This window comes from Microcoleus vaginatus FACHB-2002, from assembly GCF_040004035.1.
Classification (GTDB): Bacteria; Cyanobacteriota; Cyanobacteriia; order Cyanobacteriales; family Microcoleaceae; genus Microcoleus; species Microcoleus vaginatus_C.
This window is the reverse complement of the sequence record NZ_JAMPLN010000011.1, coordinates 1-115343: the sequence shown is the minus strand read 5'-3', so window position 1 is coordinate 115343 and position 115343 is coordinate 1. Positions and strand designations below refer to the sequence as shown.

Annotated in this window: 100 protein-coding genes, 3 tRNA genes and 4 pseudogenes (1 of these 107 running past the window's edge); 55 read left to right on the top strand and 52 right to left on the bottom strand. The window is 45.3% G+C overall.

Features of this window, described 5'->3' with window-relative positions:
- Positions 1 to 286, bottom strand: partial view of a hypothetical protein gene (locus NDI35_RS12200; protein WP_333084935.1) — the 5' portion only. The gene continues 41 nt to the left of window position 1, outside the view; the window shows 286 of its 327 coding nt (coding positions 1-286); the start codon lies at positions 284 to 286; the stop codon falls past the left edge of the window.
- Positions 287 to 362: 76 nt separating this feature from the next.
- Here NDI35_RS12200 and NDI35_RS12195 point away from each other — a divergent pair, with 76 nt between their 5' ends.
- The gene (locus NDI35_RS12195) at positions 363 to 803 is read left to right on the top strand and encodes a hypothetical protein (protein WP_445312960.1); all 441 of its coding nucleotides are present in this window, start codon (positions 363 to 365) and stop codon (positions 801 to 803) included.
- A gap of 109 nt (positions 804 to 912) precedes the next feature.
- Here the strand turns inward: NDI35_RS12195 and glnA are convergent, their stop codons facing one another.
- The gene (gene glnA, locus NDI35_RS12190) at positions 913 to 2334 is read right to left on the bottom strand and encodes a type I glutamate--ammonia ligase (protein ID WP_445312959.1); all 1422 of its coding nucleotides are present in this window, start codon (positions 2332 to 2334) and stop codon (positions 913 to 915) included.
- Positions 2335 to 2674: 340 nt separating this feature from the next.
- Here glnA and apcB point away from each other — a divergent pair, with 340 nt between their 5' ends.
- A complete protein-coding gene (gene apcB, locus NDI35_RS12185) occupies positions 2675 to 3184 on the top strand; it encodes an allophycocyanin subunit beta (protein ID WP_333036060.1) in 510 nt (169 codons plus the stop codon).
- A 239-nt stretch (positions 3185 to 3423) separates the two neighbouring features.
- Here the strand turns inward: apcB and NDI35_RS12180 are convergent, their stop codons facing one another.
- Positions 3424 to 3663 carry a hypothetical protein gene (locus tag NDI35_RS12180; RefSeq protein ID WP_445312958.1) on the bottom strand — a complete coding sequence of 80 codons (240 nt, stop codon included), beginning with the start codon at positions 3661 to 3663 and terminating at the stop codon, positions 3424 to 3426.
- 219 nt (positions 3664 to 3882) lie between these two features.
- Between NDI35_RS12180 and NDI35_RS12175 the strand changes: the two genes are divergently transcribed.
- Both NDI35_RS12175 and NDI35_RS12170 read left to right on the top strand, forming a co-directional pair.
- Complete coding sequence (locus NDI35_RS12175) at positions 3883 to 4725, top strand: TlyA family RNA methyltransferase (protein WP_445312957.1); 843 nt, start codon at positions 3883 to 3885, stop codon at positions 4723 to 4725.
- Between the two features lie 120 nt (positions 4726 to 4845).
- Positions 4846 to 5535, top strand: a complete 690-nt coding sequence (locus NDI35_RS12170) for a hypothetical protein (protein ID WP_333213612.1) — start codon at positions 4846 to 4848, stop codon at positions 5533 to 5535.
- 185 nt (positions 5536 to 5720) lie between these two features.
- Here NDI35_RS12170 and NDI35_RS12165 read toward each other — a convergent pair whose 3' ends face one another.
- The 6 genes from NDI35_RS12165 to NDI35_RS12140 form a co-directional block, all read right to left on the bottom strand.
- Entirely contained in the window at positions 5721 to 7211 is a 1491-nt protein-coding gene (locus NDI35_RS12165) for a DUF697 domain-containing protein (RefSeq protein WP_445312956.1), read from the bottom strand.
- A gap of 186 nt (positions 7212 to 7397) precedes the next feature.
- The gene (locus tag NDI35_RS12160) at positions 7398 to 8846 is read right to left on the bottom strand and encodes a YcjF family protein (protein ID WP_445312955.1); all 1449 of its coding nucleotides are present in this window, start codon (positions 8844 to 8846) and stop codon (positions 7398 to 7400) included.
- Between the two features lie 250 nt (positions 8847 to 9096).
- Entirely contained in the window at positions 9097 to 9519 is a 423-nt protein-coding gene (locus tag NDI35_RS12155; RefSeq protein ID WP_445312954.1) for an acyl-CoA thioesterase, read from the bottom strand.
- Positions 9520 to 9531: 12 nt separating this feature from the next.
- Positions 9532 to 9696, bottom strand: a complete 165-nt coding sequence (locus tag NDI35_RS12150; protein WP_445312953.1) for a hypothetical protein — start codon at positions 9694 to 9696, stop codon at positions 9532 to 9534.
- A gap of 97 nt (positions 9697 to 9793) precedes the next feature.
- Positions 9794 to 10876, bottom strand: a complete 1083-nt coding sequence (locus NDI35_RS12145; RefSeq protein WP_190735044.1) for an ATP-dependent 6-phosphofructokinase — start codon at positions 10874 to 10876, stop codon at positions 9794 to 9796.
- Between the two features lie 312 nt (positions 10877 to 11188).
- On the bottom strand, positions 11189 to 11458 hold the full coding sequence (locus tag NDI35_RS12140) for a DUF8620 family protein (RefSeq protein WP_510182636.1): 270 nt from the start codon (positions 11456 to 11458) through the stop codon (positions 11189 to 11191).
- A 110-nt stretch (positions 11459 to 11568) separates the two neighbouring features.
- On the opposite strand from NDI35_RS12140, the gene NDI35_RS12135 reads away from it, so the two are divergent.
- Together NDI35_RS12135 and NDI35_RS12130 are read left to right on the top strand one after the other, a co-directional pair.
- On the top strand, positions 11569 to 12075 hold the full coding sequence (locus tag NDI35_RS12135; RefSeq protein ID WP_006634121.1) for a hypothetical protein: 507 nt from the start codon (positions 11569 to 11571) through the stop codon (positions 12073 to 12075).
- A 206-nt stretch (positions 12076 to 12281) separates the two neighbouring features.
- A complete protein-coding gene (locus tag NDI35_RS12130; RefSeq protein ID WP_445312952.1) occupies positions 12282 to 13097 on the top strand; it encodes an FkbM family methyltransferase in 816 nt (271 codons plus the stop codon).
- Between the two features lie 458 nt (positions 13098 to 13555).
- On the opposite strand, the gene NDI35_RS12125 is transcribed toward NDI35_RS12130, so the two are convergent.
- From NDI35_RS12125 to NDI35_RS12110, 4 genes are all read right to left on the bottom strand, one after another.
- On the bottom strand, positions 13556 to 15136 hold the full coding sequence (locus NDI35_RS12125) for a glycosyltransferase (RefSeq protein ID WP_445312951.1): 1581 nt from the start codon (positions 15134 to 15136) through the stop codon (positions 13556 to 13558).
- A 118-nt stretch (positions 15137 to 15254) separates the two neighbouring features.
- A complete protein-coding gene (gene xylB, locus NDI35_RS12120; RefSeq protein ID WP_445312950.1) occupies positions 15255 to 16700 on the bottom strand; it encodes a xylulokinase in 1446 nt (481 codons plus the stop codon).
- A gap of 20 nt (positions 16701 to 16720) precedes the next feature.
- Complete coding sequence (locus NDI35_RS12115) at positions 16721 to 22654, bottom strand: PAS domain S-box protein (RefSeq protein WP_445312949.1); 5934 nt, start codon at positions 22652 to 22654, stop codon at positions 16721 to 16723.
- 259 nt (positions 22655 to 22913) lie between these two features.
- On the bottom strand, positions 22914 to 24410 hold the full coding sequence (locus tag NDI35_RS12110; protein ID WP_445312948.1) for a mannitol dehydrogenase family protein: 1497 nt from the start codon (positions 24408 to 24410) through the stop codon (positions 22914 to 22916).
- Positions 24411 to 24469: 59 nt separating this feature from the next.
- Here NDI35_RS12110 and NDI35_RS12105 point away from each other — a divergent pair, with 59 nt between their 5' ends.
- Entirely contained in the window at positions 24470 to 24562 is a 93-nt protein-coding gene (locus NDI35_RS12105; RefSeq protein ID WP_445312947.1) for a hypothetical protein, read from the top strand.
- Between the two features lie 160 nt (positions 24563 to 24722).
- Positions 24723 to 26012: an FAD-dependent oxidoreductase gene (locus NDI35_RS12100; RefSeq protein ID WP_445312946.1), complete on the top strand. Its 1290-nt coding sequence runs from the start codon at positions 24723 to 24725 to the stop codon at positions 26010 to 26012.
- A 68-nt stretch (positions 26013 to 26080) separates the two neighbouring features.
- On the opposite strand, the gene NDI35_RS12095 is transcribed toward NDI35_RS12100, so the two are convergent.
- Positions 26081 to 26824 (bottom strand): HAD family hydrolase, encoded by a 744-nt coding sequence (locus NDI35_RS12095; protein WP_445312945.1) that lies wholly within the window; start codon positions 26822 to 26824, stop codon positions 26081 to 26083.
- On the bottom strand, positions 26805 to 28310 hold the full coding sequence (locus NDI35_RS12090; RefSeq protein WP_445312944.1) for a mannitol dehydrogenase family protein: 1506 nt from the start codon (positions 28308 to 28310) through the stop codon (positions 26805 to 26807). The genes NDI35_RS12095 and NDI35_RS12090 overlap by 20 nt, the downstream gene beginning before the upstream one ends.
- 1016 nt (positions 28311 to 29326) lie before the next feature.
- Here NDI35_RS12090 and NDI35_RS12085 point away from each other — a divergent pair.
- Positions 29327 to 29587: a hypothetical protein gene (locus NDI35_RS12085; RefSeq protein ID WP_445312943.1), complete on the top strand. Its 261-nt coding sequence runs from the start codon at positions 29327 to 29329 to the stop codon at positions 29585 to 29587.
- 101 nt (positions 29588 to 29688) lie between these two features.
- Here NDI35_RS12085 and NDI35_RS12080 read toward each other — a convergent pair whose 3' ends face one another.
- From NDI35_RS12080 to NDI35_RS12060, 5 genes are all read right to left on the bottom strand, one after another.
- On the bottom strand, positions 29689 to 30438 hold the full coding sequence (locus NDI35_RS12080; RefSeq protein ID WP_445312942.1) for a DUF72 domain-containing protein: 750 nt from the start codon (positions 30436 to 30438) through the stop codon (positions 29689 to 29691).
- 99 nt (positions 30439 to 30537) lie between these two features.
- Positions 30538 to 30915 carry a hypothetical protein gene (locus NDI35_RS12075; protein WP_445312941.1) on the bottom strand — a complete coding sequence of 126 codons (378 nt, stop codon included), beginning with the start codon at positions 30913 to 30915 and terminating at the stop codon, positions 30538 to 30540.
- A 174-nt stretch (positions 30916 to 31089) separates the two neighbouring features.
- Positions 31090 to 32139: a CAF17-like 4Fe-4S cluster assembly/insertion protein YgfZ gene (gene ygfZ, locus NDI35_RS12070; protein ID WP_445312940.1), complete on the bottom strand. Its 1050-nt coding sequence runs from the start codon at positions 32137 to 32139 to the stop codon at positions 31090 to 31092.
- Between the two features lie 84 nt (positions 32140 to 32223).
- The gene (locus tag NDI35_RS12065) at positions 32224 to 32607 is read right to left on the bottom strand and encodes a hypothetical protein (RefSeq protein WP_445312939.1); all 384 of its coding nucleotides are present in this window, start codon (positions 32605 to 32607) and stop codon (positions 32224 to 32226) included.
- A 186-nt stretch (positions 32608 to 32793) separates the two neighbouring features.
- Positions 32794 to 32865, bottom strand: a tRNA-Val gene (locus tag NDI35_RS12060).
- A gap of 72 nt (positions 32866 to 32937) precedes the next feature.
- Between NDI35_RS12060 and NDI35_RS12055 the strand changes: the two genes are divergently transcribed.
- From NDI35_RS12055 to NDI35_RS12035, 5 genes and pseudogenes are all read left to right on the top strand, one after another.
- Entirely contained in the window at positions 32938 to 33567 is a 630-nt protein-coding gene (locus NDI35_RS12055; protein ID WP_445312938.1) for a metal-binding protein, read from the top strand.
- Between the two features lie 173 nt (positions 33568 to 33740).
- Positions 33741 to 34568, top strand: coding sequence for a nucleoside triphosphate pyrophosphohydrolase (gene mazG, locus NDI35_RS12050; protein ID WP_445312937.1), 828 nt, complete (start codon positions 33741 to 33743; stop codon positions 34566 to 34568).
- A gap of 71 nt (positions 34569 to 34639) precedes the next feature.
- Positions 34640 to 35564, top strand: a pseudogene (locus NDI35_RS12045) (RNA-guided endonuclease InsQ/TnpB family protein); the annotation flags it as partial.
- Positions 35565 to 35696: 132 nt separating this feature from the next.
- Positions 35697 to 36905 (top strand): ISAzo13 family transposase, encoded by a 1209-nt coding sequence (locus NDI35_RS12040; RefSeq protein ID WP_445312936.1) that lies wholly within the window; start codon positions 35697 to 35699, stop codon positions 36903 to 36905.
- Positions 36906 to 36935: 30 nt separating this feature from the next.
- A pseudogene (locus NDI35_RS12035) lies at positions 36936 to 37181 on the top strand (zinc ribbon domain-containing protein); the annotation flags it as partial.
- Between the two features lie 350 nt (positions 37182 to 37531).
- On the opposite strand, the gene NDI35_RS12030 reads toward NDI35_RS12035, so the two are convergent.
- Positions 37532 to 38017 carry a bilin-binding protein gene (locus NDI35_RS12030; protein ID WP_333136706.1) on the bottom strand — a complete coding sequence of 162 codons (486 nt, stop codon included), beginning with the start codon at positions 38015 to 38017 and terminating at the stop codon, positions 37532 to 37534.
- Positions 38018 to 38100: 83 nt separating this feature from the next.
- The gene (locus tag NDI35_RS12025) at positions 38101 to 38463 is read right to left on the bottom strand and encodes a hypothetical protein (RefSeq protein WP_445312935.1); all 363 of its coding nucleotides are present in this window, start codon (positions 38461 to 38463) and stop codon (positions 38101 to 38103) included.
- A gap of 23 nt (positions 38464 to 38486) precedes the next feature.
- On the opposite strand from NDI35_RS12025, the gene rlmD reads away from it, so the two are divergent.
- Positions 38487 to 39899 (top strand): 23S rRNA (uracil(1939)-C(5))-methyltransferase RlmD, encoded by a 1413-nt coding sequence (gene rlmD / locus NDI35_RS12020; protein WP_445312934.1) that lies wholly within the window; start codon positions 38487 to 38489, stop codon positions 39897 to 39899.
- Positions 39900 to 40063: 164 nt separating this feature from the next.
- On the opposite strand, the gene NDI35_RS12015 is transcribed toward rlmD, so the two are convergent.
- From NDI35_RS12015 to radC, 5 genes are all read right to left on the bottom strand, one after another.
- Positions 40064 to 40150: transfer RNA gene (locus NDI35_RS12015), tRNA-Ser, on the bottom strand.
- A 60-nt stretch (positions 40151 to 40210) separates the two neighbouring features.
- Complete coding sequence (locus tag NDI35_RS12010) at positions 40211 to 42820, bottom strand: ComEC/Rec2 family competence protein (RefSeq protein ID WP_445312933.1); 2610 nt, start codon at positions 42818 to 42820, stop codon at positions 40211 to 40213.
- Positions 42821 to 43031: 211 nt separating this feature from the next.
- Complete coding sequence (locus NDI35_RS12005; RefSeq protein ID WP_015176986.1) at positions 43032 to 43511, bottom strand: DUF4079 domain-containing protein; 480 nt, start codon at positions 43509 to 43511, stop codon at positions 43032 to 43034.
- A gap of 706 nt (positions 43512 to 44217) precedes the next feature.
- Positions 44218 to 44556, bottom strand: a complete 339-nt coding sequence (locus tag NDI35_RS12000) for a DUF1815 family protein (RefSeq protein WP_015176985.1) — start codon at positions 44554 to 44556, stop codon at positions 44218 to 44220.
- A gap of 317 nt (positions 44557 to 44873) precedes the next feature.
- Complete coding sequence (radC, locus tag NDI35_RS11995; RefSeq protein WP_190736147.1) at positions 44874 to 45605, bottom strand: RadC family protein; 732 nt, start codon at positions 45603 to 45605, stop codon at positions 44874 to 44876.
- A gap of 108 nt (positions 45606 to 45713) precedes the next feature.
- On the opposite strand from radC, the gene NDI35_RS11990 reads away from it, so the two are divergent.
- The 12 genes and pseudogenes from NDI35_RS11990 to NDI35_RS11935 all read left to right on the top strand — a co-directional run bounded on the left by NDI35_RS11990 (position 45714) and on the right by NDI35_RS11935 (position 58657).
- The gene (locus NDI35_RS11990; RefSeq protein ID WP_445312932.1) at positions 45714 to 45875 is read left to right on the top strand and encodes a hypothetical protein; all 162 of its coding nucleotides are present in this window, start codon (positions 45714 to 45716) and stop codon (positions 45873 to 45875) included.
- A gap of 102 nt (positions 45876 to 45977) precedes the next feature.
- Positions 45978 to 46985, top strand: a complete 1008-nt coding sequence (locus NDI35_RS11985) for a helix-turn-helix transcriptional regulator (RefSeq protein ID WP_445312931.1) — start codon at positions 45978 to 45980, stop codon at positions 46983 to 46985.
- A 133-nt stretch (positions 46986 to 47118) separates the two neighbouring features.
- Positions 47119 to 50220, top strand: a complete 3102-nt coding sequence (locus NDI35_RS11980; protein WP_445312930.1) for a TonB-dependent siderophore receptor — start codon at positions 47119 to 47121, stop codon at positions 50218 to 50220.
- Positions 50141 to 51217 carry an iron-siderophore ABC transporter substrate-binding protein gene (locus tag NDI35_RS11975; protein WP_445312929.1) on the top strand — a complete coding sequence of 359 codons (1077 nt, stop codon included), beginning with the start codon at positions 50141 to 50143 and terminating at the stop codon, positions 51215 to 51217. The genes NDI35_RS11980 and NDI35_RS11975 overlap by 80 nt, the downstream gene beginning before the upstream one ends.
- Positions 51218 to 51296: 79 nt before the next feature.
- Positions 51297 to 51623, top strand: a pseudogene (locus NDI35_RS11970) (DUF1636 domain-containing protein); the annotation flags it as partial.
- Between the two features lie 27 nt (positions 51624 to 51650).
- Entirely contained in the window at positions 51651 to 53432 is a 1782-nt protein-coding gene (locus NDI35_RS11965) for an ABC transporter ATP-binding protein (RefSeq protein WP_445312928.1), read from the top strand.
- 104 nt (positions 53433 to 53536) lie between these two features.
- Positions 53537 to 54574, top strand: coding sequence for a FecCD family ABC transporter permease (locus NDI35_RS11960; RefSeq protein WP_445312927.1), 1038 nt, complete (start codon positions 53537 to 53539; stop codon positions 54572 to 54574).
- Positions 54571 to 55611 carry a FecCD family ABC transporter permease gene (locus tag NDI35_RS11955; RefSeq protein WP_445312926.1) on the top strand — a complete coding sequence of 347 codons (1041 nt, stop codon included), beginning with the start codon at positions 54571 to 54573 and terminating at the stop codon, positions 55609 to 55611. Before NDI35_RS11960 ends, NDI35_RS11955 begins: the two co-directional genes overlap by 4 nt.
- 105 nt (positions 55612 to 55716) lie before the next feature.
- Positions 55717 to 56535: an ABC transporter ATP-binding protein gene (locus NDI35_RS11950; RefSeq protein ID WP_445312925.1), complete on the top strand. Its 819-nt coding sequence runs from the start codon at positions 55717 to 55719 to the stop codon at positions 56533 to 56535.
- Between the two features lie 318 nt (positions 56536 to 56853).
- Positions 56854 to 57051 carry a hypothetical protein gene (locus NDI35_RS11945; protein WP_445312924.1) on the top strand — a complete coding sequence of 66 codons (198 nt, stop codon included), beginning with the start codon at positions 56854 to 56856 and terminating at the stop codon, positions 57049 to 57051.
- A 306-nt stretch (positions 57052 to 57357) separates the two neighbouring features.
- Complete coding sequence (locus tag NDI35_RS11940) at positions 57358 to 58374, top strand: succinate dehydrogenase/fumarate reductase iron-sulfur subunit (RefSeq protein WP_445312923.1); 1017 nt, start codon at positions 57358 to 57360, stop codon at positions 58372 to 58374.
- A gap of 94 nt (positions 58375 to 58468) precedes the next feature.
- Positions 58469 to 58657, top strand: coding sequence for a CAB/ELIP/HLIP family chlorophyll-binding protein (locus NDI35_RS11935; protein ID WP_333051883.1), 189 nt, complete (start codon positions 58469 to 58471; stop codon positions 58655 to 58657).
- A 228-nt stretch (positions 58658 to 58885) separates the two neighbouring features.
- On the opposite strand, the gene NDI35_RS11930 is transcribed toward NDI35_RS11935, so the two are convergent.
- On the bottom strand, positions 58886 to 59506 hold the full coding sequence (locus tag NDI35_RS11930; RefSeq protein WP_445312922.1) for a pre-peptidase C-terminal domain-containing protein: 621 nt from the start codon (positions 59504 to 59506) through the stop codon (positions 58886 to 58888).
- On the opposite strand from NDI35_RS11930, the gene NDI35_RS11925 reads away from it, so the two are divergent.
- Complete coding sequence (locus NDI35_RS11925) at positions 59505 to 59735, top strand: hypothetical protein (RefSeq protein ID WP_445312921.1); 231 nt, start codon at positions 59505 to 59507, stop codon at positions 59733 to 59735. The two genes, NDI35_RS11930 and NDI35_RS11925, sit on opposite strands and share 2 nt — an antisense overlap.
- Before the next feature lie 48 nt (positions 59736 to 59783).
- On the opposite strand, the gene NDI35_RS11920 is transcribed toward NDI35_RS11925, so the two are convergent.
- From NDI35_RS11920 to psbX, 4 genes are all read right to left on the bottom strand, one after another.
- A complete protein-coding gene (locus tag NDI35_RS11920) occupies positions 59784 to 61235 on the bottom strand; it encodes a trypsin-like peptidase domain-containing protein (RefSeq protein ID WP_445312920.1) in 1452 nt (483 codons plus the stop codon).
- Between the two features lie 109 nt (positions 61236 to 61344).
- On the bottom strand, positions 61345 to 62469 hold the full coding sequence (locus NDI35_RS11915) for a redoxin domain-containing protein (protein ID WP_445312919.1): 1125 nt from the start codon (positions 62467 to 62469) through the stop codon (positions 61345 to 61347).
- 270 nt (positions 62470 to 62739) lie between these two features.
- Positions 62740 to 63549: a Ycf66 family protein gene (locus tag NDI35_RS11910; RefSeq protein WP_445312918.1), complete on the bottom strand. Its 810-nt coding sequence runs from the start codon at positions 63547 to 63549 to the stop codon at positions 62740 to 62742.
- Positions 63550 to 63830: 281 nt separating this feature from the next.
- Positions 63831 to 63950, bottom strand: a complete 120-nt coding sequence (gene psbX, locus NDI35_RS11905; protein WP_333051895.1) for a photosystem II reaction center protein PsbX — start codon at positions 63948 to 63950, stop codon at positions 63831 to 63833.
- 124 nt (positions 63951 to 64074) lie between these two features.
- Between psbX and NDI35_RS11900 the strand changes: the two genes are divergently transcribed.
- The gene (locus NDI35_RS11900; RefSeq protein WP_006634856.1) at positions 64075 to 64359 is read left to right on the top strand and encodes a YggT family protein; all 285 of its coding nucleotides are present in this window, start codon (positions 64075 to 64077) and stop codon (positions 64357 to 64359) included.
- A 74-nt stretch (positions 64360 to 64433) separates the two neighbouring features.
- Here NDI35_RS11900 and accC read toward each other — a convergent pair whose 3' ends face one another.
- Positions 64434 to 65789, bottom strand: coding sequence for an acetyl-CoA carboxylase biotin carboxylase subunit (gene accC, locus NDI35_RS11895; RefSeq protein WP_445312917.1), 1356 nt, complete (start codon positions 65787 to 65789; stop codon positions 64434 to 64436).
- Positions 65790 to 66017: 228 nt separating this feature from the next.
- On the opposite strand from accC, the gene NDI35_RS11890 reads away from it, so the two are divergent.
- The 4 genes from NDI35_RS11890 (at position 66018) to NDI35_RS11875 (ending at position 71284) form a co-directional block, all read left to right on the top strand.
- Positions 66018 to 66101, top strand: a tRNA-Leu gene (locus NDI35_RS11890).
- A 225-nt stretch (positions 66102 to 66326) separates the two neighbouring features.
- Positions 66327 to 66539, top strand: coding sequence for a helix-turn-helix domain-containing protein (locus NDI35_RS11885; RefSeq protein ID WP_445312916.1), 213 nt, complete (start codon positions 66327 to 66329; stop codon positions 66537 to 66539).
- Between the two features lie 76 nt (positions 66540 to 66615).
- A complete protein-coding gene (locus tag NDI35_RS11880) occupies positions 66616 to 70131 on the top strand; it encodes a sacsin N-terminal ATP-binding-like domain-containing protein (RefSeq protein WP_445312915.1) in 3516 nt (1171 codons plus the stop codon).
- On the top strand, positions 70115 to 71284 hold the full coding sequence (locus NDI35_RS11875; protein WP_445312914.1) for a hypothetical protein: 1170 nt from the start codon (positions 70115 to 70117) through the stop codon (positions 71282 to 71284). The genes NDI35_RS11880 and NDI35_RS11875 overlap by 17 nt, the downstream gene beginning before the upstream one ends.
- A 178-nt stretch (positions 71285 to 71462) precedes the next feature.
- On the opposite strand, the gene NDI35_RS11870 is transcribed toward NDI35_RS11875, so the two are convergent.
- The 3 genes from NDI35_RS11870 to NDI35_RS11860 all read right to left on the bottom strand — a co-directional run bounded on the left by NDI35_RS11870 (position 71463) and on the right by NDI35_RS11860 (position 78090).
- Positions 71463 to 72734, bottom strand: a complete 1272-nt coding sequence (locus NDI35_RS11870; RefSeq protein WP_445313001.1) for an FAD-dependent hydroxylase — start codon at positions 72732 to 72734, stop codon at positions 71463 to 71465.
- 191 nt (positions 72735 to 72925) lie between these two features.
- On the bottom strand, positions 72926 to 76432 hold the full coding sequence (locus tag NDI35_RS11865) for a PAS domain-containing sensor histidine kinase (RefSeq protein WP_445312913.1): 3507 nt from the start codon (positions 76430 to 76432) through the stop codon (positions 72926 to 72928).
- A gap of 527 nt (positions 76433 to 76959) precedes the next feature.
- Positions 76960 to 78090 carry a protein kinase domain-containing protein gene (locus NDI35_RS11860; protein WP_445312912.1) on the bottom strand — a complete coding sequence of 377 codons (1131 nt, stop codon included), beginning with the start codon at positions 78088 to 78090 and terminating at the stop codon, positions 76960 to 76962.
- 603 nt (positions 78091 to 78693) lie between these two features.
- Here NDI35_RS11860 and NDI35_RS11855 point away from each other — a divergent pair.
- Both NDI35_RS11855 and NDI35_RS11850 read left to right on the top strand, forming a co-directional pair.
- Positions 78694 to 80388, top strand: coding sequence for a S8 family serine peptidase (locus tag NDI35_RS11855; RefSeq protein ID WP_445312911.1), 1695 nt, complete (start codon positions 78694 to 78696; stop codon positions 80386 to 80388).
- A 207-nt stretch (positions 80389 to 80595) separates the two neighbouring features.
- On the top strand, positions 80596 to 81132 hold the full coding sequence (locus NDI35_RS11850) for a GUN4 domain-containing protein (RefSeq protein ID WP_333176955.1): 537 nt from the start codon (positions 80596 to 80598) through the stop codon (positions 81130 to 81132).
- A gap of 313 nt (positions 81133 to 81445) precedes the next feature.
- Here NDI35_RS11850 and NDI35_RS11845 read toward each other — a convergent pair whose 3' ends face one another.
- Positions 81446 to 82111, bottom strand: a complete 666-nt coding sequence (locus NDI35_RS11845) for a glycoside hydrolase family 108 protein (RefSeq protein ID WP_445312910.1) — start codon at positions 82109 to 82111, stop codon at positions 81446 to 81448.
- A gap of 99 nt (positions 82112 to 82210) precedes the next feature.
- Between NDI35_RS11845 and NDI35_RS11840 the strand changes: the two genes are divergently transcribed.
- The 5 genes from NDI35_RS11840 (at position 82211) to NDI35_RS11820 (ending at position 87659) form a co-directional block, all read left to right on the top strand.
- Positions 82211 to 84391, top strand: coding sequence for an O-linked N-acetylglucosamine transferase, SPINDLY family protein (locus tag NDI35_RS11840; protein ID WP_445312909.1), 2181 nt, complete (start codon positions 82211 to 82213; stop codon positions 84389 to 84391).
- Between the two features lie 59 nt (positions 84392 to 84450).
- Positions 84451 to 85047: a MiaE family protein gene (locus NDI35_RS11835; RefSeq protein WP_445312908.1), complete on the top strand. Its 597-nt coding sequence runs from the start codon at positions 84451 to 84453 to the stop codon at positions 85045 to 85047.
- Between the two features lie 92 nt (positions 85048 to 85139).
- Entirely contained in the window at positions 85140 to 85637 is a 498-nt protein-coding gene (locus NDI35_RS11830; RefSeq protein ID WP_445312907.1) for a GNAT family N-acetyltransferase, read from the top strand.
- Positions 85638 to 85651: 14 nt separating this feature from the next.
- On the top strand, positions 85652 to 86194 hold the full coding sequence (locus NDI35_RS11825) for an MAPEG family protein (RefSeq protein WP_445312906.1): 543 nt from the start codon (positions 85652 to 85654) through the stop codon (positions 86192 to 86194).
- A gap of 76 nt (positions 86195 to 86270) precedes the next feature.
- Entirely contained in the window at positions 86271 to 87659 is a 1389-nt protein-coding gene (locus NDI35_RS11820) for a cytochrome P450 (RefSeq protein WP_445312905.1), read from the top strand.
- Between the two features lie 22 nt (positions 87660 to 87681).
- Here the strand turns inward: NDI35_RS11820 and NDI35_RS11815 are convergent, their stop codons facing one another.
- From NDI35_RS11815 to NDI35_RS11805, 3 genes are all read right to left on the bottom strand, one after another.
- Positions 87682 to 91491, bottom strand: a complete 3810-nt coding sequence (locus NDI35_RS11815) for a PAS domain S-box protein (RefSeq protein WP_445312904.1) — start codon at positions 91489 to 91491, stop codon at positions 87682 to 87684.
- A gap of 426 nt (positions 91492 to 91917) precedes the next feature.
- The gene (locus NDI35_RS11810; protein WP_445312903.1) at positions 91918 to 93309 is read right to left on the bottom strand and encodes a malic enzyme-like NAD(P)-binding protein; all 1392 of its coding nucleotides are present in this window, start codon (positions 93307 to 93309) and stop codon (positions 91918 to 91920) included.
- Positions 93310 to 94024: 715 nt separating this feature from the next.
- On the bottom strand, positions 94025 to 94420 hold the full coding sequence (locus tag NDI35_RS11805) for a hypothetical protein (protein WP_445312902.1): 396 nt from the start codon (positions 94418 to 94420) through the stop codon (positions 94025 to 94027).
- Positions 94421 to 94769: 349 nt separating this feature from the next.
- On the opposite strand from NDI35_RS11805, the gene argS reads away from it, so the two are divergent.
- Positions 94770 to 96527 (top strand): arginine--tRNA ligase, encoded by a 1758-nt coding sequence (argS, locus tag NDI35_RS11800; RefSeq protein ID WP_445312901.1) that lies wholly within the window; start codon positions 94770 to 94772, stop codon positions 96525 to 96527.
- 108 nt (positions 96528 to 96635) lie between these two features.
- On the opposite strand, the gene NDI35_RS11795 is transcribed toward argS, so the two are convergent.
- Together NDI35_RS11795 and NDI35_RS11790 are read right to left on the bottom strand one after the other, a co-directional pair.
- Positions 96636 to 96896, bottom strand: a complete 261-nt coding sequence (locus NDI35_RS11795) for a ParE family toxin-like protein (protein ID WP_172190774.1) — start codon at positions 96894 to 96896, stop codon at positions 96636 to 96638.
- On the bottom strand, positions 96893 to 97306 hold the full coding sequence (locus NDI35_RS11790; protein WP_445312900.1) for a hypothetical protein: 414 nt from the start codon (positions 97304 to 97306) through the stop codon (positions 96893 to 96895). The genes NDI35_RS11795 and NDI35_RS11790 overlap by 4 nt, the downstream gene beginning before the upstream one ends.
- 15 nt (positions 97307 to 97321) lie before the next feature.
- Between NDI35_RS11790 and NDI35_RS11785 the strand changes: the two genes are divergently transcribed.
- From NDI35_RS11785 to NDI35_RS11775, 3 genes are all read left to right on the top strand, one after another.
- The gene (locus tag NDI35_RS11785; RefSeq protein ID WP_445312899.1) at positions 97322 to 97465 is read left to right on the top strand and encodes a hypothetical protein; all 144 of its coding nucleotides are present in this window, start codon (positions 97322 to 97324) and stop codon (positions 97463 to 97465) included.
- A gap of 5 nt (positions 97466 to 97470) precedes the next feature.
- A complete protein-coding gene (locus NDI35_RS11780) occupies positions 97471 to 98598 on the top strand; it encodes a restriction endonuclease (RefSeq protein WP_445312898.1) in 1128 nt (375 codons plus the stop codon).
- 73 nt (positions 98599 to 98671) lie between these two features.
- Positions 98672 to 100483, top strand: a complete 1812-nt coding sequence (locus tag NDI35_RS11775; protein ID WP_445312897.1) for a hypothetical protein — start codon at positions 98672 to 98674, stop codon at positions 100481 to 100483.
- Positions 100484 to 100553: 70 nt separating this feature from the next.
- Here NDI35_RS11775 and NDI35_RS11770 read toward each other — a convergent pair whose 3' ends face one another.
- From NDI35_RS11770 to NDI35_RS11750, 5 genes are all read right to left on the bottom strand, one after another.
- Positions 100554 to 101396: an ATP-grasp domain-containing protein gene (locus tag NDI35_RS11770; RefSeq protein ID WP_445312896.1), complete on the bottom strand. Its 843-nt coding sequence runs from the start codon at positions 101394 to 101396 to the stop codon at positions 100554 to 100556.
- 42 nt (positions 101397 to 101438) lie between these two features.
- The gene (locus NDI35_RS11765) at positions 101439 to 101888 is read right to left on the bottom strand and encodes a type II toxin-antitoxin system VapC family toxin (protein ID WP_445312895.1); all 450 of its coding nucleotides are present in this window, start codon (positions 101886 to 101888) and stop codon (positions 101439 to 101441) included.
- The gene (locus NDI35_RS11760) at positions 101885 to 102238 is read right to left on the bottom strand and encodes a hypothetical protein (RefSeq protein WP_333159652.1); all 354 of its coding nucleotides are present in this window, start codon (positions 102236 to 102238) and stop codon (positions 101885 to 101887) included. Before NDI35_RS11760 ends, NDI35_RS11765 begins: the two co-directional genes overlap by 4 nt.
- Before the next feature lie 80 nt (positions 102239 to 102318).
- Positions 102319 to 103008, bottom strand: coding sequence for an ImmA/IrrE family metallo-endopeptidase (locus tag NDI35_RS11755; RefSeq protein ID WP_333133532.1), 690 nt, complete (start codon positions 103006 to 103008; stop codon positions 102319 to 102321).
- A gap of 15 nt (positions 103009 to 103023) precedes the next feature.
- A complete protein-coding gene (locus NDI35_RS11750) occupies positions 103024 to 103347 on the bottom strand; it encodes a helix-turn-helix domain-containing protein (RefSeq protein WP_172189318.1) in 324 nt (107 codons plus the stop codon).
- 254 nt (positions 103348 to 103601) lie between these two features.
- On the opposite strand from NDI35_RS11750, the gene NDI35_RS11745 reads away from it, so the two are divergent.
- From NDI35_RS11745 to NDI35_RS11710, 8 genes are all read left to right on the top strand, one after another.
- Entirely contained in the window at positions 103602 to 103868 is a 267-nt protein-coding gene (locus NDI35_RS11745; RefSeq protein ID WP_006634886.1) for a hypothetical protein, read from the top strand.
- A 95-nt stretch (positions 103869 to 103963) separates the two neighbouring features.
- Complete coding sequence (locus NDI35_RS11740; protein ID WP_445312894.1) at positions 103964 to 104668, top strand: hypothetical protein; 705 nt, start codon at positions 103964 to 103966, stop codon at positions 104666 to 104668.
- Positions 104669 to 104727: 59 nt separating this feature from the next.
- A complete protein-coding gene (locus NDI35_RS11735; protein ID WP_445312893.1) occupies positions 104728 to 105096 on the top strand; it encodes a hypothetical protein in 369 nt (122 codons plus the stop codon).
- A 56-nt stretch (positions 105097 to 105152) separates the two neighbouring features.
- Positions 105153 to 106130 (top strand): coiled-coil domain-containing protein, encoded by a 978-nt coding sequence (locus NDI35_RS11730; RefSeq protein ID WP_445312892.1) that lies wholly within the window; start codon positions 105153 to 105155, stop codon positions 106128 to 106130.
- A gap of 76 nt (positions 106131 to 106206) precedes the next feature.
- On the top strand, positions 106207 to 107286 hold the full coding sequence (locus tag NDI35_RS11725; protein WP_445312891.1) for a coiled-coil domain-containing protein: 1080 nt from the start codon (positions 106207 to 106209) through the stop codon (positions 107284 to 107286).
- A gap of 146 nt (positions 107287 to 107432) precedes the next feature.
- Positions 107433 to 108158 carry a DUF433 domain-containing protein gene (locus NDI35_RS11720; RefSeq protein WP_445312890.1) on the top strand — a complete coding sequence of 242 codons (726 nt, stop codon included), beginning with the start codon at positions 107433 to 107435 and terminating at the stop codon, positions 108156 to 108158.
- Complete coding sequence (locus NDI35_RS11715; protein WP_445312889.1) at positions 108155 to 108577, top strand: PIN-like domain-containing protein; 423 nt, start codon at positions 108155 to 108157, stop codon at positions 108575 to 108577. Before NDI35_RS11720 ends, NDI35_RS11715 begins: the two co-directional genes overlap by 4 nt.
- A 221-nt stretch (positions 108578 to 108798) precedes the next feature.
- Positions 108799 to 109080 (top strand): YiaA/YiaB family inner membrane protein, encoded by a 282-nt coding sequence (locus tag NDI35_RS11710; RefSeq protein ID WP_015176943.1) that lies wholly within the window; start codon positions 108799 to 108801, stop codon positions 109078 to 109080.
- Between the two features lie 94 nt (positions 109081 to 109174).
- On the opposite strand, the gene NDI35_RS11705 is transcribed toward NDI35_RS11710, so the two are convergent.
- The 4 genes from NDI35_RS11705 to NDI35_RS11690 form a co-directional block, all read right to left on the bottom strand.
- On the bottom strand, positions 109175 to 109645 hold the full coding sequence (locus NDI35_RS11705) for a ferredoxin (RefSeq protein ID WP_445312888.1): 471 nt from the start codon (positions 109643 to 109645) through the stop codon (positions 109175 to 109177).
- Positions 109646 to 109722: 77 nt separating this feature from the next.
- On the bottom strand, positions 109723 to 110109 hold the full coding sequence (locus NDI35_RS11700; RefSeq protein WP_006634895.1) for a DUF1257 domain-containing protein: 387 nt from the start codon (positions 110107 to 110109) through the stop codon (positions 109723 to 109725).
- A gap of 39 nt (positions 110110 to 110148) precedes the next feature.
- Positions 110149 to 110358, bottom strand: a complete 210-nt coding sequence (locus NDI35_RS11695; protein WP_015176940.1) for a DUF2997 domain-containing protein — start codon at positions 110356 to 110358, stop codon at positions 110149 to 110151.
- Between the two features lie 556 nt (positions 110359 to 110914).
- Positions 110915 to 111646: a class I SAM-dependent methyltransferase gene (locus NDI35_RS11690; protein ID WP_445312887.1), complete on the bottom strand. Its 732-nt coding sequence runs from the start codon at positions 111644 to 111646 to the stop codon at positions 110915 to 110917.
- Positions 111647 to 111698: 52 nt separating this feature from the next.
- On the opposite strand from NDI35_RS11690, the pseudogene NDI35_RS11685 reads away from it, so the two are divergent.
- A pseudogene (locus tag NDI35_RS11685) lies at positions 111699 to 111971 on the top strand (DUF1348 family protein).
- Positions 111972 to 112071: 100 nt separating this feature from the next.
- On the opposite strand, the gene NDI35_RS11680 reads toward NDI35_RS11685, so the two are convergent.
- On the bottom strand, positions 112072 to 112677 hold the full coding sequence (locus tag NDI35_RS11680; RefSeq protein ID WP_445312886.1) for a hypothetical protein: 606 nt from the start codon (positions 112675 to 112677) through the stop codon (positions 112072 to 112074).
- Positions 112678 to 113500: 823 nt separating this feature from the next.
- Between NDI35_RS11680 and NDI35_RS11675 the strand changes: the two genes are divergently transcribed.
- Together NDI35_RS11675 and NDI35_RS11670 are read left to right on the top strand one after the other, a co-directional pair.
- Complete coding sequence (locus NDI35_RS11675) at positions 113501 to 113779, top strand: hypothetical protein (protein ID WP_445312885.1); 279 nt, start codon at positions 113501 to 113503, stop codon at positions 113777 to 113779.
- Between the two features lie 650 nt (positions 113780 to 114429).
- Positions 114430 to 115343: DUF4347 domain-containing protein (locus NDI35_RS11670; protein WP_445312884.1), on the top strand; the 914-nt coding region annotated here is incomplete at its 3' end.

The following is a 115343-nucleotide window of genomic DNA, read 5'->3' as shown; positions in this document are numbered from 1 at the left end:
CCCGTTCTAGCTCCAAGTAAACAAATGTCAGCATGATTACTTTATCTTCATCGGTGATTGTAACACTACAGGTTGCCGATCGAGGTTCAACGCCTTCGTGCCTGACAACTACAGTATATTTTCCCGGCTTCAGGTTATCAAAATTCACATCAGCCTCAAACAGGTCAACTGTCTCCTCGGCCAGCACCCGTCCTTCTTGAGTCAGTAAAGTGACAAAGGCAATGCCGTCAACTGAAGTCATGGCGACGTTACTCTGATTGCGGATCATCACAAAAATATCGGACATCGTTTAGTCATTGTTAATTGCTAATTGCTAATTTAGAATGAGTGCAGCACCTCACAAACAAAGGAGCATAAATACAGTGAATAATTTCAAGCTTTTGCTAATTTTGACAGCTTTTGCAGGGGTTCTCGGTTTGGGAAAAAGTGGGGCGGTAGCTGCTGTCTCAAATATCTCTGAGACAGAGGCTGGTTTCCAGCTTCACGGCGTGCGAGTTGCTCAAAGGGACGATCGTAATTTAAGCAACTCGAAAGGTACATTAAAAGAAGGCAGTGCCCTCTCTATCGATCCTGATGAAGTTACGGGCATACCAAAAGCTGAGGCGCGACAGCGTTTCATTTTGAATAAGATATATCGGGTTCAGGAAGGCACTACCGCTGACGATTTGTTTATTGTTGATGAGAAAGCAACTAAATGGGCTGTAGAGGATGTCTCTGAGGCTACAATGGGTCCTACTACTAACAGCGTTGCCCAGATAGTGTCGGGTAACGGGAGAGTTTGGGCGCTGATCCAGAAGTTCTAAACTCCAAAAAAACGCCGCTTTTAAGGGCGGCGTTCTTATTAATTAAAAATCACAGGCTAAAAATGGTATAATTACCAGTTTTAACTTTTAATTTTTAATTATTAATTTTCTAACAGTCGTAATAGAGAGCAAACTCGTAGGGGTGAGGACGCAGCCGCATCGGGTTGACTTCATTGTCGAGTTTGTAGGAAATCCAAGTTTGGATGAAGTCTTCGGTAAATACGCCGGTTTCAGTTAAGAAACTGTGGTCTTTTTCTAAAGCTTCTAAAGCGCCTTCCAAGGAACCGGGAGTTGAAGGAATTTTGCTCAATTCTTCCGGGGATAGGTCGTAGATATCCACGTCCAAAGGTTCGCCCGGATCGATTTGATTCTTGATGCCGTCTATGCCGGCACACAGCATGGCTGCAAATGCTAAATAGGGGTTGGATGTGGCATCGGGACAGCGGAATTCTAACCGCTTGGCTTTGGGGTTGGTTCCCGACAACGGAATCCGTACTGATGCCGATCGATTCCCTTGAGAGTAAGCTAAGTTTACAGGCGCTTCAAAGCCCGGAACTAAACGCTTGTAGGAATTGGTCGTGGGGTTGGTGATTGCCAAAAGTGCCGGTGCGTGCTTGAGAATGCCGCCGATGTAATGCAGTCCCATTTGACTGAAACCTGCATATTGATCGCCTGCAAATAGAGGTTGGCCGTCTTTCCAAATCGACTGGTGAACGTGCATCCCGGAACCGTTGTCGTTGAACAGCGGTTTGGGCATGAAGGTGATGGTTTTGCCGTATTTTTTGCCGACGTTTTTGATGACGTATTTGTAAGTCAGCAAGTAGTCGGCGGCTTGTACTAAAGTGGCAAATCGGAAACCGAGTTCGCATTGACCGCCGGTGGCGACTTCGTGGTGGTGCTTTTCGATGGGTACGCCGCATTTTGCCATTGTCAGCAGCATTTCCGTTCTCATGTCTTGAGAGGTATCGGTTGGTGCTACTGGGAAATAACCTTCTTTGTAACGCGGTTTATAGCCGAGGTTGCCGCCTGCTTCTTCTTTGCCGGAATTCCAGCGACCTTCGATCGAATCTACGTAATAGTAGCCGGAATTTTGGGTTTGGTCGAAGCGAACGTCGTCAAAAATAAAGAATTCTGCTTCCGGACCAAAGAATGCTGTATCGCCGAGACCGGTCGAAAGCAAGTAGTCTATGGCTTTTTGGGCAATGGTGCGAGGACAGCGACTGTACGGTTGGCCGGTGCGAGGTTCTTTGATGCTGCAAATGAAGCTGATGGTAGGTTCTGCCATGAACGGGTCCATCCAAGCGGTGGTCGGATCGATGACCATCGTCATGTCTGATTCGTTGATGGCTTTCCAGCCCCTAATGCTGGAACCGTCGAAGGGTACGCCGTCTGTGAATGCAGTTTCGTCGATTTGGTCGTGGTACAGGGAAAGGTGCTGCCAGATCCCCGGCATATCGATGAATTTGAGGTCAACGATCTGGATCTTATTTTCTTGTATGTAGTTTAAGGCTTCTTGGGGTGTCTGGAACATGACTTACTCCTGATATTGGTTGTGTCTTGGCGATCGGCCGATTTCAGACTGTGTGGGCGATCGTAGGCCTTCAGTATCCACTATTTTGTATCTATGGCTACAAAATTTTGAAATAGCGGCCCACTGCGGCCGGGCAGTTTGAGATTTTTGCCCTGTGGATTATTTTTCGGCTGAAGATACCAGGCAAACGGCTAAATTTTACGACAGTTTGCCGCGGATAGACTACCCTTCGTGAAAATCCTATCTCAAATCTTAATCAAACGCCGATTTGTAGTAGTCTACAATAGGCGGTCTGTCTCAGATAGCAAAGTATTGATAAAGATTTTTGGGAGAGAAACTTATGCGCGATGCAGTGACGAGCCTGATTGAAAACTATGATGTTGCTGGTAGGTATTTAGACCGAGATGGTATCGATCGGTTGAAATCTTATTTTGCAACGGGCACGGCACGGGTACAGGCGGCGGCTGCGATTAACAGCAATGCTGCGGCAATTGTCAAGCAAGCTGGTATCCAGCTATTTGCTGAACAGCCGGAACTGATCCGTCCTGGTGGAAATGCCTACACGACTCGTCGCTACGCGGCTTGTCTGCGGGATATGGACTACTACTTGCGCTATGCTACTTACGCCCTAGTGGCTGGAAGTACCGACGTGCTCGACGAGCGCGTGCTGCAAGGTTTGCGGGAAACTTACAATTCTCTAAGCGTTCCCATTGGCCCGACGGTGATGGGGATTAGCATTATGAAGGAGATGGTTAAGGCTCAAGTGCAAGCTGCTGGCTTGTCTGTGGGGCCTTTTTTGGATCAGCCTTTTGATTACATGATTCGCGAATTGAGCGAACAAGATATTTAAGTCAATTTGCTAGTTCTTTTAGCAGCAAATTGCACTTGTGGCTGGCAGTTAGCAGCCGTTAGATCGATCGCTTTTTTTGGCCTCACAGCCTCCAAGCGATCTTTTTTTATGGGTTATACAATTTCAGATTAAAGATTTCAGATTAAAAATTATAGATTAAAAATTTGAATAATTGGGAATGACTTATGAATTAAGGGTTTGGAGCTTCCCTATAATTGCATTCTTGTTTGAAACTGGTACTAAAAATCGTCAACCCATCCCCAGACGAGGCATTTGTCCAGGGGATTTTTGGTTTGGCCCAGATCCACTTGTTCGGTGGTTGTTGCTTCTACTTCGCCATTGGGGTAAAGAATGTGGATGATGTCACCGCTGACGAAGGCGAGGGGATTTTCTTGACAATTGCCCGAATTTCTGATAGGAAAGTTAATTGTTTTCATGGTCGATCGCCCTGATGGTATTTGTAGCGCTTTTAGCTGCATATAAATCATCTGCTAGTCGCAAAAATTATTGTGTGATTTTATGAAGGTATATCTGTGATAAAACTACACAATCAGAGCGATCTCAGTCACATAATGTGAGCTGGGGCGATCGCCCCGCGACAATCGCAAAACCAAAATAATCGCCAAAAATTAGCAGTGGGGCTTGTGCGTAAGTGCTAATCTGGTACTGCTTAACCCTATCCGTACAGATTAAAAACCTTGGCTAAACAGCGACTAGACACATTATTGGTCAGCCTAGATTTGTGCAGTTCCAGACAGCAAGCTCAGGCCTTGATTCGGACTGGGAAAGTCTCTATCAACCAACAGGTAGTTGACAAACCGGGCACTGAGGTCGATATTTCAGCAAAAATTCAGATCAAAGAGCGATCGCGCTATGTTTCCAGAGGCGGCGACAAATTAGCCAAAGCTTTAGAAGTTTTTGCAATTCCCGTTGCAGGCAGAATTTGTCTCGACGGCGGCATTTCCACAGGCGGTTTTACCGACTGTTTGCTGCAAGCCGGCGCCGCCCTAGTCTACGGCGTAGACGTTGGCTACGGTCAAGCAGATTGGGGCTTGCGTAACGATCCGAGGGTAATTTTGAAAGAACGCACCAATTTGCGGTACATGACTGCTGCTGAGCTTTACGGCGACTCTGAGCGAGCAGATTTGGCGGTAGTAGATGTGTCGTTTATTTCCCTGGATAAGATTTTACCGGCGCTGTGGGAATTGTTGGCACCACCGCGAGAAGCGGTGTTGCTGGTAAAGCCGCAGTTTGAGGTAGGGCGCGAGAGAGTCGGGAAAAAAGGCGTAGTGCGAGACTCAGCAACTCAAGCCGATGCGATTTTTCAAGTGTGGAAGGCAGCCACAGCTTTAGGATGGCAGCAACGCGGCTTAACGTGGTCGCCTTTACTTGGCCCGGCTGGTAATATCGAGTATCTTTTATGGTTGGGGATCGATCGCGAACAAGAAACAGAGCTGAGGGCGATCGAAGAGGATGTTGTGAAGGAACGGATCGCACAAGTCACCAAAGCGGCGGCGCGGGAACTTGTCGATCGATTGTAGATTGATTTCAAGATGTCAAGCTAATCTATTTTAAAAATCAAATTTGGAACTCCAGATTGCTCTAAATTTTAAAAAATTTTGTCAATCAGACTCCTAAACTTTCACTTAGTGAATAATTCCATGCAATCATTCAAACAAGCCGGTTCGATTTTCCTGTACGTTCTAGGTGCCATCGGGTATGTGGCGATTGTAGCTACTATTGTAGGCGTTTCAATTCTCATCAAGTGGGCCGCTCTGCTACTAGCCGACAAATTATTATATACACTTCTGATTATCGGCGATTTGTTGAGGGGTATCGAAATTATTGAACTGTTAAATATATTGGTATTTGCTTTTATCGGTATGGGAGTGGGTGTGGCGACAAGGCTTTTACACCCTCAATACGGTCGCAAAATTAGTGCTGCTGTGTTGATAGTTATAGTTCCCTTAGTTTTCATGATTACGCCAGCCATTCGATATAATTCTTGGCTGGAAAAAGTGGAAGAATCCGATAAATTATCGCCTCCGCAAACTGCAACCTTAACTAACTCCTTTTTGAATAGAAAAGTAGGATTGCCTGGTTTTATCGGTTATTACGTATATACTGGTCAGTTTCCCGTTATTCCGACGAAACAATCGGAGATGAAAGACCTTGACAGCTTTGAAAAAAGAGTTAATTCCAGATTTGTACAGTTCACTGGTATTGCTCCGACTATTGTTTCTTGGTCAATGCGGGTTTGTTTTTGGCTGATTAGAATATTTTACTTTTCTATAGCGGTAATTGCGACGATCGCCCATTTTAGGGAAGGCGTTAGAATCGCGAGGCGGTAATACGATTTTCGATTAAAGAAGTGGGAATTACTGATGAATATCGTGGTTGGAAGCTTAGCTACAGTTGCATTTTTTTTTGACAATTGTATAAGAATAAAAGCAGTAGGATGCGTCATATCCTAGCTCTTCGATTATTCACAAATAATCCTCTCCTGAAGCACCCTACTCAACTACTAGGACAATTTTTAATTGCCAATTTTAAACTCTTGCTGCAAGCGATCGATAATTGTATTACGCTCGATGGTGGCGAGAATTTCTTGAATTACCGTATCTTGTCCCAGGGGGCCCCAGGTGCAGCCTTTTTCTAAGTAAACTTGGGCGGCCCGACCGACAGCGTAGGTTCCGTAAGCTGCTAAACTAGCTTGAGTGACAGCGACTCCGGCAAAAGTAGAAAAGCCGATGTGCGGGGCCGCAGCCGCCGCACTTTTGCCAAATCCCAACAGGAAACTGCTACCCAATTCTCCCAAAAGTACGCCGCCAGCACTGGAGAAAATAGTCTGCCAAAGTTTCCCGGCTTCGTAACCCGTCATGGGTAAGCCGTAAAGTCTGGATAAAGAGCGAATTAAGGCTAAATCTGCGACACTTGCTCCCATTACATCCAAGAATGCCACTGGATTTAAACCGACAGCCAAAGCTTTATATTTTGCAAATTGCCAGATTAAATCTTCGGCTTCTGTTTGCCGCAATTTGAGAACGTGACGGGCAATGTTTGCTTCGGCATCTCTAGCTTCAACTAAAGCATTTAGAGCGAGGAGCGATCGACCTTCTCTGTTAAGAATTGTGAGAATTTTATGTTTGAGTTCGTCTATCTGCGGGGGTGGCGACTCCCATTCGTTAGTTACTCTTCCGTCGGACCATTCCACTCGGACTTGCACCGGCGCGGGTTCGGCGGCTACCATGACTATTTCTAATGATTTGGCAATTTTAGGCGGTGATTTTGCGGTAGATTTATCGGAGGAGTTGTTTGGGCGATCGGACAAATTTTCGCTATCTGTTTCCTCTGTTACCGCAGCGGCTGCTAACTCTTCAGAATTTCCCAGCGCTTGCAAACTTTGGTAAATAGCTTTTCTGTCTAATTCTGGATAAAGGTCAATTTTATTAAAAACTAAAATTACTGGTTTTTGAGCTGTTTGCAATTCGCACAGTGCTTGATATTCAGTTCTGGTGATATCGCCTGCAACGACAAACAGAATTAAGTCAGCTTGGCGAGTTACTTGTTTCGCCATTTCGCCGCGCACTTCGCCGCCAACTTCATCAAGTCCGGGAGTATCGATTAATTCTACTTGCACCCCTCCTTTCCCACCCTTGCCAAGGGGGGGTTGGGGGGATTCGTCGCTGTCAAGGAAGGATAAAGGCACACTCCAGCGCACGGAACGCGGCCACTGAGTCACGCCGTTGAGAGGGCCTGTTTGCAGAATTTTTTGACCTAAAAGCGCGTTTAATACGGCTGACTTGCCACGGCTGACTAAGCCGAAAGTAGCAATGCGAATGACGTTGTGGTCTAGTTTTTCTGAGGTGGAAGTTAAGATATCTAACTGATATTGCAGCGCCGCTTCTAATTCTGTATTATTCGAGTTTTTTTTCCCTTGGCGCAGGTGGGAATAGCGCGCCAGGGCTTCGCGCAAACTGGCGCGGGCAAGGGATAAGCGATTTTCTTGAAGGGAATTGTCAGCCATTGGCGATCGGCTTTTTTAAGCAGGTATAATTGATCGTCGAATTATAAATCCTATTTCTTATTTTAATACAATTTTTCATAAATTTATAATTTTTTATTGGGGAAGTAGGTAGGGACACGGCACTGCCGTGTCCCTACCTACTTCCTGGGCAATCGACCCAATTTAACATCAGATGCTGGACTACTTCTAATTGGCAACCGACTTAACGGTTTCGGGCCCAGATACCTGAGATGAAAGGCGACTCGCCACTTGGTTGACGAAAGATTGCAAGAAGGAAACTTGCTGATTTTGCGTAAATACTGCTTGCAAAGTTTTAGTCAACTGGTCGAGATTGAAAATGCCTTGGGCAGCAGTTTCCAGTTCTTGACTTTGGAAATATTCAATTAAACTCAGTCCTGCTATTCTGGTAAAATATGCTGCACTAATTCCCTGCACCGCGCCTCCTGCTACATAGGTGACGGCATTGCTTTTGAGCAGTCCAGTGATAGTTTGGGTAGACAGTTCTACTAATCCCAATTTGAACATTTGATTAGCCAAAGTAGCCGCTACTGTCTTAGCTTGGTCTAAGGAAAACTTTCGCTGGTAGATAGCGCCGAGGTCGATTACGAGCTGGGTGCTGATGGCGGTTGTTGCTAGCAAGTCTAAAGCGGGAACCGGATTGGCAAACACGGTGGCGGCGGCGATGTACTGATATTGTTCGATAATGGGAATTGCCCGATCGCGCCTGACCGCATTTAATAAGGTTTTTGCCTCTAACTTGATACTTGCAGCCTCGCGCACTGCACTCGCCCAGACCAACTGTTGCCGTTCTTCAGTTAAGATTTTAGTCAATCTTTCCGTCAGCGCGTCGAGTTGAGAGACTTGTTTTTCGATGCGTTCTTTAAATGTGCCGTCCGCTTGGTGCTGGCGCACTTTAATAGAATTGGGAGAAGCTGCCATCGCAATTATATCTTCGGTTCCCAATATTCCTTGCATTTTCTGCTGCAAAGAGTTCAAAACCTGCGACTGCTGTTCTGGCAAATATTGGTCTTGTTTGTTCCAGACTAGCAGCACGCGCTGACCTGCTGCTGCTAGCTGAGATAATGTTTGAAATTCGGAATCTGTGATGTCGCCCGCTGTCACAAACAGCGCTAAATCACCATTGATTTTGGCATCGGCATTCGTATTAGCAAATAGCGGTGCTGTTTCTTGTAAACTAAGCTTTTGCGGGTGTTGAGATGCCCAATTAGAATTTAAAACTTGAATTAAGGCTGTTTTGCCGACAGCTTTGCCGCCAGTTACGGTAATCCGCAAATCTTGTCTGTCTAATTCGCTTCTGAGCCGATCGAGCTTTGCTGTTAGATTAGCAGGATCGGCGGAGTTTGGAGCTTCTGAAGCCAGCAATTTAATAGTGGCTTCGGAAGCCGCGATCGCTTTTTCGGCTGCTTCCCGGTTCGCCAGGGGTTCCGGGAGTGCGAGTTCCAGTTTGGGGGATTGTTGCTTCCACCACCAATACCCCGCACCGGCAGCAGCCAAGCCGATGAGTGCTGTTTCGCCCATTTCTGAACCCGAATGCTGTAGAGTTTCCAGCAGCCACAGCGCTGCTGAAAGTCCTATTCCGCCTATTAAAATCGGTCGCCGCAAGTTAAGTGTCATTTTTTCCTTCCTGTGGGTATTGTCACCAAGCTTAACCTTCGCCGGCTTGGCCTCCCTCCCTATATTCCATCGTACCTCTGTGGCATCCAAACTGGCAGGCGGGCAATCCGACTTTTTGCCATCGGAATTTGCGGCCCCGGCGACAATCAACTTTTTGCACTTCTACAAACGGGGAATAGGGGACTGAAGTCCTCACTACAAACCAATAGATTTTTACATAATTTTGCAAATATAATAGTTGATTTTTTATCTATGTTGGTAATGCTTGAGATTGTGATTCAAAAATATCAATTATTTGTTTGGGAATTGCTCGCGGTCGCATGGTGGTAACTTCAACCCAAACCCAAAGCGCCTCGGCTTTTAACAATATTTCGTCATTTCCAAGTAAGCGAATTTCGTAGCGGCGGACAGCGCGCGGGCCGCGCATTTGTTCGATCCAAGTAGATATCTCCAATCGATCGCCCGCAGCGGCCGATCGCAAATAGTCAATCTCTATCCGCCGCATTACAAACACGCCGCCCAGTTCCCGGTAGCGATCGAGTGTAAATCCCAAGTGTTCTAAATGTTCGATCGCAGCGTGTTCTAAATAATGCTGGTAGACAGCATTATTGACGTGACCGAGGGCGTCCATTTCGTAATGACGCACTCTAATTTGTGCAGTAAATGGTGTCAATTTCTCACCTTTCTACTTGTTGCGGTATTTTGTAGTTCCGAGCGCGATCGCACTCGATGTCGATACTCGCTCGGAACTAATTGCAAGGTACACTAATCCTAGTTGAAACGCCACTACTTCCAGGTTAATATTAGTCCTGGAAGCACGGCCGGTGAGCACCTTGGTTTTTTTAACCACAATACACTGGCTTAAAACCCTCAGTCTCGGTTAACCGAGTTTCGTGGTTCTGAGTGCGTCCCCGACTAAAACTTTGAGAAATCGGACGGGTAATTGTTTAGTCTCCCAGACAAATCCCTAAACCGCGGGCAGTTTTAACCAGAGTACCATTGAACTCTACAGGTCTGTATTTGGCGATCGCATCTTCCAGAGGAACGCTCACAACTTCCCGCTTTTGCCAAGATACCATGCAGTCGTATTTCTCTTCGGCAACTAAATCAACTGCTGCCACGCCAAAAGCCGAAGCAATTAATCTTTCTAGCGGTGAAGGAGTTCCCCCGCGTTGAGTATGTCCCAAAACGGTGACGCGGGTTTCTGCACCGCTACAGTCAGAAATTGTATCAGCTAAATACTGACCAATTCCGCCTAATCGACTTTGACCTAAGCGATTTGTGTGCATTACTAATTCGCCTGCTTCTGTGCGAACAGCCTCCGCTACTATAATTAAACAGTAGTTTTTTCCCCTGTCTTGGCGTTCTTGGATTTGGGCGCAGATTTGGGAAATTTTGTAAGGGATTTCGGGAATCAGAATTATATCAGCTCCCCCAGAAATTCCGGCACTGATCGCAATATGTCCGGCATCGCGTCCCATGACTTCAACAATCATAACGCGACTGTGACTGGCGGCAGTAAAATGCAAGCGATCTAGTGCTTCAGTAGCAATATTGACAGCCGTATCAAAACCGATAGAACGCTCGGTAATTCCGACATCATTATCAATAGTTTTAGGAATAGCAACTAAATTCAAATTACCTTGTTGAGCAATCTTCCTGAGAATGGCAAGACTGCCATCGCCACCAATGCCAATTAAGGCATCCAAACCTAGTTGGTGATAGCCTTCGATAATGTCCTCAGAACAATCGCGTAGAGTCCCATCAGACATCGGGAAGGCAAAAGGATTGCCCTCATTTGTCGTGCCTAGCATCGTACCGCCAATGGTGAGCCACGAGTCTACTTTCTCAATATCCAAGGGAATTGCTTGAGGGGGACGACTCATCAATCCCTTGGTGGCTTGACGAATGCCCATGACTTTCCAATTGTAAGTTCCCGTTGCGCGGTGGACAACGGCTCGGATAACTGCGTTTAAGCCTGCACAGTCACCCCCGCTGGTGAGGATACCGATACATTTTTGTTCTCCCATAATTAATGCCCGACTTTTGTTACTCAGAACATGACTTGATTTTTTTAGATCCCGATCGTCCAATCCTTATTTCCGACCTAATAGGTAGGCGAAAATAAACTTTACTCTGTAACAGAATGTAAAGCAATCATAACTTTTGTGATTGCTTTTATAAGATCTCGCTCTTATGGGGAGCGTTTCACTCGTTTTTGACTACTTATGTATTTTCAAGCTTCATCGACCTAATTGAGTGCGTCATCTCTGACGCATTCCACAAGTTCGATCGGCAACTAAGTAGCATCGCCAATCACCGTCTCCAACAAAACATCAATTTTACTTGGGATTGAGGCGTTTAGAAACTTGGTTAATTATACCGCTGAGAATAGCACCGCCCATAAGAATTCCCAGGGCGGGATTAAATACGGGCTGCCAGAGACTGTACCACAAATCAAAACCGAGATTCACCCCGGTCGAGCGACCTGCTACTGCGATCACAAACCACCCAAAAATGGCAAAGACGAAAAACACATCAGCTACTAAAAGCAAGTTAAGCAAGTTAAGAAATTTATCTTTCATTGTCGAGGGTTCCTTTTGAGTGTATATGTGTCAAGTTTTGGCAAGCGGTTGGTAAGGGAGCAGATTGATAGCTGCAACTGGCGATCGAATAAAGATAAAATATCATTCAATTGTTTTCGCGCACAGGCTGTCAAAATATGGTTCGCTATACACTTCCTCAAAGCCCCGAAATTATTTTAACTGTCAAAGGGAAAGATTCAGCCAAAGCCCGGGAAGAAGCGATGGATCGGCTGATGGATCTCATGGATGAGGGAAAGCTGCCTACGGAACTCGTGGAGGGATTTGGGCCCAAGCAGTTTGTTGAAGTTAAGGATATCGAAGATGCTGCGTCTGAAGGCGAGGACGCGATTACTGAAGCCGTGCAGATTTTGAGCAATTTGGCAAGTCTCAAATTGAAAGTGATGGAATCCCGCGAGGAAGCACTCAAAATCCGGGCGGCGATCGACATTTTGTTTACAGATGAGGCTGTGACTGCCGAGGAAATTGGTCGTTTGAAAGATGGTTTCAAGGTTCTCAAAAACTTTGCTCAAGCTAACGTCCGCTATCGAGAAGCTAGAAGTAAAGCCGAAGAAGCACGGGCAATTCTCGACGAAGCTTTGCAATCTGTCGAACCGGAAAACAAGGCGCAGAAGTCGGCTAAATAGTAGCAGGTTGGGTTGACTCACATCTAGCAACAATCTCAAAAGCTTTTCGGCCTGTTCCATTACAAATCAATTCTTTTGTGGAACAGACCCAAAAGCCTGTTACTAAGAAAAAATGTAGAGAATAGTGGAATATTTGAGATTGAGGAACCAACACAACCTCCCACCAATTTGACGTTTATCTACCTTCAAAAAAGTAGGAAAAAATTGTGAACCAACAAACAGAACCTCTCAGAAACTCGATGTCAGGCAGCTTGCTGCTGGCTAAAAAGTTAGGTTTTCAACCAAAAACTGTGATTGATGTCGGTGCAGCCTTGGGAACTTTTAACCTTTACGAAACTTTCCCCAATTCGCGACATTTGCTCATTGAACCCATCGCCGAAAATGAACCTTACCTCGCCAAAATTTGCCGCAAGCTCAAAAGTGCAGAATACATTATTGCAGCAGCGACCAAAGAATCGGGAGTTTTCACCCTCAGCGTCAGTCCCGGTATGGTGCATTCTTCACTTTCTGAAAATCGGGTTACTGACAGCAGCAATCCTTATCTGAGAAACATACCAGCAATTACCCTGGATGGAATATGCAGGGAAAGAAATTTGCCAGGCCCGTATTTAATTAAAGTTGATGTAGACGGACAGGAGTTAGATGTTTTAGCGGGAGCAACTGAGATTTTGCAGCAGACTGAATATGTAATTGTAGAAGTTACTTTGTTCGGTCAGATGTATGATGTAATGAGCTTTATGAAGTCCCAAGGCTTCGCCGCTTACGATATTGTTGATTTGGCATATCGCCCGATTGATAAAGCTTTGTGGCAAGTTGACATGGCTTTTGTTAAGGAATCCGGTCACTTCCGAAGAGAGAGGGGTTACGCGACAGGAGAGCAGGATCTCGAAGCACTTAACTCGCATCTCAAAGCTTATCGGGAAAGTTTCATCCAACACATTGAGACTCATTACAGCGACCCAGTAGAGCCGGAACCACAGGTCACTCAAGCTGTTTTGGACGAAGATTATGTCATCATTTAACTCAAGTTGCTTCCATGTGATACTAAATCAGGGTCGCACTTCGCACGCTTATTTAATTAATCCTCAACATCTAAAAAACTGGTTTCTAAATGCTGCTATTGCCGTCTATAAGCTGGCAATCTCCTGTAAATTGGCTTTCATTGGATATCAGAAAGTGGGAATGCCCTAATGCGGGCCTCACCCTGATATAAACATCAATGCAGCTAAAAAACATTAGAGATCAAGGTTTACGAATTTGAGGTGTAGGGCAACCTTCGTAGCTTCTGGAGGTAGAGTAAGACCAAGTAAAGGCACTGCTTTTACTTGGCATCAAGCTGTGAAGGAAGAATTCCCCGTCAAGCTACGTTGTGACGGGGGAGTGTCAACTACCACAATTAATTCCAAGGCGCTTTTGTTGTGAATCGTTGAGTTGCTGGCGGCCTAAGCTGTCAACCATCAACCAGTGGAGGCGGTCAATTCTATTTCTTTAGCCCAAGGTATTGCTGCCAAAATATAGTAGATGTCATCTCCTGTGAAGCTCTTTTCCATTTTTCACTTACGGATGACCATTCATTAATACCTTCAGCAGCAACTTTAAACCACCTAGTCAAAAGGTTAGTACCAGCTACTTTATCTACCTCATTTTGGTTATTATAGCTTTTACTAAGCTTTACAATGCTCATGTGAAAGGTTTCTGGGTCAGTGTTTTTGATAAAATCTGGGCCTTTTAGATAGTCTTCAAAAGCTTTTACAACCATCTCTACATGATTATAATCAAATTTTGCTAAAGCCTGAAGTATTACTTTTGTCAAATGCTCAACTGCAGCCATATATTCTGGAGAATAATGGATGGAATAAGCTATTAAATCATTGCGGATATAATAATAATTTTCCCAATTTACATTTTTGGCCGCCGCTGGTTGATGCCACACCGCCATTGATGGAAAAGCTACAATGTTATTGCCCAACTCTTTTATTCTTAAACCAAACTCTACATCATCTATTTTGATAAATAAAGGCAGCGGTAATTTAGTTTGTTCGACAAGTTCCTTAGAAAAAGAGAAAAACCAAAATCCGCCATAGTCTACATCTTCTTCCTTGAGCAACCTGTTGAGAGAATTAGAATCTCGTAAATCGATATTATAATTTAAAGCAATTAATGCCCCAGGCCCAAATCCTCTAGTTTTAGAATAGGCGTTGTACGATGCTCCTGCTTCATACAACATATGCTTTTTCTGTAAATTTAGCAGTCCACCCGCTACAGCAAAATCCGAAGTGGCGTATTCATACAAAGGAAATAATTTATAAATACATTCACTTTCTAACTCTATATCATCATCCATAAGCAAAAAATGAGAATATTTTTTTTCCTCTAAAGCTTCGACCAACCCTCTGGTAAAGCCCCCGCTTCCACCAGCATTTATATTAGGAACTAGCCTCAATTTTGGCTTTCCGAAATCAGCTTCATCTAAAGTTCTACCATTATCAACAACGAATACTTTAAAGTCTTTGGTTTCTAGCAAATCATCTTGAAAAATTGCAGTTAATGTATTTTGTATGAAGTCCTCTTTTTTAAAGGTGCAAATGACAATCCCCAATGATACTTCTCTAGTTTTACTTTGATCAGTTGCTATCCATCCTCCTTTAAATTCACCATGTTCACTAGAACAGGTTATTTCAAAATATATTCTGCCCGCTTTTTTGCCTTGAAGGAGATTTATTGGTGAGATTTTTACAGGGTCAGAGAATTGACATTTCTCAAAGCTCTCTTCAGAAATTATTTCTTTGTTTTTTTGTCCATCAAATTCTCTGTAAACAGAAACTTTAAAATCGCCTTCAAGTTTCAGCACATAGTAGATAGAGCTAAGAGTTGTATATTGAGTATAATATCTCTCGTAAAACGAATTAAAGTAAGAATTTGAGGAGACAACACCACCCTGAGATAAAACAACTTTTTTGTCATCTTCCTGGTAGTTTATAGATGCAGATTCATTACACCGTATATATACATCCGAGGTCTCGGCTGATTTTTGTAACTTAATTCCAGCTAATATATTCATGTAATATCTACCTCTTCTTGTAGTAAACTTAGTTATTTTCTTTGACAGATGTTAAACAGTCTTAGCTTAAGAGTAAATTGTGGATAGGTTCTAGTACCTCCCCCTTTAGGCATAACTCCTATGACATTTTTTTAAGTCGTGGATAAAGAGATTGATATCGAAACCAAGCCTCTTCTAGGATTGGATCAACTGATTGGGGAGTGGCAGCAAGCATTGGTGTGGCTGCCAGTTTGATGGTGTCATTAGCATCTGCGTATACGCCAATTCCGATACCCGCCAGTAGAGCAGCACCACGCGCGGAAGCCGCAGCAACTGTAGTTGCATAGAGGGGTATTCTCAATACATCGGTCAGTAATTGTTTCCAAGGCATTTCTGCAGTTCCACCGCCTGCTAAACGCAGTTCTGTCGCTTTAAAACCTGTTGCTTCAAGTGCCTCAAAACCTTGTCGCAAGGCAAAAGCAACTCCCTCTAAAGCTGCCCTCATCAGGTGCGCCTGTGTGTGATGCAGTCCAAGCCCCACCCATGCCCCACGTACATAGGGATCGAGGTGTGGAGTTCGCTCACCCGTGAGGTATGGCAAAAATGTCAATCCTTCACATCCTGGGGGAACAGAAAACGCTTGAGTATAGACTTGCTGCCAGCTCAAGCCGAGGATACCTCGCACCCACTCAAGCGCTAGCCCCGCATTTTGCATGGCTGCAAGGGCGTACCACTGGTTAGGTACGGCCGCTCGATAGAGATGGGTACGACCATGACGATCGATAATTGGTTGCGATCGAAGTGTAATGATTTGAGCGCCTGTGCCGATGGTTAATTGAACCAATCCAGGCTCTAGTAGTCCGTTACCAAGCGCCGCCGCTGCCGTATCCGCCGCACCAGCAATAACGGGTAAGCCAACTCTTAAGCCAAGATGCTCTGAAGCAACAGTTGTTAAATAGCCTGCGATCGCACTAGAGGGGATAATTTTTGGTAACCAATCACCACGTAGATTCAGCGCCCAGATGGCATCCTCGGCCCAGTTATCCGACACAACATCGTAAAGCAAAGTACCACTAGCATCAGATGGTTCGGTTGCAACTTCTCCAGTCATCCGTAACCGCAGCCAATCTTTTGGCTGGAGTGCCCAACGCGCTTCGGTGTACACAGTAGCCTCGTGTTCTCGTAGCCACAACAAAGTTGGACCCGCCATTCCAGCCGTAACCGGGTTGCCCAAGCGCTCTCGAATAGCGGCATCGAGCGAATGATAAGCGCTAAGCGTGGCACTAGAGCGAGTGTCTGCCCAGAGGATAGCAGGGCGCAGGGGCTGACCCGACTCATCTGCTAGGACAACACCGTGCATTTGCCCTGAAAGTGCGATCGCCTGTACCTCTTGAGCGTGATTTTCCACTGCCTTCCTAACAGCCTCGCCAACAGCTAACCACCAATCCCCTGGTTCCGACTCAGCCCATCCTGGTTGGGGTGCATGAACAGGATAAGAGCTTGATGCTTCACCTATAGTGGTTCCGTCTGTCGCTAGGAGCAAAGCCTTAGCAGAGCCTGTTCCTAAATCTATTCCAAGCAGCATTAGCCTAATCCTCCAATCATTCAGTGTCTTAGCAAACGGGCGATCGCTTTTACCAATTCTTCAGGTTCAACAGGCTTGGAGATATGCATCTGAAATCCGGCAGCTAAGGCTTGCTGCTGATTGATCTCTCCAGCATAGGCAGTAAGTGCGATCGCAGGAATCGTGCCTCCCTGTTGAGGTGACCACTTTCTAATTTGCCGAATCAGGGCATAACCATCCATTTCTGGCATCCCAATGTCACATAAGAGTAGATCGGGGAGAGATTGATTCAGAAGGGTCAACGCCTGTGCCCCCGAAGCTGCTGTGGCAACTTGTGCGCCCGATTGCATCAGGGTGAATGCTGCCAACTCCCGCATATCTGCATCGTCGTCCACAACCAAGACCTGAATACCTGCTAAGTCTGCCGCACTTTCTGGATGCCTGTCATCAGAAGATGGTTCCGGCTCTACGATGTTTAACGGTAGCCGGATGGTAAATGTAGCCCCTAAGTTCTGTCCTAAGCTGTCTGCTTGAACGGTTCCTCCATGCAGTTCGGTAAAATGACGGACGATCGCTAGTCCCAATCCCAATCCGCCGAATTGTCGGGTTATGGTGCCATCTTCTTGACGGAAGTAGTCAAACACATGGGGTAAGAACTCTCGTTTGATGCCTTTTCCAGTATCTTTGACTTGAATCTGAGCGTACATACCAACCTGCTCTAGTTGCACGTCGATGCGTCCTCCGGTTGGGGTGAACTTCACAGCATTGGAGAGGAGGTTCCAGACTACTTGTTGGAGGCGATTGGTATCGCCTGAAACCGTTCCTGAAATAGGATTAAATGTAGTCTGGATTTGAATGTGTTTGGCTTCGGCTGCCAGTCGTACCGTTTCTAGGGCAGCTTCAATCATTGCCGCTAGATTCACAGGAGCGACGTTTAACGTCATTTTTCCTTGCAGAATGCGGGAAACATCCAACAAGTCCTCAATTAATTGGGCTTGCAGCTTGGCGTTGCGTTCGATCGTTTCCAGGGCTTGCTGGGTTTTTGTGGTATCTAGTCGGCCTGTTCGTAGCAATTTTGTCCAGCCCAGAATCGGATTGAGGGGCGATCGCAACTCGTGGGACAATACTGCTAAAAATTCGTCTTTAATCCGGTTAGCCGCTTCTGCTTTTGCGCGATCGCGTTGAGCTAACCGATATAACTGAGCATTGTCGATCGCCAAGGAAGCACGACGCGCCAATTCCTCTGCCAGTTGCAAATCTGCTGAGGTATACCGTCGTCCAGATTCGGCTGAGATAAAGGAAATGGCCCCTAGAATTCGTGCCTGAGTTCGCAGCGGCACCGTCATTACGGATCTGAATCCAACCTGCCGCAGAATCTCTAAATGCTCTGCGTCACGCGCTGCCTGCACCAACAGTTCATCGGGAATATCGGGCACTAAATCCGGTTGTCCAGTCCGCAATGTCAATGCAGCACCGCGAGGGTCATCTGGGTTTATCGGATACTTATCTCTAATCTGATATGCCCATTCCAGCTTGGCAGGGTCGATGTGAGCAACCGCAATCTGCGCGATCGCACCATCCTCTTCTATCATGTGAACCGTACACCAGTCTGCTAATTCCGGCACTGTAAGCTGCGCGACTCGCTCTAGAGTCGTTTGATAATCAAGTGAGGATGCAAGCACCGCACTTGCCTCAGAGAGAAAGCGTTGGGCATGTTCTAACTGCACCCGTTCCGTCACATCTACCACATAGACTAGAACGCCTTCTACCTGGCTATTAAAGTTAACAGTCGGAAGATAGTAAACGTTGTAATAGCCGGGACGGCGATCGCTGCGTCCGGGAACATTCACCGCAAAGTTGGGTGAAGTGAAGGGATTTCCTGTGGTGTAGATCCGATCAAAGACTTCAACTAATTGAGGATCGGATTGACCAAAAAGTTCTGGAATTGAATAGCCTAAGTGTTGCGAGCGGGTTAATCCATTAATTTCTGCTAATGCTTCGTTAATAGCAATAAATCGCTGCTGGGCATCTAACAGGGCAAGTCCAACCGGAGACGTGTCAAAAATAGTTGCCAGTTGGCGCTGTGCGGCTTCTGCCTGAGAACGGGAAATACGTTCGCGCTCTAACAGTTGTTCTCGTTCTTGTTCGGCATACTTGCGCTCTGTCACATCCAGCACCAGCGATAACACCGAAATCATCCGTCCCGATTCGTCCCTGAGACTGGAGTTATACCACTCGCAATGCACAATGTTGCGATCGTTGGTGTAATTGCGGTTGTATGAAAAAATATGGGGTTCTTCACCATAGACCAGCCGTTGGCAGACTTCAGCAACTGTTTCCAAGTCTTCCTCAAAGACAAAAGGTATCTCGGTTAAAGATTTGCCCAGGATTTCTTCGGCTTTCCAGCCCAAAATGCGCTCTGCACCAGCAGACCACCGAATGACTCGAAAGTCTCGATCCCATTCAACGACTGCCATTGGAGAGTTTTCAACATGGAAGTTGAGCTTTTGTAGAGCTTGACGCAACGCCTCTTCTGCTTGCTTGCGTTGTGTGATATCGATGACGACGCCGATCGAGTGCTTGAGATTTCCCTGAGAATCATAAGTAAACTCTCCTCTGGCTTCGACCCAGTGAATCGAGCCATCTGTCCAACACAGGCGATATTCATGGTGATACTCTTTCTTCTCAGCTATGGCTCGCTGAAGTTTTGCATCGGTTTCTGCTAGGTCATCAGGATGAACCCGACTTGCCCAAACCTCATAGCAGGGTTCGCACTCATTCGGTTGCAGACCCAGCACCATGAAGTGTCCTTCTGACCAAAGCAATGTATCGGTCTGCATATCCCAGTCCCACGTTCCCATGCGTCCGACCTTCAGCGCGAGTTGCAGATGAGCTTCACTTTCTCGCAATTCCTCTTCTGCCCGCGATCGCTCCACGGCTAGCCAGGTTTTTTGAGCAATTCGCTCCATCAGCACCACATCTTCCTCCGTCCAGCGCCGGGGAGCCACATGGTGCAATACCAACAATGCAACAAATCGCCCCTCTTTCACTAAGGGAACACACAGGAGAGATTTGGTTTGAATTGCGTCAAAGGTAGCAGTCCCCGATCCAGCAGTGCGAGGATCGCGAGCGACATCATCTACGACGATTGTTTTGCCCTGCTTTAATTCAGCAATGAGTTCACGACCAAACGAATCCATGTGATGGCTACCCACCACGCTGATGACACCATTGCAATAGTCGCGATCGACAATGACGTATTCCTGAGTAGAATCAATTTCACCGTAGGTACAGCGAGTAACTTGGAAATGTTGCCCTGTGGAACAAACCACTTGCCACATAATTTCCTTGGGGTCTTGAATGGCACGAATCGCATCATTCAATTCGATCAGAAATTGCTGCTGTCTCTCCTTGTGCTGAAGTTCTGCCAGTAATTCCTCAATCTGTTGCCTTGCCCGCACCTGGGCTGTCACTTCAATGTTATAAATCAACACACCCTGAATGGTTCCCTTAGCATCCCGCCAAGCCGCAAAGATGCAGTGGAAAAATGCTTCTTCCAACACCCCATCGCCGTTCCGATCCCAGTAAGTAGGTGACTCCTCCCGAATAAATGTTTCTCCCGTTCGGTAAACCTGTTCAAACGCTTCAAAGTAAATTTGCCCCTCTATCTCCGGGAAAACATCCCGTATTGATTTCCCAATAATGCCTGGAGTGCGTCCAGTCCCTTGCAGGTAGCTAGGATTGGCAAATTCATACACAAGATCGGCACCTTTAACAATGGCAATCATGGCAGGCAATTGCATCAGGATGTCATGCAACCGCTTACGTTCGGTTTCGGCTTCGAGTCGGGCAGATTGTTCTCGTTTTAAAAGGCGATCGCGTTCTGCTTCGATCTGTTTGCGTTCTGTAATATCAACCGAAACGCCAATCATACGAACTGCTTGCCCCGTCTCATCCCGATAGACTTGCCCCTGACTGTTGAGCCAGCGCACAACGCCGTCTGGACAAATTACCCGATACTCCGGTGCGTAGGGCTGTTCTCCAGCCATTGCCGCTACCGTCGCTTGGAGCACCTGTTGTCGATCGTCTGGATGAATGAGCGCAACAAACTCTTCTCCCGTCCCTTCATAAAGACCCCAAACGTCTAGAGCATTAGCAGAACACACCACTCGATTGCTCTGCAAATCCATATCCCAGACAACCATCTGAGCCGCTGTCAGTGCTAATCGCAAGCGTTGTTCGCTCTCTCGTAATGCCTGTTCAACTTGTTTGTAATCGGTCACATCACGAGTAATCCCCAGTACCGTTTCTACGGAGCCATCGGGAGCAAATTCAGGGACAATACGCGACTGATACCATCGAATACCGTAAGAAGTCGGAAACTTAAATTCAATCGTCTGTTCCGAGCCGGTTGCAAAGACTTGCCGCCAACTGTCATGCCAAACGCGATAGTTGTCTTCTGGCATTCCTAGCTCGGCATTAGTCTTGCCAAGAAATTGCTCTGATGGAATACCTGTTGCCAGTTCTATAGAAGGGCTGACATAAAGATAGCGAAACTCTGCATCAATTCGGCTAATAATATCCGGGGCATTTTCAGCCACCATTTTGAACTGTTGCTCTCGCTGTCGCAGTTCTGATTCCAAGCGTTTGCGCTCTGTTAAGTCGATTAAGAAGCCTACACCTAAATTTTTGGGTACTCCTAAATAGGCAGTCCCAATTAAAACGGGAACTCGGCAACCATCTTTACGAATGTATTCTTTCTCAAACGGCGTATGGCGACCAAGTTGTTTCATCTCTGCCATTGCTTGCTCGTCTAAATGCCGAAACTCCGGTGGAGTAATCTCCAGGAAGTTTACCACTCCCGATAAAACTTCTTCTTGCGTGTAGCCTAAAGTTGCTAACCAAGTGTCGTTGACTTCCAGAATATTGCCTTGAAAATCGCCAATAATAATGCCAATGAGATTTGCCTCAAATAAAGCTCGTAGCTGCGATTCACTCTCGCGTAAGGCTTGCTCTACACGTTTGCGTTCGCTCACGTCTTGGAAGACAACAACGGCTGCAACAATCTGCCCCTGGTTATCTAAAATTGGTGCTGAGTTGACGTTAATGAAAATGCGGCTACCATCATTTCGATGAATTTCTATCTCTTCGTTGGTAACGACTTCACCTGTTTTTAGCGATCGCACCAATGGATACTCATGAGAGGCATAGATGTGACCATCTAAGTGAAAGATTTCATTTGGAATAAGGGGTACATAGTCCTCAATAGCAAGCAACTGTTCGTAGCCATACCCAACAATTTGCTTGGTTTGTTCGTTCGCCAGAACTAATTTACCGGATGCCGCATCGGCAATCATGACTCCAGCAGGCATTTGTCGCAAAACGGCTTCAAATTGGGCGCGTTCAATTTCCAGCTCGTGCAACAACCGTTCTCGTTCTGCCTCCGCTTGCTTGCGATCGCTCACATCTCGAAAATAAACCGCTACACCCTCCGCAGAGGGATAGGCATTCGCCTCTAACCAACGCTGAACCGGCTCCCCAAATTCTTCCCAGGAAACAGGAACCTGTTCGATCGCTGCCCGATGTAGTTCCCGATAGGCAATTCCACCGACCAACTCAGGAAAAACCTCGTTCCAAACGTGCTTTCCCAGTAACTCTTCGGGCGTTTTGTGCAGGATTTTAGCCGCCGCTTGATTCACGTAGGTGTAGCGCCAGTCGCGATCGAAGGCAACAAAAGCATCCGTAATGCTTTCAAGAATCATTGCCACCTTGCGCTCAGTTTCTTGGGCAGCGAACCACTGTTCGCCTTCAAGAGTGCGGGCAAAGCGTTCAATGACTTCAGAGCGAGAAATTCCTCGCCTGTGAGCCTCTTTATCGAGCGATCGCCATGCTGTATTAGTCAGAGATACGCTCACTCGTTGTTTCGTCTCCGAGTTCCAATTGCTAACAAACTTGCCTGTGGCGTCGCGCTTCATGAATATCTATCCGTAGGCATACACGGTCTTCTCTATTCAACCTGAGTTAGTTCATCCGGAGAATCCGCCTTAAGATAGATGCTTTGAGCAGAGGGAAGATAGGAAAGAATGACTTCAATAAATATTGCGCTGTACTGGCTGCTGAATTTCTCTTTGCACTCGTAGACATAAAGCTGGGCTAGACGGGAGAATCCCACGGGTTTAACCTAGTGCAGCCGTGGCAGTGTCAAATAAGTTTCCTCACGGATGCGGATGGTGCCTACGACAATCGGGCTAGCGTTCCTTTAGCACCAAACTCATGCAAACTACGCAACTGGTCGCCAACAGCCTCGACGAAACGTGGCGACTCTACTAAATCTCCAAAAATTTCAGATAGGCCCAGTAATGGTCTGGGATCTAATTCACTCAAACTGGCGCGTTGAGTGAGGATGTCTGCTAATGGGTCATCAATGGGAATAGGTTGCCCTTGTTCATCATGACTATTGAGGTATCGACACCAAGCAGCGATCGTCAAACTTAGGTAATCGATCGCACCTTCAAGTTGTAATTTATCGCGGATCGATCCCAAAACAAACTTAGGAATTTTGGCCGATCCATTCAGGCAAAGGCGCGGAAGCTGATCGCGAATTTTGGGATTGGAAAACCGTTCAATTAAAGTTTTTTTATAATCGTCTAAATCAATCCCAGGAACGGGTTGGAGGGTTGGTGTCACCTCATCCATCAGGTTAGCCACTGCTTGCTGAAACAAGGGAGCGGCCATGACTTCATAAACGTAGGTATAACCTGCCAGAGAGCCGAGATAGCCAATCAGCATATGGCTGGCATTGAGCAGCCGAATTTTCATCATTTCATAGGGATGAACATCCTTAGTCATCTGTACGCCAACGGATTCCCAATCCGGTCTGCCTGCACAAAAGGTATCTTCGATTACCCACTGAATGAAAGGCTCCGCGACGCAGGGAAACGCATCATCAATACCAAACTGTTGGGCCACCATTTTGATATCTGCTGGGGTTGTCAGCGGAGTAATGCGATCGACCATACAGTTAGGAAACGCAACGTGTTCAGCAATCCAACGTCCTAACTCTGGATCGTGCATTTCGGCAAATGTTGTTAGCATTTTCCGCACCATGTTGCCGTTGCCCTGGATATTGTCGCAGGACAAGACTGTAAAGGGTGCCAACCCTTGTTTACGCCGCTTTTCGAGTGCGGCTGTCAAAAAACCGTATGTCCCAATTGGTTGGTCAGGATGTTGCAAATCGTGCTGCATCGTCGGGTGGTTGACATCGAAATTGCCACTTCCTTCAATGTAGTAGTAGCCGCTTTCAGTGATCGTTAGAGTAACAATTCGGCATTTGGGATCTGCTAATGTTTCAATAACTGCTTGACGATTGTCTGGTGCAAACAGGTATCGAGTGATTGAACCAATGATTCGAGCGGGATCTCCTTCTAGAGATCGCTCAACTAAGGTATACAAACAATCTTGGGGCAGCAGCGCATCCCGCATACGCCTGTCATAGTCATTGTCCAGCAATCCAACACCACAAATTCCCCAATCACTACCAGGATTCTGATGGAAATAATCATCGAGATAAAGCGCTTGGTGCGATCGATGAAATCCACCAACCCCAATATGCACAATTCCATTAGTAATTTGATGGCGATCGTAATTCGGTACGCGCACGTTTCCAGGTAAAAGAGACAGGGATGCTTGATTCAGCTTGATTGTTGAGTCTGTGCTGGTATTGCTGTTCATCTTAATTTATGGCCTTGTGAGGACGGCTTATTATCAGTATTGCAGGATGAGTGAAAAAGGTGGAGTCTATTTTGGCGGCTCTGCATGGAAAGTCGATCGCAGGACTTATTACCGACGAAGTTGCCGCGCAAGCTATTCTTGAGAATATCTAACTTTTCAGGGGTTGCCGATCGCAGATGAAAAGACAACCCAGACCCCCACTTCTTTGTTGAAACCCTGATTGCCCTGAACCAATTTGATTCAGAAATCCGGGCTCTGCCGGGAAGCATAATAAAGTTCGGTACATCAACTCATAGTGTTCGGTAAACCCCTATGGTTCAAAACGTTGTGATTATTGGAGCTGGCCCGGCTGGAGTGCTACTGGCACATTATTTATTGCGTCGGGGCAACTATCATATTGATATCTATGAACGTCGTCCCGATCCTCGGTTGACTGATGTTTCTGGAAACCGCACATTTCCGCTCTCGCTTCAGGAACGGGGCAGAAAAGCCATTCGAGCCATTGTTGGGTTAGAGGAGGCGATCGCCGCTCAAAGTGTGTTCTGTCATGGGACGATTATTTATCGGAAAAACGGCAAAGCCCGACGGATTCCTCGCGAAAATCCGGTTCTCACAATCGATCGCAATCGCCTCGTGACGATTATGTTGAAGCAATTAACCGAAACCTTTAGTCCGAATCAGGTTCAAGTACATTTCAACTGTGAATGTACGGCTGTGGATGGAACCGCTAAAACCGTGATGTTGAAACCTTCAGAAGGAGATAGCTTTACCGTTCACTACGATCTGCTGGTGGGTGCTGATGGGGCGCGATCGCAAATTCGAGAGTATTTAGTCGAGAATGCAGGCTTGTCGTGTTCCCAAAGCTATGTTCCAGATGCCTATAAATCGGTGTTTTTAAGTCGGCTCAATCCGACTGCTGGAGTCGAGTTAGAACCGAATAAAATCCATGCTTGGAATTTGAATAATAAAACCCGGATGCTGATGGTACCCCAGCCAGGAGATCAGTTGAATGGCGTGATTATTTTTGATGCAGAGACTAATCCCCTAGAAGGATTATCCACGAAAGAAGAAGTCAAGACATTTTTTGAGGAAAATTTCCCGCTGTTTGGTCAGTTAATGTCGTGGGAAGAAGCGGAGGCGTTGCTGAAGCGCCCGGTGGCGAGGGTGCTAACGGTACGCTGCGATCGCTTTCATGAGGGCGATAGTGTGTTGCTGATTGGCGATGCTGCTCATGCGGTATCTCCCTCGATTGGCCAGGGGTGTAATTCTTCCTTAGAGGATGTGCTGATTTTGGGACAATTGTTGGAGCAGTACGGGGATGATTGGGGGAAGGTTTTGCCGCAGTTTTCAGAGCAGCGAGTCCCGGATGCCCATGCCTTGCAAGAGTTATCAAATTATTCGTTTCCTCGCACGAAGTTGTTGCTGGTTGAGTTTTTCTTGCGGTTGACGATAGGAAGGCTATTTCATCGATGGTTTCCCCGTTTAGTTAAGCCGTCTGTGTTTGATTTGGTGTTAGATACGGACTTGTCTTATTCGCAGGTGTTGAGTCTGAGCCAAGGTTGGATTGATAAAGTGAAGCATTCGATGGCTGAGAATTCTTGATATTCAGCAACGCCATTTTTCACCATCGTAACTAAGAGCATCAAGCGATCGCCTGATGCCGCCTGTCTTTAGACTGGCGTTGCGGATAATAAGCCGATAAGGTCGTGCATCCGCTCTATAACTTGGTGGGCACCAGCCGACTCAAGAGCATCTGCACGGCTGCTTCGTTCATCCTCGCTTATATGAGTTCCCCCTACATAACCGATAATCTGCCCAATTCCAGCGGCAACGGCAGCCCTTACCCCACTGATAGAATCTTCAATTGCCACGCAATCGGAAACTTCTGCGTCCAAACACTTCACTGCATATAGGTAGATGTCAGGAAGTGGCTTGGGCCGCGGAACCGGGAGAGAGTCGTGAGCGCTAAATATCTGCTCGCTGGGGAAATAGTCGGTCAGGGCTGCAGAAGTAAGGCAAGCACTCAGGCGCTGTAAGCTGCTGTTACTTACAAGTGCATATTCAACTCCGTCGTCGCGCAGGGAAGACAGCACTTGGGGCGTTCCTACCGTCGCTTTTGCCTCTATAGTAAGCCGTTCGATCGCTCTCTTTTCTTCTTCAGCCACTAGCCTGTCAATATCGCGCTCATTAAGACTGGTTAATGAATCAGGGTAGAGGTTTTTGAGTATTTCCCTGTAGGGTTTCCCGGCGAACCTTTTAACAAAGTCCTCAAGCTCATAGTATTGAGCGCCAGGGAACTCACGAGCCACTTCATTTGTCAGCCTCCATGCGCTCTTAAGTGCTATGGTTTCACTATCAACGACAGTTCCGTCATGATCGAAAAGCACCACCAAATCATGCTGAAACGGTTTCATTTAAAAGACCTCCCTCACTGTAATTTTTAAGCGTAGTCAATAGTCCGTGGGTCTGAAGATCTTGCAAAGCCCTGTGGCATTCATTATCTACAAACTCTGTCTGTTCGCAATTCTGCAATCCCAGAATCCCGCTAATCACTGCGCCTTCTTGAATCGCTGTAATTGCGCTTTGGGTATCCTTGGCATGATAGGGTTGACCAGACTCGCACGCCTCTTCTCTGACTGCAAGCAGCCACGCCGCAACGGGAAGTATAATCCGCTTCATGCTGACCTTTCGGCTATAAGCATCCTGAAGTATCGGAAATATATACTTGCCTACTTTCCTACAGGTTTCTGAAGAGATTCTCTCAGTCGTATCGGGAAGATCCTCGTTACTGAGCCTTAGTAACACCTGTTCCATATATTGTTCACACATCTGGCGAGGCACTGGTGTTGCTGCTGCGATATCGTCCATGAGAAGCCGAGTAAACAACTGGAATTCTGGTACCGCGATCGCCTCGTGCATATACTCTATACCTGCTCTTACAGCTAAACAGGCGATGAAGGAGTGTACTGCATTCAAGAATCTCGACTTCATATACAGAAAGGGAGTGATGTCGCTAGTCATAATCACCCCCGTATCTTCCCACTTGGGTCGATCGCCTGTGAATTTGTCTTCCACGACAAACTGCCAAAATGGTTCGGTTACAATGGGCGCGCGATCGCGAACTTGCAACAGTCGGCTGGGGTAGTTATAGTCGGATTCTTGCTCTTGAGGCACAATCCTGTCTACAACCGAATTAGGGAACGTGGCGTTATCCCTGATATATTCTGCAAGTTGAGGATCGATCATATCAGCGTAAGCTAGCACGGCTTTTCGCAGGATCTCCCCGTTTCTTGGGAGGTTGTCGCAAGAAAGTGTGGTGAAGGGGGTCATTTTGCGATCGCGTCGTCGGCGTAGCGCCTCTACTATAAAGCCAATTGCAGTTGTTGGAGTGGAAGGATTTCGCAAATCGTGCGCGATGTCTTCATTCGCTGTGTCGAGATTAAAATTCTTGTCTAGATGGTAGCCTCCTTGAGTAATAGTAAGAGTCACCAGATGCACAGAGGGAGACGCCATTTTTTCAAGCACATACTCGCACTTCTCTCTACCATTAACTATTTCCCTGATAGAACCGATAACTTCAGCTTCCTCACGATTTTGAGCGCAACTAGAGTGTTTGGTCAAAGTGTAAAGGAATCTCTGCGGTTTCAACCTAGTAATGGTCTGTTGACTCTTGAGGCTAACCCCACAAATCCCCCATCTCTGCTCTTGGGAATCCTTCTGTGCAAGATAGGTATGTATAATGTAGGCAAGATGCCCCCTAAAAAAACGACCTGGCCCGAAATGGACGATACCAGTCTTAAGCGCCCTCCTGTCGTAAAGAGACTGTTGCCTCCACAAACCAGTTACAGTACCGAAGCGAGAACTTGAAGAAACACTGGGCGGTCTGAGTAAGTTAACCATGAGATTTCTTAAATAAGTGTGATAAGGTAAAAGGAAGATTGATCGGTCTGGGTATACCCAATGACCTACAGCCAACACAAATGTCTCAAACTGCGAAAATTTCGCGTATCCTTTGTGCCATCTACAAAGAAGCGTATTACCAGATGGTAATTAGGGTGTGACAGATAGAGCAGAGAAAGAAAAAATCAGGTAAACCTAATTAATAATCAAAGCTCAATGGGTCATTAACCTGAAGTAAGGCACAAGAGTACGCGACCTACTGCAACTTTGTTCAACTTTGGCAAGTGCGTAAGCCGAATGTATGTCCTATAAGGCGCAAATAGAGTGCTTTTAATCCTGGCTTTAGATTCCCCAATAACTCTGTAGACTTTGATGTTATTTCCCTTGGTCGCTGCTATCCTCCGTATTCAGGAGAATCTACAAACAATTCTTTAGAGGTACTTATAACAACAGGGTAATTAGGGTCTGACAGGTAGAACAGAGAAAGAAGAAATTAGGTAAACTTAATTAATTAAGTATCAAATATCAAGTAGTCATTAACCTGAAGTAAGGCACAAAAGTACGCCACAGACTGCCACTTGGTTTAGCTTGGGCAAGTGCGTAAGTCGAATGTCTTTCCTACAAGGCGCAAATAGACTACTTTTAAATTATGTCTTTAGATTACCTAATAACTCTGTACACTTTGTATGTTATTTACCTTGGTCGCTGCTATCATCTGTCTTCAGGAGAATATACAAATAATTCTTTAGAGGGACTTATAACCACAATCAAGTGTATACTTCGCTATAAGCAGTTAAGTTAGAGTTGGGCGTTTGTGTAGCAAGCGTCCAAAAAACAACGCTTGCCTTGAAAATTCCTGTCTGTAGCGGATGGCTGATACAGCATTGCAAGTCCGTTTCAGTCTGTCCATAAATTTTTAAAGTTTCCTCACTCATTCTCTAAAATTGGAATTACGACTCGACTAATGGAGGAAGGGATAGCCGAAGTGCAGCGGGATGTGAGAGCGCATTGCTCAGATGTTGCCATCAACTTGCTGGGATTGTTGGAACCGAGGGAAGGTGGAACTGTACTTCAAACACCGCTACAAAGCGTTTAATTATGGCATCGAGAAACTGACGGAGTTTTTCGTGTTTCCCAATGTCAAGCGCACCCTACGGGATTTGTTTGAAATGGAAGCAAAAGTGTTCAGTAATGTTGAGCTGAATGCGATCGGCTTGTGCTGGGTGATGTTGAGTTGGATGTGCGGGTTCGGGGTGAGTGCGATCGTCAAACAATAACCTAGACGAACGCCATCTCCGATTTCTAATTCAGCTTCAGGGAACTGCAGAGCGTTTTTGAATGCGCCCAAAAGAATGGGAACGGTTTCAATTAGCGTCTGTCAGGAAATACGGTTCTCCACAAAGGTTTTCAGCTTTGAAGCGTTGCGAACTGCATTTCCCTCTCCGTCGTTGTTGAAGTAGACGAACACGCTTCGCCCTTGACTTTCCCACTCGTGGATGCGATCGGCCCACCAATGCAAATCATCATCCGAGTAGGAGCCGCCGTAGAGATTGTTGGCGTCGGGGCCGTGGAGGCGCACATAGACGAATGAGCCCGTTGCGCGCAGGATACACGGAAGGTGGGCCCCGCTCATCACGCAGTAAGCCGCTCCAGAGCGTTCCAGCAGCGAAAATACCTCTTCTGTGTGCCAGCTTGGGTGTCGGAATTCCACAGCTACTTTGATCCAGGAGGGCACCTGTTCTAGAAAGTAAGCTAGGCGGGCAGAGTCGCAGGCGAACTGGGGAGGAAGTTGGACGAGCAGAATACCCAGTCGATCGCCCAGACATTGAAGTCCCTCGCTCATCCGTTCCAACCACTTTTCTGGTGAGTAAAGACGCTTGGAGTGGGTTAGACCACGGGGCGCTTTTACGGTCATCAAAAATCCTTGGGGGAGGCGCTCTCGCCAGTTAGTAAAGGTAGTGTTTGGTGGCCAGCGGTAGTAGGTGCTATTAACTTCGACAGTTTGATAGTGCTGGATATAGCAATCGAGCCTAGAGCGAGGCGGTTGCTGGTGGGGATAAAGCACACCTTCCCAATGGTCGTAACTCCAACCTGAAGTGCCGATGTGAACAATCGAATCCGGGTTCATTATCCCTTCCATGATTCGGATCTGGAAATCGCTACTCAACAAACAAAGTCCGCGCAGGCGGACTAAGAATATGATATTTGAAAACTGGATGCGATTGAATTAGTTGGCGCGATCGCTGCTACCTCGATCTGCCGCTTTTTCTACTGCTTCCTGTCCCGGCGTAACTGCTTCGCCCACGTTATCTTTTACCGATTCTATAAATTTTTTGGTACTGGGGGCAATAGGTTGGTCTAGATTCAGCTTTTCTCGGATATTGTCAAGTACACCCGTGGCATCCTTCTCTGTATCGCTTGTTTGCTGCCGAGCGGGACGGGCAACTTCGTAAGACTTAGCTTCAGGGGTTAAAGATGTAGCGATCGCTTGCATTTTGTTGCCCGAAAATTCCAATTCGGAGCTAAAAATCAGCGCTATTCCTAAAGCAAAGATTATTCCTACTCGCAGGCAAGTTGTAACTAAGCGTGATGTAAACTTTTTCATTGAAAAACTCTGTTTTTTCTGTAATGACTGTTATACAGAATAATTGCTGTTGTTGGTTCGCAAATCTATCTAAAGATAGGACTTGCTGTCAATTTGTGGTGTTAGCATTTTTCCCAACTCAACCTCAACAAAAAAGTTTTTGGCGCTGCGGCGTCAACAGGCAACCGAGCGCAACTACGAACTCAAGAAAGGTACATTTACTACTTCGCCTGACACCGATCCGACTTGCACTTTAAGCCCTTCGCCGCCCGCTTTTGTGCGTATGTAAGCAAGACCAAAAAAGCCGGATTCAGTTTCCGTAAAACTGGTGAGTTTGCCGACTTTTTCCTCTCCAATTGTGACTGCTGTTCCGGGTTCAACCGCACCGCTCAACTGCACGCCCCAAAGTTCCTGTTTGACTCCTTTATAGGTGTTCAACCGGGCAATAGTTTCTTGACCTATGTAGCAGCCTTTGTCATAGGTAATTGTGTGTAAAAGGCGGGCTTCTAGGGGGTTGTAATCATCTGTGATTTCAAAATCGGGTGCGGGGCGTCCTTGTTCAATTCGCAGTTGTTCCCAAACTCGATCGCCCATCGGTACGGCCCCAGCTTTGACTAATTCCTGCCACAAGTTGGCTGCATCGCTTGCTGGCGCAATTAACGTGTATCCGGGAGTTGCTAAACCGCTACCAACCGCAACTCGGATGTCCATACCTGCAAAATTTATCAATTTGTGAGTAGCGTAAGGTTGATTTTCTAGTTCGGTAACTCCGATTTTTTCGAGTAGTTGAGTGCTTTCCGGACCGAGGAAACTGAAAGCAACAGTTGTATCGGTTAAATCTGTTAACTCGACGCGATCCATTGGGAAAATATAGCGATCGAGCAATTCCAGCAGTTGGCGGCGGCGGTTGGCTGAAACTAGCAGCAGTACAGCATCTTCTGTAGCATAAGCGGTGGCGAGGTCGATCGTCCGGGCGGTGGAAGTCACGAAAACGGTGTCGCAACCTTGACCGGGTTTGAGTATATTGAAGTTATTGGTACTTTGATTGTGCAAGAACCGCAGTCGATCGCTGTCTGAGATTTGAATGCGTCCCCAGTGAGTGCGATCGTACAAAGCCACACCTTTTTTAGTTGCTGCGATCGCTTCTGCGTCGTTACCAAAACTGACTGGCACAATTTCTTTGGTTGTTAACTCTGCAAAAGTAGCACCGCCTGCTGCTTGAATGTCGTGCAATTCTTGAATCATAAGATTTTGTTGACTGTTGACTGTTGACTGTTGACTGTTGACTGAGGACTGTTAACTACTGCTTTCTTGTCAACTGACAAATGACTATTTGCTCAAATTGGCGAATATTTCTTGTATTAATTGACTGGTTTTGGCATCAAGACGATTCCAATCTACATCGCCCGTGTCCTCCTCAATCAAGCTAGTATCAATTACAACTTCTTGGCTTTGCAGTTGAGTGTGGGCGGGCTGGTAGTTGACAAAGCAGACTCGATAGCAAAGTTCCCAAATATCGACACATCTTTGCTCGCCTTGATTCTCTAAAATTAGTTGATAGCCCGGAATTGGAATCTGCACTTCTTGATAAGTGCCCGTCCAGACAGACCCCTCTAATTGTTTGCGGATGTTGTCGAGCACTCGGATCATTGCTGGCTGCATGAGCAGTTCAGCTTGCTGCCAAGCGATCGGGCTAGTTATTTTAGGCTTCATATACAAGGTTCTAAAAAAGAAAATCAATAAATTAATTTTCTAGCATTGGGTGCCAACTTTTGAGACATCCGCCACAGAATGTTAAATTTAGTGGTCACCCAATTTAACAGTCAACTCTCAACAGCAACAGCCGTTCTCGGCTTGACGGCTAAAAACGGCTGAAACTGCTGATATTGAGTTATCGGATGGGTAATGTAGGATTTGAACCTACGGCATCCTGCGTGTAAAGCAGGCGCTCTACCACTGAGCTAATCACCCAATTGCACTCACCGGGATTTATCATATCACAGTAACTCAGAAAGATCAAGTAAAAAAAATCCTAAACTTTAAATGCCCTCTGGCCGCACCCACGATCAAATAACCCTGTGGAGTTTGCCCTTGGTGGCAGCCCTCACCTTTGGCCAGACTCAGAGCAGCAACCTGACTTTGCTCGTTTCCGGCAGCTTCTTATTCGGCGGTCTGATGTTTGGCCCCGACTTGGATATCTACTCTTGCCAGTATCAGCGCTGGGGATGGTTCAAACCGATTTGGCTCCCGTACCAAAAAAGCCTGCGCCACCGCTCTTTTTTGTCCCACGGCCCTCTGATCGGGACTGCTTTGCGAATCTTGTACCTCGCTATCTGGATCGCGGTTCTCGGAATGTTGGGATTGGCAATTGCCGAAAAAGTCGGGAACTTAGGCTGGAATTGGCAGGATGTGGTTTTGAGTTACGGGCGATCGATCTGGGAACACCACATCGAAATTTTAGCCGTTTACATCGGTCTAGAATTGGGCGCTATGAGCCACTATCTGAGCGATTGGGGCGGATCGGCTTACAAAAGATTCAAAAAGAAAGGATTGAGCGGGTTGGGCCGTCCTAAGACAATTAAGAGGCCCAAAATCAAAGCTCCCACTCGTACATCTAGCAAATCCATAGCACAAGGAAGAAGGAAAAAGGAAGAAGGAAGAAGGAAGAAGTAATACAATCAGCAGAAGGAAGAAGGAAGTTCGGCAACGAGCAATGTACGGGATGTAACGGATGTCAGTCCGATGTCCGTCGGAAGAAGGAAGAAGGAAGATGTAATAAAATCAATGGTTGGAGCGCTTAACAACGTTATAACCGTCTGGGCGGTTGATATAAAAGGTAAATTATTATGTCTAATTCTGAAAGTCGATCGCTCACAGCACTCGAAGAACTTATAGAAGTTGTAGCTAAATTGCGATCGCCAGACGGCGGATGTCCTTGGGATTTAGCCCAAACTCCCGAAACTCTCATTCCCCACATAATCGAAGAAGCTTATGAAACCGCCGACGCGATTCGCAAAGGAGATAAAGATGCGATCGTCGAAGAATTGGGCGACTTACTGTTACAGGTAGTTTTGCAAGCTCAAATTGCCAGCGAATCCAATCAGTTTACCTTCGCAGAAATCGCTGCGGGCATTACAGAAAAACTAATTCGGCGACATCCCCACGTCTTCGGCGATGTCGAACTCAACAGCGTCGATGAAGTCAACGAAAACTGGGAAAAAATCAAAGCAGCAGAAAAAGGCACAACTTCGGAAAAGCCGCCAACTTTATCCTCGAAAATGAGCCGTTATGCCAGCACTTTGCCACCGATCACCGCCGGTATGAAAATCTCTCAAAAAGCTGCGGAAGTGAGTTTTGATTGGGACAGTGTAGACGGCGTTTGGGATAAATTTCACGAAGAAATGGCAGAATTTGAACACGCTCTCAAACACGAGGATAAGGCAGCGCAGCAGTCAGAATTGGGAGATATTATGTTTGTGTTGATTCAATTAGCTCGCTGGTACGATTTAGATCCGTCGGCTGCTTTGCAGGGAACGAACGATCGCTTTGTGCAGCGGTTTGCGAAGGTGGAGGCTGCGTGCGATCGACCTTTGTCAGATTATGCCCCAGAAGAGTTAGAATCTCTGTGGCAGCAAGCCAAAGCTTTAATTGCTAAACAAAAGGGCGATCGGTAATCAATCACCGCAGATAAACAACAATATATGACATAAAACCAACTTCACAAAAGACGTGCTAGAGTGTGAAGATGGAAAAAGCCTACCGCTACCGATTCTACCCCACCGCCCAGCAAGAAAACCTCTTGCGACGGACAATGGGCTGTACTCGGCTAGTGTACAACAAGGCTTTGGCTTACCGCACAAAATCTTGGTACGAACGCCAGGAAAGAGTTGGCTACGGCGAAACTTCCTCTATGCTGACGAACTGGAAGAAAGAGGAAGAACTTGATTTCTTGAATGATGTTAGCTGCGTACCTCTTCAGCAAGGACTCCGCCATCTTCAGGCAGCGTTCACCAATTTCTTTGCAGGACGAGCCAAGTATCCTAATTTCAAGAAGAAGCATAACGGTGGTAGCGCTGAATTTACCAAGTCTGCCTTCCGTTGGAAAAACGGACAGGTATTCTTGGCTAAATGTAACGAGCCGTTACCTATTCGTTGGAGCAAACAAATTCCCGCAGGTTGTACTCCGTCAACTATTACGGTGAAGTTAACACCTGCTGGACTCTGGTTCGTGTCAATCCTCGTGGACGACTACACAATCAAGCCACTTCCTTTCGTCAGATAAAGCTATTGGATTGGATGTGGGGATTACCAGCCTGATTGCTACCAGCGACGGCGATAAAATCACCAATCCCAAACCTTTCAAACAACTACGGAAGAAGTTAAAAAGAAAGCAAAAAGCTTTGGCTCGCAAGCAAAAAGGAAGCAACAACCGAGAAAAAGCACGGAAACGAGTAGCAAAAATCCACGCGCAGATAACTGATGTGCGTAAAGATTTCTTGCACAAGCTAACGACTCGACTCGTTCGTGAAAACCAAACGATTGTAGTTGAGGATTTAGCTATCAAAAATATGGTGAAAAACCATAAATTAGCTCTTGCCATCAGCGATGCTAGTTGGGGTGAATTAATTCGCCAACTAAGCTACAAGTGTGAGTGGTACAGGCGGGATTTAGGAATGAAAAATAAATAAGTTGATGAGTTATCGGTTATAATGAAAAAAGTGTGATATTACAATTTTCACTCCTACAGAGATCAACTCACAACGGGTTTTTCTACTCAACTACTCTAATTTACTTTTAAATCCATGTCTTATTCTAATTCTATTGAGTCAGAAATGAAAAAATTTTATAAATCCTTATCAGAAAAGGATAAAAGAAGGTATGCAGCTATAGAATCTCTAAAATTAGGATGGGGTGGAATTAGCTATGTAATGCGAGTTTTGGGATGCAGTCGAAATACCATCATCAAGGGAATAGAAGATTTAGAAAAAATGGACTCAGAGACACTAAATACTTCCAGGATCAGAAAAAAAGGAGGGGGAAGAAAAAGTATTCTGTCTACTCAAATCGGCCTTGATGCAGCATTTTTAGAAGTTTTAAAAAATTACACAGCCGGAGACCCAATGAATGAGTTAATCAAATGGACTAATTTGACGCATAAAGAAATAGCTTCGGGACTACAATCGGCAGGTTTTACAATTAGTCTCCCCTTAGTTGCCCAACTATTAAAAAAGCATGAATATGTGAAACGAAAAGCTCAAAAAAAACAAACAATAGGAATTAACACAAATCGGGATGCTCAATTTAAAAACATTGCTAGACTTCATGCAGAGTATAGAGAAGCCAGCAATCCTATCATTAGTTTTGATACCAAGAAAAAAGAAGTTTTAGGAAATTTGTATCGTCCGGGAACTCTCTATACAAAGGAACCTGTCACTACTTTCGATCATGATTTTTGGAGTTTAGGTCACGGCAAAGTAATTCCCCATGGAATTTATGATTCTCAACAAAACCGAGGATATATAACATTAGGAAATAGTAAAGATACCAGTGAATTCGCCTGTGAGTCTTTAAAAAATTGGTGGAATAATTATGGTAAAGCTACCTACCCTAATGCTAATTCTATCTTGGCTAAATGTGATGGGGGAGGTAGTAATAATGCTAATCATTATATTTTCAAAGAAGATTTACAAAAATTAGTTAATGAAATAGGAATTGAGATCAGAATTGCTCATTACCCTCCTTATACATCTAAATATAATCCCATAGAACATCGACTTTTTCCTCATATTACTAGGGCTTGTCAAGGAGTAATTTTTACAAGTTTAGAATTAGTCAAATCTCTCGTCGAAAAAACTCAAACTAAAACGGGACTATCTGTAGCTGTAAATATCCTTAATAAAGTTTATCAAACTGGTCGAAAGGTAGCTGATAACTTCAAAAATAATATGCAAATTGTTTTTGACGAATATTTGCCCAAATGGAATTATCGAGCCTTACCTCAACCTGAGTAATTGATTAAGTTATTTATTTTTCATTCCTTAATAAAAATAGACCGCTGGTTTCCTAGTTCTAAGCGCTGTGGAAACTGCGGTCACATTGTTGAGAAGTTGTCGCTGAACATTCGCGAATGGGAGTGTTCTACGTGTGGGACTAATCACGACCGCGATATCAATGCGGCAAAAAATATTTTGGCGGCTGGGCTAGCCGTTTCAGTCTGTGGAGCGACCGTAAGACCTGAAGAGAGCAAGTCTCGGAAGGCTGGTGCTATGAAGCAGAAACCCAATTAGCAATGATTGGGAATCCCCGTACCTTCAGGTCGGGGTGGATGTCAAATCCAAACCTGCCCCACTCTTGGAGAACTCTCGCAGCTCAAAACATCCATTCACTACGACAGCCGGAAATTCAAAAAACAATCTCTCCCAAAAACACTTGACTTTTTAAATCAAATGTGCATCGAAAGACAAGACGAACTCAACATCTGGGAAAGCTTAAACTGCATTGCTTCCTAGCAGAAATGAGGCAGATTTCCTTGCCAAAAAGCAGAAGCGAAACATTTGCGAGCAATTGCGAGATCAAATCACCCCAAAAATCACCCGCGAATGCTCCGCCACATTCATTAAAGCAATCACCAAAGCAATTAAGACATTGCTTGAGCGATATAATCAAAATAAGGAGCTGCTTCCTTAGCATCCTCCTGATTGAGCAAAGCCAAAGAAGCTTCCTTCAAACAGCGGATAGCTTCGACCATGCCAGGAACAGGAACGCCGAGAGAATTATACATTTCCCGAACGCCAATCAAACCGATGCTTTCGATCGGCTCCTTGTCACCCGCCAAGATACCGTAGGTAATCAGGCGCAAGTACCAGCCGTAGTCGCGCAGACACAAAGCCCGTTCGCGCTGGCCGTAAGCATTGCCCCCAGGAGAGATAAAATCAGGTCGTTTTTTCCAGAGTTTTTTACTAGCTTCTTCAACAATTTTCCTCTCACTGTCAGACAGCGCAGTAGCAATACGCACCCGCTGTTCTCCGGTTTTAAAGAAATCATTGATACTTTGGAGTTCGCCGGTACTGGGATAACGAAGTTCGTCGTCGGCTTGGAGAATAAATTGGCTAACTACGCTCATTGTTATTCAAATTTGAGGATAACATTTATAAACATTCCCATCAGTTGGCGACAGGATTCTTGGTTCGCAGACTTGCCTTGCTCCTAAAATTTATTAATCCTAGAAGTAGAGGGTAAATCTCCCCAAGCGTTATGCTTGATGTTCAAGCCAGTTTCCTTGTGTTCCAAGGTACTGCGGGAAAAACTCAAAAATTGCGAGTGAGAGTTTGGATGTCGGCAGACACTTTGACTATTTAACGAGTTTTTGCTAAATCGCCCCAACAGCATATCGCACCGACGATATCGAGGCAACTCCCGACAAGCTCGACTCCCCGGTTGAAGCTTGGCTTTAGCAGCAAGACGTTCAGCAGCAGGAAGACAGCCTGCAATTGAGTTTGAGTGCGATGGCTTACGCCCCGCTTCGCTACGACTTATCTCAGGAAAGAGAGAGCGATATTGCATTACCATATTAAATCCTACCACGACTACTTGTGACCAAATCTAAATTCCCCACCCCAAACTCGACGAAATTGGCAAACCCTTGCCAGCAAGGTCAACTGATTGAGATAGAGATTACCGACTTGACAGACACCGGCGACGGAGTTGGTCGTTTTGGTGAGTTAGTAGTGTTTGTGCCCGATACCGTGACGGGCGATCGAGTCCTTGTCCGCCTCGTGCAAGTCAAATCCACCTATGCTACAGGCAAGCTGGACACACTTCTCGAAGCATCCGAACACCGCATCCGAGCTAACTGCATTGTCGCTGACAAGTGCGGTGGCTGTCAGTGGCAGCACGTAGATTATCAATATCAGCTTGCAGCCAAGCAAAATCAAATCATTCAAGCCTTAGAAAGGATTGGCGGATTTAGCAATCTGCAAGTTGATGAAATTTTAACGGGAAAAATCGAGGGATTTTCCCAATTTTTGGGATACCGCAACAAAGCGACTTATCCCGTGGCAATATCTGCAACAGGTCAAGTCCAAGCAGGTTACTATCAAAAAAGCACCCACAAATTAGTCAATCTCAATCAGTGTCCGGTGCAAGATCCGCGCCTCAATCCTTTGTTAAAAGAAGTTAAAGAAGACATTCACTGGCGGGATTGGCAAGTCTACGACGAAAAGAAACATACAGGAGAATTGCGTCACTTATCCTTGCGGATAGGACGGCGCACCGGCGAGATGCTGCTAACTTTAATAGTTCGCACTGGAGAGTTGCCGGGACTCGAAGAGCAAGCATCAGAGTGGCTGAAACAATATCCTCAACTGGTAGGTGTTTGTTTGAATATAAACCCCGCTCAAACTAATGTGATTTTTGGTGCCGAAACTCGCTGCATTGCTGGTCGTTCTTATCTGCGAGAAAGATTTGCTGGGATGAATTTTCAGCTAAGAGCCGATACTTTTTTTCAGGTAAATACAGAGGCGGCTGAAGCGTTGTTAGAGGTGATGGTAGGGGAATTGAATTTGCAGGGAAACGAGGTTTTGGTTGACGCTTACTGCGGCATTGGTACTTTTACTTTACCCCTGGCAAAACAAGTAAAAATAGCCATAGGTTTAGAAGTGCAACCGGCGGCGATCGAACAAGCCCGATTAAATGGTGAGTTAAATGACGTGAGAAATGTCGATTTTCAGGCGGGAACTGTAGAGAGTTTGCTGCCTTCCTTGGGATTGACACCGGATATTCTGCTGCTAGATCCGCCGAGGAAAGGGTGCGATCGCGCGGTTTTGGAAGCTATCAAGGAAATCAAACCAAATCGCATTGTTTATGTTAGCTGCAAGCCTGCTACTTTGGCTCGCGACCTGAAGATTTTGTGCGAAAATGGGGATTATAAGTTAGCGCGAGTGCAGCCTGCGGATTTCTTTCCTCAGACTTCTCATGTTGAGTGTGTGGCTTTTTTGGTCAGGTGAATGAAAGGGCGATCGGTTTTTGGGAATGAAAGGGCGATCGCCCTAAGCTACGGGGCGGGCAAATTTCGACTTTGACAGTCATGCCTACTTGGTTGAGCATTATAAAACTGCACATATGGCTAAAGAAGCTGATAGCCTCAAAGCCTTGTGGAGTAAGGAATGTACGGAGAGGGTGGGATTTGAACCCACGTTAGAGTTACCCCTAAAGTAGATTTCGAGTCTACCGCATTCAACCGCTCTGCCACCTCTCCAATTGATTTGAGATGTGAGCTAAAAGTATTTTACCGCACAGTGCGCCAGATTGTAAATCTTTATAAAAAAGAAGTTTGATTTTCTTCAGATTCCAAGGTGGTCTTAAATCCCCCTGCTGGAGTCCACTGGAGGGCTCCGTCGCGGCCTGTCCAGAATATCTGAGTTTTGCTTTGGCGCAGTTGGGCTGCGGTTTCTGGGTCGATTTCGTCAGCAGATGCGATCGCCACTTGCGGCCCCACTGCGCCCAAGAACTCAGCCGTCAAGGTTTTTCCTGACCACCACAGCACTTGAGCCGGCTTCAAGGTTCCCGTTGCTGCCAATTTTTTTTGCGCTTCCGGTGTCATTTCACCGACGAGCAACCAAGTTCGATTTCCCACCAGGAATTCTACCACCGGAATCTCCGCATTCACCAACTGCAACCGCGTCGAACCCAGATCAACCGTACTGTTAGTTTCTAAAGGAAAGTAAACGCCTTGGCGAGACTGCACAGCCGTCATAAATTCCTGATTGTTGCCACGGTGAATTTGTTTCGGAGCATTATTATCATAAAATGTTTTAATTGGCAATCGTTCTAGTAATTTTCCCCAACCACTACTCAAACCTAAATGACCGTGAGTGGCGATCGCAAAATTGACTGAATTAACTCCTTGCTTCTGCAAAAAAGGCAACACTGTAAACCTTACGGTATTTTCATCACCGCTATTAATTAGCGCCACTTTTCCCCTATCTTGAATTACTAAAACTGGATCGCCAGATGTCGCCAGCAAAGTAACTTGAAATAAAGATGATTGAACCTGCCAAGCTGGCAAAACTATAATACTTATTCCCGCCACCAGAGCCAGCGGTAAAATCCAAGCCGATGAAAAACTCGGCAGATCAATAACTCTGCTTTTCCCCTTCTTCCCTTTCCCTTTTTCCTGGTTTTTCCCTCTGACTGCTTCCGGCTTCCGTCTTTTTTCTTCCTTGCTCCTTCTATCCGTTACATCCGTTACAGAATCCGTTGCCGAACTTCTCCCGATCCAAACCCAGCAAATTAAACTGTAAAGCGCTATTAGCTGAAACACCGATACTTGACCGACAGCTACCGAATTACCGGGCAATTGCGAGAAATATTGGGCGATCGCAATTAACCCCTTTGCCGGATAATCGAGCAGTTGCGCTAAAACACTGCCAGCGGGCGGAAAAATCAATCCAGCTAAAGCGCTAACCATCCCCCCAATACTCAAAATCCACAGCAAAGGAGCCGCAATAATATTAACTAAAATGCTGTAAGGTGATACCACACTAAAAATATAAAGTAACAGCGGCAGTACCCAAACTGAGGCGGCGATCGGAACCACAACAATCGAAGCGATCGCGGGCGGCATCCAGTCCAACTTTGCCATCAGTGGTGGCGTTGTCACGATTAACCCCAAAGTCGCCAAAAAACTCAGTTGAAAACCTAAATCCCAAATCCACAAAGGGTTAACCAGCAGTAAAATAGTAGCAGCGATTAACAGCAATCCCAGTGGCTTAACTTGGCGGTTCAGCACCAAAGCAAATAGTGTTCCAAATCCCATCAAAGCAGCGCGGCATACAGAAGCTTCAAAGCCAGTTAATGCCACTAGCAAAAATAAAGCACCGACGCCAAAACTAAATTGTAATTGTTTGGAAAAACGCCTGGTTAAAGCTAGAACTAAAGCCAAAACCATCGAAACTTGAGTGCCGGAAGCTGCGATCGCGTGGGCTAATCCAGCCTGCACAAAATAGTCGCGGATATTGTAAGGTAAATCTACTGCTTGTTTGCCGAGGGCTATCGCACTAATCAGCGGGCCTTCGGGAACATTTAACTGCGATAGTTGCGATCGCACGAGCCGTTGCCGCATCGCTTGAATTTTCGATGGCTGCATCCCGCTGGGCTCCAAGAAAGCAGCCGTTTGGCTGTTAACTCGATTTACATCCGCAATCGCCTTTTCTCTCGTCCAGTCAATTTGACGACCTTTTAGCCCTACAAAAGCCCCTTCTCTGGCTAAATATGCTTGAAAATCAAAAGCCCCTGGATTCGACGGCGGCTGCGGTTTGTACAAGGAACCCACAACTGCGATCGTATTGTCGGCGTACAAACCCGTTGCTTGCAGCAGGGGCACTGTAACGTAGAGTTTGCCGGATACTGGGCGGTTTACTACTGCTCCTCCCTCGCCGCCGTTGATTTCGCTAACTAAATCTGTTTCTAGCCAAAATTGCGATCGGCCCGATCGAGTCAATCGAGGCGTACTGACAACTCTACCGCGAACTGTCACTGCCACTTCTTGAGTGTTCCCGCCAGCCGGAATCAGTTTGCTGATGTCATCTATTGCCGGTTGGGGCGATCGAACTGCAAAATAAATGCTAGCTAGAAATGCCAGTAAACCCGCAACTGCCCACACCCATTTCGCTCTCGGCAGCATCTCCAACAAACTCAACTCTTCCCTCGGATCTAAGGGTTCTTCCAGAGCATTTTCTTTTTGTCTGCTGCGTCTTTTCTTAGTAACTTTGACGGAATTTTTAGTAAAATTTCGCAACAATTTTGGCAGGGCGATCGCCACGGCTATTCCCAAAGCAAGTATCGCGTATCTACCCCAAGGAACCGCTGTAGAAATCAATCCCAAAATGTAGGCAAGACAGAAGATGACACCCGTTGCTTGATTCATTAATTAGTAATTCAGAGGGGGAATATTTCAGGGAAACCGATGCAGGAATTATGCACTCTTTACCCAAGAAACCTGGTTTTTCAAGCGGAGTAAAAAGCTAAACGCCGTGTATTTAGATCAAAAACCCAGTTTCTGGCTACCTATGCGTAAGTTATGGGAAAATTTCTTTCCTTACATTCTTTCCCTTCCCGTTCCCCTTCCTCTTCCTCTTCTAAATAGACAGCCCCAATTTTAAACCGAAAGCCGCGTGCAGCACCATAAGTGCAAGGGCTGTCGTGCCTAAATAAGCGTGAACCGCGCGCAGTGCCAGCTTATTGCCCCCAAAACCCGTTAGCGAAATCAAGCTGCCAACAGCCAGCAAAACCAGCACTGCCGAACCCGTCCAAAAATGCGGACTTTCCATGACTGGCTGGTGCTGCATCACCAGCGACAGCAAGCCGCCTGTATAGCCCAAAGCTAGAAACAGAAACATCCACGGTGCAAGCTTGCGGTGATCCGAGCGACTTTTGAGTGCGACATCTTTATCGGTGGCCAAACGTCCCTGCCATCCCGTATACCCGACAAAACTGCCCATCGCCACTACCACTATCCCCATCATTACAGGGTGTCCCCAATGGGTAATTGGTTCGGGAATTCCCAGACTGCGAAATTGACTGGCGATGGGTTCTAGTAGTTCGCTTAAATTTACCATTTGATGCTGACTCCAAACTGGGCGATAAATATTTTAGGACTAATCATTAAAGTATTATAAAATTAGTTTAGCAAGTGCGAGCGTACACTTCAAAGAGCCGTTTAACCTAAAAGCCAAACATTGGTCAGAAGCCTAGATATAGGCAAAACTTAGCCGGCTGAAGCCGGCTGTGAGATGTTTTACAGCAGTGATACTGCTTCAAGTTAATTATTAGCCTGATAGGCTAAATCTAAGAGCAAAAATAAACGCCATTCGCCCGCACATCACACCCCGTGGGCTGCCTTTTGCCCAATCTTCACAGCCTCATCCTCACTCTGGATGTTAAATTTTACCTGCCTGCTTAAAGTTAATTTCAATTCCTTGACTTTTGAATGCCAAAGTGAGAAATTAACATCGCAGCCGACGAGCAGTCGCACTTCTAAATTTTGCTAATCGCTCTCAAGGGAGAACCAACTGCTGAAAAAAAAACTAGAGGTTCCAAGTTTGAGACTTCTGGCATAAAGTATGCCGTCTGCCCAGGCTCACTTCGATCGACTGAGCGCTAAACCGTCTGAAGGCACCCTGATAGTACCCTTGTCTGTTGAGCAGCCATCGCTGTGCACCTAACTAAATGAATCCTCCCAACTAACTCGCTGGGGATTCGGTTTTAGCAGACAAGCACCCACTTTCTTGTGTCGCCTTCCTCGGAACCGTGCAATCGCTACACTCACTGCGCCGTCGCTAAAGTAGCTTCCGAAGGTTGGATTTGATACTTTACGAGATTTGCCAGTTCTTGTAACTGATTAATCGCTTCTGCACCTTCTAGTTTCATGAGTTCGCGGTCGTCCCGCATCTCAGTCCAAGTGATACCGTAATCTGACACTAAAAATCGAATCAGATGGTTGTCCGTCAAACTGACCATAAATGAGGCACTGTTCATCTGACCCCCGCAAGTGTAGCAGGATGCCAGATAACCCCGATGCTCTAGCACGATCGCTAAAGCTTGGAGGTTCATTACCAAATCTTGAACGAATTTACGGTGTTGTTCTGCAAGTCTCAGAAACACAGTTCTCCTCCTATCACCACACCGTGTATTTTACATCCCATTTAATAATTTCTTAATAAATGGGTATTTAGGTGCTGGTTTAGTATACGTTTAGTATGCTCAAAAAAAATCGGATTAGCGACCTCTTCAGCCTACCTATACTAGATTAACCGAGTTGTGCTCGAAACGAAGTATCAGCAGCGACATTCAGCCAAAACAGGCTCTCGCGGGGGACTCCAGCCGGAAAATTTGCCTGCTCTCAGAGCTGATTAGGCCGTGGGAGAACCCAAAGATACAAATAACTAATGATAGCAATGAAATTAGTTAAGTATAAGAGTTCAATCGCCCTGGGGATACTCGTCCCAAAGCGTCGTCGTCTGCCGCAAGCTCCGAAAATCGCCATTCCCCAAAATCAAGTGATCCAGCAGCGGAATCGACAAAAACTGCGCTCCCGCCAGCAACTGTCGCGTCAAAGCAATATCCTCCGGGCTTGGCTCCACAATCCCGGAGGGGTGATTGTGCGAGATAATCGCCCGCGTCGCCCCCTGGCGGATCACCTCCCGAAATATATCCCGTGGGTGAGCCAAAGTTTCCGTTGCTGTGCCGATCGTAATTACCTGAGTACCCAGCAACCGATTTTTCACATCCAGCAACACCACAGCAAAACGTTCCTGAGACTGCCACATCAAATCCTGACTCAGGGCATCCGCCGCCGCTTGGGGAGAGTCAACCACAGCCATTTCCGGCGGCCGCGACTGAAACACCCGCTTCCCTAACTCGACTGCAGCCAAAATCGAAGTTGCCTTGGCAGGGCCAATCCCGTGAATCTGCGTCAACTCCTGAACGCTAATAGTGCGTAGCACAGCCAGAGGATCACGGTGGTGCAAACTCAACTGATTTAAAATATACTGTCCGAGCCCGACGGCGGAAAGTTTGCCGGGTCCCTGACCAGTACCCAGAAGAATCGCAATCAATTCTGCAGTCGCCAAACTTTTCGGGCCGCCCGCCATCAACCGTTCCCGTGGCCGTTCACTCGTTGGCAAATCGACAATTCTCAAGCTGTAAGTCATAGCTGCACCCGCACCGCAAGCTCAACAATTACACAATTTTAGCCGATCGATTTGCCTTCTTCAATTCGTACAATCACCGAAAAAAGCCTTCATCATTAACCGAGGCTGTTGGCAGATCCAGTTCGCGATCGCACCCTATTAAAAAAAAACCCGGTTTCTCGTTGTCGCGATCGAGCGTATATGACCACATTACGTGAAGAAAACGGGTTTTTGCGATCGCGAACTGAGAGCGAATCTAACGCAGCGAAACGCTGCGCGATCGAGTCTTGATCTCGATCGAGCTGGTAAGTAATAGGCTAACCATTTCTGAGAAATAGGGTAAGATTATTGCAACTTATTTGCAAGTAGTAGTATCACTATTTCTAATGCACCATGACGTTTACCTTAACTCGATCGGACTGGAATGAATTGTGGGACTCGACAAACCGATCGCAAAACCCTCAGACTGCGATCGACAGCTTTGAAACAGTTTGGCAAATGCCATCCTGTCTGGGTTCTGGCTACAGTCGCGATTTACAGCTAGCATCAGGGATATGGTTAAATTTGTCGGATTGCACTTGCCAACAAGATTGGACTGTGAAAGTCCCTGACCATGACCACTTAATCCAGATCTATGTGTTGCTGTCAGGCACTATAGACACCCAAGGCGTACACCCAACACTGGGCAAAAATCGTGCCTATTTTTCAGGGAGTGGCATTTCGCCTAGTTATGGGGAACAGCATTACAGTGGACAGCGATTAATAACGGTTAATGTGGAGCTAGAGCCAGCTTTGCTAGAGCCGCTATTTGGTCAAGATGAGCCGTCACGGGAAAACCTACGATCGCTGCTTTGTAAAGAGCAGGACTGGAAAGCTTCGTTTTATCCGACAGGGACAGTCGCCATGCGAGCGCTAGCCCAACAGATTTGGAATGCGCCCTATCATGGGGCGGCAAAGCAGATGTATTTGCAGGGGAAAGTCTGGGAACTATTGGCGATGCAGATCGATCTGGTGATGGCGGATCGTATTGCTCCTGTGACAGCCCCGAAACTGCGTCCTGATACGATCGCGCGATTGCACTATGCTAAAGAAATTTTGACAAACCAACTGGAGTATCCGCCGTTGTTGTCTGAGTTGGCGCAACTGGTGGGGGTGAGCGAGCGCACTCTCCAGCGAGGCTTTCAGACTCTTTTTAAAACTACGGTATTGGGCTATGTGACAGAGCAACGCTTGGTACGCGCCGAGTGTCTGTTGCGTCAGGGCGATCGCACAGTGGCAGAGGTGGCAAACCTAGTCGGCTATGGACATTTCGGACATTTTGCTGCTGCCTTTAAGCGACAGTTTGGGATCGCGCCGAGTCAATGCGTAGCAGGGAAAAAGCTTGTCAGCAAACATTTCTAGCAGAATGGCGGTTTTTGGATCGTGATTGGCGGTTTTTGGATAGACAGGGCGAGATTGATTTCTTTACACTAACTTTGGTTAATTGCAAATAAGTTGCAATAGTTTGTTTTTGGTGTAAGGAGTTATGACCAGTATGAAAAGCGCTTTAGTAAATTTGCCAATTAATTTGTCGGTAAAGTTAGCTTTGTTAGTGGTTGTGTCGGGTAGTTTTGCCGGTGGCTGGGCGCTACCAGCAGGGGCAGAAGAAAAATCTACCCCAATTCCTACCGAAAAAGCAGATCCTAAATTATCATCATCGCCGCCAGTTCCCCTTGAAACTGAGCCTGTCAGGGAATCAAATCTAGCAACTTCACCGACTATCGGCAGCGTCAGTGATTTGCAGCCAACTGCAACTACAGGGCAACAGTGGATGGCACAAGCGGATGCGGCGGGTAGTTTGGCCGGTGGCATGGCGCTACCAGCAGGGGCAGAAGAAAAATCTACCCCAATTCCTACCGAAAAAGCAGATCCTGAATTATCATCATCGCCGTCAGTTCCCCTTGCAACTGAGACTGTCACGGAATCAAATTTAGCAACTTCACCGATTATCCGCGTCAGTGATTTGCAGCCAACTGCAACCACAGTGCAAGAGTGGATGGCACAAGCGGATGCGGCGGGTAGTTTGGCCGGTGGCATGGCGCTACCAGCAGGGGCAGAAGAAAAATCTACCCCAATTCCTACCGAAAAAGCAGATCCTAAATTATCATCATCGCCGCCAGTTCCCCTTGAAACTGAGACTGTCACGGAATCAAATTTAGCAACTTCAGCGATTATCCGCGTCAGTGATTTGCAGCCAACTGCAACCACAGTGCAAGAGTGGAGGGCGCAAGCAGATGCGGCGATCGTCAAAATTATTGGGGTTAAGATCGCGCCGACAGAACAGGGTATCGACATCACTCTGGAAACAGAAGCAGGAACTACTCTCGCCACTCCCACCACTCGCACACAAGGACAAACTTTTTATACAGATATTCCCAATGCGGTGCTTTCTCTTGCTGAGGGTAATGAGTTTAAAGTCGAAAATCCTGCAGAGGGAATTGCCAATATTTCGGTAACTCAGGTATCACCTACGTTTGTGCAGGTTTTGATTACGGGGATTGATGGATTGCCTAGGACTCAGGTTTCCACAAATGAGCGGGGTTTGGTGATTTCTTCTACTCTTTCAACAACTATGGCAGAGTCAGAAGATGATGAGGTGAATATTATTGTTGTTACAGGCGTTCGAGATGCCTATCGCGTGCCAAATAGCAGTGTGGGAACACGAACCGACACACCCTTGCGTGACATTCCCCAATCGATTCAGGTAGTGCCTCAAGAAGTGTTGCGCGATCAAAATGTGACCCGTCAAGAAGAAGCTCTGAGAAATATCAGTGGTGTGGTTACGGGAAATCCTCCCTACTATCAAGGAAGTTTCTACCGGATTCGCGGTTTTTTAATCGAAAATTTTTCAGGTAATAATCTAACAAATGGTATACCTGACTTTGTGGGTGGTCTTTCAACTGGGTTTTCCAATGTTGAAAGAGTAGAAGTCCTTAAAGGTCCAGCCTCCGTTTTATTTGGGCAGGGCAATCCCGGTGGAACCATCAATACAGTCACAAAACAGCCCTTACGTGAACCGTTCTATGAGTTCAACGCAACAGTTGGCAATTATGATTTCTATCAAGGTGCGATTGATTTGTCTGGTCCACTAGACAATCGTGGCAATGTTCTATACCGATTAAATACATCCTATAGAAGTGCTGGTAGTTCTATTGATCTCATAGAAAATAAAAATTTTCAGATAGCTCCTGTCTTGAGTTGGGCGATTAGTGATACAACAAAGTTAACCCTTGAAGGGGATTATGTCAACGATAGTGTTCCTCCCCCAACAGGTGTGCCAGCTCTTGGATCTGTGCTTTTTAATCCTAATGGAGAAATATCACATAACCGCAACTACAACGAGTCTAACGCCAATCAAAAAGTGAATCTTGGCCGAGTTGGATATAGATTAGAGCATGAGTTCAGTGATTCCTGGTCACTACGCCATGCATTTTTTGCATCATTTTATGATTTAAAAGTATCCAATCTTGCTTTGCCAACTGGTCTACAGCCTGACAATCGAACTTTAAATCGTCGATTCTTGGACACAACACGCGATATTACTTCTTACGTACTTGCATCGGATGTAACTGGAAAAATTTCAACTGGATCAATAGAACACCAGTTAACACTTGGATTTGATTTTAACGATTTCTACAATAGAGATACTGGCACTGCAATAACTGGCTCACCTATTGATATATTCAACCCTGTTTTTGGGCAGCCGATTGATTCTACTCCTGCCTTCGCGTTTGATAATGCTACTGACAGAACAGCATTAGGAATCTATACTCAAGATCAGATTACAATAGCCGAAAATTTGAAGCTATTACTAGGTTTACGTTTTGATACGTTCACTCAGACAGTAAAGGATCGGGAAGCTAGCACGGAACAGGAACAATCAGAAAATGCCTTTAGTCCTCGTGTTGGTATTGTTTATCAACCCATTCCACCAATTTCCCTTTATGCCAGCTACAGCCAATCTTTTTCTCCTGTTAATGGGCGCAGTTTTGAAAATGCACAATTTCAACCAGAAAGAGGTACACAATATGAAGTTGGAGTAAAAGCAGATTTAAGTGACAGATTATCTGCAACACTTGCATTTTACGATCTACTCCTCTCCAATGTTTTAACCAACGATCCAGTCAATCCTGACTTTTCTGTTCAAACAGGCAAACAACGTAGCAGAGGGATAGAGATGAATCTGTCAGGTGCAATCTTACCAGGATGGAATATCCTTGCTGGTTATGCTTACACTGATGCTCGCATCGAAGAAGATAATGCTCTGCCTGTAGGAAATCGACTTGCTAACGTGCCAAAACATTCTTTCAATTTGTGGACAACCTATGAGATTCAAGCGGGTAAATTAAAAGGATTGGGTTTTGGCTTAGGGCTTTTCTATGTTGGTGAGCGTCAGGGTGATTTAGACAATTCATTTGAGATACCTAGCTATTTACGGACAGATGCCGCCATATTTTACCAACAAGATAATTGGAGAACATCGCTCAATGTCAAGAATCTATTCGGAGTAGAGTATTTTGAAAGTTCTTTCAATCGAAATCGGCTTTTTGCTGGAGAAGACATTACAATTCAAGGTACGATTTCTTGGCAATTCTAACCGCAAAGGAAAGAGACGAAGATACATAAGCCGCTTCGTTACTTGGCTGTCTTTGGGCGTGATAGGACTTTTGCTTGTCACAGCCTGTACTCCTAAAGATCGCCACAACATTCAAATACCTATTGAATCGGGCATTGCAGAGTGCCATTCGTTTCAGCACGTTATGGGTGAAACTTGTATTCCTACTGCCCCGAAACGTGTCATTACGTTATCTGCCTTAACTCTCAATAATGCCCTTCTTCTGGGAGTAAAGCCCCTTGGCAGCACTTATTTTCTAGACGATCGTAAGTTACTTATCAGCAATGGGGTAGAATTTCTGGGACGTTCTCAACCCAATCTAGAGAAAATATCCTTGCTTAAGCCAGATTTGATTTTGGGCTGGGAAAACATTGACAAGAGTGTTTACCCCTTACTTTCAAAAATTGCTCCTACCGTGTTGGGAAAGTTTAAAAAACCTCTCGATTGGTCAAAGCACTTTGATTTTGTCGCTCAGGTTTTAGGCAAGGAAAAAGAAGCTAAAGAAGCGTGGAAGAATTACTACAAAAAAATTGAAACCTTGAAAATAGCTTTGGGCATTAACGCGGACTCTCTAAAGGAGAATGGCTACCAGGGACAAAAAATTTCATTTATCCACATACATTCTGGTAATCGTGGTGTTGAGAGTGATGTGAAAAACTCGTTTGCTGGTTCTATTCTAGATACTGTTGGCTTACAGCGTCCAACAGCACAGAATATTAATGCTCCCTATGGACAGCTCAGTATTTCTGAAGAGGAACTAGAGAAGGCTGATGGAGACGTGCTATTTATTTCTATAATTAGAAATAACGCCAAAGAAGCTTTTGAAAAAATTCAGAAAAGCCCCCTTTGGAAACGCCTTAATGCAGTTCAGAAAAATCATGTTTATTTAGTTGATCCCTCAACCTGGACTGGTTCAAGTTTACCTGCGGCCAATGCTGTCCTTGATGATCTCTACAAATACCTCGTCCACACACCTTAAACCTATGTATAAACACACCCTATTTATCTGTAAATCCTGCCACCGTTCCTCCGCATAAAGACCAAAAAATCCCCCTTTTGATGGCACTATTCTACTTGACAAGCTGAATACTCTAGGCGCCGAACAATTCCCAGACAATGAAGTGGAAATTCAACCAGTGGGATGCTTATGGGCGTGCAATCATGGCTGTGTTGTATCTGTCGCCAGTCTAGACAAACCCACTTATCTGTTCGTCAATCTCACCCCCAGAGAAAGTGCCGCTGCATTACTAGATTTTATGCAACTGTATATCAAAAGCGATAAAGGAACTGTAGTTTGGAAACAGCTTCCTGAACTGTTACAGTCTGCTATTTTCGCCCAAATACCCCCTGTATTAATCAATGAAACTCCAGGTAATTATGATTAATTATTTTCTCTAGATTCAGCATTTACCATGACCTCTTTGCCATTAACCAAACAGCATCCTCTCCTACGTTTATTACACTACGCCAAAAACTACCGCCCTCAAGTTTGGACTGCTGTAACCTTTACCATCCTCAATAAAATCTTCGACCTGGCACCATCATATTTAATCGGTGTCGCCGTAGATGTCGTAGTGGAAAAAGAGAACTCTATCATTGCCAAAATAGGGATTACTAATATCATCGGACAACTGGCAATCCTCTCATTATTAAGTTTACTAATTTGGATTTTAGAATCACTATCTGAATTTATTTACGATCGCCTGTGGCGCAACCTCGCCCAAACTATGCAGCATGAGTTACGACTTGATGCCTACAGCCATTTACAAGAACTAGAACTGAGCTACTTTGAAGAAAGCTCTACAGGCACACTTTTGTCAATATTAAACGACGACATCAATCAATTAGAAAGATTTCTCGATTCTGGGGCGGCTAGTATTCTGCAATTTATTACCACTATTTTAGCTGTAGGCGGTTCATTTATTCTCATTGCCCCCAATGTAGCTTGGTTGGCAATACTACCTACACCCTTCATATTCTGGGGTTCATTAGCATTCCAAAAACGACTCGCACCCCGTTATGCAGATGTCCGCGACAAAGCCGGATTTATCAATAGTCGTTTAGCTAATAATCTCTCAGGGATTGCCACAATTAAAAGCTTTACTGCTGAAACCTACGAAAGAGGTCGTGTCCTTACTGACAGTGAAGCCTATCGCCGCAGTAACGCTAGTGCGATCGCCCTTTCTGCTGCTTTTTATCCTGCGATTCGATTAGTGGTTGTCATCGGTTTCATCGCCACACTGTTTTTTGGTGGGGTTGCAGTGGCGAATAATCAGTTAACTGTGGGAACTTACGGTTTCATGGTATTCATTGTGCAGCAATTACTGTGGCCTTTTGCCAGTTTGAGCGAAATTATGGACGAGTATCAAAGGGCTATGGCTTCTATTAAACGAGTTATGAGATTGTTAGATACTCCCCTTGCTATTCCCACAGGGAAGCATCCTTTACCGTTAAAAACAGTACGCGGTGAAGTGCAACTTGAAAATATCACCTTTGCATACAACGATCACACCAATGTACTGCAAGATTTATCATTGCACATTCCAAGCGGAGCAAATATTGGCATTGTCGGTGCAACGGGTTCTGGTAAAAGTACCTTAGTTAAGCTACTGTTACGCTTTTACGAAGTCCAAGGCGGACAAATTCTGGTTGATGGTATCGATATTCGGGAGTTACAACTTGGGGAATTACGACGCTGTATCGGTTGGGTGAGTCAGGATGTGTTTCTGTTTCACGGTACGGTGGCTGAGAATATTGCTTATGGTAGTTTTGATGCTAGTCACAACGAAATTATCCATGCTGCTAAGTTAGCCCAGGCTGATGAATTTATCCTGCAACTACCCCAAGGATACTATACTATCGTTGGCGAACGCGGTCAAAAGCTTTCTGGTGGACAAAGACAAAGAATTGCGATCGCCCGTGCAATTCTCAAAGACCCGCCGATTTTGATTTTGGATGAGGCGACATCTGCGGTGGATAATGAGACGGAAGCAGCGATTCAGAAGTCACTGGCGACGATTACCCAAAATCGGACGACAATTGCGAGCACCCATCGTCTGTCCACAATTCGCCACAGTCATTGTATTTATGTGATGGAACAGGGTCAAATTGTCGAGCAGGGTAAGCATGAGGATTTACTAGCGCTTGATGGGATTTACACCAGTTTGTGGCGTGTACAATCTGGGATTCATTAATACTTGCCTTAGATGGAACGGCCTACAACAACACCCAGTAATTGGATATGTCCCCGTTCAATCTGATGGCTAATAAACTGTTAATTTTTGAGAGAGTGCATAAAATGACCAAAGGGTTCACAAAACCGTATAGAGAAAGAGAATGGAAAAAGCCTCAAATATCACCCTTAGCTGGTCTGGTTGTGGGACTGGTTATCTTGTTAATTTGCTTGGTATACAGTGTCACGTTAGGTGCAGCAGAAATACCTCTAAAAAAGATTTTGACATCCTTTGTTGCCTTTGATGGTTCCTACGATCACCTAGTCATTCAGACAGTAAGATTACCTCGATCGCTCATTGCTATACTCGTAGGTTCAGCCTTGGCAGTATCAGGAGCGTTAATGCAAGGTTTGACACGCAACCCCTTAGCAGATCCAGGTATTTTAGGTATTCAGTCGGGGGCTGCATTGGCTGTAGTTGCCACAATTTTTGTTTTTGGTAGTTCGTCCTTAAATGTTTTAACCATTGTGGCTTTTTTGGGTGCAGGAGTCACAGCAATTTTAGTCTACTTCCTTGGTTCTCTAGGAAAAGGAGGGCCTACACCATTGAATCTCACCGTAGCAGGCGCAGCGCTCACAGCTCTGATTTCTTCCCTGACTACTGCTATCCTGATCGTCAGTCAACGCACCTTAGAAGAAATTAGATTTTGGTTAGCAGGTTCACTGGCTGGGCGCGATATCAATATGTTCTTGCAAGCACTGCCCTTCGTCGCCCTTGGATTAATCGTTGCTTTTGCCCTTGGTAGACAAATTACTACCATGAGTCTAGGTGAAGATATAGCAAAAGGCTTAGGTGAACAGACAGCTTGGGTGAAAATTATTACGGCAATTAGCGTGGTTTTACTTGCGGGAAGTGCCGTATCTATTGCCGGGCCAATCGGCTTTATCGGCTTAGTTGTTCCCCATATCGTGAAATTTTTTATCAAAGCTGATTACCGTTGGATTTTGCCTTATTCCGCAGTGGTAGGTGCAACTTTACTTTTGGTTGCAGATATTGCGGCGCGTGTATTAATTAAACCCCAGGAATTACCTGTGGGTGTGATGACAGCACTCGTTGGCGCACCCTTTTTTGTGTACCTTGCTAAGTCAAAGGTGAAGAAATGAAGTTAGATTGGCTCGTCATCCGTTCCGAGGCGATATCTTTTCGCATAGACCGACGTGTACCACTGATGCTGTTATGTTTGGCAGTGGTGATTGTAGTGGCGATGGTGATGAATGTGGGGCGGGGTGAATATCCCATCTCACCTTGGGATATCGTCAAAACTGTCTTAGGTTTAGATACAGGCAACCCAGACCATGGTTTCGTGATTCACAACCTACGGCTACCCCGCACCCTTGTCGCTTTTATGGTGGGAGTGGCGTTTGCTATTTCTGGGACTATCTTTCAAGGTCTCACACGCAATCCCTTAGCTGACCCTGGTATTATTGGCATCAATGCTGGGGCGAGTTTAGCAGCAGTGACAGTAATTGTCTTATTTCCATCAGCACCGATTTATACATTGCCTGTTTCAGCCTTTGCAGGTGCTTTGCTAATGGCAATTTTAATTTACTCGCTGGCTTGGAATAACGGTAGTTCGCCGATTCTATTAATTTTAATGGGTATTGGCTTGTCTGCGATCGCCAGTGCATTCACCAGTTTAATGATTACCTTTGGGGAAATTTATGACGTTAGTAATGCTTTGGTTTGGTTGGCTGGCAGTGTTTACGGACGCACTTGGGAGCAAGTCTTTTCCTTCTTACCTTGGTTGATTGTTTTCGTACCGATGGCGTTGACATTGGCAAGACATTTGAACGTCTTAAATTTAGGAGATGATGTCGCTAAAGGTTTAGGTACTCGCGTGGAATGGCAACGTGGTTTGCTAGTGCTGGTGGGTGTAGCTTTAGCAGGTGCAGGAGTCGCTACTGCGGGAATGATTGGTTTTGTCGGTTTAATTGCACCTCATTTAGGCAGACAGTTGGTAGGTACAAATCATGAAGGGTTAATTCCTACCTCTGCATTGTTGGGGGGAGTGATTGTTGTGCTCGCAGACTTGCTAGGAAGAACCTTGTTTGCGCCTATAGAACTTCCTTGTGGGGTAGTGACTGCTGCTATTGGCGCTCCTTATTTTCTTTTTTTGTTAATTCGGAATCGCAAAAAATAAGTAGTTGGCGACTGGGAACTTGATAAAGATCATATTTTATCAACCCAAAATTTTGGTTTGCCTAAATCCAAACTCTCAAATCCAAAATCTAAAATGGTATTACTTATGAAAGGACTATCAACCAGAGGTTTATCTTTAGCTTATGATGGTGTGCCAATTATCCGAGATTTAAATTTGGCCATTCCTACCGGACAAATTAGTGCTTTAGTTGGTGCTAATGGTTGCGGTAAATCAACTTTGTTAAGAGGTCTGGCAAGACTTCTCAAACCATATCACGGTACTGTATATCTTGACAGCACCTCAATTTTTAAGCTTTCCACCAAGGAAGTAGCGCAGCAGTTGGGTATTTTGCCTCAAGGGCCAGTAGCACCGGAAGGGTTAACAGTCAGAGATTTGGTAGCACAAGGACGTTACCCTTATCAAAATTGGTTGCAGCAGTGGTCAGCCAAAGATGAAACAATTGTGCAACAGGCACTCTTAATTACAGATTTACTGCAGTTGGCAGATAGAGCATTAGATACTTTGTCTGGTGGACAACGACAGCGAGCTTGGATTGCAATGGCACTAGCACAGGATACAGATATTTTACTTTTGGATGAGCCGACTACTTTTTTGGATTTGGCGCACCAGATAGAAGTTTTAGATTTGTTGTATGAGTTGAACCAAAGTCAGAGAAGGACAATTGTGATGGTATTGCATGACTTGAATCAGGCGTGTCGTTATGCTGATTATTTAGTTGCTGTCAAAGATGGTCAGATTTTTGCGGCTGGGGAACCGAAAATGGTAATGACTGAGGAGATGATTCTCTCAGTTTTTGAGTTAGAGTGTCGTATTATTCCTGACCCAATTTTGGGTACGCCAATGTGTGTGCCGATAGGACGTAAGGGAAAGTTAACTTCCTCGCAAACAAAGGCGTGCGAGTAGCAATGGAACAAAAATGTGCGTAAGTCCTGAGAAGTTAACTTCCTTATTTATCGACAGACCAACTCACAAATCCCTATGATTTACAAAGTAAATAGAACGCTGGACACCCGACCCTGGTGCAACCGGGTTTCTGAGTGTATTTCTCCTTACTAAACCCACGATTTTTTCCTACAATTCGCGATCGCACTCCGACGCCTATAAACCGGGGTTTTTAATTGCAGTAAATGAGTAGAACCCAGTATTTTTCTTAAAAAACTACGTTTCTCGCCCCAACCGGGCGTAAGTCCTGGTAAAATTTCTTGTAATGCTGCCAAAAAAGTGAAAGGCATACCCAGCTACGTTCAGCGCAAAGGTGCGCTTACCCTAAATTCTGGCCATTCAGTTGAGGCCAGCAGCCCGGATGAAACTGGTTGTGGCGTCTTAGGTGCTGTAACCCCAAGCAAAACGAAGGAAACTGCCATCAACCCGCCGTACAAGGCAGCCGATCGCTTGCGAGTTCCCAGTCCCACCCATTGAGGATTTAACAGACCCAGACAAAAAGCCGGTGTGGAAAACATAAAAGTTAATACAAACAAGCTGGACATCACGCACCTCCGACTAGCGAATTGCAGCCATTAATTACTTTTATCTCCAATTAATAGCTCACAAATCCGCTTAAAACAGTTGCAATTTAGGATTTATAACTTGAGAATTATTGATGTTTATCAAACAATAATAAAATTTTTAAAATCTCTTACTTTAGGTAGTTGTTAAAAAAATAAGAGGTTTCTAGAGAGACCAAAAAATTAGCTTAAAATAGACAAGAAATTCCTTACTCAAAATATGAAAGTCCGCTTTAATGTAGTGCGCCAAAATCAAAACGAGGCTCCTCGGGTTCACACTTACACCCTAGATGTGGAAGAGAGCAATACCATCCTCGACTGCCTCAACAGTATTAAGTGGGAACACGACGGCACTTTAGCTTTTCGCAAAAATTGCCGCAATACAATTTGCGGCAGTTGTTCTATGCGAATTAACGGTCGCTCAGCATTAGCTTGCAAAGAAAATGTAGCCAGCGAACTGGCAAGACTGCAAAAAATAGCCGATTCCAGCTCAGCAGAAATACCTACCGATTTCATCCCAGAAATCACCGTCGCCCCAATGGGAAATATGCCGGTTATTAAAGATTTGGTTGTTGACATGACCAGTTTTTGGGACAACCTAGAAGCAGTTGAACCATATATCAGCACCGCCTCGCGAGCAATTCCAGAACGCGAATTTCTGCAAACTCCAGAAGAGCGATCGAAACTCGACCAAACCGGCAACTGCATCCTCTGCGGCGCGTGCTATTCTGAGTGCAACGCCCGCGAAGTCAACCCGGAATTTGTCGGCCCCCACGCCCTCGCCAAAGCTTACCGCACGATCGCCGACTCCCGCGACAGCGAAACCGAAAATCGGCTCGAAAAATACAACGAAGGCACCGCAGGCGTCTGGGGATGCACCCGCTGTTACTACTGCAACTCGGTTTGCCCGATGGAAGTGGCGCCGATGGATCAAATTGGTAAGATTAAACAAGAGATTCTCGATCGCAAAGACGACCAAGCCAGTCGATCGATCCGCCACCGCAAAGTTTTAATCGATCTCGTCAAAGAAGGTGGTTGGATAGACGAGCGCAAATTTGGCATCGAAGTAGTAGGAAACTACTTCCGCGACGTTAAAGGTTTGCTGAGTCTGGGCCCGTTGGGTTTGAGAATGATCGCTCGCGGCAAGTTCCCGCTGTTTTTTGAGCCTTCAGAAGGTACCGAAACCGTGCGAAATCTGATCGAATCGGTTCAAAATTTAGAAAAGTCAGCAGATTAGCGATCGGCTGTCATTTTCCTGGTAAATTACAAGTTGTGCGATCGCAAAGCTTCCGAAAAGTCATCACTCAAAACTCGAAACTTAAAACTTTTAAATGACTGCCAAAACTCCTCCCTCCCCAAAACCGACAACCCCAAATACCCCAAAACCAGAACCAGCGTTTGGGTGGAATGCCTATGCAGAACAAATCAACGGCCGATTTGCGATGGTGGGATTCGTGGGACTTTTGCTGCTAGAATTTTTCACCCGCCAGGATTTTTTTACCTGGCTGGGGCTGCGTTAAATCAATCAAGAATGGAAGTTGAAAATTTATCGCTCTTTCAGCTTCCCTTCTACTTTTAAGAGTTATTTAAAATACAGTTTATCAAATTAAAAAGGCAAAATTATGACTTTTATAGTTTCAGATAACACATGAATGTACCAAAGTCGATCGCACTACAAGTAAGTGCGATCGTCCTTGAATTATAGGGACACGGCAATGCCCTGCCCTGACTCCGAAGTTTCGTTCAAACTAATTTCCAGTTGTTTCGCGGACGGTCAAACTGTACTTGCCTCTACCTTTTGGAGGCGGATCGTAAGCATTGACAATGACGCGATAGCGGCCGTTTGCAGACAAAGTAAGAGTAAGCTCAGAATTGGAATTTTGCTGCGTGACATCATCATTTTCTGCAAGTAGCTCGCCCTGGGAGTTGAAAATAGCAAGATAAGTATCAAACTCGGTACTTTCTACCGTAACAACCACTTTCTGACCCTGAGTGCCTTCAAAGGTATACTCGTCGTACAAACTGCTGTCTGCAGGATATACAGAAGACTTAGCAGGGGTAAGTTCTCCGTTTTGCTCTAAAATGACTTTAGATGAACCCGCATCAGGACTCGGCCGAGGTTCTACAGTTGGGCTCTGAGTTGGCGAACTCTCTGGTGATGGCGACGGGCTGGGGCTTGCTTGCGCTAAAACCGCCTTGCCAGCAGGCTTCGCGTTAGGTAAATTTTGAGGAATTTCTCCTGAAATGAGGGTGGAAATACTGTTAGCAACTCCACCTGAATTTGAAACTGGCAGGGAGAGAGTCGGCTTACCCGAAAAAGTAGCTAGTAGAGCAATTGGCGCGATCGCCCAAAATCTAACTTGACGCATGAATTACCTCGGTTTGCAACGAAGAAGGAAGTTCGGCAACGGATTCTGTAACGGATTTAACGGATGGAAGCAGGAAGTTCGGCAACGGATGAGTGTAAAGGATTTAACGGATGGAAGCAGGAAGTTCGGCAACGAGCACTGTACAAGATTTAACGGATGGAAGAAGGAAGTTCGGCAACGGATGAGTGTAAAGGATTTAATGGATGCACGGAAGCAGGAAGCAGAATAATTCGACCAATTACCAATTCCCGATTACCAATTACCTTTTTAGCCATTTTCACCGGACAGTTAGAGTGTAACGACCCCTGCCGGAAGCATCGTAAGCATTGACAATTACGCGATAGCGACCCGTAGCGGGCAAAGTAACGGTCAGAAACGAATTTTTAGTCGAATCGCTTCCATCGTCATTTTCTGCCACTAATCGGCCGTTAGGGCCAAAGATAGCCACATAGGGATCGAAATCTGTACTTTCTAGGGAAATGGCTACAGACTGACCAGATCGACCTTCAAAAGTATACTCGCGATACAGACTGTTGTCAGACGGCAATACTGGGCCGCCTGCGACTAAAGCGCCTTCTTCTTGCAAAATCGCCCGAGAAGGCGCCGTAGGAGCACTCGCTTTCAGTTCTAACGTATAAGCCCCTGACTGCTTAGCTTGGTAGGAATTTGCCACTAACGTGTAAGTCCCGTCTGCTGGCAGCCTGACTGTAATTCTGGCGTTTTTATTCCCCGCCCCGTCATCGTCTTGCGCGATTTCGCGCTGGTTGGGCCCGAGCAAAATTAAATAAGGGTCAATCTCTTGACTTTTCATTTCTATTGTGATTTGCTGGCCCGCTTTTCCCTCAAATGAGTAGAGGTCAAAAAAGCTGTTGTCGGTGGGCAGAACGCTAGACTTGTCGGTGAGGAGACCGCTGACGGGGGGCCCGTTTAACGCAACTTTTTGAGGTGATTTGTTGCCACCAAAGGGCGATCGGGCTTGAGCCACGCGGGGAGCTCGCCCTTCTCGCACCGCTGTCAGGAAAGCCGGTACTTTGTCTGCGGAAATTGCAAAACCGATACCGATACTGCCACCGCCCCGACCGCGAGTAAAAATAGAAGTATTGACGCCGATTAATTCTCCTGAACTGTTGAGCAGTGGGCCTCCTGAATTGCCGGGATTGATGGCGGCGTCAGTTTGAATTAAGCCCCGCTGCTGGTCGATGCGGCTGACGATTCCGACTGTCAAAGTACCTTGAAATTGACCGAAGGGATTGCCGATCGCAAATGCTTGTTGCCCGACTTTCACCGAACCTGGACGGGCTAAAGGAATTGTGGGCAAATTGTTTTGATTGCGAATCTTAACCACGGCTAAGTCTAGACCGTCTTCGCCGAATCCGATGACATCGGCGACAAGTTTTCTGCCGTCTGCCAAAATGATATTGACGGTACCGCCTGCCGAAACAACGTGGGCGTTGGTTAACACCATGCCGTCGGGGCTGATAATTGTGCCACTGCCGTTAGATTTATCTGTATCGACGGTAACAACCGCCGGACTGGCCTTTTCGTAGACTCGAATATTTGTTTGTTCTTCGACACTTTGGGCGATCGCACCCTGGGAATGCACCGAGTTAAATTCCGTTAAATCTTTTGATTGCCGCACAGGGGATGTCGTAACAACCGCAGCGGGGCTGGCTGCAACCCCAACCGTTAAAATTCCCGATACTGCTAAACTTAGAAGTTTGAAATTCATGGCGATCGATTAGTATTTAGCGATCGGTAGCTAGGAATTAGGTTTTGTGGTTAACCGCTAACTACCTTGTGTAATTATTTTAGGACTTGCACCACGGTAGTGACATTCCTCACGCCGGTTCTCCAATTCGGGAATCTGAATCAGCAGCTAAATACTTAAAATTAGCTTGTCGTACCGCAGCATCCTCATTGCCGTAGAAAAAAGACAGCAAAGCAAAACGCTGGCCGCTAATCACCGGCGTCGCTTCATGTAGCAAAGAACACGAAAAAATAATCGCCGTGCCAGAATCCCCTTTATAACCGTGTGGCGCGTACTCTGGAAACCGTAAAAATCCCCCCGTGTACTCTCCCACATTCAAGTTTAGTGTCATTGCAAACCTGCGGTGCAGCGTCGCTTTGCTAGTGTTGTCGCGGTGCGGCATAAAATAACCGCCACTCTGGGCATCGTAACAACCTATCAAATACCGTTCAAACCTGGTAATTGTAAACTGAAAAGCTTTTTCTACTTCCGGCCGCACCCGGCGCAAAATAATCGCACTCAATCGCTGCTGTAACTTCGGGTCTTCAATAAAGAAATCTCGGCGCTTCTTGAAAGTGTCGTCGTGCAGGCCAACTGTTTTCCCGCCTATTTGCCTCATAAAGCCGGAAGGACTGCCACCGTGAGTTTTGTACATATCGATTAAACTGCGGCAAGATGCTTTGTCCAAAACGTTAGGAATTACCAACACGGGGGCGTGGCGAGTGGCTGCTCTGGCTTCCTCAATTGGGGGCAAAGTTTTGAGAAAATCTAATACTTGCTGGGCGTGTTGGTGCGGTTCGGCCATCGGCAAAATATTAATTACCTGAAGGTTTTCGTTGAGAACAAAAGTTTGGGGTGCATAGTGAACTCCGGCAACTCCATTTTCTTCGACATCTCGGAAAACACCGTACTGCTGGCTGACTTTTTTATCCAAGTCCCAGAAAAAGATGAATGACGGAGCAATTGTTGTCGGTTTGTTTTGTTCTTTGTCTGCTGGGTCAACGCTCACTCCGAACCTCGGTACTTGTAAGCTTTGGAATTCTTCTGAAAGCTCTTGAAAGCTTTTGAGGATAACTTGGATTTGTTCAAAAGCTGCGCTGGCAAAGAAAAACAGCACGACTCGCCGGCCGCCAACAGTCGGGAAATGAAATAAGGGGTTATTTGTAGAAGGAACGGAAAACCAGGGAGCCGGATCTCCTATTTCGAGTAATGGCATCTTGCAGATTTGATATTTGGGATTTTATTTTTAGATTATTATGGTGTCGATTAGTTCCAGTGGTTCGGTATATTAAAATCGTTTTTTTACAAAAAATTAGCTTTTATTTGTGTATATCTGCGTTTGTCTGCGGTTTCACACTCGCAATTTACAGTCTTTTTAATCAGTTTAATATCTAAGAATAAGTAGATGGGCATCAATAAACGCAACTTATTTTTTTGCCGACGGACACAAGAAATGTTTAGTTTCACCCATCTACTTAGTGTTTGCCTATTTGTCGAAACTGGGGGAATTATCCGGTTGGTCTTCCGGGTATTCTACAGGTCGATACTCCACGTAATCTGACGGCGGTGCTTCCACGTCGCGGTTGCTGGGGCGAGACCTGGATGATTCCGTAGGACGGGGTTTTTTGGTTCTCGGCGGCGTATCGGAACTGCGGTTTTCCGAAGCAGAGGGGCGACTGCTGCGGCTGCGGGTCGGTCTTTCTTCGGGGTTGTCTGAAACGTCCCAGTTGTCAGGCTCTTGGGCAGGCGGGGCTTCTGGGCGAGAGGGACGTTTGCGCGATGATCGATCGGGCGAGTCGGGCCTGGAGGTGTTAACGCTGCCGTTGCGATTCGAGGGGCGGCGGCGGGGTTCGTCGTCGTAGGCTTCCCGAGAGGAACGGTAGTCTTGGCTGCCTCTGATCCGGGGACGGGGCGGATAGTCTTCCTCTGGTTCTAGCTGTTCCATGTCGGCATCGTAGCCGTCGTAACCGTAAGCGTTGCTGACCGGTCGCTCTTCATCTACGTATTGGGCGCGAGTTTTGGCTTGGGCTGTGGTCGCTCCTCGCAGCTTAATGCTTTCTGTTGCAAAAAATATCGCGGTACCGCTGAGCAGAAATTGACCGAATGCCAGAATCGGGTCAAGCCGCCATCCTTGAAATAACAGAATACCGCCGCACAGCAAGCCGACTGCTGCAAAAAAAATATCGTGGTCTCGGGCTAGTTTGGGACGCCACGATCGCAGAAAATACAGTCCTGCCCCTGCTACTGCTAGGATAATCCCTAACAGGCTGCTCCAGTTCAATCCTAAATTGACCATTAGCCTATCTCCTATGTCTTTCCTATGTTAGCGAGTTAGATTTTACATCTATCATTAAGTCTGTCAGCCCGACTGTGCTTTCTGGGGCAGCGTCCGGTCAGGGTTTCAGCTTGGGAAGTGAGTATAATAATGAGTTTAACGGGAAAAAACCTCAGCTTGGCAGTCAACTGAAGGTTTTGCCTTCTGAGTTGCTCTCATCTGAGGTTTCTCGGATTGGGGAAATGCCCGACGTGTAGCCGAAAATTGACTTGCAGCGCCGGACTTAGAAACCCGCTGACTTTTTAGGTGCGCTTGATTTTGTCTTTTTGGCTGATGAAGATCAGGGCGATCGTTGCCGGAAGCACTACAACCACCACGCCCACCAGCAGGCTGTACAAAAAGTTCGCGAGAGAAGGAGTCATAGATTCAAAGCCTTTGTTACAACAATTTGATTTTTATTAATTTTATACTTTCGATCGCACCTGTCAAACGGTTAAAATTATGAATGGCAGACTTAACAAAACTTAAGATTTCGAGATAAGACCCATGACTGGTATTACCGTTGCAAGTTGGATTCTGGGCTCTGTCCTAGTCGTGATGACTTTGCTGTTTATTTTTCGGATCGTTCTGACTTGGTATCCCGAGGTGAACCTGAGCAAGTTGCCGTTGAGTCTGATTGCTTGGCCGACGGAACCTTTTTTGGCCGTAACTAGAAAGATCGTACCGCCGATCGGCGGGGTGGACATTACGCCGATTATTTGGGTGGGTATCTGTAGCTTGCTGCGGGAAATGATTCTCGGTCAGCAAGGGCTGCTGACGATGATGATGTAGAAGTTGGCGGTTGACAGTTGACTGTTGACTGTTGGCAGTTGGCTGTTGACTGCCAACTGCCAACTACCAACTGACTAATGACTATTTTGGTTCAAGAACTGTTCGACGAAATTCGTGTAAACTTCACCGCTGAGAAACTCGGGGGAATCGAGGATTTTTTGGTGGAAGCTGAGGGTGGTAGGAACGCCGGTGATGGCGCATTCCCGCAATGCCCGTTTCATCCTGCGGATGGCTGTCGGTCGATCGCGCCCCCATACAATTACTTTACCGATTAAAGAATCGTAGTAAGCGGGTATTTCGTAATCGGTGTAGACGTGAGAGTCCATCCGCACGCCGGGGCCACCGGGAGGCAAATAACCGCTGATTATGCCGGGGTGAGGGCGGAAGTTGCGATCGGGATCTTCGGCGTTGATGCGGCACTCGATCGCGTGGCCGTTGAGAACTACTTGGTTTTGCTTGATTTGCAGTTTTTCGCCTTGGGCGATGCGAATTTGTTCGGCTATCAAGTCGAGGCCTGTAATCATCTCGGTGACGGGATGTTCTACTTGGATGCGAGTGTTCATTTCCATAAAGTAGAACTTGCCCGATTTGTCAAGCAAAAATTCGACAGTCCCGGCACCCGTGTAGTTGATGGATTTGGCGGCGGCAATGGCGGCGTGACCCATTTGATCTCGCAGTTTCTGGCTGAGGGCGGGGCTGGGGGCTTCTTCGAGGAGTTTTTGGTGCCGCCGCTGAATCGAACAATCTCTCTCGCCGAGGTGGATGACGTTACCGTAGTTGTCGGCGAGGATTTGGATTTCGATGTGCCGGGGTTTTTCGATGAATTTTTCGAGGTAAAGTCCGGGGTTGCCGAAGGCTGCATCGGCTTCGCCTTGGGCTGCTGAGAATAGTTTGGGGAGTTCCGAAGCTTCTCTGACTAGCCTCATGCCGCGGCCTCCACCGCCGGCGGTGGCTTTGATCATCACAGGATAGCCGATGTCGCGGGCGATCGACAAAGCTTCGCGATCGTCGGCCAGCAATCCCTCGCTACCGGGTACTGTGGGGACTTTCACCCGCTGCATGGTTTCTTTGGCGGTGGATTTGTCGCCCATCGCCCGCATTGCTGCCGGAGACGGCCCGATGAAGGTAATTTGATGGTCGGCGCAGATTTCGGCAAATCGGGCGTTTTCGGCGAGGAAGCCGTAACCGGGGTGAATGGCTGCGGCGTTGCGTGTCAGGGCAGCCGCGATGATATTGGGGATGTTTAAATAGCTTTTGCTGCTGGTGGGGGGGCCGATGCAAACGGCTTCGTCTGCCAACTGGACGTGCAAGGCGTGTGTGTCTACGGTGGAGTGTACGGCGACCGTGGCAATCCCCATTTCCTCGCAGGTCCGCAATATGCGGAGAGCTATTTCTCCCCGATTAGCGATTAAAATTTTCGAGAACCCCATCTTCGCTGCTTAATTCACTCAATATTCTGTACAATAATGCCTTTCGGTATGTTCTGGATAATCGTTTTCCAGAAATTGTTCACAAAAATTTATTTTACATTTTGCTGGTAGTGGTGCTATGATTGTAAATCGGCGGTCTAAAAGGGCAAGTCACAAGTTAAATGTCAGGAACCTCAACCTGTGAATCTTTAACTCGTAACGCAAAAATCCCGGAGAGTGCTAGAAAGAGCGGATGTGGCGGAATTGGTATACGCGCACGCTTGAGGTGCGTGTGGCATTATGTCCTTGCGAGTTCGAGTCTCGCCATCCGCATTGAATATATAAAACAACTGTTGACAGTTTTTGCTGTCGGCAGTTGTTTTATATTGAGTGGTTTTTCTAGAAAGTCGATCGAGTACGGTAGGGTGCAGAGTCATCAGATATCCTCAAGTGCGATCGAACTTCTGACAGATCCGCACCATACAAAATACTGTTTAACTGTCGATCGACTATTGTGTTTGAATTAAAAACATAGATACTTATCGTTTGTCAAGTAGAATGGGGTTAGTTAGGTTCCGAATCCGAGAGTTTGCTGAGGAAAAAGGATGGACGCTAAAGGATGTTGCCGATCGATCCGAGGTTCCGTACAGCACAGTCAGGCACTATGCTCGATCGGAAGGACTAGCAACGGTTGATATCACATCAATTCAAAAAATAGCTCGCACGCTCGATGTTCTGATTGAAGAGTTGATGGATGTTGTCAAAGAATGAATTAATTTATCAGTTATAGTATTGGTAGAGAGCGAACACCCCCGCTCGCCTGAAAATTCCTGCAGTCTGAACATCTATGGCTTACAGCAACAGCGAAGTTGAGGGAAAATCTTTCTATCAATCAGAACCTTTAATCGCCCGATTGAGGGGAATTATCAGAGATTATCCCGAAGGTGTGGGGATTCTCAAAGAATTAATTCAAAATGCTGACGATGCGAAAGCAGCGCGGGTAGAAATAACCCTTGATTGGCGGAACCATCAGGTCAAATCATTGCCGGACGATCGCATGGTACTACTAATGGGGCCGGCGATGTTAGTCTACAACGATAGCGTGTTTGCAGACAAAGATTTTGACAGCATTCGCAGCTTGGGACAAAGCGAAAAAGCGCGAGACTTGCAGAAAAGGGGTAGGTTTGGTGTCGGGTTTAATGCAATTTATCACGTTACAGATTTTCCCAGTTTCGTGTCGCGCGATCGCATCATTTTTTTTGACCCTCACGGTGCAGCTATTCCCGGCACTTCTCGGCAAGAACCGGGGCGCGAGTGGAATTTGGCAGATGCTAAATGGTACCAAAAATATCCCAATTTTATGCAAGTCTATGCAGCGGGAGGATTGCCAGTTGGAGATACAAACTTTCAAGGTACTCTATTTCGGCTGCCTCTGCGAACAACGGAAAGCGCAAAAAATAGCGAGATTCGCAAACAAGCTTTTACTGAATCAAACGTCAAGGAACTCCTCGACGAACTGAGACAGTCCGGTGAAGAACTTTTGCTCTTCTTGAAATCTGTTCAGGAAATTAGAGTCTACGAAATTCCGGCAAACAGTCAAGGAACTAGGCAAGAAATTCTAGCGATTGTTACCAAAAATCAGCAAAAAGTCCGATCGGCGCGACAAACAATCCTTGATGCAATTCCCGATAATCCCGACAAGTTGCTGGAATTGTGCCGCCGCAATCATGACGGTTTAGTCTCAGTTTCTTACCGCCACGAGATAGAAACGGTTAGTTGCGATCGTACTATCAAGTCAACTTGGAGAATAGTCAGTTTAATTCGCACAGACGAAGGCAGCGATTTGGCAAAAGTCATAGAAGCAATGCACCAAAGCCAAGAAAAAGTCGTGCCTTGGGCGGGTGCGGCTGCTAGAATTAATGCTGCCAGTACAGAGGGAAATCTGCCGCCTGTTTCCGGCAAAGTTTACTGTTTTTTGCCGCTTCCTATCGAAACGGGTTGGCAGGTTCACATCAACGGTTTTTTTAACTTAAATAGTTCGCGGGATAACCTCAGTAGCGACAGCGGACAAACAGGAAAAGACAAGCCGAGAGCTATTTGGAATGGGCTACTAGCGCGCCATGTTTTGTCTCCTGCTTGTGCTAACTTAATTGTCGATTTAGTGCAAGATATCGGAGTATTTGAACCAGATAAATTTTACCAAATTTGGCCGATTAGCAAAATTACTGCCAGCAAAGCTCTGGAAGAATTGCATGGATTTGTGATGCAGTTATTGTACCACAAACCAGTTGTGCGATCTGCTGTAAAACAAATTGTATATGAGGGTAAAATTACCGGAGCAGTAATGTCACAGACAAGATGGGTGACACCTCCGACAGTCAAAAATTTACCATCTAAAAAGTGTTGGGACGAGTTATTAGCACCGCTGTGTGCCGATAATATTGATATTCCAAATCCGCCATTGCCAGAGTCGATTTTAACAGCTTTTAAAAATGCAGGTTTGCCTTTACCAACCTTCACTGCTGCCCACTTGCGAAAGCATTTAATCGAAAATAAATCCCTAGGGATTGCGCTGTCGGATGCACCGAAAGCAAGCCTGCGAAATCGGGTGTGGATTGGGAATATGCTGCGATATTCTCTCAGCGACAATTGTCGAGATTTGCGCGGTTTGCCACTAGCTATTCTGGCTGACAATACTTTGCAGGTATTTGGGTATAATGCGATTGGCACTATCTACATTGCAGATGAGGCGCAGAGGGAAATATTTGCCTGTTATCCAGAATGGTTTCTCCACCAAGATTTAACTAAATTATTGCCTGCATACAATCTAAATGGTATCTCAACCATGACTGCTGCGGAAGTAGCGAAGCAATTGGTTAAGTTGGTGGATTCAACTGCGTCAGAAATTGATTGGAATCCCGATGCAACGCATCCTCCTAATGCAGAATGGTTGACTCTAGTTTATAATTATTTTTACAATATAAATCCGAGACATCTGTCGCAAGAAACAGTCGATGCCTTAACAAAAGTGCCACTGGTTCCGGGAAGTAATGGCAAGCTTTACAAAGCGAAAATTGCTGACACTCCTTTGTTGCGCGGGGATCGAATTGAGGCGGAAACCATTGCGGCGGTAGAATATTTTGGGGCAACACTTGTCAAAGCACCGGCAAAGCTTGAGGGCGCGATCGCACAATTTGCCGATCGCCACAAAAATCAGTTAGTCTATTGTATCACTGGCCCGGATATCCTAGACATAGTATATTCGCGGTGCGAGCGAGGTTTGCCACCTTACAACGAACAGCATTATACATATCTGCTGAATTTCCTGGCAAGTCGAGAGCAAATAAATTACGATGAAAACAGGAAAAATAAGCTGCGCCAACTGCCAATTTATCCAACAACTTCCGGCGAAATAGTTGACCTCTACAGTGAAAATGTCTACCTTCCGGGCGACGGATATGAACCGCCAGAAATTGCAGGTAGTTTGCGCCTTTTACGCTTAGGACAAAAACGAGAATGGCTGCCACTATTCCAACTTTTGCAAGTGCCAATACTCAACCGCGCCCGACTAATTCGTGACTGTTTGTTACCAGATTATGCCTCGTTTTCCCCAGAAGAACAGTTAATCGCACTAACTTGGATTAGGGATAATTTGACTAAAGCTAGCAAAGAGTTAGAAAATGCAGGAGAGAATGCTTTCGGATTCCAGGAAGAGCTTAAAAAGGCACGTCTGGTGCGCTGTAGTGACAGGAGATTGAGATCGGCCCAATTGATTTATAATCCTTTTAGTGAGGTAGTCCGAAACATTATCGGGAATGTAGCAGTGATTCCCGATATGGAATTTTACTCGCAGAATACTGAAATTTGGCTGAAATTTTTCTCAGATTTAGGAATGAGGCAAAATCCCAATGCTGATGACATTTTAGCCTGCGTTGACAATCTCATTCAAAGGGCAAATCGATCGGGTGCAGAGGCTGTAACCGATAGCTGCATTGCTATTTTCAACTACATCGTTGACAACTGGGATGCGCTCAAAAATACCAGAATTGCCAACAGCAACAAGACGCTACCAGAAGCACTTGTAGATAAACCTTGGCTTCCTGTCGAGGGAAATCCTCAGAAGTTAAGCCAATATTTCGGTGCTGCCCAACCTGAACCTAGATTGTACCGCGCTAAAGACTTGTGTTTCATTCAAGATGCTCCTTTAGTCGCCAGCCAAAAGTTTATATTTGCACGTCCTCAGCGGGATTTAGTGAAGGTAGAAATCAAGAAGGCACTGGGTTTTGAGCCTGTAGAACCAAATACCGTTATCGACTACTTTGATGTTATCATAAAACTTTGGGAAAATGACAGTTCAAATTAAATTCTCCAACAATCAAAACACACAATTGCAATCAGTAGAGGCGATTTACAAGTATTTTTACGATACTTTGGTAAAAGGCGGTATTTCGGCCGATCAAAAGCGGCAAATTCAAGAGCGTTTTGCTCATCGTCAATGTCTGTGGGATGAGTCTACGGGTAAGTTTTGGCAGCCCAAACACGCTTTTTTAGATGATGTTGGTTTTTTCGGAAATCGACGCACAACCATACCTAGTTCTAATTCTCATTGCGAAGTTTATCAGTTATTAGGACAAAGGAGCTCGCCCACTGTACAAGACTACTTAGACTTCCTAGCAGAACTAGCAGCAGAGTACGGCAATAATGCTTTAAATGAAGCGGATAAAAACTGCGTGATTCAGGTACTCAACCGCCTGGAATCTCAACAGTTATTACAGGGAGTCGCAGTTAACAATATACCGATTCTTACCGCTAACAACACGCTTTGTTTGGCGGAAAAAGTTCTCATCCCCGACGCGCATTGGCGCAAGGATTATATTGACTCTAACCGGATACTGCACGATAGAGTTTCTGCCAAATTTGCTAAATCGGTTGGCTGTCTTTCTTTGTTGAAAGATGCTATAGAACGCCCGAAAACAGTAAAAATCGCCCGCAATACCAAAAGCTGCGATTGGTGTCTAGAATGGCAAAATACCTTAAATTCGGCAGAATTGCGATCGGGTTTGAAGCGGTTGATTTTTCACGAGTGCGAATCGGAACCAATTTTAGATTTAATCTGGTTGGCTAAAGCTCAAGTTGCGGCGGCTAGTCAAATTAATGTAGATTTATTTTTGAGCGATGAAACCTGTATTGCCACAGATATACCGGGTACTCAACACTTTGACGAATTCAATAAAACTTTTCAGATTATCAGTAGTGCTAGCAGATATATTATGCTATCGTATTTAGCAGAAAGTATTAACGCTCGACTTGGGGAATATTCAGTTAAAAATTTGCTACCCCTCGCCAGCATTATCGATGCGGAGCCATGTAATATTCACAGTTTGCTAAACGAGTTGCGAATTAGGTCTTTACCATCGCTTGTCACCGCTACCGAGCCTGAAAATCAAGAATATAATATTAGTAAAGAGGCGACAAATTCTAGGGGCGAGTCTTCAATTTATTGGGGCGCGTTTTGAGCGACTTTAATATTTGACACTCCCCAAATTAGACATCGGGGGATTTTGCTAAGAGTTAAACTCTACTTCTATAGGAATTACGCATAAATACCAAATAAACAGGTTTTTTGGCAGTTGATACGGGTTTTAACGAAGTATTCTCGCAAAAACCCGGTTTCTGACCACCCGTGCGTAAGTCCTAATTTTGCGCTAATTCAGGTGGCCGCCCCATCAAGCCTGTCATCAAGCGCAAGGCTAAAAACCTCACTGGGGGAATTGTCCGCAAACACCACAATCCAAAGCGGCGAAATGCTACAATTGGCAGCCAAGTATTGGAAAATAATCGGTCTAGAAAATCGGTAAATCCTAACACGATTAAATTCTCTTTTTTGCGCCAATTGTGATACCGTTTTAATACTCGCAAATCGCCGATGTCTTCGCCTTTTTGGTGCGCTTGCTGCAAGATTTGGGCGATCGCCCCAGCGTCTCGAATACCCATATTTAATCCCTGGCCGCCGACGGGATGGCAGCAGTGGGCCGCGTCGCCAATTAGTGCTAATCTGGGCAAAACGTAGCGATCGCTCTGCATTAACTGCACCGGAAACAAAAAGCGATCGCTCTCCAATTCCAAACGCCCCAAAAGCCCGCCCGTGCGCTGTTCCAACAAAGTCAAAAACTCTGTTTCATCCATTTGTTGCAAAGCTTTCGCTTCCGCGTGGGGTGCTGTCCAAACTACTTGACAGCGGTTCCCAGGTAATGGTAAAACTCCCATCGGGCCGCTCGGCCAAAAGCGCTCAAAAGCGATATCATTGTGCGGTTTTTCTGCTTTAATAGTGATAGCAACGCAGGATTGCCAGTATTTCCAGCCGCGAGTGCTGATGTTGGCTTCGGTGCGGATGCGCGATCGCGAACCGTCGGCGGCGACTAATAATTTGGTGCGAATAGTCCGAGTTTCGCCGTTTTGTTTGACTTCAATTTCGGCGCAATCGGTTAAATATTTTACCTCGACTACTTCCGCCGGACAAACCCAACTAAAATTCGGGTTTTTTTCCAAAGATTCTTGCAAAGCTGACAGCATGACTCGGTGTTCGCCGACATAACCTAAAGCTGTTTTTGGTACGGGCAATTTGCCAGTATTTCCCAAATCCGGGCGGTGGAATTCGACGACACCGGGATAGTCGCCGTCGCAGAGGCTAATTTGCTCGAAGGTGGTGATTTGCGGCAAGATTTGCTGCCACACGCCGATACCTTCTAAGATCATTCCTGATAGCAGGGTGATTGCATAGGCTTGTTTTTTGGCTGCGGCGGCCGCGGGGAGTTGGGTTTCAATTATTGCTATTTTTAAGCCGGAATCTTTTAACGCGCTGGCTAAGGTGGCCCCGACTATGCCGCCTCCGACGATGGCTATGTCAAAGTCGAGTGTCTGTGTTTCCGTCGAGGCTGTGGTTGAAGAAAGTGGGTTTACAGGCATTTTCAAGGGATTTTGTCAAAGTTAATTTGATTGTTACTTTGTTATTGTAAAGAATTATTTCGATTTAGGGCGATCGAGAAGAGGAGACGGGAGATGGGTAGACGGGGAGATGGGGAGACGTTGAGAAATTTATGATTAATGACAACCATCAACAGTCAACAGTCAACAGTCAACAGTCAACAGTCAACAGTCTAATGACTCATGACCATTTCCTTAGTGTTTTCGGTAGCCAGCGCTGATACTTCCTGGCAAATGGGAATCTCGATGACAAACTCTGCACCTTCACCGGGCGTGGAAATACACTGCAATTTGCCTCGGTGTTTTTCAACTATAATCTGATAGCTGATTGACAGTCCCAAGCCTGTGCCTTTGCCGACGGGTTTAGTAGTAAAAAATGGGTCGAACAACTTGCCAATAAGTTCTTGATTAATTCCCATCCCGTTGTCGGCAATCCGAATTGTTACTGTGTCTGAAGTCGCACTGGTGCTAATCCGAATTCGGTTGTGGTGAGAATATATTTCTTTTGAAGAATGAGTGCTGTTGTACTCTTCGAGGGCGTCGATCGCATTTCCTAAAAGATTCATAAATACTTGATTAAGCTGACCTACATAGCACTCGACTTTGGGAAAATTGCCGTATTCTTTGATAATCTCAATAGCGGGACGAAGTACATTAGCTTTGATCCGGTGCTGCAAAATTAGCAAAGTGCTTTCGATTCCTTCGTGAATATCTACTCGCTTCATCTGCGATTCGTCGAGTCTGGAAAAGTTACGCAAGGATACAACTAAGTCGCGGATGCGATCGGCTCCTACTTTCATTGAGTCCAAAATCTTCGTAAAGTCTTCCATTAAGTAATCAACTTCAATATCTTCGGCTGCTTCTACAATTTCCGGCACGGGATTGGGGTATTTTTCCTGGTAAAGGTGGAGCAAACCGAGCAAGTCTGTGGCGTATTGGCTGGCGTGGGTGATGTTGCCGTAGATGAAGTTAATCGGATTGTTAATTTCGTGGGCGACGCCGGCGACTAGCTGCCCGAGAGAAGAGATTTTTTCGGTTTGGATGAGTTGAGTTTGAGTTTGGTGCAACTCGTGGACAGCTTTTTCGAGCTCGGCTGCTTGCGATCGATACTGTCCCTCCGACTGCTTGAGTGCTTCCAAAACTTGGACTCGATCGCTAATGTCGGTGTGAGTTCCCACCCATTCGCGAATGCTGCCGTCGGCTGCCAAAAGGGGGACGCCCCGCACCCAGAAGTGTCTGTAGCTGCCGTCGGCGGCCCGCAAGCGGTGCTCGACTTCGTAGAGACTTTTTGTTTCGATGGCCCCCATCCAAGCTTGTATTGTGCGATCGCGGTCTTCTGGGTGCACTGCTTCTATCCAGTTGTCCTTCTCTTTCCAACTCAGGCCCGTATAAGCTATCCAATCAGGCTGAGGCTTGTCGAAGATTCCGCTAGCGTTGGTCGTCCAAACCATCTGTGCGGTGGCCCTTGCCAGCGATCGGTATCTTTCCTCGCTCAGACGCACACATTCTTCGGCTTCTCGGCTGGCTGTCACGTCGCGCAAAATTGCTGTGAATATGATTTCGCCTGCAACTTCGAGTTTGGAAATAGAAGCTTCGGCGGGAAATGCCGTACCATCTCGGCGGCAGGCGAAAATTTCTTTGCGGCTGCCCATTTTTCGGGCTTGTTTAACGCCGCCGCCGAAATTGCTGACGAGGAGACTGTGAAGGGTGGCAAAAGCTTCGGGCAACAGCAAGCTCAGGGATTGCCCGATCGCCTCAGCCGCCGTCCACCCAAAAATCTTTTCTGCACCTTGGTTGAACAGGATAATTTTTTGCTCAGCATCCACGGAAATAATCGCGTCGTCGGCAATTTCTACAATGCCAGCGAAACGAGCTTGAGACAGTTGCAGCGCTTGTTCAGCTTGTTTGCGATCGCTGATGTCGCGGGCGATCGTCGAAATGTATGTGAGTTTGTCGTCCGGTGCGGAGTGGGAGATGAGGACTTGGCTGACGGGAATTTCGAGTCCCGATTTTGACAGGAAGGTGGTTTCTCCACTCCAAAAGCCTTCGGAAACAGCGGTGGCGATCGCTTGATTCAAATTGCTGCGGCCTGACGCTGGCGTGAATTCTGCAACTTGTAGGTTGGATATATCTTCGTTTTCGTCTATACCCACCATTTTTCTGCCTGCTTTGTTGATGTAAACGGCGCGTCCTTCGAGGTTGCAGATACCTACAAAATCCGGGGTTGCCTCCAGAATTGCTGCCAGACTTCTGTTGGCGATTTCTGCTTTTTTGCTTTCAGTAATATCCCGCGCGATGGTAACTATACCGCTGATCTTTCCTAACCCGTCCCGGTAAGCACTTTTTGTAGAAAGAAATATCCTCAAATTTCCTTTGACTGGCAGCTCTTCTTCAATTGCTTGCGTTGTTCCCGCTGCCATAATTGGGCGATCAGTATTCCTAATATTGCCCGCAATTTCAGGCGTAAATAACTCGCTGTCATCTCTGCCGATAATGTCGTCTACAGACTTGCCAATTATACTGGCTCCCGCCGCATTAAGCATTAGGTAACGGCCCTGAATATCTTTGACAAATAGGGCTGCTGGCGTACTATTAATGACTGCCAGCAAAAGGTTGTAGTTTTTTTGAAGCGCCTGCTTGGTTGTTTGAGTGTCGAAAATTTGCTCCTGCAATTGCTCATTGGCGAGTTGCAGTTGCATCGTCCGTTTCTCAACTTTAGTTTCTAAGTCTGATTTAGCTTTCCTCAGTCCCAGTTCCGCTCGATAGCGCTTCCGGTCTGCGCTGCAAAGAGTTTTGGCATTCTGCCAAATCAGAACTGTAAAAATAATCACGTTCAATACGCTTAACAGCGATATTCCTACCTCCGGTGTGTAGGCTTGTAACCGCTCTCCCGATATGATGAAATAACCGACTAAAGGCGGGATAATGATTGCCCGTGGTAACAAGCGCCGCGCCATGATGCCGCCCGCGCGATCGCTCGTCATTACTGCAATCAATCCTCGCTCTGGACTGGCAAATAAAATGCCGAAGCTCAGCAACATAAATGCTGCGGAGGTGTGCAAAGCCATCCCTGTATTATTGCCAATTTGATAAAATAAAGTTTTGTCGTAGAAATAGCCTATCAAACCCGTAAATGCAATTAAAAATGCAGAACAGCTTAAGATTTGAATCCGCAGATATTTAGGCCGACGTTCTAACAGCAGCAGTAGGGCTGTTCCCAGCAATAAAAAAGCACCCGCAGTATTCGGTGCCATGCGTCCGGGTGTTCCGGTGATTGTCAAGGTGTAACTTTCTTTAAATAGCAGTTGGTCGATGCCTAAGTCTAAATTAAAGCTATATTGAACTAGGGTTAATAGGCTAATTAATATAATTAAAAATGATGGTACTAAAATTAAGTTTTTGTATTTCTTTTGAGACTTTCTTGCTCTTAATTGGGCGCGCCGGATCTGTTGGATGAATAGAGAAAACCCGCCCAAAATAAAGCAGATCGCAGAATTGGCTTTCATGGTCACGAGTCCGGGCAGAATGCTTTTTAAGAATTGCAGATCGAATATCCAACCCAAAATGACTGTACAGCCGATCGCCATTACTGCAATACTCGCTTTTTTGGAAAAAGACTGCACAGCAGCCATTCGGGCTGAGGGCGTTTGCAGTTGTTGTGCTCGTTCAAAAACTTCCAATTTCTCGCTCCCTCTAATTATTTGGTTTCTACGTATCTAAGGTAACAATAAACACTCTAGTGATATTGTTGCCTACTATACAAAGCTGCTTAAGATTTTCTCAAAGCTGCAAATCATAAAATATGAATTATTTTATCTAACTTTAGATAGATAGTCAAATGAAGGTTGAAGGCTCTTATGTAGAAGGCATTCGGCAGAATTGACTAATTTTTTTATGTGTAAATTTTAATAAAAAATTCCTTGTTCCTTGTTCGTTGTCCCTTCGATTTCGGAAATTGGCCCCCGATTCATTGGCAAGACGGAGTGTTTTTACTCAGTACATCGAGGGATAATGGTAGCGGATGAATCACTCTGTAACAAGATCACTCGCATTGTAAACCGGCTGCTGTGGGTGTGGGAAATGCGGCATAACAGATAAGACTCGGCGGTTGAAACCGCTACTACAAAAACAAAGTCCCAGCAGAGAGGGACTAAAGAGGGGATATTCAAGTCGGCTTTGGTAACTGTCAACTGTCAACTGACAACAGTTAACTAACTCCCAAATTTTGAAGTGCTTCCAAAGCTTCGGTTGCTGAGGGGTAACGCTGGGGGAAAGCGTAGAGCACCATCTTGTCTAAAACGCGAGCCAACTCCGGGGTGACAGTTGCATTTTTCTGCCAGATGAGATTGCCTAAATTATCAACTCTGAGTTGTTTCGGGCGCATCCCTGTCAAGGCTTGAATCCCGATAAGCCCGACAGCATAGATGTCGCTGCAAAATTTCGGTGAGCCGATGGCTTGTTCGGGAGGAATATAATCTTGCTGAGTCCCACCGCGCGATTTCGTTTGACCGATGCTGTTTTGTGAAGTGTTGATTTCTTTAACGGCCCCAAAGTCAATTAATACAATTTTGCCATCTGATGTCCGCCTGATTAAGTTTTGAGGGTGAACGTCGCGGTGAATTACATCTTGTTTGTGAACAAAAACAAGCACTTCCAAGATATCTTTCAACAAAGCAATAACCTGATGTTCTTCCCAGGGTTGACCTTCAATTAGTTCTTGATACAAGGGTTGCCCTTCGATGAATTGATAGACTAAATAAAAATATCCATCTTCTTCAAAGCGAGCTAACAATTCTGGTATCCGATCGTGTTGGCCCAATCGATATAAAACCCGCGTTTCTCGATCGAATAGGTGGCTGCTTCTCTCAGACTGGTTTTTCAGGCGCTTGACGAGGCACAAAGGTCGATCGGGCAAATTTTCATCTTCAGCCAGATAGGTATCGCTGTACTCCGTGCTTACCAAATGTTCTCTGATTCGGTAACGCATCCGCAGCAGCTTTTGCAACATGGGATCGACAGAATTAGCTGGTTGTGTGCCTTTTTGTACAGCTCTCATGATGCAGTCCCAAAGATTTGCTCCGACTACTCTTTCTTCTTGTCCAATAATTTCTGCTTGCTTCAGTACCTTGGTGAGGTCTTTCCACAAGTTGTAGCCGACATACCGCCCCAGGTAGCCCACTGTGTACCCGCGGGCGATCGGATCGTTTTGCTGAATTTCTTTGTACGTCAAACCCCCTACAACGCCTCGAATTATCGACTGCTCTAATCGAGTTAGGTGTTCTCCTGTTTGTTGGTATACGAAATTCTCTAAGAAATTAATGGCTTCTTCTACTGTCATAGTTTCATGTGTTAAGTTACTTGTACACGCTAGGCACATTTTTTGTTCTAAAATAGCAACTTGCCAGGGATGAGCTATAGTTTTTCACTCACCAATTACCCAGTACCCATTGCGTTGCGATCGGGCCACTGAAAACTGCTGTATTTAGCTTATACATGATTTAACTTTACTTTAATATCTTGTCTAGTTATTGCAATATATTTTTACAAATATGAGTTTTATGACTTTTAATTCTGAATTTTATGAATTGACATTATAAGGAGTTTGGGTTATGATACCAATTAAATTTTCAACGCAAGTAAATTTATGATGCTTTTAAAAATATACCCGTTCTAACCGCCCCGCTTAATGGGCGACAATACCTCTGAAAGCGTTACGTAGTCGATCGCCAATGCACCGCTAGGAATTCCCACCCTATCTTAGGCTTTGTGGAAGATCTAACGCCGGCTTAACTTCCAAGCCGTAGGAGATCAGTTCAGGAAGTTTCATCATTTTTCATAGGTTTGTAGTGAGGGCGCAGAGTCTTCTTCAATGGAGGCTAAGGACTAAACTCCTTACTACAAACAACGTCACATTGCGAGAAAATTACAATCTTTTTAACTTATGTTAGGCATCTACACCAATCCTACCGAGCGCCTTTCTTGCATTCAACAGCCAAACGATCTCGCCACATCAGCATTTCCGGTTAACAACGACTTGCCCAACCGAGCGATCGATCCATTCAATGTTTCTAGTTATAGTGCTGAATCTAGCTTGACTAATCCCACAGCATTCAGCACCCACCAACAGACACAAACTGCGGATTTTATTGTAGCTGATGCCAGGGCTGGCATCAGCTACTCTGTGAGCGATGCTCAACTCAAACCGCAGTCACAGTCAGCGAGCGCAAACACAGAGCCACTAACGGGAATGATATCTGCCTCTCAGTTTAATTTTTCCGATTCAGATAACTCTCTTTTTACAGCTCGTAATGTTGTTGGCGTTCAGAACGGTAGCATCAGCTTAACGGAGTTCGTGGGGACAGGCGATAGCGACGATTTCTACCGATTTGATATCAACACTAAGAGCAATTTTAGCCTGCGTCTCGACGGTTTGGCAGCGGATGCTGACGTAGACCTAATTCAAGATATAAACCGCAACGGTGTAGTTGATTCTGGCGAGAGTATTGGCTACTCTTATAATGCTGGCACTACCCCGGATGTGATTAATTTATCCAATCTGGCTCCAGGGACATACTATGTCCGAGTCTCTAGCTACTTAGGCTCTACCAATTACAACCTGACTCTTTCTGCAACACCTGTTCCTGTATTGCCCGATATTCCTACACCTAACGGTGTTTTTAATGGCAATTACGGCTATGGTTTAGTCAATGCAAATGCAGCAGTTACCCGCACCCTGAACCGATCAACTCTCTTCCCTGATGTTCCTAATTTGAGCGATAATAATTGGGGGGTAGACGCTATAAATGCGCCCGATGTTTGGGAGCAGAACATTACAGGAAATGGGATTGTTGTAGCTGTCCTCGATACTGGTGTTGACTACAACCATCCCGACTTGGATAATAATATTTGGCAGAACGCTGGTGAAATTGCGGAAAATGGCATTGATGAGGATCGCAACGGATTTATTGATGATATTCGGGGTTGGGATTTTGTGGTTAACGACAACAACCCAATGGATCTGGATTTCGACGGTCACGGGACTCACATAGCAGGTGTGATCGCGGCGGAACGAAATAATTTTGGTATCACAGGAGTTGCGCCCAATGCTAAGATTATGCCTGTCAGAGTGTTGCCCGCCTTTGGTGAGGGCGAGTGGAATAATATTGCTGCTGGAATTCGCTATGCTGCTGATAATGGAGCAAATGTAATTAACCTCAGCTTGGGAAATAAGTTTTACCCTCCCAACCTGGTGAATGACGCAATTGAGTATGCAAATAACAAAGGCTCTGTTGTTGTTATGTCAGCCGGAAATTTGGGTCTTAGCCAACCAAATTATCCAGCTCGTAATGCCGATCGCTGGGGAATTGCCGTGGGCAGTATTGATATAAACGGCAGGATGGCTGACACCTCGAACGGTGCGGGTTCCACACCTTTGGATTACCTAGTTGGTCCGGGAGTAGACATCTATTCTACAACTCCCTATAACTACTATGACACCCTAACTGGCACATCTATGGCAACGCCACACGTAGCGGGTGTAGCGGCTTTAGTTTTGAACGCCAATCCGATTTTAACTCCGGCTCAAGTTGAGTACATTTTGACGACAACAGCTAATCGAAATGGAGTGACAGTATAGCATAGATCGGGTAAATGAGGTACGCCTGGGTATCGATGCACCGATGTACCGATGCACTGGTGGTTCCTTCCCCTTCCCTGAATTGGGAATTGGTAAGCGCGTACCTCACGAGTCTTGAGAACCGCTATAGTGGGGGCAATTTACCTGTGGCATCGGTGTCAACCAAAACGAATCATTTGCTAAATCGCTTTTACTCAGAGGAGCATCATGTTTAAACTTGGAAAAACAACCCTCGCATTAATCACCGTATCGGTTGCAGTTTTGCAGCCAGCTTTTCGGGCTCGCGCACAAGAAACGAGCAGCGAATTCAGGCAACTACAAACCTTATTAGAAGCTAAGAAATGGGACGACGCCGATCGCGAAACCGTCTCTTTACTCCGCAACAACCCCACGTCTTGTCCGAACCTCCGCGCGATCGACCAATTGTGGATGCAACACAGCAATAATAAATACGGCTTCACTCCGCAGTTAGAGATTTGGCAACAGACGGGGAAGGGTTTAAATTGTCAAACTTGCGAAGAAGAAATTAAAGAATTTAGCAAAAAGGTAGGATGGAAACTTGACTCGCGAGAAACTCCTCTGCTAGGGGATTTTCCCGCTCAGTACCCAACTGTTGCTGCATTAGGTTGGCAAAACTACGTTGGTAGAGATACAAGTTTTTTTGGCGATCGGCGTAATACATGGCAAGCGTCGAAAGTTCAAGGTTATAACTTGTTCTCTACTTTTGCTAATTGCGGCAAGTAAGTAGACAAACCTAAAAAAACAGAATACCAGATACCCGACTTTTTTAAGAAGTCGGGTATCTAAAGCGCGAGGTCGTTTTACGTTCTTTTGCTTTCATACTTCTGCTTCTTTTAAAAAGCTGGTTTTGCTGAATACAGGTATGAATTAAAAATTTCCCAATTGCTATGGGCCAAGTATGGTGAGTTTTGTAACGTTGGAGAAAAGTTTATTCATACCGTAAATCAGCAACGCCATTTATAGAACACAGGCAAGATGTCTGTTCCACAAATATAGAATAAGAAATACCAATCAACAGTCAACAGTCAACAGTCAACTACTTAATCTTATTTACATAGCCCCACAAACTATAATCGCGACTGAGCCAACCCCGGAAAAAAGCCATCTGAGTTGGATCTTCTTGCACCCGTTTGTAGCGGTAAATAATTCGTTCATTAATCATTTGCAGCGCGGTATTTCTGTTATTCGCTCCTTTTAGCGCTTGCTTGGTGCGGGCATCAAAAACTCCCGTTTGCGGCAATCCTAATGCTTGCTGAAGAAAGGTAATTGAGTTATTAATACCGAAATTAACGGCAGTGTCAAACATGACGATCGCCAAAGCCGGCTGCATCGTGCCCGAAAGGCTCGAATCCCAGTAATATTTATAAATTTCTAGGAGCTCTGCTTCCGACATCTGCGTCACGTCGAGGGGCGGAAGCCCACGACTGTAGCGGTAGGCGTTGTATTCCGTTTGCAAGACGCCCCGATAAGTTCTACCGCCCTTATCGGCTGGGTGATTGCTGAATCCGCCCTCAAAATAGAGGGTGAAATAAAGAGCAGTTTGAAATAATTTCTGCCGAAAGCTGGCTGTCTGCTGCTGCTGTGCGAAAGTCTTTTGGGCAAAGGGTAAGGGGATTGCTAAGGTTAACAAGAGTATCCCCAGCAGGAGGTTTGGTTTCCACTTGATGTTATGTTGGCGCTGTGTCGCTTGCTTGTCGCTCATAAATTATCTGTGACGATCGCCCGTAGTTCCGCTAAAACTGCTACTCTGCAAAATAATATAGATTCAACCTTTAACTTGATAGCACAGATAGGCCGCAAAATGAATTCCGATTTTCGCAACCAATCCGAAACACCCCAATTTGAAGATGCTGCATCGCTAACAGTCGCTGCAGAAATGTATTACTCTCAAGGCAATTTAGCAGCAGCCGTCGCTGCTTGTCGCCGAGCTCTGGAATTGCAACCGGATTGGGCGGCGGCTTACGTGACAATGGGCAATGTGCAGCAAGCAAGCGGCCAACTTGAGGAAGCGATGCGGTTTTATTCCGAGGCGATCGCTCTGAATCCCGATTTTGCGGAGGCTTATGCTAATTTGGGCAGTATGCTCTACAAAAAAGGGCATTTGGTGGAGGCGGTTGTCAATTACGAAAAGGCGATCGAACTTAAACCAAATTTGGCTGCTGCTTACTGGAATTTGGCAGGGGCACTGAAGCAGCAGGGGCAGCAGGATGCAGCGGTAGCATACGAGCAAAAAGCTCTCGAACTCAATCCCCACCTTGCTCAGGTAGATTTTCACTTAAATTTAGGAGATCAATTAGCGCGGCAAGGGAAGTTAGATGAGGCGGTGGCTGCATGGAAGCAGGCGATCGCATTCAAGCCGGATTTAGCCGAAGCATACTGTCAAATTGGCCGAGTTTTGCGCCACCAGGGTCAATTTAAAGACGCCATACCCAACCTTCAAAAAGCTCTAGAAATTAAACCCGATTTTATTTCCGCCCACCAACATTTGTGCCACATCCTCAGAGATACTAGCGATTTAGCTGCCGCGCGGCAAGCCGTGCACCACTACAGCCAAATGTGTGCCGAAACAGATCCAATTATGACCGCGATTTACTTCATCAGCACCTATCAAGTGTCGGGATTAAATCAAATTGCGGGCGATCGATTTTTAGAGCTAGAGTCATACTTGCAGCAAAACTTAGAAACCGCTAGCCCGGTGGAAATTAAATCGCTTTATGCAAACTTGTTATTCAGCACACCCTATTTGCGAGATGACTTGGCGGCAAACTCAAAACTTTACAGATTAATTGCCCAAAAGTATATCGACCAATGTATTAAACCTAATTTTTCTCAACCCGCAAATTACAGTTTCAAACCAAGTGTCTCATCCAGCCAGTTAAAAATCGGCTTTTTGTCCAATCACTTTAGCCGCCATTCGGTAGGTTGGTGCAGCGCTGACATCATTCGCGAATTGTCCGACATCACACCCAATGTGTATTTGTACGCTTCCGAAAGAATTATTCCTGACGATCGCACTCAGCAATTTGAAAGTTTTGGCAAAATGACTTTTCCGAAAACCTACCCGAACGGACTTGCCAATTCTGCCGAAATTATCGACCAAATTCAGCAAGATGAATTGGACGTTTTAGTTGATTTAGATTCTCTCAGCGTACCAGTTCACGCTGACATTCTCTACCAAAAATCCGCACCAGTTTGTGTTTCTTGGCTGGGATTTGACGCCCCTTACATATCGCCGGAAAATTACTTTCTTACAGACTGGCACTCGCACCCAGCAGACAGGGAAAAATATTATGACGAGCAGCTAATTAGGATGCCTGATTCATTTGTAGCGGTGTCGGGTTTTCAGAGATATGGAGTCGATCCCGTTGCATTGAGAAGGTCGAATCGGATCGGTTTGGATCAGATAGTTTACCTGTGCGTCGCTCCCGGCAGAAAATTCAATAGCGAGTTGGTAAAAGCACAAATTGCGATTCTAAAACAAGTGCCCAACAGTATTTTAATTCACAAAGCTTTAGGCGATGCTGCGGTGTTTGAGGCTGCATATCACCAAGCTTGCGAAGCTGAGAAAGTGAGCAAGCACCGAATTAAGTTTTTGCCGAGGTTTGCTACTGAGGAAGAACACAGAATTATCTATTTGCTGGCCGATGTGTTGTTAGATTCTTATCCTTACAACGGAGGAACTCAAACTTTAGAGGCTTTGTGGTCTAATTTGCCGGTGGTGACTCGCACAGGAGAGCAATTTTTGTCGAGAATGGGTTATTCGTTTTTGCAGGCTTTGGGAATTGAAACAGGCGTGGCTTTGTCTTGGTCGGAATATGTGGAAGTGGGTGTAAAATTGGGCAAAGAGCGTGAATTGAGAAATGCAATTAAAGCACAGTTGGTGAAATCTAAAGATCCAGCCAATTTGTCTCCGCTGTGGAATCCGAAAAAGTTTGCTGGTGATATGTATGCGGTCTTGGAAAAATTATGTAAGATCGGATAAATGCTGGCTAGTGACTGCTGACTAATGACTACTGACTACTGACTACTGACTAATGACTAATGACTTCAACACTGCCAACTATTAAGTTTTTAAAACAGCCGACTTCGGAAGCTTGGGTGGAACAGGCGATCGCCCATTTGGATACAATCTTATTAGACCATTCTCACTGCGAGCGGAAAGCGGCGGGAGTAGCGTTAAATTTAATGTTTCGCTACCCAGCAAGGGAAAAATTGGTGAGGATGCTAACGGCGATCGCCCGCGAAGAATTAGAGCATTTCGAGCAAGTCAACCAGCGGTTAGAAAAGCGTGGCATTGCTTTAGGCCCTTTGGCTGCACCTCCCTATGGTGCCGGTTTGTCCGCCCAAATTCGCAAGCAGGAACCGGAGAGACTTTTGGATTCTTTGTTGGTTTCTGGTTTGATAGAAGCGCGCAGTCACGAACGGTTGGGGTTGCTGGGCGATCGCTGTCCCGACGCGGAATTAGCTAAGTTTTACCGCAGTTTGATGGCTTCGGAAGCGCGCCATTACGGTGTATATTGGATTTTAGCAACAACTTATTTCGATCGGGATATTGTGATGCAGAGGTTGGAGGAATTATCATTAGTAGAGAGCGAGTTGCTGGCAATTCTTCATCCCGAACCGAGAATTCACAGTTAAAATCTAGGTGCATTTAAAGACTGTAAAACACAAAAAATCAATAATTTTACAGTTGCCAAAGTCAACAAATAAATATTAAGTTGCAACCACTAATGAAAACCCAACATCTCGATTTTTTAATTCGTTCATGGGAAACCCGCGATCGCGCTGAGGCGTTCTATTTAATTAGGGATGTTTTAGCAGAGTACGGTTTAAAATGCGAACCTCACGGGGCAGATCGAGATGTTTATGATGTAGAACTACATTATCATAATCAAGGTGGCGAATTTTGGGTAGTTGAACGGCAGGATAAAATAGTCGGTACGGCGGCCTACTATCCGATTGAGCGCGGAAATAATGCTGTGGAAATTCGCAAAATGTATATTTTGCCCGCAGCAAGGAGACAGGGTTTGGGGAAATTTTTACTGCAAGAATTGGAAAGTAAAATTATCGCTCGCGGCTTTGATGAAATCTGGATTGAAACTGCTAGCCTTCTCAAAGAAGCTGTGAAAATGTACGAAAATAGCGGATATCTACCGACAACTGGTGTGGAGACGCCAAGGTGCGATCGGGTTTACGTAAAGTCTCTAGGTATAAAAAACCTACAATAAGGCTTGTGTAAACAATGATTAATTTACTCAGTTTCAATCAACAACAGCAAATAGTTTTTCCGCGAGGCATTTCTGCTTTTATCTTCTCCCTTACCTTTGTACTGATTGGTTATTATGTGATAGGGCTGCCCCTAGCGCCCTTCAATACCGCAGAGTCGCGCCTAATCTTCGCCCTTCGCTGCCAAATTTTTCCGTTATTGATGTTATTTGCCGGCATAGTTGCAGTTGGTAATGGTAGATTTAGCAGCGCAGCCATCAACCCTTTAGCAAATGCCGAATCAGAAGCAATGCGGATTCATCTGCGTTATCTAAGCAACACTCTAGAGCAATTTGTCCTGTTTTTTGTAGGCAGTTTAATCCTTTCTACCTTTTTAGATGCTTACAGCATCAAGCTGATTCTAATTTTGGCAACTTTGTTTGTTTTCGGAAGAATAGCGTTTTGGATAGGCTATCTCAAAGATCCGCTCGATCGAGCTTTTGGTCAGGGAGTTACTCTGTATCCTACTATTGCCGTACTAATTTATGATGCTTACCGCGTACTATTTTTTAATAGCTGAGGGATTTGAGAGTTTTGTGAAATATGACTTATGCTTTCATTAGTCCTGTGAAACCCTAAAACTAGGAGAAAAACAAATGACTATCCCCACAGAAAACTATCACTCTCCAAATCATGCTACCAACAAATTGCTAGACGGCCCTAAAGACGCTAGATTTGTTCAGACAGTGCGGGGACTTTTAAATCCTCTGTATTATTTAGATAGTAATTGTCAGCGCTACGGCGACCTTTTTACCAGCAAATTCAGCAACTTTCCGCCCCAAGTAATTATTAGCAATCCTCAAGCTATTCAAGAAATTTTTACATCCGATTCCAAACTCTTTGAATCCGGTACGGGAAACCAGATAACGCTACCTTTAGTAGGCTCCAATTCGTTATTGTTGTTAGATGGCGAGCGACATTTGCAGCAGCGCAAACTTTTAATGCCACCATTTCATGGTGAACGCATGAAAGCTTACGGACAAATTATCTGCAATACCACCGAAAAAGTAATTAATAATTGGACTCCTGGTAGCTCGGTAATCGCGCAACCAACTATGCAGGAAGTTTCATTAGGAGTAATTTTGCACGCGGTTTTCGGGCTGAGCGAAGGAGAACGCTACCAGCAAATTCAGCAACTAATGATTAATATGTTCAGCCTGTTTAGCAATCCCTTAAGCGCTAGCTTTCTGTTTATTAAGTCGTTGCAAAAAGATTTAGGTGCTTGGAGTCCTTGGGGAGGATTTCTGCGACAAAGACAGCGTTTAGATGAACTGCTTTATCAAGAAATTCGCGAACGCAAAACTCAGTCTGAACCATTGGGCGAAGACATTCTGAGCTTGTTAATTTCAGCTCGTGACGAAGCGGGACAGCCGATGAGCGACGTTGAATTGCGGGATGAATTAATGACAATGTTATTCGCAGGACACGAAACTACAGCCACAGCTTTAGCTTGGGCTTTGTATTGGATTCACTACATCCCAGAAGTCCGTGATAAACTGCTGCAAGAACTCAATTCTCTGGATGTCGAAAATTGCGACCCGGCGGAAATAAGTAAACTCCCGTATTTGAATGCTGTCTGTTGCGAAACGCTGCGGATTTATCCGATCCTATTTTTTGCATTTCCGCGCCTTCTGCAAGCTCCGATGCAGTTAATGGGTTATAATATTCCCAAAGGAATGATACTTTCTACCTGCATTTATTTGGTTCACCAGCGTCCTGATATTTACCCGGAACCAAAATGTTTTAAACCAGAACGTTTCCTAGAACGTCAATTTTCGCCTTACGAATATTTGCCGTTCGGAGGAGGGAACCGCCGCTGTATTGGGGCTGCATTTGCCATGTTGGAAATGAAGTTAGTATTGGCGAAAGTGCTGTCACGATACTCTTTAGAACTTGCAGAAAATCGTCCGGTTTTGCCAGTACGCCGGGGTTTGACAATGGCACCCGCTGGTGGTGTGCGTTTGGTGGTAAAGGATCGGATTTGATCTGATACCGATACAATGGGTTTTAATTTATCTTTTGTTGCAGAGGAATTTCGATCGCAAATTCGGAGCCTTCTCCCAATACAGAATGGCAAGAAAGTTTGCCGCCGTGTTTTTCTACTATAATAGAGTGCGAAATCGCCAATCCTAAGCCAGTTCCTTTGCCAATAGGTTTAGTAGTGAAAAACGGGTCAAACAAGCGCTTTTGCACATCTTCGCTCATGCCGGGGCCGCTGTCAGCTATCCATATGGCAACGCTGTTATTGTCGGTTACTTGGGTGCGAATCGTAATTGCGAGATTTTTGGCGGTGCGATTGGGTTCCTTTATCTCCATTTCCAATGCGTCTAGCGCATTGCTCAATAAATTCATAAATACTTGATTTAACTGACCGGGATAACATTCAACTAAAGGCAAATTACCGTATTCTTTAATTACATTAATTGTCCGATGATCGGTTTTATGTTTCAGGCGGTTTTGCAAAATCAGCAGCGTGCTTTCAATGCCTTCGTGAATGTTAACTTGTTTCTTTTCGGCTTCGTCAAGTCTTGAAAAAGTTCGCAGGCTCAAAACTATGTCGCGGATGCGATCGGCTCCGACTTTCATAGATGCTAAAATTTTTGGTAAATCTTCAATAAGATAATCAATTTCAAAATCTTCTCTTGCATCTAAAATTCTGGCGCTAGGCTGCGGGTATTCCTTCTGGTAAAGTCGCAGCATTTTTAGCAAGTTTTGAGTGTATTCGCTGGTGTAGCTGAGATTGCCATAGATAAAATTAACCGGGTTGTTAATTTCGTGGGCGACACCTGCTACTAACTGGCCCAAACTCGACATTTTTTCACTTTGAATTAATTGAGTTTGGGTGCGTTGGAGTTCGTGCAAAGTTTGTTCTAGCTGTTGAGCTTGAGCTTGAGCTAATCTGGCCGCTGTGCGGGTTTGGGTGTAGAGTTCAGCATGGTCGATCGCGATCGCAATTTGAGCGACCACCGCTTGCATCAGTTCGACTTCCGATTCGCTCCAATTTCGCATGGACATACCCTGATAGCAGCTAATCACCCCAATATCGCCGGAAGCAGTGTGAATTGGCAGCGACAGCACTGATTGAAACTTTGAAGCCTGGAAAAGTTCGCGCAATTCTACATCTTCAAAAGTGCTGACATCATCAATTCGCAGAATTTCTCGCCGCAAAATCTGTCTCACTAGGAGACTAGATTTGTCGTCTACAGGATAAGTGCCGAGTATACTCGGCAAATCTGCATTCTTCGCTTCGTAAGTTACGTCCCAAACCGGAGGATTGCTGTTGGGGCGATACCAAGTGAAGATGCACCAATCTAGGTGCATCAGATTGCGAATTTCTTGAACGGCGGTTTCTACAATTGTGTCTAAATCTAAAGAATTGCGGATTTGGTTGGCAATTTGATTGAGCAGTAGTTCTCGCTGAGCTTGTTGTCTAAGGGCTTGTTCCGATCGCACTAAAGTTTCTTCTGCAAGTTTGCGATCTGTTAAATCTTGGATCACTACTTGGATAATTTTTTCATTTCCCACCTCGATGACTGTTAGCACCACTTCTGCGGGAAAATCAGTACCGTCTAAGCGCTGATGAACCCAATCAAAACGGTGCTTTCCCCGCTCAAAGGCGATCGCGATCATTTCGTGGGCCAAGCTCAAAGAATCTCTGCCGTTGGGTTGAAAAGGAGGCGAGAGTTTGCCTGGGTTTTGGCCGTACAACTCTTGCGGGGTAATGCAGCCAAATAGTTTTAGGGTGGCTGTGTTGGCATCGCAGATGTCATTGTCATATAACATCAAAACAGGCAAACTCGTTAATTCGTAGAGCGATCGAAATTTGGCTTCCGACTGCTGCAATGCGGCTTCTGTTTGCTTGCGATCGGTAATGTCGGCAACCATTGCCAAAGCGCCCACATAGCGTCCTTGTTTGTCTGCCAAGGAATTAGTAGAAACCATCGCCCACAAGTCGCTGCCGTCTCGGCGACGGAACTTAAAATCGAGCTGTTCGCGAATTCCTTCACGGCGGCGGTTGAGACTGACTTGTGCGATCGCGATGCCCTCTGCATCCATGAAAGCAAATAGCGACTGTCCGATCATTTCCTCTGGAGTGCAGCCGAGCAAATCAGCCATTTTTTGGTTGACAAAAGTAGTTTTACCCTCCGTATCTACGATCCAAATTCCTTCGTCTGCTGTCTCGACAATACACCTGTATTTTTCCTCGCTTTCCCTGAGCGCTTCTTCTGCTAAGTGGCGAGCCGTAATGTTTTGAGTCATTAGCAATCCGCCGATAATTTCTTGCCGTTCGTTTCTCACTGGCAAAGCATAACCGAGGTAAACGCGAGCGCTGTAAAAAATTTCTGTAACAACTGTTTCTCCTGCCAGTGCCGCCCGATAAGTTGGCTCGATATCAGCGCAAACATCTGGCTCGAATACTTCCCAGATTGTCTTGCCTTCCATCAACTCTTTGGAAAGCCCCACTGCTGCTAATTCTGTACCTTCTACCAGCGTGTAGCGCATTTCTGGATCGAACAGCATCACCGCCCCGTTAGGAAAGTTGCTTGCCATAGTGCGGTAAAGCTGTTCGCTTTTTTGCAGTGCCGCTTCTGCAAGTTTGCGATCGCTAATATCAACTACGACTGCACCAATGCCGAGAGCCTCGCCATCTTTGTCTAGCAAGGGAAAATAAGATCCTGTCAGGTGTCGGACAAACCCAGGCTTTCTGGGATTGTCACCACTCATCTCGATATTAATTAAGGGTTGTTTCGTCCTCAAAATTTGTTCGTACAAAGGCTCTACAATTGGAGCGATATTTGGCAATATTTCGCGTACAGTCTTGCCAATGTGTTCTGCTGGACTCAGGCAATTTATTTGTGCTAGAAATTGATTAATTTGCAGATACCGCAATTGCGAGTCCAAAATGCAAAGCCCCGCCGGCGCCTCCTTTAAAAAGGCATCAAATAGTGATTGTCTCTGTGCTAATTCTTGTTCTAAAGCTTTGCAAATGCTGAGATCTGTTAAAGAGCCAATCATCCCCACAACTTTTCCCGTTTTGTCTTTCAATAGCGAAAGCATCAGGTGCGAGGAAATTTTTTCTCCAGATTTACGGCGTGTTATAACTTCTATTTCATGTTCGCCTTTTTCTTGTAGCGGTTTGATGACTTGATCTAACAAAAATTCGTGCTGTTCTGGCGGGTAAATTAGAGAAATGTGTTGTCCGATAGCCTCAGTTTTTTCATAGCCGTATAACTTTTGGCAGGCTTGATTCCAAATGGTGATCGAGCCGTCCATATCTGTAGAAATTACTGCCTCGTGAATTTGGTCGATAATTTGACTTTGGAGACGCAATTTTTCTTGAGCCTGTTCCAGTTCGGCGATTTTTTCTTCGAGTAGTTTCTGAGTTTTTTCCACTTCGGCAGTCTGCTTTGTCAGCAATTTTCCCAGATGTGAATTGCTGTGCGGCGGCGCTGATTCCAGCGGCTCGCTATTTTCTGGCTCAGGATTAAAAATTTCTTCAGCGCTCAGCCAAATCGCGCACTCTCCCCCTCTTTCAATAGCCCGCTCAGAAACTCGCACGGGTACGAGATGGTTGTTTTTATGTTTGTATGCTGCTTCGCACGGACCCGTGCAGCTATCCGCGCACTGCGTTTGCTGAATTTCCCAGTAGTTGAGGTGAAGAGTTTCTGCCACTGTGCGGCCGATAATACTTGCAAAAGCTGGATTTACGTCGAGAAAAGTCCCGTCCGTCCGGCACAATGCCAGCCCTATCGGGCTGAGTTCTAACAATTGGCGGCGGGAGCGATCGCGCTTGGCTTTTCCTAACTGGCTTTGCATCTGACCTAGCTGGACTTGGTTTATTTAATTATATCTTTTCACGTTGTTTATTGCTGTAACTTTTATCCTTCATTAAGCAAGAGAGAAGAAGGAAGTTCGGCAACGGATTTTATAACGGATTTAACGGATGTAACGGATGGATGCTGAGGTTCGAGGGAAGAAGGAAGAGGTTGGATCGGAGGTTCGAGGGAAGTTCGGCAACGCTCCCTGTACTGGATTTAACGGATGGATGTTGAGGAAAAAGACAGGGTGGGGAAACAAAAATGAGTAAGAATCAACGGGGAGGAGGAAAGAGGGAAGGAGAAGAAACCAGAAAAATCACAAAAGAAGAAGTACAAAACTGGTACAAAGACCATTAATTTATACATGGTATCTTCCCTTCTTCCTTCTTCCTTCTTCCTTCTTCCTTCTTCCTTCTTCCTTCTATTAATCGCGGGCAATACCTTCGGATCTGGCGGCCAACTGCACTGCACCGGCGACAGCAATGGCAACTCTTTCGTCAAAAACAGACGGTATAATGTGCTCTTTGTCAAGCTGGGAAGGACTGACTAAAGAGGCGATCGCATAAGCTGCCTCTAAATACATACTGGGCGTAATCGTGGTTGCTTTGCAGTCCAAAGCACCTCGAAATATCCCCGGAAATGCCAAAACATTGTTAATTTGATTTGGGTAATCGCTGCGTCCGGTTGCTATGATCGCCGCATCTTCCATAATTAATTCTGGCTGAATTTCAGGAATGGGATTTGCCATTGCAAAAACAATGGGATTCTCGGCCATCGAACGCACCATCGAACGGGTGACTACGCCGGGGGCGCTGACGCCTAAAAATACATCGGCACCGGCGATCGCATCTTCCAAAGTACCGCTCGAAGCCACGGCAAATTCTAGTTTTTCTGGGTTCATATCCGTGCGGTCTTCGGAGAGGACGCCTTTGGAGTCGCACATGATGATGTTTTGGGCACCTGCTTTACGCAGCAAGCGGGCGATCGCGACTCCGGCCGCACCGGCGCCGTTAATTACGATACACACTTCGGCGATGGTTTTTTTGACAAGTTTCAAGGCATTAATTAATGCTGCCAAACTAACAATCGCTGTGCCGTGCTGGTCGTCGTGAAAAATCGGAATATCTAAGGTTTCTCGCAATCTTGCTTCGATTTCAAAGCAGCGGGGAGAAGAAATATCTTCGAGGTTAACGCCGCCAAAAACCGGGGCGATATTCTGCACTGTGCGAATAATTTCGTCGGTATCTTGGGTGTTCAAACAGATAGGAAAGGCGTCAATACCTGCAAATTCTTTAAATAGCATGGCTTTGCCTTCCATGACTGGCAGTGCGGCGGCAGGGCCGAGGTTTCCCAGTCCCAAAACTGCGCTACCGTCGGTAACAATGGCAACAGTATTTTGTTTGATTGTGAGGTTATAAACTTGTTGGGGGTCATTGGCGATCGCCGTGCAGATGCGGCCCACTCCAGGAGTGTATGCCATTGCCAAATCTGACTGGCGTTTGAGGGAAATTTTGCTAACTACGCTGATTTTTCCGCCGCGGTGCAAGTTGAAAGTGCGATCGTACACGTCGATCACTTTGATATCTGGCAGTCCTTTCACTGCTTGCACTATTTCTTCATTGTGTTCGGTGCTGGAGGCATCGACGTTGATATCGCGAATGGTAGTGGCGCGGGTTTGCTCGATCAAGTCGATTTGCCCGAAGTTGCCGCCGACAGATGCGATCGCACTGGTGACTGTTGCCAGCATTCCCGGCCGGTTCGGGAGAGCAACCCGAATTGTTAAACTAAAGCTGGGGTTCGGTGTCAGTTTTACCATGATTCCTTGATTTCAGATTTGAGAATTTCAATCTTAGATTTTATCGCCAATGTTAGGCATAAAATTTAATAATTCAAATTTTCAACTGAAATTTTTAACAAATTCTATGTGCCTGTGGTACGATCGCTCTGCACTGCCAGGGGTGGCGCTGGAAAACTGATCTTTTTTTGAGTAAAGCTTTGCTCTGTTTCTAGCTAGTGATTCTTCCACAAACAGCCTATTTTCTGTCAAGTTCCCAGCGAACCGCAAATATGAAGCGCGGGGGTAGAAACTGGGTTTCTGAGGTGAACCTGCGGAACTATTATCTATTTTTGAGAATATTTCTGCTTATTCTGAACATCAGCAGATATTTCGCAAAAATCTATTTTCCAGCGGTACCGCCTAATTTCTGCTGCTGTCTTTTGAAGCTAGACACCCAGGAGAGTTGATGCGGCTTTTTGGTGGTCTTTATTGGGAATGTAAAAAGTAGATGCACGGCTGTTTGAGCCGGCAGGTAAAAATCTGAGCGACTGACAAGCGGGTCTTTGATATATATTTTGTCTGCTTGTTTAACACTTGCCAAAGATTGCGAGTGCAACCTTGCAAACGCTCTAAATTACCTGCACGCTTTGCCCGGTAATTCCAGGGACTGTAACTAACAGACAATCTACCCCGCGCCACCACAGGCACAGGTTCAGCCGAACCGTGTTTAGTTGCTGGTTGCTAACTGTCAATTTTACCGATCGGCCGCAGCATCGGCCCATATAATTGTAAAGAATTTGCAAGCCAGACAATCCGGGGGAACTTTTTCTAAGTCTTGCAGATCTACCGGTTGCTCTGCTTCGCTGCCGGGGGGAACTATGCACAGGGCAACTTGTCCGACTCCAGCCATGAGTTCGGCAACTCGCTCCAAAATACTGTCCATTTTTTCCATTAGTTGCTCTGCAGCATCCAGACTCGGCGCGATGATGAAAAAGGTTTTGACTCCATCGGGACAAGGAGCGAAGCCGAGGGTACACTCTCGTAATAGTGCTTGGGTGGAGAGACTGAAACCGTCGTAGAAGCGAGCGATTACTGCTTGATAAAAGGCTTGGGTCAGAGAGCGATCGCCAAAAATAGGTTGAGATAACATAACTACTTCCTTTCGTAGGATTTTTGGGTGCATTGAAAAAATTTTAACATACCTTAATGTAAGCGATTTAACAAAATGATCTAGCGATCGAGATCATGGACTTGATGTGACATTTTTTAATTTGTGTAGCGATCGCAACTGTGATAAAATGTACTCTGTGCTATTACGGTCAGTGATTTTGATCGCATCACCAGCTCAAAGCTAAGTACAAAATTTCCTAGTAGGTGAGGAGAGGGGGAGAGGGCCAGAGGGAGAGAACCAGAGGGAAATTACCTAAGTAGTAAAAGTATTCTTGGCAAAAAGTGCTGAATCTAGAGTTTAAAATAAACATCCAATCAAAATATTCAAGATGAACTCGATCGCCCAACAGTTAAAAGCAAAATTTGAAAAAGCATTCACCGCGGCATTCGGCGAAAGTTATGCAGGTGCAGATCCGATGCTAGCCGCCGCCAGCAATCCCAACTTTGGGGACTTTCAGTGCAACGCGGCGATGAGTTTGGGGAAAAAGTTAGGAAAGCCGCCGCGGGCGATCGCCTCGACAATTATCGAAAACCTAGATATTAGCGACATCTGCGAAACCCCAGAAATCGCCGGGCCCGGTTTTATCAATTTGAAGCTGAAACCGGCTTATTTGGAAGCGCAAATTAGTGCGATCGCCGGCGACTCGCGTTTGGGGATTGAACCCGCGAAAACGCCTCAGACAATCGCGATCGACTTTTCGAGTCCGAATATAGCCAAAGAAATGCACGTCGGGCACTTGCGATCGACAATCATCGGAGATGCGATCGCCCGCATCCTCGAATTTCAAGGCCACGACGTACTCAGAATCAACCACATCGGCGACTGGGGCACCCAATTCGGAATGCTGATCGCATACTTGCGCGAAGTTCACCCCGAAGCCCTCACAACCGCTGACGCCCTAGATTTAGGAGATTTAGTCGCATTTTACCGCCAAGCAAAACAGCGCTTTGACGCAGACGAAACCTTCAAAGAAACCGCCCGCCAAGAAGTAGTAAAACTGCAAGCAGGCGCCGAAGACACCCGCCGCGCTTGGAAATTGCTGTGCGATCAATCGCGCCGCGAATTTCAAGTAATCTACGACTTGCTCGATATCCAATTAACCGAACGCGGCGAATCGTTTTACAATCCATTATTGCCCGCAGTCGTCGAAGATTTAACCAATCTAGGTTTGCTAGTAGAAAGTGACGGCGCGAAATGCGTTTTTGTAGACGGTTTTACCAACAAAGAAGGCGAACCACTGCCGCTAATCGTCCAAAAAACCGACGGCGGCTACAATTACGCCACAACAGATTTAGCAGCAGTGCGCTACCGCATCCAAAAAGACAATGCAAAGCGCATAATTTACGTCACAGATTCAGGACAAGCAAACCACTTTGCCCAAGTATTTGCAGTAGCCAGAAAAGCCGGTTGGATTCCTGAAGATGTCGAAATTGTCCACATTCCCTTCGGTTTGGTATTGGGAGAAGACGGCAAAAAACTCAAAACTCGTTCTGGGGAAACGGTGCGGTTGCAGGATTTGTTAGATGAGGCGATCGTCCGCACGCGCCAAGATTTAGAAGAGAGATTAAAAGCCGAGGAAAGACAGGAAACTGAGGAATTCATTGCTAACGTATCTCGAACAATTGGTTTGAGTGCCGTTAAGTATGCAGATTTAAGTCAAAATCGCGCCAGCAACTATGTATTTAGTTACGACAAAATGCTCGCCTTGCAAGGAAATACCGCTCCTTATATGCTGTATGCTTACGTGCGCGTGCAGGGAATTCGCCGCAAAGGTGAGATTAATTTTGATAATTTAGATGCTGATGCGAAAGTGATTTTGCAGTCTGATGCCGAGTTGGTATTGGCAAAGCATTTATTGCAGTTGAATGAAGTTGTGAATGCTGTTGGCGGCGATTTGTTGCCGAATCGAATTTGTCAGTATTTGTTTGAATTGAGTCAAAAGTTCAATCAATTTTTTGAGCAATGTCCGGTGTTGAAAGCTGAGGAACCGTTGCGGACTTCGCGGTTAATTTTGTGCGATTTGACGGCGAGGACTTTGAAGTTAGGTTTGGAGTTGTTGGGGATTAAGGTATTGGAAAGAATGTAAGTTTTTAACTCTTGTGAAAGAGGCAAGATTCCCGGCGATGTAGGGGCGGGTTCGCTAACAATAATTGCCTGAAACCCACCATCTCGAAAACCCGCCCCGGCCTGATTACTAGAAAAAACGTTCATAATCATCGTGGTTTCCAATCCAAAACCATGTCACGGTATCTCCTTGTAAAATCCCCACGGCTCGATAGCCGCGCGTGATTCTCGCAGACCAGATATTTTCTTCCTGGTTGATGCACTTGAAGTGCAAAGATCGATGAAAGGGATTTTCCAGCCAGAAACGATAAGCTTTTCTAGCTTGCTCTTTTACTCTACTGTCAAGAGAATTGTATTTTTCCCAAAAGGAAGGAAGGGTGGCAGATTTCATAACTCATTGAGTCTCATTTCCTGTGCCTTTCCTTCAGCAATTTCTTGTTTTGCGCGTTGGGCAGCAGCCACAAGTTGCGGTTGCGTTTTCTTGAAAGATTCGTCCCATTGAAGCTCATCTTTTAATTCTGCGATATACTCTTTCAAGTATTCTGCTACTTGCTGCTGTAAAGTTTCTGGCAGAGACTGCATCATCTCGATCGCTGCATCAATGCCTTCCCACAGTTCAGAAAGCGGTACAGTCTCTCCTGTCATTGCTTCGTGCCATCCTTGACGAAAACAGTCTTCGGCTGACTTCAGCGGTTCCTCATCCGCAAGAACAATAACGCGAACTCGGCGATCGGCAAATTTGGCTGATTGCGCTAGAATTTCTTCCCACGTTCCCTCTAGTTCTAGTAGTTGTGTTGTCATTTTTTTCATGGAATTGTGACTAAGTTTATTTTAGCGTGTGAAGAAGTGCGATCGCCCCTTCCTGCGTCAAATTTCAGGCTAATGGGAGTATTTTTCGATGTTGCTAAAGAGAGTATGTTATACTTTTTGGTGGAAAGTATTGAAATTGATACTAAATAGCCGTAATGCCTGAAAACATTAAGCCGATTCAAAAGATTCTCTTTGGTAGTCCAGGGACGGGAAAAAGCTACCAGATTCGGAAAATTGCTAGAGATAAATTAGGCATCCCTTTCGATGACACTAACCACACTGTTAAGACAGTGTTTCATCCAGAGTACACTTATGCTGATTTTATGGGGAAATTGTTGCCCCTCACCCAAGGCAACTCGATTATTTATAAATTTTATCCCGGGCATTTTATCCGCATCTTGGGAATGGCCTACCAAGGTTTAATTGAGGGGAATAAAGATCATTACCTGCTGGTAATTGATGAATTAAATCGAGGCAATGCTGCTGCTATTTTTGGAACAGTATTTCAGTTACTAGATCGCGAAAGTGATGGCTGGTCGAGTTATGAAGTCGATATTTCTGACATGGAGTTAGTTGGCTTACTGGAAGCAATGAATCAGGAGCCAAGCATTGACAATAATGGAGTAATTTATGTCAAAGATGGAACTGCTAAAAAACCGTATAAGTATTTTTTTGAAGAAAAAAAACAGAATAGGAAAGTATATACATCATCTGATGGCAGCAAAGTATGTAGCCTTCTACAGCAACGTCGAATTAATATTCCACCTAACTTGTCTATTCTCGCGACAATTAACACTTCGGATGAATCCATTTACTACCTGGACAGCGCCTTTAAGCGGCGGTGGGGCTGGGAATACGTTAAGGCCCCAGTAGGAATATTTAACGAAGAATCTATTCCAGAAGAATTGCGAGGAGATGTGAAGTTAGTCAGTGATGCTAAAGAAATAGCATGGTGGCCATACTATATTGTTGGAATAAACGAATTGATTAAATCTAATTATCAGGTGATTCGGCGGATTGAAGATAAACAAATTGGTTGGTGGTTCATAAAACCAGAAAACGGCCAAGTGGATCTTAGTGAAGTAAAAGATAAATTGATGTTTTATCTTTGGGATAGTGTATTTGCAAGAGATAAACGGCCATTAGAACAGTTTTTATCGACTCCAAATAAGCAGGTAAAATTAACAGCATATTCAGATTTTCTAGGTTTGGTGGAAGAATTTACCCAACAAGTATGTGAACTAGGTTTCAGCTCTTATGTCAGCAAGCCCTTTGAATTTTGATATCAGCTATTTACTAAAATTTCAGCAGAGTAAGTACGGAAGAACAAAAGAGTATTGTTAGGATTTGCCAATTATGATTAACTTCAATTCCTTAAAGTTAATAATACCCGATAATTACTCGTTTGTTGGCATTCAAAAGCAAGATGACGAACTATACTTTTATTTACCTAAAGGATTTTATTATAGAATCTCTGAGCTTGACACATTTGTAGGAAAACGAGATTTATTTTTCCTAATATACAAAATTCTCGGCACTTTTAAAGAAATTTGTATTGAGAAAGGTTATATAGATGATATTGGTGAGTTGGGGACACAGGAGCGTGATGGTGTAATTAATAGTCATCGCGGTTCTCAAATTCAAGATGATGAAGATGACTCAGAAAATATATTTTACTCGAAGCTGGATATTATTACTCACTTTTTGAATGCTTATGAGGAACCAAAAATTTTAGCCCTTGCTTATCGATTGGGCAAAAGTAACAAGTTTGATGTCAGCCAGATTCACAAATACTTACACCAAGCTGTGTATTTACCTAATCATGCAGCTTATGTCGATGAAATGCTACTCCCACGACGAGTAATGCAGTTTGAATCCACTGATATTGTCACGATGTATTGCTATCTCTTTTGCGAGATTAAACAGCAACTTGGAGAGGTAGCAAATGCTGAAATTACAGCATTTGCTGAGCGATTTCGTCAGCACCATCTCGGAAATCAAGACAGTCTTTTTGATGAACATAGTTATGAGCAGGTTTTAGATATACTCAAGGATGCCTTAGAAACAATTGACCATAACACACCCATAAAAGATGCTGACTATTGGCAGTATTACGAAACAATCAAATTATTTCTTTATGGCAATTGGCATCAGGCAGAAAATGGTGAAATTTGGGGCATTAAAAATTTTCATAGTGTTTGGGAGTCGATGTGTTTGACCCATCTAGTACAAATAGTCGATCCGTCATTGCTTCTGCACTTAGATGATCGTTATCTAAGTTCTAGAACCGTGCAAAGAGCAAAATCATCTGCTAAGCTTATTGACTTATCAAAGACTTTCAATATAAATGATGGTTATTCACTAAATCCCGATGCGCTCGTACTAACTTTGATTCCCCCTAACATCAAGGGTGAGAAGACTTATAAAGTGTCTGCTGATAATTGGGATGATTATGGCTATAAAACGAGCATTGATGGTATTTATATTAATCGCCGTGTGAAAGTTGGTTATATTGGTCAAACAACTGACAATCATACTATCAACAAGTTACTTGAATTATATAAGAGTGATACAAAACCAGGAGAGGTGATTATTAATGATCCGTTACCCCAAAATTTTTACTCATTTTGGGAAATCGATTTTCCGCTCGCTCCCGAAGATATCCATAAGATGTATTACTTCAATCATCTCTTTTATATAGCTATAAAAAACCAAATTACCGATTTTGATATATTTCTCACAAAATTACGTGATTTATCCAATAAATCTAAGGTTTTTCAATTATCCGTTTTGAGAGATAAAAACACTGCTCATCTGAAAAAAAAATTCAATGATTTTAGTCAACTATTTTTCAATCAATATGAAATTTATTTTGAAATAATCGATATCAAATACTTAGACACTAAATACTTCCGAGATCCCAACAAAATTGAAGAAATTAAACGTAGAAGTATCCGTAAACAGTTTGTCTATGAGCACTTGCTTCAAAAGACTTTAGAGAAGAGTAATGATCAATACAGTAATTTGAGTATTCGGAGTAGCTTTTGGCTCCCTAGCTACCTACCTGATGATTCAGAATTGTTACAAGACAGCTCGCCTTTCATGGATGGCTACATTAACTTAAAAAATGTGAACTTTAAGTTGTTGGCTGAAACCTATTTCGATTAAAGCCTTTCAGCTAATATACAGCTTACACCACATTCATCTAAATACGATCGAGTACATTCAAATCGAGGATTTACGGCTTTTTGTTAACAACCAAGGTATCCAAGATGCCTTTAAACATTGTTACGACAATTTGGCGATCGTTATCTCTCACAAATATATCGAAATTGGGACTTGAGTTAATTTCAATCAACCAATATGATCCTTTTGTATCTAGCGCGATGTCAAGCCCCGCGTAATTAATCGCAATTTCAGCAAAAACAGGTTTAACAAAATCTTCAATCTCCGACATGAGATTGGGGTTAATTATATGTTTGGCTTTTGCACCTTCCCAGTGCAGCGGGCTTAAATTCCCCGCAAATTTAGCCTGAGATTTGTCTTTCTCGTACAGCAAAACTAGCTTTTCTTTGCAGAATACAGCCCGATATTCGCGGGCAATTTCGATATATTCTTGAGCTAGCGCCACATAGTCATAATCTTTGCTGTTGACGTTAAATATAATTTCTAGGGCTTCTTTAATTTGCTCTCTACTTTCACACAAAAAAACATTGTTGCCACCAAAACCGCGATTTCTTTTGAGAATCACGGGGAAAGCGAATTTTTTGTATACTTCTAAAACTATTGATTCAATATCTGGGAAACTCAAATACTTTCTATACTTCTCCTCGCAGTGAGGCGAGACAAAACCGAGAGTTCTGGGAGTATTTATTTTGCCGTTTAATAGTTGATAGGTATATTCTTTGTCTTTAAAAATCTCTGCTAGTGACGCGCTGTTAAATGGCGTCATGTAATTGACAAAATAATATTCTTCGCCGCCCTGTTTGAGTCTAATCAAGTTTTGGGAAGGATGCAGGATTTCGTAAGAGATATTTAATTCCTGACAAGCGGCCAGCAAGATTTCAATATTGGTTAGCATAAGATGTAATTTAACTTGTGACTTTTAATTTTTTCTGTACGCTCAGTCAATATCTCGCCAGTGACGAGCATCCACAAATCGCGACAAATGCCCCACATTTGTTGTAGCAATAACAACCGCTTCTCCACCGCCACGAAGCAGCAAACATTGAGCCGCTAAAATCACATCTCCATCAAGTTCTTTGGGATCTGCTGTCGGCATCCCTGCCTGACGCGATGCCGCCCACAACTCGGCCGCTTTGAGAATTACTGGCGTTGTTATCGGCAAGTATTCCAGCCAGCGAGATTTGCATTCGTTAAGGCGTTTGATACCTGCCAACTTATTTGCCCGCAATAACTCGCGCCGCACTTCATAATCTGCTATTTCAGGTAAAATCATCCTGTAGCCTTTAAATAGCAAAGATTCTACCCAAAGTTGGCACTCTACAGTCACAGGCGGCCCCTTGGGATTTGTTAATATTCCCAGAGGCCCCGAATCCAATAAAACTATCATTTTTGTTGCACAAATAACGGTCGGTTCGACGAAAGCCTGTCTTCGTCTAATACTTTTTGCAAATATTCAAATGTCTCTGTTTGTTCCTCGGCGTCTCCTTCTTCTCGCCACTTTTGCAACCACTCTATTGCTGCTAAATTCCTCTGCATTTGTTCTTCCTTCGTCCTTTGCGGAACTAGCGGCAAGGTATTGCTATTGAAAGGATTTATCCATTGGCTTAACCGCATATCGATCGCTTCCGCAATTACCGCTTTCAATTCTCCAACGGTCAAGTCTGATACTCGTTTGGTTTCGAGAATTATCGCTTGCAGTTCTTCAACTGTCAGGTCTGCTACTCGTTTGGTTTCCATTTTGCAACCTCATTCTTTCAAAGTTATCTGAAAAAGTTGAGATTCGAGAATCTCTCTCAAACCTCAAATTAAATCAAATTCTATCCAAACAACCGCTGCTGCCCGTTTGCCGCATCTTTCCCGGCATAAATCTCGCGCGTTCCCTTGGGAATGTAAATCCAATCGAATTCTTGCAAGCGGTTTGTCAAATTGGAAATGCTCACTCCCAATTCATCCCTCATTTTGTATAAATGCGACCACTTAGTTAAATCGCGTCCCTGTCTTTTTTCCTCCAAAATACACCGAGGCATCAACAAACAGCTTGCAAAATATTGCGCTTGCCATTCGATCGACAAAACCTTATTATCAGCACTCGCACCCCGACAAACAAACGGTTCCTCGACATCCTGGGCGGTTTTTCCTTGATTGCCTAAGTTTAATTCCAACTGTTCCACAGTGCCGTCTGCTTCGTCTTGATTGACGTGTAGCACCCAGTGTCCGATTTCGTGGGCGATCGTCGATTCGATGAAACCCGGCGGTTTTTCGAGAATCTGTTCGTTGATTTCGATTAACCGCTGCTGCGGCAAAATCCTCGCCGCGATCGCACCTTCTTCATCCGGCTCAATGCACTCCCAAACTACGCCTAAATCCAGAAAATCAGCAACCGTTGTCGCATCAAAAGGCCATCTCGGAGCAAAATTTTGCGTTTTCTGCATCTGCATCAAGATGTCATTTGCCAAACGCTCGATCGTTTCTTTGGGATAGAAGCAATACGGCTTAAAAATACTCACTATGAGGGGCCTCTCTTACGCTTCAAAAGACTGTTTGAGCCAATCGGGATTTTCTTGCATCCGGCGGAAAAGAGCCTGCATTTCCTTCGGATTCTGCTTCAGCAGCGCTTCGTACTGCTGCGGCAGCCTCCCCGCCAAGAAAATCAATTCCTCTTCGTTTATGTCTAGATTCCGCGCTAATGCTCGGATTACGTCCTCTTTTGGCGCATAATCCGCTCGATCGTTCTCCAACTTAGACAAATAAGTAAAATCCACACTTAGCATAGCAGCTAGCTCACGTTGTGAGTAAGCTTTGTCCTTGCGAGCTTGACGGATCAGTCTTCCAAATGTTTGTTCCACGGTTTTTCGCCTCCTGACAAGCATTCTAGCCTGTTTTGATGAAAAGTTCAACAAAATACTTGACGGGAAAATCAACCCGCGCTAGTATGAGGTTAGTTGACGGTTTAATCAACCCCAAGAGCCTGACTGGTAGGGCTAAGGGTGCAAATTAGCCTAGCTCACACGCTACATATAGCGTCGTCAACTCTAGAGGAGTGAGAAGCGCTGGGCGTCAAAACGCTTGTACGCAGCAAATAAGGAGGAGCAGATCGCAAATGCTGAGAACCTGGACAGACACGCATTACAAGCTCGAAGACGATGACTGGCTATACATCGCCACCCACGAAGAACAAAGCTCAGCCTCACTGGTTTGTCCCGGCTACGCGCGGGATGGCGAAGGCTTCAGCATCCACTTCACCCCAGCGCACCTAGAAACATTAGAGCATTTGCTCGCCGCGCTGCGGATTATCAAAGCTCAACAAGAGGCGATGCTTGAGTATACCTATCCAGAACCAAAAGCGACAACACATCTGATTAGGTAATCGAAGTTCTGCCACGAGCAATGTACGACATTTAACGGATTACCAACTACCAATTCTCCGTAAAGCAGCAATAAATAACTAAGGAAAAACGAACAATGACTACTAAAACACAAGAAAGACCTACATTTTCAGTATTTGGTGCCAAACCGAGCAATGCTTTGCTAGTACCAGAAATCCCGATCGCAGTACGTAACAATTGCCAGGCCGGCCAGTGGACAATTGGCGATACAGACTACGGTTCCAAGTGTTCCATGACAATCCTCAAATTCTCCAAATTCTTCGGTTCCCTCGGTCAAACTTCCCACACACTGTGGGGTCAACTGTGGTTTGTCGCAGAAAGTGGCGAATTGCCGCAAGGAGTTGTCATGGTGACATACATCAAAAACCGCAGCTTGAACGATTTTAACCGTTTGGTAGCATCAGTTCAATCTCGCGGCGTAGAACCTGCAACCGGAATTTTTGTTCCCGAATTTGTCAAGCATTCCGGTCAGAAACCAGACGACAGCGGAGTAGTAAAACCGATCAACTACTACAGCTTGAAATGGTCTTGGATGGAGCGTAAAGACTGGGGAGTAATCGACCAAGCCGCAGCAGTTTTGTCAGATTCTAGCAATCAATCGCGGATGATTGACTTAGAAGGAACAAAAGCTATGGTGTGTTTAGATAACCTGCCGGCGCAGCAAGTTGCCTGCTTGATGGCTGCTCACGCTAACGGTGAAAGCGATGCTATGGCTTTGAATTCCAACGGCGGTATGTCGCTACCGCCAGCCGAAGACCAAGTAACTGCTGACTTGTTCTAATTTTGTTGTAAAGGCGCGATTTAATCGCGCCTTTACCATAACTGTTATAACAGAGTGAAATGAAGAAATTAACCAAGCTGAAAACCAAACCAAACCTGCAAGAAAGACGTTTGAAAGAGAATCTTGAGCTGCTAGACAAAATTCGGGCAGACGCAGTTAACGACATCGAAAGTCTCACCGAAGACTTCCAGCACATGACTTTAGTTGCCGAATCAGTCCAACGGAATTACCGAGCTTTGTTGGCAGAAAATCAATTGCTAAAAAGCGCACTTTTGAGTATAATTGATGAGTGCGATTGCTGGGAAGGAAATCGGTGCGATCGCTGCTGGAAACTTCTCAAAACTCTAGCCAGCGACAATCCCGAAGAAAAACCCGATGCAGCCAGAAAATACCGCGCCATTCTCAGCCAACTCCGCAACTTAGAATGACCGAAAACGTTTCAGTCACAAGTGTCGAAAAGTTATAATCAGGAGAAGCAAACATTATGACAATAGCAACTGCCAAGGATAGCAAAGCCCAAATTTTGCAAAACTTTCAGCAGATTTTAGCCGACCACAAAAAGATCGAGTCCAAAGTAGAAACCAAAGAACAGTCAGCCGAAAAAGCCAAAAACAAACAAGTCCTCGAACTCGCCTCTACCTACACAATTGACAGCATCGTCAAAGGCTTGGCAGACTTGCAATTAGATTTCGGCAGCATCACCAGCGGACTTTCGGAAAAACTGAAGGCGGAATCTTCCAAATTAGACGAATTAAAACGCGCGATCGAAATTGAAGCCCAACAATTGCAAGAATTGCAGCAAATCAGAGTTGTAGCAGACGCCCTCCACATTTTAACTCAAGAGCACCGAGAAAAATTGACCCTGCTGGAACAAAACGCTGCTAACCAACGCGAAATTATCGAAAAAGACACGACCCAAAAACGCAAGGCTTGGGAAAAAGAACAGCAAGAATTTGAGACGGCAGTTCAAGAAGAGACTGCAGTCATAACTAAAAAGCGGCAGGAACAAACAGCCGATTATCAATACGAATTACAGCGCACTCGCAAAATCGAAACCGACGAATACGAAGAAACGAAGCGTAAACTAGAACGGCATTTGCAAGAATCTACCCGCGAAAAAGAAAAAAATTGGGTGGAACGGGAAAAAGTCCTCAGCGACAATCAAGCGGAGTTTGAAGAGAATCGAAGAAAAGTCGCCGGATTTGAAGAAGAACTCAAACAGGCTTATGTCAAAGCCAAAGAAGAAGCAATTCAAGAAGTTTCTCGCGAAGCTAAAGTTAAGGCAGATTTGGTGGAGAAAGAATGGGAAGCAAGCAAGCAAGGATATGAATTGAAAACGCAATCTTTGCAGCAGACTATTGAGCGACAAACCGAACAAATCGCCGAAATTTCCGCGCAACTGCAAGCCACGATGAAGCAAGCGCAAGATTTGGCAATGAAAGCTTTTGCCAGCAAAGCTTAAAACCCAGTAAGGTGTGCAATGCCCACCTTACGGAAAAATGACAGAAATTTTCCCAACTATTAAGGAATGAAAAGTCATGAACAAAAGAGTTAGCGACAAAAGCACCAAGGCTGAAATTTTAGAAGCGTACAAGGAAGCAGCGCAAGAAAAAGCGCAGTTAGAATCGCAAATCCAACAGCTAAACGCTTCCCAAAACCAAACAGCAGCCCCAGAAAAACTTATTGTGGAGGCACAAAAACCAATGGCTTTAACTCAAAATCCACAAAAAATGCAGTCTACAATCGACAATTTGATTTTGCTGCAATTTGGCTTTGGTGGAGCTGTCAGCGAGTTGTCGGAGAAATTAACTTCGGAAGCTGCTAAACTCGAAGAATTGCGGCGCACTGTGGGCGAGGAAATTCAACAACTGCAAGAGTTGCACAGTTTAGAAGATGTTGCAGAAGATACGCTGGACAATTTAATTCAACAGTACGAAGAAAGCGCGAAAACTTTTGCTGGCGAACTCAGCGAACAGCGCGAAACTGTTGAACAGGAATTGTTGGAACGTCGGCAAGCTTGGGAAAAAGAGCAGGAACTGCAAAAGTTGGCCGTTAAAGAACGCAATGAGTATCACCAAAAAGCTCGCGAGCGGGATGAAGAGTTGTATAGTTATGAGTTGAATCTTCAGCGAAATCTGGACATCGAAGAATACCAACAACGCCAGAAAAGGCTGTATCAAGAAATCGAAGAGTTTCAGCAAGAGCAGGAGAAACAGTGGGCGGAACGCGAAAAATCTATTTCGGAACGGGAAAAACTTTATGCTGAGGTGAAAGCTAAGGTTGAAGCTTTCCCCAACGAACTGGAAGCTAATATCAAGAACGGGAAAGATAACGGCCGCAATATTGGCAATTACCAAGCTAAAGTTAAGGCTGATTTGTCTGCTAAAGATATCGAAGGGCAAAAGCAAAATTATGAACTGCAAATTCAAGGGATGTTGCAGACAATTCAAAATCAAGATGCGCGCCTTGCTAGCTTGTCGAAACAACTGGATTCTGCTTTGAAACAGGTTCAAGATTTGGCGGTGAAGGCGATTGAGGGAGCATCGAATTTGAGTTCTTTGCAAGCAGTCAGGGAAATTGCGATCGAACAAGCGAAAACTCAGCAGAAAAATAAGTAATCCGTAGCGCTTTTAGGAGCTAATTAGGTTGCTTTAGATACCCGATTTCTTGAAGAAGTCGGGTATCTGGGTATTGAAGGGAGAGATTTTTGCGATCGCCCGCAAACTGTGCAAAAATATAAGTATTTAGGAATAGGACAACTGCTATGCTTGATACTGACAACTTCGATCCGCGCGAGATTCCTATATATTCTATCCCTCAAGCAGCGCAATATCTCCGGCTGCCGAAGGATAGGTTGCGATCTTGGGTTGGTTGCTGGTCCTCGAAAACAAAAGCGGACAAGCGCTTCTTTGAGCCACTGATTAAGTTACCTAACCCCAAAAATTTTGAACTGCTTCCCCAGTCCAAAACGACACTACTTTCTTTCATAAATTTGGTAGAGGCTCATGTCTTGATTGCCATTTTTAAGGCTACTGGCTTCTCCCGAAAACAACTTAGCACTGCACTCGACTACATCAAGCGTTATCTTTCGACTCCTCAATTATATGCTCGAAAGGAGTTTGAAAGCAAGGGAATAAATCTTTTATTTGAGAGATTCGGACAGCAGCTTGCAGCATCCGACAGGGAACAGGAAGCAAGGCAGATTCTAAAAACTTATTTCGATCGCATTGTACGAGATGAAGCTGGATTACCCCTCAAACTCTACCCTTTCACGAAGCTACCAGGTTCCGACGAACCTAAAACAGTGATGATTGACCCCAGAATCTCCTTTGGCCGCCCAGTTTTAGCTGAAACTGGCATTCCCACAGCTATACTGGCGGAACGTTACAAAGCTGGGGATTCCATCGATGAACTTGCCGAAGACTACAATTGCAATCGGCTCCAAATTGAGGAAGGTATTCGCTGCGAACTTCAGCTAGTAGCAGCATGAATGAGATATTTTTCATTGACAGATGTTTAGGAAAGAAACTGGCAGATAGACTACGAAATGTGGGGGCTACAGTAGAAATTCACGACGATCATTTTAGTCAAGATATCAATGATGAGGATTGGCTGAGGATAGTTGGAGAGCGCAATTGGGTGGTATTAACAAAGGACAAGAAAATCGCTAGCCGTCTTTTGGAGTTATTAGCCGTGGCTCAAGGCAATGTACGGCTTTTTGCATTTGTGGACGGCAATGTTCGTGGAGATGTAGTGGCACAAGCTTTTGTAAAAGCCTTAGAAAATATGCAAAAATTTATTCGGGGGAATCCAGCTCCTTTCATCGCTAAGGTGTACCAGTCGGGTGTGGTAAAGCCCTGCAAGAACCAAAAAGAACTTTTGAGAATGCTCCCTAAAACCAGTGAGTAAATCATCCCAAATCAATCTCCCTTAGTCCAGTTTTCAAACTGTCCACTCGCTGCGAGTCTTCCTTGAGCCTTAAACCCTATCTACAGCGTTCTAATTTTTAGTCAAAAGCCCGATCGCACTGTTCACTTATCGAAACTGTCCCTTGCTCTCCTGACCGCTTCACTCACGCTATCTATTCTTTAAGTTAATGAACCAAAAGATATATTGGACTTAGAGGCACTATGCAGAAACAAATCATACGCCAAAAAGATACTAATGCTTGGATACTTCAGTGCTGGGTTTCTTTTATTCTTGCCCTTTCCGCAACTACTGTAGGTATCATTTATTTACAGGTAGACCCCTGGCAAAAAGCTTTTATGGGTATGGGTTTAACTTTTTCAGTCGGCTCGTCTTTTACTTTAGCAAAAACCATTCGCGATAACAACGAGGCATCAACATTAACTGCCAGAATCGACGAAGCTAGAGTTGAGAAAATTCTCGCTGAACACCATCCTCTCAAATAATTTTGACTATACAATGTATACGAAAAACAGCCCGCGCGGGCTGTTTTTGTTGTTTGAGCCACAGGTTTCAAGCTGCGGATGGGAATTGGGGATTTCAAGGGCTACCTTTGAACTTACGATCGCGCAACTTATTCTTTTGTCGCTGGCGAATACCGGCCTTAACTGTCGCCATATCCACCGGAAAACCAACGACAGGCATCACCTGATCCTTGCGTTCTTCTTCCAGATTCTTGAGTTCGGTGTAATCAACCCAGTGAATGCAATTCACCGGACAAGTGTCGATCGCCTCAGCAATCAACTCTTCAGAATCCCCGTCTTGTCGAACTACGCGCGATCGACCGTAATCCGGTTCAATATAAAAAGTATTGCGAGCAACGTGAGCGCAGTGCTTGCAGCCAATGCAGGTAATCTCATCAACATAGACACCTTTTTGGCGCAGCACACCGCCCAATTCTGGTTCCAAACCAGAGCGATCGGGCGCATCCCGCAAAAAACCCCCCAACTCCGGCTCTAAACCAGAGCGATCGCTTGCTGTATCTATTCCGAGTCCAGAAAGCTCAGACATTTAGACCCCCACAATAGTAAATAAGTCCGCGAAAGCGGACTTTGATGACACAAGATTGCAAAAATCTCGAAAAATTATTAAGCGCACCAGCGTTGCACCACCAAGCGGATCGAACCGTCTTGATTTTGCTTTTGCTCAGAAATTTGGAAACCCTGCTTAGCGCTTTCATTGACCACAGTATGGTAAGCGTAGCGCTGAGTCACCTTATTCAGAAAACGGTCTACAGACCAAGCTTGCTGCCAAAACTGCAAGTCAGCCACTAATTCATACTCAGTCCCGTTCCAGCTAAAACCTACGTCGTAGCCGTTTTTTTGCTCAATCACGACCTCAGCGGTGCTGGTTAGGCCGCGATAGCCGCGCACCTCAGTCGGGCCCGACTTCCAGTCGATACCCAAGTCAGTTAAAGCAGCTTCCAAAGAATTCAAATTGCGGATCTGGGTCTTAATTTGGCTAAAATGTGACATGGTGGTTCCAAAAAAACTTAAGTGAACTCAACAAAAAAATTACCAATCGCTAAAAGCCACTTGGGCCGTCGCTTCGGCTGACTGATGCAGCGCTTGCGTGAAATATTCAGATGTTGACTCTTGGTGAAGCACCACGCCGAGCTGAGCTTCAATTGCAGCCGTTACCTCAGCACAGGAAGCACCGACAATGCCGGTGACCGTTTCCTGTACGCGGCCATCTGGATAGATCACAAACTCTAGTGTTTCCATAATGCGGGCTGACTGAATAGGAATATTGAGAACAGACACCGACACCAGCAAGCCAGGGACGATGCCTCCTGAAGTAGCTTCTTGAGAGTTGGCTGACTGACAAAGCGCTATATCAATTTTGACGAATTGATAGGTTTTGAGTCACAACTTAACAGAACTTATTAATATGTAGAAGCAATACATCAGTTGTATGTAAAGTTTCGCGTAGATCGTGACAGCAGTCAAGTCATACATGAGTGGTGAATATTCGCAAGGGCTATTTGGGAGGGATCGGGAGGGAAGAGCGATCGCGGAGGGTGGGTATGTAAGTTAAGTGCGGTGGGAACCGAGGTACTTAACTTACATAAAGCTAAGGTGATTGAGATTTGTCTGTATGATTGTGGGGATCGCCCAAGAGCGAGAGGGAAATGCGGCTCAAATCAAGGCTTAGACAGAAGGGTTGCGATCGCGCTAACATCAGAAGTTTATCAGAAGCGCCTTCAGTAACTTCTGGTCGTGGTGAAGCATCGTTTGTTGGCTTTTTAACCTGAAGTTCCCCGCAGGAGGGAACTTCAGGTTAAACTTTCTTGGCAGTGATACAAACCATTCCATTAATCATCTCGTTCTGAAGTACCTGTAAACCTATTTCAGATAGCCGATCGCACAACCAATTTTTATTGAGCCGCAGTTTTTGGTAAGAACTGGCACTGAATGACCACCGATCGCCCTGTTTTTGATAGAGTAAGTCATGGACTCCTACGCTGTTTTCCTGATACTCCAAGAAACAAGTGAGGATTGTAAATTCATCACTTTGTACAGGAATAAAACGCTGAGTTCCATGAAGCTCTGCTGAAACATAATCGCGGAAAGTTAAAATCAACATCCCATTCTCAATCAGCCAGCGCTCAATGTCCAAAAGTAATGAATCGACAGCACTCAATGATTCTAGGTGTGTAAGTGTGTCGCCCATGCAAACAATGAGCTGCGCCTGTTCCTGAATATGTTGCGAGAAATTAAGCAGATCGTCGTGAATGGTACGGATGGAAAGATTTTTAGCGCGATCGCGTAACTCTGAAAGTAGGGCATCACAGAAATCTATAGCTACTACGGAAAAGCCTAATTTCGCTAAAGGAATAGATTGAAATCCTGAGCCTGCACCTAAATCAATGGCTAATCCTCGCGGTGCGGAGTCGAGGGCCAATTGACAAAAAAGAGCGTGATTTCGTTCGATCGCTGCTTCAGGATTTCCCGACATCCAACTGTAAACGGCAGCAAGTTGCTGGTTATAGTGGTCTTGTGCTGTGTTCATTATTATGCTAAGTTCGATGACTCGTTGAAAAGGAGCAAAATCATTCAACCCGATGGAAACTCAACCATCACTGCCACCTTTTACGCGGGAAACTGCTAAAACTAAAGTTCAAATCGCAGAAGATGACTGGAATAGTCGCGATCCAAAACGAGTAGCTTTAGCTTACACCGGAGATTCACCGTGGCGTAACCCGGCATAATTTTTCAGTGGAAGGTAACAAATCAAGGCTTTCTTAAAACGAAAGTTGGCAAAAGAAGTCGACTACTGTTTAAAAAATGAACTGTGGAGTTTTACAAAGAAGCTGATTTCTGTGCGCTTTGAATAGCAGTGGCACGAGGGTCAGAGTGCGGATTTGTTCCTTGAAATAATCTCAAAATATCGAAGGAAGAGGGAAAGGGGAAGAGCTGAAAGGGTGACAAAAATGGCTACAAGACACTTCTGGTCAGCTTTGCAGCTTTACGGGGTGACAACAAGAGTCTAAACATTGATAAAATAAAAGACCTAGCCCTTAGACCCCTCTGAAAAAACGGTAGTTTATTGCGCCTAATTCTCATTAATTCAGTAATACTATCTTGACAAATTTTCATGTTAATTACCCAAGATTGACCGTACAATCCTATCCAAAAACTACTATGACGACGTATCGAGCGCCCGCACTCTGTTACTCTACCTACATATTTTTGCACTCCCATTTTCTTGATTTTTTGACCTTGTATTATCGCACAACTGTAGGCGATCGGTATCAATAATATTAAACTGCTTAATCGTTGATTATTAGGGTGACTTCTCTCTAAATTATCACCACCCGTTTTACAAGATTTAAACATCGCTTCCATCCCGCTGCGACATTTGAAAGTATCGATCGATTGTTTTAAACTGCCGACATTAGTCAAAAGATACCAACCTTCATCCTTTTGTTTGACTCGATATTTTCGTCGCCAATAACCAGCGATATCAAAATTCACAAAACCTTTTTGTTTGGTAAATTTAGTCTCGACTAAATAAAGGCTGGTTCCCGGCACTAAACCCATGTCAGATAAGCGAATGTAATCAGAGTTCTCCTCCTGGATATAGCGCCCTTGTTTGACTCTAAAAATAAACTTTACTTGTCTCTCACAGAGCCACGATGCGAGCTTTACACTACCAAATTCCCGTGAAGCGAAGCTATCCCGTTCCGCGCAGGGGTTCCCGTTCCCCGTAGGGGTTCCCGTAGGGTAGGGTAGGGAATCGCCTAACACAATCACTTCATAATCTGATAGCAACTCTAACACAGGAGTGAGTAGAGCTTTTTGTTCGTCAATATTACTACATCCTCTTTTGTCTAGCAATCGCCAGTATAAGGGGATACTTCGTTTTTCCCAAATTAGGCTAACCATAAATACATTATGCGCTCGCCACTGCTTTCTATCGATCGCAAGTTTCAAAGGTTGAGATTTGTTAAATTTAGCTGGTTAATTTTCTTTAACAAGTGGAAACCATAGGCTTTCTATGTTCAGGGAGTCTAATTTCAGAAATCTTTGTAAGCTACGCCTCCGATTATCAAATTGAATGGGATAAGGCCAGAAAGAAGTCAATAATTCAATACTAACTTGTTTATGGCTCTGCAACAGATATACCAGAGCTTTGATCCTATGGTACTCTGTCGGTTTGAGTTGTTTTTCTAGAGGGTTTTGGTAAAATTGAGGAAACATAATTATGTAGGTGGGGACACTTAATTATGTAGATGGGGACACTTAAACAACGGAGACCCCATCTTTTTTTAGCTCAAGTTGGCCAAATCCGCCACCGGTGGGGCTTTTGACGGGGTTGTCACCCCGTCAGGGTACAGGGTTAATAGAAGACCGATTAATTAAAATGATTCGCTTGATTACAATTGCCTATAGTCGTGACATTATTGAAGGTACTATAGTCAAAAGGAAGCATTTACAAAAGTATATTTATCGCATCAAGGAACCCCAAAGAACTTATCGCAGACGCAGTACATTCGGGAGTGCCAATGATAGCCAACAGTGGGTTAATTATCTTGAAAAATATGCTGAACCTGTGGAAGAGTTAATGAAGTTAACTCGTAATAAGCGTCACTTTTATCAAAAAGCTCTCAGTACTAGAACCTTGCTCAGGCAAGGTTTCTAGCTATATTTGTCACCCCCAGGATCGCAGCAGTTGCCCTTAATTTGATGAATCCTCACCGTTTAAGAGATTGGTTGACTTATTGCTGCTACTGTATCTCACAGCATCCGCAAGTGCTGTAAATTCCGTGCGATCGCGGATGGCAAAGCTGCAGAAATAGGGGAAACTGATAGATAGGTTAAATAAAAATGAGCGAAATAAACGAGGTCGCTAGCAGTTTCAGAAGCTCTGAATCCAAGGCTGTATCTACCCCTAAACTCGCTTTTGGAGGGCGCAATATGTTGGCTTCTGTAAGGGAAACGGATCGATCCTCGGAATACGCAAATTCCCCATCCAAAAGCTTTGTATTCAAGGACTCCAGCATCAATGAAGGTAGATATTTTGTTTCCAGAATTTTGGCTGGGGAATCTGACTGCATCGAGAAAATTACCTCGGCACTTCAAAAATATTCCTCTATCCTTATAGAGGTTGACAAAGTTCGCACAACTTCTGACGGCAGATCGGGCCAACTTCAATTAGGCTCTGTTATCCTCAGTTCAGATTACCTCGATCCATACAAAAGTTAATTGCCAAAATCGCACAGTTATCAAATAAGCTTGATGAGATAGCTCCGGGGCGTATCTACCAATAATGCCCTTAATGGAGTCTCCAATATGAGTTCTACATTCGCTCAGGTTAACTCACAATCTTCTTTTGAAAAACGCCCACGGCGCTCCTTAGTCTTCATTGACTCCGGCGTGGAAGATTACGAGTCAATTGCAGCGGGAGTGCTGCCGGGACAGCAGGTAGTAATACTCGACCGCACCAAAAACGGCATCGAACAAATCAGCTCTGCAATCGAACAATACGCCTCTACTCACGGGGCTATTGACTCGGTTCACATTATTTCTCACGGCAGTTCTGGCAGCCTACAATTAGGCAATACCGCTCTGGGTTCAGATAACATAGAGCAATACAAAAGCCAGTTGGACTCGTGGCAAAATTCACTAGCCCCAGAAGCAGACATCATGCTGTACGGCTGCGATGTAGCAGGCGGTACAGGTGCTAATTTCGTCGATCGCTTCAGTCAATTAACCGGGGCTGACGTTGCGGCATCCACCAACACAACCGGCAGCGGCGGCGACTGGAATTTAGAATTTGCTAAGGGCCAAGTTGAATCTTTCTCTGCCTTGCAGCCAGAGGCTATGGCAAGTTACCAAGGTAATTTAGCTACGATCGTAGTAGCCAACAATAGCGATAGCGGGCCCGGTTCATTAAGGGCTGCGATCGCCACCGCTGTTGCCGGCGATATCATTACCTTCGCTCCAGGTTTAGCCAACCAAACCATTACTCTCACCAGCGGTCAACTCGATATTCCCGTTGGCAAAAACCTCACCATTGACGGCGCAGCCGCAGCGGGTTTAACCATCAGCGGCAACAATACTTCGCGGGTAATCCGCACAGGAAGTTCGACCAATGTTACTCTAAAAAACCTGATTATTGCCAACGGCAAAGTTTCTGGAACCGATCCGAATAATGACGCAACTAGCGCCGGTGGTGGCATTCAAACAGGAAGTAGCAGCACTTT

Excerpts from the sequence above, each read along its gene's own strand:
- NDI35_RS12180 (WP_445312958.1), bottom strand. The coding sequence starts at position 3,663 with ATGCAGCTAAAAGCGCTACAAATACCATCAGGGCGATCGACCATGAAA.
- NDI35_RS11845 (WP_445312910.1), bottom strand. The coding sequence starts at position 82,111 with ATGAGCGACAAGCAAGCGACACAGCGCCAACATAACATCAAGTGGAAA.
- NDI35_RS12025 (WP_445312935.1), bottom strand. The coding sequence starts at position 38,463 with ATGGTAATGCAATATCGCTCTCTCTTTCCTGAGATAAGTCGTAGCGAA.
- NDI35_RS11730 (WP_445312892.1), top strand. The coding sequence starts at position 105,153 with ATGACAATAGCAACTGCCAAGGATAGCAAAGCCCAAATTTTGCAAAAC.
- NDI35_RS12055 (WP_445312938.1), top strand. The coding sequence starts at position 32,938 with ATGCCCTCTGGCCGCACCCACGATCAAATAACCCTGTGGAGTTTGCCC.
- NDI35_RS11830 (WP_445312907.1), top strand. The coding sequence starts at position 85,140 with ATGAAAACCCAACATCTCGATTTTTTAATTCGTTCATGGGAAACCCGC.
- glnA (WP_445312959.1), bottom strand. The coding sequence starts at position 2,334 with ATGTTCCAGACACCCCAAGAAGCCTTAAACTACATACAAGAAAATAAG.
- NDI35_RS11820 (WP_445312905.1), top strand. The coding sequence starts at position 86,271 with ATGACTATCCCCACAGAAAACTATCACTCTCCAAATCATGCTACCAAC.
- NDI35_RS12005 (WP_015176986.1), bottom strand. The coding sequence starts at position 43,511 with ATGGTAAATTTAAGCGAACTACTAGAACCCATCGCCAGTCAATTTCGC.
- NDI35_RS11885 (WP_445312916.1), top strand. The coding sequence starts at position 66,327 with ATGGGGTTAGTTAGGTTCCGAATCCGAGAGTTTGCTGAGGAAAAAGGA.
- NDI35_RS11875 (WP_445312914.1), top strand. The coding sequence starts at position 70,115 with ATGACAGTTCAAATTAAATTCTCCAACAATCAAAACACACAATTGCAA.
- NDI35_RS11925 (WP_445312921.1), top strand. The coding sequence starts at position 59,505 with ATGAATTACCTCGGTTTGCAACGAAGAAGGAAGTTCGGCAACGGATTC.
- NDI35_RS11675 (WP_445312885.1), top strand. The coding sequence starts at position 113,501 with ATGATTCGCTTGATTACAATTGCCTATAGTCGTGACATTATTGAAGGT.
- NDI35_RS11825 (WP_445312906.1), top strand. The coding sequence starts at position 85,652 with ATGATTAATTTACTCAGTTTCAATCAACAACAGCAAATAGTTTTTCCG.
- NDI35_RS11810 (WP_445312903.1), bottom strand. The coding sequence starts at position 93,309 with ATGGTAAAACTGACACCGAACCCCAGCTTTAGTTTAACAATTCGGGTT.
- NDI35_RS11920 (WP_445312920.1), bottom strand. The coding sequence starts at position 61,235 with ATGAATTTCAAACTTCTAAGTTTAGCAGTATCGGGAATTTTAACGGTT.
- NDI35_RS11710 (WP_015176943.1), top strand. The coding sequence starts at position 108,799 with ATGCAGAAACAAATCATACGCCAAAAAGATACTAATGCTTGGATACTT.
- NDI35_RS12115 (WP_445312949.1), bottom strand. The coding sequence starts at position 22,654 with ATGAAGCGCGACGCCACAGGCAAGTTTGTTAGCAATTGGAACTCGGAG.
- NDI35_RS12100 (WP_445312946.1), top strand. The coding sequence starts at position 24,723 with ATGGTTCAAAACGTTGTGATTATTGGAGCTGGCCCGGCTGGAGTGCTA.
- NDI35_RS12135 (WP_006634121.1), top strand. The coding sequence starts at position 11,569 with ATGGTTCGCTATACACTTCCTCAAAGCCCCGAAATTATTTTAACTGTC.
- NDI35_RS11805 (WP_445312902.1), bottom strand. The coding sequence starts at position 94,420 with ATGTTATCTCAACCTATTTTTGGCGATCGCTCTCTGACCCAAGCCTTT.
- ygfZ (WP_445312940.1), bottom strand. The coding sequence starts at position 32,139 with ATGATTCAAGAATTGCACGACATTCAAGCAGCAGGCGGTGCTACTTTT.
- NDI35_RS11900 (WP_006634856.1), top strand. The coding sequence starts at position 64,075 with ATGACTGGTATTACCGTTGCAAGTTGGATTCTGGGCTCTGTCCTAGTC.
- NDI35_RS11855 (WP_445312911.1), top strand. The coding sequence starts at position 78,694 with ATGTTAGGCATCTACACCAATCCTACCGAGCGCCTTTCTTGCATTCAA.
- NDI35_RS12165 (WP_445312956.1), bottom strand. The coding sequence starts at position 7,211 with ATGGCTGACAATTCCCTTCAAGAAAATCGCTTATCCCTTGCCCGCGCC.
- NDI35_RS11980 (WP_445312930.1), top strand. The coding sequence starts at position 47,119 with ATGAAAAGCGCTTTAGTAAATTTGCCAATTAATTTGTCGGTAAAGTTA.
- NDI35_RS11765 (WP_445312895.1), bottom strand. The coding sequence starts at position 101,888 with ATGATAGTTTTATTGGATTCGGGGCCTCTGGGAATATTAACAAATCCC.
- NDI35_RS11985 (WP_445312931.1), top strand. The coding sequence starts at position 45,978 with ATGACGTTTACCTTAACTCGATCGGACTGGAATGAATTGTGGGACTCG.
- NDI35_RS11680 (WP_445312886.1), bottom strand. The coding sequence starts at position 112,677 with ATGGGTTTAGTGCCGGGAACCAGCCTTTATTTAGTCGAGACTAAATTT.
- radC (WP_190736147.1), bottom strand. The coding sequence starts at position 45,605 with ATGACTTACAGCTTGAGAATTGTCGATTTGCCAACGAGTGAACGGCCA.
- NDI35_RS11695 (WP_015176940.1), bottom strand. The coding sequence starts at position 110,358 with ATGGAAACACTAGAGTTTGTGATCTATCCAGATGGCCGCGTACAGGAA.
- xylB (WP_445312950.1), bottom strand. The coding sequence starts at position 16,700 with ATGCTGCTTGGAATAGATTTAGGAACAGGCTCTGCTAAGGCTTTGCTC.
- NDI35_RS11910 (WP_445312918.1), bottom strand. The coding sequence starts at position 63,549 with ATGGTCAATTTAGGATTGAACTGGAGCAGCCTGTTAGGGATTATCCTA.
- NDI35_RS11705 (WP_445312888.1), bottom strand. The coding sequence starts at position 109,645 with ATGTCTGAGCTTTCTGGACTCGGAATAGATACAGCAAGCGATCGCTCT.
- NDI35_RS12095 (WP_445312945.1), bottom strand. The coding sequence starts at position 26,824 with ATGAAACCGTTTCAGCATGATTTGGTGGTGCTTTTCGATCATGACGGA.
- NDI35_RS11760 (WP_333159652.1), bottom strand. The coding sequence starts at position 102,238 with ATGGAAACCAAACGAGTAGCAGACCTGACAGTTGAAGAACTGCAAGCG.
- NDI35_RS12080 (WP_445312942.1), bottom strand. The coding sequence starts at position 30,438 with ATGAACCCGGATTCGATTGTTCACATCGGCACTTCAGGTTGGAGTTAC.
- NDI35_RS12075 (WP_445312941.1), bottom strand. The coding sequence starts at position 30,915 with ATGAAAAAGTTTACATCACGCTTAGTTACAACTTGCCTGCGAGTAGGA.
- NDI35_RS12065 (WP_445312939.1), bottom strand. The coding sequence starts at position 32,607 with ATGAAGCCTAAAATAACTAGCCCGATCGCTTGGCAGCAAGCTGAACTG.
- NDI35_RS11930 (WP_445312922.1), bottom strand. The coding sequence starts at position 59,506 with ATGCGTCAAGTTAGATTTTGGGCGATCGCGCCAATTGCTCTACTAGCT.
- NDI35_RS11940 (WP_445312923.1), top strand. The coding sequence starts at position 57,358 with ATGAAAGTCCGCTTTAATGTAGTGCGCCAAAATCAAAACGAGGCTCCT.
- NDI35_RS12090 (WP_445312944.1), bottom strand. The coding sequence starts at position 28,310 with ATGGTTAACTTACTCAGACCGCCCAGTGTTTCTTCAAGTTCTCGCTTC.
- NDI35_RS11740 (WP_445312894.1), top strand. The coding sequence starts at position 103,964 with ATGACTACTAAAACACAAGAAAGACCTACATTTTCAGTATTTGGTGCC.
- NDI35_RS11835 (WP_445312908.1), top strand. The coding sequence starts at position 84,451 with ATGACTTCAACACTGCCAACTATTAAGTTTTTAAAACAGCCGACTTCG.
- NDI35_RS11870 (WP_445313001.1), bottom strand. The coding sequence starts at position 72,734 with ATGCCTGTAAACCCACTTTCTTCAACCACAGCCTCGACGGAAACACAG.
- NDI35_RS11850 (WP_333176955.1), top strand. The coding sequence starts at position 80,596 with ATGTTTAAACTTGGAAAAACAACCCTCGCATTAATCACCGTATCGGTT.
- NDI35_RS12170 (WP_333213612.1), top strand. The coding sequence starts at position 4,846 with ATGCAATCATTCAAACAAGCCGGTTCGATTTTCCTGTACGTTCTAGGT.
- NDI35_RS11775 (WP_445312897.1), top strand. The coding sequence starts at position 98,672 with ATGATTAACTTCAATTCCTTAAAGTTAATAATACCCGATAATTACTCG.
- NDI35_RS11715 (WP_445312889.1), top strand. The coding sequence starts at position 108,155 with ATGAATGAGATATTTTTCATTGACAGATGTTTAGGAAAGAAACTGGCA.
- NDI35_RS11795 (WP_172190774.1), bottom strand. The coding sequence starts at position 96,896 with ATGAAATCTGCCACCCTTCCTTCCTTTTGGGAAAAATACAATTCTCTT.
- argS (WP_445312901.1), top strand. The coding sequence starts at position 94,770 with ATGAACTCGATCGCCCAACAGTTAAAAGCAAAATTTGAAAAAGCATTC.
- NDI35_RS12125 (WP_445312951.1), bottom strand. The coding sequence starts at position 15,136 with ATGAATATATTAGCTGGAATTAAGTTACAAAAATCAGCCGAGACCTCG.
- NDI35_RS11935 (WP_333051883.1), top strand. The coding sequence starts at position 58,469 with ATGACTGCCAAAACTCCTCCCTCCCCAAAACCGACAACCCCAAATACC.
- NDI35_RS11960 (WP_445312927.1), top strand. The coding sequence starts at position 53,537 with ATGACCAAAGGGTTCACAAAACCGTATAGAGAAAGAGAATGGAAAAAG.
- NDI35_RS11955 (WP_445312926.1), top strand. The coding sequence starts at position 54,571 with ATGAAGTTAGATTGGCTCGTCATCCGTTCCGAGGCGATATCTTTTCGC.
- NDI35_RS11915 (WP_445312919.1), bottom strand. The coding sequence starts at position 62,469 with ATGCCATTACTCGAAATAGGAGATCCGGCTCCCTGGTTTTCCGTTCCT.
- NDI35_RS12160 (WP_445312955.1), bottom strand. The coding sequence starts at position 8,846 with ATGACACTTAACTTGCGGCGACCGATTTTAATAGGCGGAATAGGACTT.
- NDI35_RS11840 (WP_445312909.1), top strand. The coding sequence starts at position 82,211 with ATGAATTCCGATTTTCGCAACCAATCCGAAACACCCCAATTTGAAGAT.
- NDI35_RS12145 (WP_190735044.1), bottom strand. The coding sequence starts at position 10,876 with ATGGGAGAACAAAAATGTATCGGTATCCTCACCAGCGGGGGTGACTGT.
- NDI35_RS11790 (WP_445312900.1), bottom strand. The coding sequence starts at position 97,306 with ATGACAACACAACTACTAGAACTAGAGGGAACGTGGGAAGAAATTCTA.
- apcB (WP_333036060.1), top strand. The coding sequence starts at position 2,675 with ATGCGCGATGCAGTGACGAGCCTGATTGAAAACTATGATGTTGCTGGT.
- NDI35_RS11720 (WP_445312890.1), top strand. The coding sequence starts at position 107,433 with ATGCTTGATACTGACAACTTCGATCCGCGCGAGATTCCTATATATTCT.
- mazG (WP_445312937.1), top strand. The coding sequence starts at position 33,741 with ATGTCTAATTCTGAAAGTCGATCGCTCACAGCACTCGAAGAACTTATA.
- accC (WP_445312917.1), bottom strand. The coding sequence starts at position 65,789 with ATGGGGTTCTCGAAAATTTTAATCGCTAATCGGGGAGAAATAGCTCTC.
- NDI35_RS11860 (WP_445312912.1), bottom strand. The coding sequence starts at position 78,090 with ATGACAGTAGAAGAAGCCATTAATTTCTTAGAGAATTTCGTATACCAA.
- NDI35_RS12040 (WP_445312936.1), top strand. The coding sequence starts at position 35,697 with ATGTCTTATTCTAATTCTATTGAGTCAGAAATGAAAAAATTTTATAAA.
- NDI35_RS11950 (WP_445312925.1), top strand. The coding sequence starts at position 55,717 with ATGAAAGGACTATCAACCAGAGGTTTATCTTTAGCTTATGATGGTGTG.
- NDI35_RS12110 (WP_445312948.1), bottom strand. The coding sequence starts at position 24,410 with ATGAACAGCAATACCAGCACAGACTCAACAATCAAGCTGAATCAAGCA.
- NDI35_RS11780 (WP_445312898.1), top strand. The coding sequence starts at position 97,471 with ATGCCTGAAAACATTAAGCCGATTCAAAAGATTCTCTTTGGTAGTCCA.
- psbX (WP_333051895.1), bottom strand. The coding sequence starts at position 63,950 with ATGACTCCTTCTCTCGCGAACTTTTTGTACAGCCTGCTGGTGGGCGTG.
- NDI35_RS11965 (WP_445312928.1), top strand. The coding sequence starts at position 51,651 with ATGACCTCTTTGCCATTAACCAAACAGCATCCTCTCCTACGTTTATTA.
- NDI35_RS11770 (WP_445312896.1), bottom strand. The coding sequence starts at position 101,396 with ATGCTAACCAATATTGAAATCTTGCTGGCCGCTTGTCAGGAATTAAAT.
- NDI35_RS11690 (WP_445312887.1), bottom strand. The coding sequence starts at position 111,646 with ATGAACACAGCACAAGACCACTATAACCAGCAACTTGCTGCCGTTTAC.
- NDI35_RS12030 (WP_333136706.1), bottom strand. The coding sequence starts at position 38,017 with ATGAGCGTAGTTAGCCAATTTATTCTCCAAGCCGACGACGAACTTCGT.
- NDI35_RS11725 (WP_445312891.1), top strand. The coding sequence starts at position 106,207 with ATGAACAAAAGAGTTAGCGACAAAAGCACCAAGGCTGAAATTTTAGAA.
- NDI35_RS11735 (WP_445312893.1), top strand. The coding sequence starts at position 104,728 with ATGAAGAAATTAACCAAGCTGAAAACCAAACCAAACCTGCAAGAAAGA.
- NDI35_RS11815 (WP_445312904.1), bottom strand. The coding sequence starts at position 91,491 with ATGCAAAGCCAGTTAGGAAAAGCCAAGCGCGATCGCTCCCGCCGCCAA.
- NDI35_RS12010 (WP_445312933.1), bottom strand. The coding sequence starts at position 42,820 with ATGAATCAAGCAACGGGTGTCATCTTCTGTCTTGCCTACATTTTGGGA.
- NDI35_RS12085 (WP_445312943.1), top strand. The coding sequence starts at position 29,327 with ATGTTGCCATCAACTTGCTGGGATTGTTGGAACCGAGGGAAGGTGGAA.
- NDI35_RS11700 (WP_006634895.1), bottom strand. The coding sequence starts at position 110,109 with ATGTCACATTTTAGCCAAATTAAGACCCAGATCCGCAATTTGAATTCT.
- NDI35_RS11880 (WP_445312915.1), top strand. The coding sequence starts at position 66,616 with ATGGCTTACAGCAACAGCGAAGTTGAGGGAAAATCTTTCTATCAATCA.
- NDI35_RS11745 (WP_006634886.1), top strand. The coding sequence starts at position 103,602 with ATGCTGAGAACCTGGACAGACACGCATTACAAGCTCGAAGACGATGAC.